General features: G+C 73.0%; 103 protein-coding genes (2 of these 103 only partly in view). 43 read left to right on the top strand and 60 right to left on the bottom strand.

Annotated features, from left to right (window positions below):
• On the bottom strand, positions 1-897 hold the 5' portion of the coding sequence (locus tag ACFYSC_RS08790; RefSeq protein ID WP_389958664.1) for a hypothetical protein. The gene continues 534 nt to the left of window position 1, outside the view; only the first 897 of its 1,431 coding nucleotides appear in the window; it begins with the start codon at positions 895-897; its stop codon lies beyond the left edge, outside the window.
• A 172-nt stretch (positions 898-1,069) separates the two neighbouring features.
• On the opposite strand from ACFYSC_RS08790, the gene ACFYSC_RS08785 reads away from it, so the two are divergent.
• The 3 genes from ACFYSC_RS08785 to ACFYSC_RS08775 all read left to right on the top strand — a co-directional run bounded on the left by ACFYSC_RS08785 (position 1,070) and on the right by ACFYSC_RS08775 (position 3,444).
• Entirely contained in the window at positions 1,070-1,726 is a 657-nt protein-coding gene (locus ACFYSC_RS08785) for a response regulator transcription factor (RefSeq protein WP_362929395.1), read from the top strand.
• 37 nt (positions 1,727-1,763) lie between these two features.
• Positions 1,764-2,918, top strand: a complete 1,155-nt coding sequence (locus ACFYSC_RS08780; protein ID WP_389958661.1) for a sensor histidine kinase — start codon at positions 1,764-1,766, stop codon at positions 2,916-2,918.
• Between the two features lie 157 nt (positions 2,919-3,075).
• Positions 3,076-3,444, top strand: a complete 369-nt coding sequence (locus tag ACFYSC_RS08775; RefSeq protein WP_389958659.1) for a hypothetical protein — start codon at positions 3,076-3,078, stop codon at positions 3,442-3,444.
• A 60-nt stretch (positions 3,445-3,504) separates the two neighbouring features.
• Here the strand turns inward: ACFYSC_RS08775 and ACFYSC_RS08770 are convergent, their stop codons facing one another.
• Both ACFYSC_RS08770 and ACFYSC_RS08765 read right to left on the bottom strand, forming a co-directional pair.
• Positions 3,505-4,380, bottom strand: coding sequence for a sugar kinase (locus ACFYSC_RS08770; protein ID WP_389958656.1), 876 nt, complete (start codon positions 4,378-4,380; stop codon positions 3,505-3,507).
• A gap of 89 nt (positions 4,381-4,469) precedes the next feature.
• Entirely contained in the window at positions 4,470-4,871 is a 402-nt protein-coding gene (locus ACFYSC_RS08765; RefSeq protein ID WP_389958653.1) for a VOC family protein, read from the bottom strand.
• A gap of 113 nt (positions 4,872-4,984) precedes the next feature.
• Here ACFYSC_RS08765 and ACFYSC_RS08760 point away from each other — a divergent pair, with 113 nt between their 5' ends.
• The 4 genes from ACFYSC_RS08760 (at position 4,985) to ACFYSC_RS08745 (ending at position 9,392) form a co-directional block, all read left to right on the top strand.
• On the top strand, positions 4,985-5,737 hold the full coding sequence (locus ACFYSC_RS08760) for an SDR family NAD(P)-dependent oxidoreductase (protein ID WP_389958650.1): 753 nt from the start codon (positions 4,985-4,987) through the stop codon (positions 5,735-5,737).
• A gap of 154 nt (positions 5,738-5,891) precedes the next feature.
• Positions 5,892-7,442: a carboxylesterase/lipase family protein gene (locus ACFYSC_RS08755; protein WP_389958647.1), complete on the top strand. Its 1,551-nt coding sequence runs from the start codon at positions 5,892-5,894 to the stop codon at positions 7,440-7,442.
• Between the two features lie 10 nt (positions 7,443-7,452).
• The gene (locus tag ACFYSC_RS08750) at positions 7,453-8,676 is read left to right on the top strand and encodes a sensor histidine kinase (protein WP_389958644.1); all 1,224 of its coding nucleotides are present in this window, start codon (positions 7,453-7,455) and stop codon (positions 8,674-8,676) included.
• A 71-nt stretch (positions 8,677-8,747) separates the two neighbouring features.
• Positions 8,748-9,392 carry a response regulator gene (locus tag ACFYSC_RS08745; protein WP_389958642.1) on the top strand — a complete coding sequence of 215 codons (645 nt, stop codon included), beginning with the start codon at positions 8,748-8,750 and terminating at the stop codon, positions 9,390-9,392.
• Positions 9,393-9,522: 130 nt separating this feature from the next.
• Here the strand turns inward: ACFYSC_RS08745 and ACFYSC_RS08740 are convergent, their stop codons facing one another.
• The 6 genes from ACFYSC_RS08740 to ACFYSC_RS08715 all read right to left on the bottom strand — a co-directional run bounded on the left by ACFYSC_RS08740 (position 9,523) and on the right by ACFYSC_RS08715 (position 15,890).
• On the bottom strand, positions 9,523-10,404 hold the full coding sequence (locus tag ACFYSC_RS08740; protein WP_389958639.1) for a glycosyltransferase family 2 protein: 882 nt from the start codon (positions 10,402-10,404) through the stop codon (positions 9,523-9,525).
• A gap of 254 nt (positions 10,405-10,658) precedes the next feature.
• Complete coding sequence (locus ACFYSC_RS08735) at positions 10,659-11,426, bottom strand: CDP-alcohol phosphatidyltransferase family protein (RefSeq protein WP_389958636.1); 768 nt, start codon at positions 11,424-11,426, stop codon at positions 10,659-10,661.
• Positions 11,404-12,444, bottom strand: coding sequence for an iron-containing alcohol dehydrogenase family protein (locus tag ACFYSC_RS08730; RefSeq protein WP_389958633.1), 1,041 nt, complete (start codon positions 12,442-12,444; stop codon positions 11,404-11,406). Before ACFYSC_RS08730 ends, ACFYSC_RS08735 begins: the two co-directional genes overlap by 23 nt.
• 5 nt (positions 12,445-12,449) lie before the next feature.
• On the bottom strand, positions 12,450-13,184 hold the full coding sequence (locus ACFYSC_RS08725) for a sugar phosphate nucleotidyltransferase (RefSeq protein WP_389958631.1): 735 nt from the start codon (positions 13,182-13,184) through the stop codon (positions 12,450-12,452).
• A 104-nt stretch (positions 13,185-13,288) separates the two neighbouring features.
• Positions 13,289-13,948: a DUF5941 domain-containing protein gene (locus ACFYSC_RS08720; protein ID WP_389958628.1), complete on the bottom strand. Its 660-nt coding sequence runs from the start codon at positions 13,946-13,948 to the stop codon at positions 13,289-13,291.
• Positions 13,949-14,033: 85 nt separating this feature from the next.
• Positions 14,034-15,890: a CDP-alcohol phosphatidyltransferase family protein gene (locus tag ACFYSC_RS08715; protein ID WP_389958625.1), complete on the bottom strand. Its 1,857-nt coding sequence runs from the start codon at positions 15,888-15,890 to the stop codon at positions 14,034-14,036.
• Between the two features lie 154 nt (positions 15,891-16,044).
• Here ACFYSC_RS08715 and ACFYSC_RS08710 point away from each other — a divergent pair, with 154 nt between their 5' ends.
• Positions 16,045-17,457: a bifunctional cytidylyltransferase/SDR family oxidoreductase gene (locus ACFYSC_RS08710; RefSeq protein WP_362929021.1), complete on the top strand. Its 1,413-nt coding sequence runs from the start codon at positions 16,045-16,047 to the stop codon at positions 17,455-17,457.
• A gap of 182 nt (positions 17,458-17,639) precedes the next feature.
• Entirely contained in the window at positions 17,640-19,436 is a 1,797-nt protein-coding gene (locus ACFYSC_RS08705) for a hypothetical protein (RefSeq protein WP_389958621.1), read from the top strand.
• Positions 19,437-19,533: 97 nt separating this feature from the next.
• Here the strand turns inward: ACFYSC_RS08705 and ACFYSC_RS08700 are convergent, their stop codons facing one another.
• Positions 19,534-20,565 carry a glycosyltransferase family 2 protein gene (locus ACFYSC_RS08700; protein WP_389958618.1) on the bottom strand — a complete coding sequence of 344 codons (1,032 nt, stop codon included), beginning with the start codon at positions 20,563-20,565 and terminating at the stop codon, positions 19,534-19,536.
• A 71-nt stretch (positions 20,566-20,636) separates the two neighbouring features.
• Between ACFYSC_RS08700 and ACFYSC_RS08695 the strand changes: the two genes are divergently transcribed.
• Positions 20,637-22,214 (top strand): LCP family protein, encoded by a 1,578-nt coding sequence (locus ACFYSC_RS08695; protein WP_389958615.1) that lies wholly within the window; start codon positions 20,637-20,639, stop codon positions 22,212-22,214.
• 56 nt (positions 22,215-22,270) lie between these two features.
• A complete protein-coding gene (locus ACFYSC_RS08690; protein ID WP_362929013.1) occupies positions 22,271-22,630 on the top strand; it encodes an STAS domain-containing protein in 360 nt (119 codons plus the stop codon).
• An 80-nt stretch (positions 22,631-22,710) separates the two neighbouring features.
• Here the strand turns inward: ACFYSC_RS08690 and ACFYSC_RS08685 are convergent, their stop codons facing one another.
• Positions 22,711-23,694, bottom strand: coding sequence for an ArsR/SmtB family transcription factor (locus tag ACFYSC_RS08685; RefSeq protein WP_389958612.1), 984 nt, complete (start codon positions 23,692-23,694; stop codon positions 22,711-22,713).
• A gap of 360 nt (positions 23,695-24,054) precedes the next feature.
• Between ACFYSC_RS08685 and ACFYSC_RS08680 the strand changes: the two genes are divergently transcribed.
• On the top strand, positions 24,055-24,729 hold the full coding sequence (locus tag ACFYSC_RS08680) for a helix-turn-helix domain-containing protein (protein WP_389958609.1): 675 nt from the start codon (positions 24,055-24,057) through the stop codon (positions 24,727-24,729).
• Positions 24,730-24,780: 51 nt separating this feature from the next.
• Here the strand turns inward: ACFYSC_RS08680 and ACFYSC_RS08675 are convergent, their stop codons facing one another.
• Together ACFYSC_RS08675 and ACFYSC_RS08670 are read right to left on the bottom strand one after the other, a co-directional pair.
• Positions 24,781-25,218: a type II toxin-antitoxin system VapC family toxin gene (locus ACFYSC_RS08675; RefSeq protein ID WP_389958606.1), complete on the bottom strand. Its 438-nt coding sequence runs from the start codon at positions 25,216-25,218 to the stop codon at positions 24,781-24,783.
• A complete protein-coding gene (locus ACFYSC_RS08670; protein ID WP_389958604.1) occupies positions 25,215-25,448 on the bottom strand; it encodes a CopG family transcriptional regulator in 234 nt (77 codons plus the stop codon). Before ACFYSC_RS08670 ends, ACFYSC_RS08675 begins: the two co-directional genes overlap by 4 nt.
• Positions 25,449-25,682: 234 nt before the next feature.
• Between ACFYSC_RS08670 and ACFYSC_RS08665 the strand changes: the two genes are divergently transcribed.
• The 3 genes from ACFYSC_RS08665 to ACFYSC_RS08655 are packed head-to-tail and all read left to right on the top strand — an operon-like array spanning position 25,683 to position 29,244.
• Positions 25,683-26,885 (top strand): TetR family transcriptional regulator, encoded by a 1,203-nt coding sequence (locus ACFYSC_RS08665; protein ID WP_389958602.1) that lies wholly within the window; start codon positions 25,683-25,685, stop codon positions 26,883-26,885.
• Positions 26,882-27,505: a transcriptional regulator gene (locus tag ACFYSC_RS08660; protein ID WP_389958599.1), complete on the top strand. Its 624-nt coding sequence runs from the start codon at positions 26,882-26,884 to the stop codon at positions 27,503-27,505. The genes ACFYSC_RS08665 and ACFYSC_RS08660 overlap by 4 nt, the downstream gene beginning before the upstream one ends.
• Positions 27,502-29,244, top strand: a complete 1,743-nt coding sequence (locus ACFYSC_RS08655; RefSeq protein ID WP_389958597.1) for a pyruvate, phosphate dikinase — start codon at positions 27,502-27,504, stop codon at positions 29,242-29,244. Before ACFYSC_RS08660 ends, ACFYSC_RS08655 begins: the two co-directional genes overlap by 4 nt.
• A gap of 7 nt (positions 29,245-29,251) precedes the next feature.
• Here the strand turns inward: ACFYSC_RS08655 and ACFYSC_RS08650 are convergent, their stop codons facing one another.
• The 3 genes from ACFYSC_RS08650 to ACFYSC_RS08640 form a co-directional block, all read right to left on the bottom strand.
• A complete protein-coding gene (locus ACFYSC_RS08650) occupies positions 29,252-29,656 on the bottom strand; it encodes an endonuclease/exonuclease/phosphatase family protein (RefSeq protein WP_389958594.1) in 405 nt (134 codons plus the stop codon).
• A gap of 60 nt (positions 29,657-29,716) precedes the next feature.
• Entirely contained in the window at positions 29,717-30,220 is a 504-nt protein-coding gene (locus ACFYSC_RS08645) for a hypothetical protein (RefSeq protein WP_389958592.1), read from the bottom strand.
• Between the two features lie 709 nt (positions 30,221-30,929).
• Positions 30,930-31,859, bottom strand: a complete 930-nt coding sequence (locus ACFYSC_RS08640; RefSeq protein ID WP_389958589.1) for a hypothetical protein — start codon at positions 31,857-31,859, stop codon at positions 30,930-30,932.
• A 353-nt stretch (positions 31,860-32,212) separates the two neighbouring features.
• Here ACFYSC_RS08640 and ACFYSC_RS08635 point away from each other — a divergent pair, with 353 nt between their 5' ends.
• Positions 32,213-32,437, top strand: coding sequence for a hypothetical protein (locus tag ACFYSC_RS08635; RefSeq protein WP_389958586.1), 225 nt, complete (start codon positions 32,213-32,215; stop codon positions 32,435-32,437).
• A gap of 238 nt (positions 32,438-32,675) precedes the next feature.
• On the opposite strand, the gene ACFYSC_RS08630 is transcribed toward ACFYSC_RS08635, so the two are convergent.
• A complete protein-coding gene (locus ACFYSC_RS08630) occupies positions 32,676-33,839 on the bottom strand; it encodes an acyl-CoA dehydrogenase family protein (protein ID WP_362928971.1) in 1,164 nt (387 codons plus the stop codon).
• Positions 33,840-33,986: 147 nt separating this feature from the next.
• Between ACFYSC_RS08630 and ACFYSC_RS08625 the strand changes: the two genes are divergently transcribed.
• Complete coding sequence (locus ACFYSC_RS08625) at positions 33,987-35,306, top strand: UDP-glucose dehydrogenase family protein (RefSeq protein ID WP_389958583.1); 1,320 nt, start codon at positions 33,987-33,989, stop codon at positions 35,304-35,306.
• 155 nt (positions 35,307-35,461) lie between these two features.
• On the opposite strand, the gene ACFYSC_RS08620 is transcribed toward ACFYSC_RS08625, so the two are convergent.
• Complete coding sequence (locus tag ACFYSC_RS08620) at positions 35,462-35,770, bottom strand: antitoxin (RefSeq protein ID WP_362928967.1); 309 nt, start codon at positions 35,768-35,770, stop codon at positions 35,462-35,464.
• A 131-nt stretch (positions 35,771-35,901) separates the two neighbouring features.
• On the opposite strand from ACFYSC_RS08620, the gene ACFYSC_RS08615 reads away from it, so the two are divergent.
• Positions 35,902-36,366 carry a hypothetical protein gene (locus ACFYSC_RS08615; protein WP_389958581.1) on the top strand — a complete coding sequence of 155 codons (465 nt, stop codon included), beginning with the start codon at positions 35,902-35,904 and terminating at the stop codon, positions 36,364-36,366.
• Between the two features lie 37 nt (positions 36,367-36,403).
• Here ACFYSC_RS08615 and ACFYSC_RS08610 read toward each other — a convergent pair whose 3' ends face one another.
• Complete coding sequence (locus ACFYSC_RS08610; protein ID WP_389958578.1) at positions 36,404-37,009, bottom strand: TetR/AcrR family transcriptional regulator; 606 nt, start codon at positions 37,007-37,009, stop codon at positions 36,404-36,406.
• A 70-nt stretch (positions 37,010-37,079) separates the two neighbouring features.
• Between ACFYSC_RS08610 and ACFYSC_RS08605 the strand changes: the two genes are divergently transcribed.
• Both ACFYSC_RS08605 and ACFYSC_RS08600 read left to right on the top strand, forming a co-directional pair.
• On the top strand, positions 37,080-38,348 hold the full coding sequence (locus ACFYSC_RS08605) for an FAD-binding protein (protein WP_389958576.1): 1,269 nt from the start codon (positions 37,080-37,082) through the stop codon (positions 38,346-38,348).
• Between the two features lie 261 nt (positions 38,349-38,609).
• Positions 38,610-39,341 carry a MerR family transcriptional regulator gene (locus tag ACFYSC_RS08600; protein ID WP_389958573.1) on the top strand — a complete coding sequence of 244 codons (732 nt, stop codon included), beginning with the start codon at positions 38,610-38,612 and terminating at the stop codon, positions 39,339-39,341.
• 276 nt (positions 39,342-39,617) lie between these two features.
• On the opposite strand, the gene ACFYSC_RS08595 is transcribed toward ACFYSC_RS08600, so the two are convergent.
• A complete protein-coding gene (locus ACFYSC_RS08595; protein WP_389958571.1) occupies positions 39,618-41,135 on the bottom strand; it encodes an alpha/beta hydrolase in 1,518 nt (505 codons plus the stop codon).
• A gap of 343 nt (positions 41,136-41,478) precedes the next feature.
• Between ACFYSC_RS08595 and ACFYSC_RS08590 the strand changes: the two genes are divergently transcribed.
• Both ACFYSC_RS08590 and ACFYSC_RS08585 read left to right on the top strand, forming a co-directional pair.
• Positions 41,479-43,101, top strand: coding sequence for an alpha/beta hydrolase (locus ACFYSC_RS08590; protein WP_389958569.1), 1,623 nt, complete (start codon positions 41,479-41,481; stop codon positions 43,099-43,101).
• A 106-nt stretch (positions 43,102-43,207) separates the two neighbouring features.
• On the top strand, positions 43,208-44,482 hold the full coding sequence (locus tag ACFYSC_RS08585) for a hypothetical protein (RefSeq protein ID WP_389958566.1): 1,275 nt from the start codon (positions 43,208-43,210) through the stop codon (positions 44,480-44,482).
• A 163-nt stretch (positions 44,483-44,645) separates the two neighbouring features.
• Here the strand turns inward: ACFYSC_RS08585 and ACFYSC_RS08580 are convergent, their stop codons facing one another.
• On the bottom strand, positions 44,646-45,278 hold the full coding sequence (locus ACFYSC_RS08580; protein ID WP_389958564.1) for a hypothetical protein: 633 nt from the start codon (positions 45,276-45,278) through the stop codon (positions 44,646-44,648).
• 425 nt (positions 45,279-45,703) lie between these two features.
• Between ACFYSC_RS08580 and ACFYSC_RS08575 the strand changes: the two genes are divergently transcribed.
• Positions 45,704-46,522, top strand: a complete 819-nt coding sequence (locus ACFYSC_RS08575; RefSeq protein WP_389958561.1) for an alpha/beta fold hydrolase — start codon at positions 45,704-45,706, stop codon at positions 46,520-46,522.
• Between the two features lie 134 nt (positions 46,523-46,656).
• Here the strand turns inward: ACFYSC_RS08575 and ACFYSC_RS08570 are convergent, their stop codons facing one another.
• A complete protein-coding gene (locus ACFYSC_RS08570; protein ID WP_389958559.1) occupies positions 46,657-46,890 on the bottom strand; it encodes a DUF397 domain-containing protein in 234 nt (77 codons plus the stop codon).
• Positions 46,891-47,993: 1,103 nt separating this feature from the next.
• On the opposite strand from ACFYSC_RS08570, the gene ACFYSC_RS08565 reads away from it, so the two are divergent.
• The 5 genes from ACFYSC_RS08565 to ACFYSC_RS08545 all read left to right on the top strand — a co-directional run bounded on the left by ACFYSC_RS08565 (position 47,994) and on the right by ACFYSC_RS08545 (position 52,886).
• Positions 47,994-48,323: a hypothetical protein gene (locus tag ACFYSC_RS08565; RefSeq protein ID WP_389958556.1), complete on the top strand. Its 330-nt coding sequence runs from the start codon at positions 47,994-47,996 to the stop codon at positions 48,321-48,323.
• Positions 48,324-48,593: 270 nt separating this feature from the next.
• Positions 48,594-48,998 carry a YbaB/EbfC family nucleoid-associated protein gene (locus ACFYSC_RS08560; RefSeq protein WP_389958554.1) on the top strand — a complete coding sequence of 135 codons (405 nt, stop codon included), beginning with the start codon at positions 48,594-48,596 and terminating at the stop codon, positions 48,996-48,998.
• Positions 48,995-49,354 (top strand): hypothetical protein, encoded by a 360-nt coding sequence (locus ACFYSC_RS08555; protein ID WP_389958551.1) that lies wholly within the window; start codon positions 48,995-48,997, stop codon positions 49,352-49,354. The genes ACFYSC_RS08560 and ACFYSC_RS08555 overlap by 4 nt, the downstream gene beginning before the upstream one ends.
• A gap of 6 nt (positions 49,355-49,360) precedes the next feature.
• A complete protein-coding gene (locus ACFYSC_RS08550; protein WP_389958549.1) occupies positions 49,361-52,504 on the top strand; it encodes an ADP-ribosyltransferase in 3,144 nt (1,047 codons plus the stop codon).
• A 13-nt stretch (positions 52,505-52,517) separates the two neighbouring features.
• Positions 52,518-52,886 (top strand): hypothetical protein, encoded by a 369-nt coding sequence (locus tag ACFYSC_RS08545; protein ID WP_389958546.1) that lies wholly within the window; start codon positions 52,518-52,520, stop codon positions 52,884-52,886.
• A gap of 446 nt (positions 52,887-53,332) precedes the next feature.
• On the opposite strand, the gene purE is transcribed toward ACFYSC_RS08545, so the two are convergent.
• Together purE and ACFYSC_RS08535 are read right to left on the bottom strand one after the other, a co-directional pair.
• Positions 53,333-53,836 carry a 5-(carboxyamino)imidazole ribonucleotide mutase gene (gene purE / locus ACFYSC_RS08540; RefSeq protein WP_389958544.1) on the bottom strand — a complete coding sequence of 168 codons (504 nt, stop codon included), beginning with the start codon at positions 53,834-53,836 and terminating at the stop codon, positions 53,333-53,335.
• Between the two features lie 151 nt (positions 53,837-53,987).
• Entirely contained in the window at positions 53,988-55,145 is a 1,158-nt protein-coding gene (locus tag ACFYSC_RS08535) for a 5-(carboxyamino)imidazole ribonucleotide synthase (protein WP_389958541.1), read from the bottom strand.
• 330 nt (positions 55,146-55,475) lie between these two features.
• On the opposite strand from ACFYSC_RS08535, the gene ACFYSC_RS08530 reads away from it, so the two are divergent.
• Positions 55,476-55,955: a GtrA family protein gene (locus ACFYSC_RS08530; protein WP_362928924.1), complete on the top strand. Its 480-nt coding sequence runs from the start codon at positions 55,476-55,478 to the stop codon at positions 55,953-55,955.
• Here the strand turns inward: ACFYSC_RS08530 and ACFYSC_RS08525 are convergent.
• The 7 genes from ACFYSC_RS08525 to ACFYSC_RS08495 all read right to left on the bottom strand — a co-directional run bounded on the left by ACFYSC_RS08525 (position 55,939) and on the right by ACFYSC_RS08495 (position 62,917).
• Positions 55,939-57,213 (bottom strand): ATP-binding protein, encoded by a 1,275-nt coding sequence (locus ACFYSC_RS08525; protein WP_389958538.1) that lies wholly within the window; start codon positions 57,211-57,213, stop codon positions 55,939-55,941. The genes ACFYSC_RS08530 and ACFYSC_RS08525 overlap by 17 nt on opposite strands.
• Positions 57,214-57,216: 3 nt before the next feature.
• Positions 57,217-57,885, bottom strand: coding sequence for a response regulator transcription factor (locus ACFYSC_RS08520; RefSeq protein WP_012888073.1), 669 nt, complete (start codon positions 57,883-57,885; stop codon positions 57,217-57,219).
• A 427-nt stretch (positions 57,886-58,312) separates the two neighbouring features.
• Positions 58,313-58,951 (bottom strand): MBL fold metallo-hydrolase, encoded by a 639-nt coding sequence (locus ACFYSC_RS08515; RefSeq protein ID WP_362928920.1) that lies wholly within the window; start codon positions 58,949-58,951, stop codon positions 58,313-58,315.
• Positions 58,948-60,033 (bottom strand): S-(hydroxymethyl)mycothiol dehydrogenase, encoded by a 1,086-nt coding sequence (locus tag ACFYSC_RS08510; RefSeq protein ID WP_389958535.1) that lies wholly within the window; start codon positions 60,031-60,033, stop codon positions 58,948-58,950. The genes ACFYSC_RS08515 and ACFYSC_RS08510 overlap by 4 nt, the downstream gene beginning before the upstream one ends.
• 203 nt (positions 60,034-60,236) lie before the next feature.
• Positions 60,237-61,214, bottom strand: a complete 978-nt coding sequence (locus ACFYSC_RS08505) for an adenylate cyclase regulatory domain-containing protein (RefSeq protein ID WP_389958532.1) — start codon at positions 61,212-61,214, stop codon at positions 60,237-60,239.
• A 138-nt stretch (positions 61,215-61,352) separates the two neighbouring features.
• Positions 61,353-61,943: a PH domain-containing protein gene (locus tag ACFYSC_RS08500; RefSeq protein ID WP_389958529.1), complete on the bottom strand. Its 591-nt coding sequence runs from the start codon at positions 61,941-61,943 to the stop codon at positions 61,353-61,355.
• A gap of 149 nt (positions 61,944-62,092) precedes the next feature.
• Positions 62,093-62,917 carry a biotin--[acetyl-CoA-carboxylase] ligase gene (locus ACFYSC_RS08495; RefSeq protein WP_389958526.1) on the bottom strand — a complete coding sequence of 275 codons (825 nt, stop codon included), beginning with the start codon at positions 62,915-62,917 and terminating at the stop codon, positions 62,093-62,095.
• Between the two features lie 151 nt (positions 62,918-63,068).
• Between ACFYSC_RS08495 and fdhD the strand changes: the two genes are divergently transcribed.
• Positions 63,069-64,037 (top strand): formate dehydrogenase accessory sulfurtransferase FdhD, encoded by a 969-nt coding sequence (gene fdhD, locus ACFYSC_RS08490; protein WP_389958523.1) that lies wholly within the window; start codon positions 63,069-63,071, stop codon positions 64,035-64,037.
• Here fdhD and ACFYSC_RS08485 read toward each other — a convergent pair.
• From ACFYSC_RS08485 to ACFYSC_RS08470, 4 genes are all read right to left on the bottom strand, one after another.
• Positions 63,997-64,482, bottom strand: a complete 486-nt coding sequence (locus ACFYSC_RS08485; RefSeq protein WP_389958520.1) for a GNAT family N-acetyltransferase — start codon at positions 64,480-64,482, stop codon at positions 63,997-63,999. The genes fdhD and ACFYSC_RS08485 overlap by 41 nt on opposite strands.
• Positions 64,479-67,157 carry a phosphoenolpyruvate carboxylase gene (locus ACFYSC_RS08480; protein ID WP_389958517.1) on the bottom strand — a complete coding sequence of 893 codons (2,679 nt, stop codon included), beginning with the start codon at positions 67,155-67,157 and terminating at the stop codon, positions 64,479-64,481. Before ACFYSC_RS08480 ends, ACFYSC_RS08485 begins: the two co-directional genes overlap by 4 nt.
• 194 nt (positions 67,158-67,351) lie before the next feature.
• Entirely contained in the window at positions 67,352-69,031 is a 1,680-nt protein-coding gene (locus tag ACFYSC_RS08475; protein ID WP_389958514.1) for a hypothetical protein, read from the bottom strand.
• Positions 69,007-69,786, bottom strand: coding sequence for an ABC transporter ATP-binding protein (locus ACFYSC_RS08470; RefSeq protein WP_389958511.1), 780 nt, complete (start codon positions 69,784-69,786; stop codon positions 69,007-69,009). The genes ACFYSC_RS08475 and ACFYSC_RS08470 overlap by 25 nt, the downstream gene beginning before the upstream one ends.
• 136 nt (positions 69,787-69,922) lie before the next feature.
• Between ACFYSC_RS08470 and ACFYSC_RS08465 the strand changes: the two genes are divergently transcribed.
• The 5 genes from ACFYSC_RS08465 (at position 69,923) to ACFYSC_RS08445 (ending at position 74,928) form a co-directional block, all read left to right on the top strand.
• Complete coding sequence (locus ACFYSC_RS08465) at positions 69,923-71,515, top strand: acyl-CoA carboxylase subunit beta (RefSeq protein WP_389958508.1); 1,593 nt, start codon at positions 69,923-69,925, stop codon at positions 71,513-71,515.
• Positions 71,512-71,709, top strand: coding sequence for an acyl-CoA carboxylase subunit epsilon (locus ACFYSC_RS08460; RefSeq protein WP_389958505.1), 198 nt, complete (start codon positions 71,512-71,514; stop codon positions 71,707-71,709). The genes ACFYSC_RS08465 and ACFYSC_RS08460 overlap by 4 nt, the downstream gene beginning before the upstream one ends.
• 100 nt (positions 71,710-71,809) lie before the next feature.
• Complete coding sequence (locus ACFYSC_RS08455) at positions 71,810-72,757, top strand: NYN domain-containing protein (protein ID WP_389958502.1); 948 nt, start codon at positions 71,810-71,812, stop codon at positions 72,755-72,757.
• A gap of 201 nt (positions 72,758-72,958) precedes the next feature.
• Complete coding sequence (locus ACFYSC_RS08450) at positions 72,959-74,407, top strand: DNA-3-methyladenine glycosylase 2 family protein (protein ID WP_389958499.1); 1,449 nt, start codon at positions 72,959-72,961, stop codon at positions 74,405-74,407.
• On the top strand, positions 74,404-74,928 hold the full coding sequence (locus ACFYSC_RS08445; RefSeq protein ID WP_389958496.1) for a methylated-DNA--[protein]-cysteine S-methyltransferase: 525 nt from the start codon (positions 74,404-74,406) through the stop codon (positions 74,926-74,928). Before ACFYSC_RS08450 ends, ACFYSC_RS08445 begins: the two co-directional genes overlap by 4 nt.
• 69 nt (positions 74,929-74,997) lie before the next feature.
• Here the strand turns inward: ACFYSC_RS08445 and ACFYSC_RS08440 are convergent, their stop codons facing one another.
• The 12 genes from ACFYSC_RS08440 to ACFYSC_RS08385 all read right to left on the bottom strand — a co-directional run bounded on the left by ACFYSC_RS08440 (position 74,998) and on the right by ACFYSC_RS08385 (position 86,285).
• Positions 74,998-75,936, bottom strand: a complete 939-nt coding sequence (locus ACFYSC_RS08440) for a hypothetical protein (RefSeq protein WP_389958493.1) — start codon at positions 75,934-75,936, stop codon at positions 74,998-75,000.
• Positions 75,933-76,610: a hypothetical protein gene (locus ACFYSC_RS08435; protein ID WP_389958490.1), complete on the bottom strand. Its 678-nt coding sequence runs from the start codon at positions 76,608-76,610 to the stop codon at positions 75,933-75,935. Before ACFYSC_RS08435 ends, ACFYSC_RS08440 begins: the two co-directional genes overlap by 4 nt.
• Positions 76,611-76,753: 143 nt before the next feature.
• On the bottom strand, positions 76,754-79,774 hold the full coding sequence (locus ACFYSC_RS08430; protein ID WP_389958487.1) for a BTAD domain-containing putative transcriptional regulator: 3,021 nt from the start codon (positions 79,772-79,774) through the stop codon (positions 76,754-76,756).
• Between the two features lie 143 nt (positions 79,775-79,917).
• Positions 79,918-80,382, bottom strand: a complete 465-nt coding sequence (locus tag ACFYSC_RS08425) for a pilus assembly protein TadG-related protein (protein ID WP_389958484.1) — start codon at positions 80,380-80,382, stop codon at positions 79,918-79,920.
• A complete protein-coding gene (locus tag ACFYSC_RS08420; RefSeq protein ID WP_389958481.1) occupies positions 80,379-80,918 on the bottom strand; it encodes a TadE/TadG family type IV pilus assembly protein in 540 nt (179 codons plus the stop codon). The genes ACFYSC_RS08425 and ACFYSC_RS08420 overlap by 4 nt, the downstream gene beginning before the upstream one ends.
• The gene (locus ACFYSC_RS08415) at positions 80,915-81,361 is read right to left on the bottom strand and encodes a TadE/TadG family type IV pilus assembly protein (protein WP_389958478.1); all 447 of its coding nucleotides are present in this window, start codon (positions 81,359-81,361) and stop codon (positions 80,915-80,917) included. The genes ACFYSC_RS08420 and ACFYSC_RS08415 overlap by 4 nt, the downstream gene beginning before the upstream one ends.
• 76 nt (positions 81,362-81,437) lie before the next feature.
• The gene (locus tag ACFYSC_RS08410; protein ID WP_362928883.1) at positions 81,438-81,707 is read right to left on the bottom strand and encodes a hypothetical protein; all 270 of its coding nucleotides are present in this window, start codon (positions 81,705-81,707) and stop codon (positions 81,438-81,440) included.
• A gap of 2 nt (positions 81,708-81,709) precedes the next feature.
• A complete protein-coding gene (locus ACFYSC_RS08405) occupies positions 81,710-82,645 on the bottom strand; it encodes a type II secretion system protein (RefSeq protein ID WP_362928881.1) in 936 nt (311 codons plus the stop codon).
• Positions 82,642-83,526, bottom strand: a complete 885-nt coding sequence (locus tag ACFYSC_RS08400) for a type II secretion system F family protein (protein ID WP_362928879.1) — start codon at positions 83,524-83,526, stop codon at positions 82,642-82,644. Before ACFYSC_RS08400 ends, ACFYSC_RS08405 begins: the two co-directional genes overlap by 4 nt.
• Positions 83,523-84,824, bottom strand: a complete 1,302-nt coding sequence (locus ACFYSC_RS08395) for an ATPase, T2SS/T4P/T4SS family (protein WP_362928877.1) — start codon at positions 84,822-84,824, stop codon at positions 83,523-83,525. Before ACFYSC_RS08395 ends, ACFYSC_RS08400 begins: the two co-directional genes overlap by 4 nt.
• Positions 84,821-85,576 (bottom strand): hypothetical protein, encoded by a 756-nt coding sequence (locus ACFYSC_RS08390; protein WP_389958473.1) that lies wholly within the window; start codon positions 85,574-85,576, stop codon positions 84,821-84,823. The genes ACFYSC_RS08395 and ACFYSC_RS08390 overlap by 4 nt, the downstream gene beginning before the upstream one ends.
• A gap of 1 nt (position 85,577) precedes the next feature.
• Complete coding sequence (locus tag ACFYSC_RS08385; protein ID WP_389958470.1) at positions 85,578-86,285, bottom strand: hypothetical protein; 708 nt, start codon at positions 86,283-86,285, stop codon at positions 85,578-85,580.
• Positions 86,286-86,909: 624 nt separating this feature from the next.
• Between ACFYSC_RS08385 and ACFYSC_RS08380 the strand changes: the two genes are divergently transcribed.
• A complete protein-coding gene (locus tag ACFYSC_RS08380) occupies positions 86,910-91,625 on the top strand; it encodes an FtsK/SpoIIIE domain-containing protein (RefSeq protein ID WP_389958467.1) in 4,716 nt (1,571 codons plus the stop codon).
• Between the two features lie 86 nt (positions 91,626-91,711).
• Here ACFYSC_RS08380 and ACFYSC_RS08375 read toward each other — a convergent pair whose 3' ends face one another.
• From ACFYSC_RS08375 to ACFYSC_RS08365, 3 genes are all read right to left on the bottom strand, one after another.
• Positions 91,712-92,434, bottom strand: coding sequence for a YqjF family protein (locus tag ACFYSC_RS08375; RefSeq protein WP_389958464.1), 723 nt, complete (start codon positions 92,432-92,434; stop codon positions 91,712-91,714).
• Between the two features lie 48 nt (positions 92,435-92,482).
• Entirely contained in the window at positions 92,483-92,656 is a 174-nt protein-coding gene (locus ACFYSC_RS08370; protein WP_389958461.1) for a hypothetical protein, read from the bottom strand.
• A 109-nt stretch (positions 92,657-92,765) separates the two neighbouring features.
• Positions 92,766-93,038, bottom strand: a complete 273-nt coding sequence (locus tag ACFYSC_RS08365; RefSeq protein ID WP_179819513.1) for a WXG100 family type VII secretion target — start codon at positions 93,036-93,038, stop codon at positions 92,766-92,768.
• Positions 93,039-93,375: 337 nt separating this feature from the next.
• Here ACFYSC_RS08365 and ACFYSC_RS08360 point away from each other — a divergent pair, with 337 nt between their 5' ends.
• Positions 93,376-95,130, top strand: a complete 1,755-nt coding sequence (locus tag ACFYSC_RS08360; protein ID WP_389958458.1) for a biotin carboxylase N-terminal domain-containing protein — start codon at positions 93,376-93,378, stop codon at positions 95,128-95,130.
• Positions 95,131-95,301: 171 nt separating this feature from the next.
• On the top strand, positions 95,302-96,678 hold the full coding sequence (locus ACFYSC_RS08355) for a hypothetical protein (RefSeq protein ID WP_389958455.1): 1,377 nt from the start codon (positions 95,302-95,304) through the stop codon (positions 96,676-96,678).
• 212 nt (positions 96,679-96,890) lie between these two features.
• Here the strand turns inward: ACFYSC_RS08355 and ACFYSC_RS08350 are convergent, their stop codons facing one another.
• The 3 genes from ACFYSC_RS08350 to ACFYSC_RS08340 form a co-directional block, all read right to left on the bottom strand.
• A complete protein-coding gene (locus ACFYSC_RS08350; protein WP_389958452.1) occupies positions 96,891-97,895 on the bottom strand; it encodes a LacI family DNA-binding transcriptional regulator in 1,005 nt (334 codons plus the stop codon).
• Between the two features lie 142 nt (positions 97,896-98,037).
• Positions 98,038-100,860, bottom strand: a complete 2,823-nt coding sequence (locus ACFYSC_RS08345; RefSeq protein WP_389958449.1) for a glycoside hydrolase family 3 C-terminal domain-containing protein — start codon at positions 100,858-100,860, stop codon at positions 98,038-98,040.
• Between the two features lie 164 nt (positions 100,861-101,024).
• Positions 101,025-102,230, bottom strand: coding sequence for an ROK family protein (locus ACFYSC_RS08340; protein ID WP_389958446.1), 1,206 nt, complete (start codon positions 102,228-102,230; stop codon positions 101,025-101,027).
• A gap of 209 nt (positions 102,231-102,439) precedes the next feature.
• Between ACFYSC_RS08340 and ACFYSC_RS08335 the strand changes: the two genes are divergently transcribed.
• The 5 genes from ACFYSC_RS08335 to ACFYSC_RS08315 all read left to right on the top strand — a co-directional run bounded on the left by ACFYSC_RS08335 (position 102,440) and on the right by ACFYSC_RS08315 (position 108,111).
• Positions 102,440-104,134, top strand: a complete 1,695-nt coding sequence (locus ACFYSC_RS08335) for an extracellular solute-binding protein (RefSeq protein WP_389958443.1) — start codon at positions 102,440-102,442, stop codon at positions 104,132-104,134.
• The gene (locus ACFYSC_RS08330) at positions 104,127-105,149 is read left to right on the top strand and encodes an ABC transporter permease subunit (protein WP_362928853.1); all 1,023 of its coding nucleotides are present in this window, start codon (positions 104,127-104,129) and stop codon (positions 105,147-105,149) included. The genes ACFYSC_RS08335 and ACFYSC_RS08330 overlap by 8 nt, the downstream gene beginning before the upstream one ends.
• Complete coding sequence (locus tag ACFYSC_RS08325; RefSeq protein ID WP_389958440.1) at positions 105,146-106,045, top strand: carbohydrate ABC transporter permease; 900 nt, start codon at positions 105,146-105,148, stop codon at positions 106,043-106,045. Before ACFYSC_RS08330 ends, ACFYSC_RS08325 begins: the two co-directional genes overlap by 4 nt.
• 156 nt (positions 106,046-106,201) lie before the next feature.
• The gene (locus tag ACFYSC_RS08320; RefSeq protein WP_389958437.1) at positions 106,202-106,708 is read left to right on the top strand and encodes a DUF262 domain-containing protein; all 507 of its coding nucleotides are present in this window, start codon (positions 106,202-106,204) and stop codon (positions 106,706-106,708) included.
• Positions 106,709-106,731: 23 nt separating this feature from the next.
• The gene (locus ACFYSC_RS08315; RefSeq protein WP_389958434.1) at positions 106,732-108,111 is read left to right on the top strand and encodes a HipA domain-containing protein; all 1,380 of its coding nucleotides are present in this window, start codon (positions 106,732-106,734) and stop codon (positions 108,109-108,111) included.
• Between the two features lie 97 nt (positions 108,112-108,208).
• On the opposite strand, the gene ACFYSC_RS08310 is transcribed toward ACFYSC_RS08315, so the two are convergent.
• The 7 genes from ACFYSC_RS08310 to ACFYSC_RS08280 form a co-directional block, all read right to left on the bottom strand.
• Positions 108,209-108,526: a MerR family transcriptional regulator gene (locus ACFYSC_RS08310; protein ID WP_389958431.1), complete on the bottom strand. Its 318-nt coding sequence runs from the start codon at positions 108,524-108,526 to the stop codon at positions 108,209-108,211.
• 89 nt (positions 108,527-108,615) lie between these two features.
• Positions 108,616-109,065 carry an Hsp20/alpha crystallin family protein gene (locus tag ACFYSC_RS08305; protein ID WP_389958428.1) on the bottom strand — a complete coding sequence of 150 codons (450 nt, stop codon included), beginning with the start codon at positions 109,063-109,065 and terminating at the stop codon, positions 108,616-108,618.
• Positions 109,066-109,431: 366 nt separating this feature from the next.
• On the bottom strand, positions 109,432-110,298 hold the full coding sequence (locus ACFYSC_RS08300) for an aldo/keto reductase (RefSeq protein ID WP_389958425.1): 867 nt from the start codon (positions 110,296-110,298) through the stop codon (positions 109,432-109,434).
• Between the two features lie 79 nt (positions 110,299-110,377).
• Positions 110,378-111,190 (bottom strand): HpcH/HpaI aldolase/citrate lyase family protein, encoded by an 813-nt coding sequence (locus ACFYSC_RS08295; protein ID WP_389958422.1) that lies wholly within the window; start codon positions 111,188-111,190, stop codon positions 110,378-110,380.
• Complete coding sequence (locus tag ACFYSC_RS08290) at positions 111,190-112,362, bottom strand: CaiB/BaiF CoA transferase family protein (protein WP_389958419.1); 1,173 nt, start codon at positions 112,360-112,362, stop codon at positions 111,190-111,192. The genes ACFYSC_RS08295 and ACFYSC_RS08290 overlap by 1 nt, the downstream gene beginning before the upstream one ends.
• On the bottom strand, positions 112,359-113,918 hold the full coding sequence (locus tag ACFYSC_RS08285) for an ADP-ribosylglycohydrolase family protein (RefSeq protein ID WP_389958416.1): 1,560 nt from the start codon (positions 113,916-113,918) through the stop codon (positions 112,359-112,361). Before ACFYSC_RS08285 ends, ACFYSC_RS08290 begins: the two co-directional genes overlap by 4 nt.
• A protein-coding gene (locus ACFYSC_RS08280) for an ADP-ribosylglycohydrolase family protein (RefSeq protein WP_389958414.1) crosses the window boundary here: on the bottom strand, positions 113,915-113,999 show its end. It continues 1,127 nt past the right edge of the window; only the last 85 of its 1,212 coding nucleotides appear in the window; its start codon lies off the right edge, out of view; the stop codon is at positions 113,915-113,917. Before ACFYSC_RS08280 ends, ACFYSC_RS08285 begins: the two co-directional genes overlap by 4 nt.

Below are 113,999 nucleotides of genomic sequence, written 5' to 3'. Positions count from 1 at the left end.
CCGGTCCCCCGGCAGCCGGTTGAGCGAGGCGCCCGCGGCCCACACGTACTCCGAGGCCGCGTCGACGACGGTGCCGTTCGGGCAGAGGCGCGCCTCGGCGGCCGGCGGCCTGATCTCCGAGCAGTCGGCGAACGTCATGGTGCGCGCCCACAGCGCCACGCCGTCCGAGCCGCTGAGCGCGAAGCGCCCGTGGTGCTGCCGGTACCAGCCCGCGTAGGCGGCGAGCGGCAGCGTTCCCGCGAGCACCAGCGCGACCACCCGCCGCCACCCGGCCCGCCGCAGCACCAGGTGGAGCGCGAACAGGGCGAGCAGCGGCACCGCGGCCGTCCGGGTGAGCCCGGCCGCCGCCAGCAGCGCCCCGGCCGCGGCGGCCGACCGCAGCGAGGGCTTCTCCCGCCACATGACGACCGTCAGCGCGGCGATGACCAGGAACGTGACCTGGGTGTCGGAGAGCACGGCGTGTTCGAGCCGGAGGAACGCCGGGTTGAACAGCACGGGCAGCGTGGCCAGGGTCGCGCCCCACGCGGGCAGCGAGCGGCGGCGCAGCAGGAGATAGATCATCAGGCCCATGCCGAGCCCCAGGACGTGTTGCACGCCCGCCACCAGCGCGACGCTGTGGAACGGCCGGAGCAGCCACAGGAGCACCGGATAGCCGGCGGGGTGGAACGCGCCGCCGGGCTTCAGGTGGACGGCCGTGTCCAGGTAGGTGAACGAGTCGTACCAGTAGAGCTGGGCGGTGTCGTAGCCGAGCATGACGACCGCGCGCAGTGCCGCCGCCGAAGCGATCACGACGGCGAACAGGCCGTGCCCTGTGTCGAGCACCCGGCGCAGGCGGTGCCGCGCGCCGCCCGGGGAGATGACGGGTTCGATCCGGACGCCGGCCGTTGAGGTGAGCATGGAAGGTCCCCCGGTTCGGAGCCGGGCGGTTCCCGGCTTCGAAGGAGAACTGAAACGATCGATCGATAAACTCGTCGTCACCTGATCCGGTTATGTCCGCGTTATGGCGTTGCTGGCATGGTGGCGCGATCTGACGGCATCGCACGACGTCGATGGCATGGGGGGCAGCACGTTGCGGGTACTGGTCGCCGAGGACGAGCGGATGCTCGCCGACTCGATCGCGGAGGGGCTGCGCGGGGAGGCGCTCGCCGTGGATGTCGCCTACGACGGCGAGGCGGCGCTGGAGCGCGTGCGGGTCCACGACTACGACGTGCTGATCCTGGACCGGGACCTGCCGGGCCTGCACGGCGACGAGGTGTGCCGGGCCGTGGTGGCCGACGCCGCGGCCGTGCGGGTCCTCATGCTCACCGCGTCGGGGGACGTGCGCTCCAGGGTGGCGGGGCTGTCGCTCGGCGCGGACGACTACCTGCCCAAGCCGTTCGCGTTCGAGGAGCTGGTGGCGCGGGTCCACGCGCTGGGCCGGCGGGTCCGCGCGGCCGACCCGCCGATCCTGGAGCGGGCGGGCGTACGCCTGGACTGGGCGCACCGGCAGGTGTTCCGGGACGGCCGCTACGTGCCGCTGGCGCGGAAGGAGTTCGGCGTGCTGGCCGAGCTGCTGCGCGCCCGCGGGGCGGTCGTCTCCGCCGAGACGCTGCTGGAGAAGGTGTGGGACGAGCACATCGACCCGTTCACCAACACGGTTCGCACGACGATGATGAAACTGCGCCGCAAGCTCGGCGACCCGCCGGTCATCGAGACCGTCACCGGGGCGGGGTACCGGATCCCGTGACCTCCCCCAGGGCGGAGCCCCCACACCGGAGGAGCCCATGAAGAGCAGTGTCAGGCTTCGGTTCGCCCTCGCCTGCGGCGGAGTGTTCGTCCTCGTCGGGATCGTCCTGGTCGCCGCGCTCGCCCTCGTCGTACGGCAGAGCCTGGAGCCGCGTGACGGGCTCCGGCAGCCCGAGTGGATCCGCGTCGCGGGGAAGACCCACTGGCCCGGCAGCGAGGAGTACTACATCGCCGGTCAGCGGGCCGCGCAGATCAGGCGCGTCTACCAGGACAACACGATCAAGAACGTGCTGACCTGGGGCGGTGCCGCGGTCCTCGCGGGCGGCGGGCTGGCCGCGGCGGCCGGCTGGCGGGCGGGCGGCTGGGCGCTGCGCCCCGTCCGGACGGTCACGGCGAGCGCGCTGCGCGTCTCCCAGAGCCACGACCTCGCCGAACGCATCGCGCACGAGGGACCGGCCGACGAGATCAAGGAGCTCGCCGACACCGTCGACCTCGTCCTGGCCCGGCTGTCCCGCTCCTTCGACGGGCAGCGGCGGTTCATCGCCAACGCCTCGCACGAGCTGCGCACACCGCTCACCATCAACCGCACCCTGGTGGACGTGGCGGTCCGGCGTCCCGACGCGAGCGAGGACGTCAAACGGCTCGGCGAGTCCCTGCTGGTGGTCAACACCCGGCACGAGCGGCTGATCAACGGTCTGCTCGCCCTGGCCGAGGGCGAGCGCGCCGTGCTGGACCGGCGTCCCTTCGACCTGGCCGACGTGGCCGAGCACGTGCTCGACCTGGCCGCCGGTGAGGCGAAGGAGCAGGGGGTGACCGTCCACCGGCTGCTCGACCCGGCGCCCACGGCGGGCGAGGCGGTGCTGGTCGAACGGCTCGTCCAGAACCTGGTGGAGAACGCGGTCCGGCACAACCACGCGGGCGGGCAGGTGTGGGTGTCCACCCGGCGGCGGACCGACCGGGTCGAGCTGGTGGTGTCCAACACCGGGCTGCCCGTGCCGCCGTACGAGGTAGAAACGATCTTCGAGCCGTTCCGGCGGCTGCACGGGGACCGGCTGCGCTCCGACCGGGGCAGCGGTCTCGGGCTGTCCATCGTCCGGGTGGTCGCCGAGGCGCACGGCGGCACCGTGGCCGCGGAGCCCCGCGAGGAGGGCGGGCTCACGGTGGCCGTCGAGCTGCCGCAGGTGAACGTCTGACACCCGCGCCGCGGCGGCTCGGCCGCCCCGTTCAGCCGGCCTGGTCCAGCAGGCCGCCATCACCGACCCCCACCAAGCCCGCGCGAACCCCCACCTGGCCGTCCTGTCGGCTCTCAGCCACGGCGACACCACCACCGGCGACAAGATCTTCGCCGCCATGCTCGACGCCCTCGACCACATCGAGTTGGAGCAGGCGCAAGGTTATATTGACGAAGTGCTGGCCATGCTTCCCACAGCGGCCCGGCAGATCCTGGAGGCGATGATGAGCACCGGAACCCGCGAGTACAAAAGCCGATACGCCCGCCACTACTACGGCCAGGGCAAAGCGGAGGGGAAGGCGGAAGGCATCGCGGAAGGCGAAGTCCGAGGCGAGGCCAAGATGCTGCTGCTCATCCTGACCGCCCGGGGCATCGAGGTGCCCCAGGACGCCCGGGAGCTCATCCTGGCGTGCACCGACCTGGAACGGATCGAAGCCTGGGGACGCCGCGCGGGCACCGTCGCCTCCATCGACGAACTACTCGGCTGAAGGGGTTCTTCCGAATTCGGTCGTCAACGAATCTCGATCCGAGTCCTCTCGACACCCATGTCAGCCGCCGAGGTCCAGCAGGGGGAGCTCGGCCCGGGTGGGCAGGCCCTGCCAGTCGCTGGGGCCGGAGGCCGCGAAGGCCGCGAGCAGCGTGCCCCGGCGCAGCCGGTCGGCCGGGTGCAGGTTCTCCAGGAGGGCGCTGAGGTATCCCGCCGTGAAGGCCTCCGCCGAGCCGCCCGGGTCGACCACGGGAGCGGTGCGGCCCGGGGCGTCGTGGCGCACGCCGTCCACCCGGACGCTGGCGCCCCGCGCGCCCCGCATCACGATGACCTCCCGGTCGCCGGTGAGCGCGGATTTGACCAGGTCCAGCTCGGCCTGGTGGACGAACAGCACGTCGGCCGACAGGGCGAGCGCGCCGAGGACCTCCTCGGCCTCCCGCAGGTCCGGCCAGAGCCGCTCGCGGTAGTCGACGGCCACCGAGACGGCGACGCCGGAGAGCCGGGCGGCGCGCACCGCGACGTGCAGGGCGTCCCGCGCGTTCAGGGCGGCCGTGATCCCGCTGACGTGCAGGACGCGGGAGGCGGCGATCCGGTCCAGCGGGACGTTGCCCTGCGCGAGCCGGGTGCCCGTCAGGTAGTGGGTGACCCGGGCCGCCTGCCCGGGACGGCACTCCCGTGTCAGCATCGCGGTCGCGAGCCCCTCGTCGGCCCGGACGTCCGAGACGTCCACGCCCTCCCCGCGCAGCGCGGTGACGATCCGCGCGCCGAACTCGTCGGCGCCCACCTTGCCCAGCCACGCCACCTCGTGCCCGAGCCTGGCCAGTCCGACCGCGACGGTGAACTCGGCCCCCGTCACGTCCAGCCTGGCCTCGTGCTCGTGCCGGATCCGGCCGCTGGTGACGACGCCGAAGGCCTCGCCGAGGGTGTAGACGTCCACGTGGAACCTTTCGCGGCGCCGGACGACGCCGATGGGCCATCGTTTCCCGGCCCGGAGGGGCGCTCCGGAGAACGACCGGGACCCGAACTCTAGCGGGGCCGGGCCGGGCCGAGCAGGTCCCACCGGTTGCCGGAGATGTCACGGAACACCGCGACGTGCCCGTACGGCTCGGCACGCGGCGGCGTGACGAACTCGACCCCGGCGGCGGTCATGCGCTCGTAGGCGGCGTCGAAGTCGTCCGTCCGCAGGAAGAACCCGACCCGGCCGGCCGCCTGGTCGCCTACCGCGGCGAACTGCCGTTCCCCGTCGGCGCGGGCGAGCAGGATCCCGGTCCGGGCGCCGGGCGGCCGCACGACGACCCACCGCTTGGGGCGCCCGTCGTTCGTCAGCGACGGAGAGTCCTCCACCAGGTCGAAGCCGAGGACGCCGGTGAAGAACTCGATCGCCGGGTCGTACTCCTCGACGATGATCGTGAAAAGGTCGATGTGCACCCCGGGAGCCTAGAGGGGATCACGTGTGCCATCATAAAGTAACGATCAGTCCAAAACATGGGGTGTACGGCGGAGCCGCCGCGTCCCCGGTGTCCAGGAGAGGTGCGCGGGAGATGAGATTCACCGACAGGGTCGTGCTGGTGACCGGCGGAGGGTCCGGCATCGGGCGGGCCGTCGCCCTGGGATTCGCGCGGGAGGGCGCGGCCGTGGCGGTGGCCGGTCGCCGCCGGGAGTCCCTGGAGCGGACCGTCGAGCTGGCCGAGGCCGAGGGCGGCAGGGCCGCCGCGTTCACCGCCGACCTGACCCGCGAGGCGGACGTGGCCGCGCTCGTCGACGGGATCACCGGCCGGTTCGGCGGCCTGGACGTCGCGGTCAACAACGCCGGGACCTTCACCGCCGCCCCGGTCGCGGAGACCTCGGAGGAGGAGTGGACCCGGGTCCTCACCGTGAACGCGACCGGCGTCTTCCTCGCGATGAAGCACGAGATCGGGGCGATGCGCGCCCGGGGCGGCGGCGTGATCGTCAACATCGCCTCCAACATCGGCGCCCACCACAGGATCCCCGGACTCGGCGCCTACGCGGCGTCCAAGGCCGCGGTCAGCGCGCTGACCAGGACCGCGGCCCTGGAATGCGTCGGCGAGGGCATCCGCGTCAACGCGGTCAGCCCCGGCCCGTTCGACACCCCGATGTCGATGCGGCCCGGCGAGGCCGAGGCCGACCGGGCCGCCCGGATGAAGGAGCAGTCGCCGATCGGCCGGGTCGGCGCCCTGGAGGAGATCACCGGCACCGTGCTCTGGCTCGCCTCCGACGAGGCCGGCTACGCCGTGGGGCTCGACCTCGTCCTCGACGGCGGTGCCAGCGCCTGAAGCCGGGCCGGGCCTCCCGGGACGTCCGGGACCTCCGGCCCGGGGCCGCTCGGGGCCGCTCACCGGCGGGCGGCCCGGAGGCGGTACTTCTGTCCTGGTCGATCCCGGATCGACGGACCTTCCCGCCCCGGCGGGCGTCCGGGAGCGTGGACGCATGCGAACTCTTCTCACCGCAGCGCTGCTGCTGGCGGCCAGCGTACCGCCCGCCGGGGGTCCCTGGCGGGCACCGGCGGGCCGGCCGGACCCCGCGGTCGTCCGGGTCGAGACGGGAGCCGTGCGCGGCGCGGTGACCGACGAGCACCGGGTCTTCCAGGGCATCCCCTACGCCTTCGCGGAACGCTGGCGGTCGCCCGGCCCCGCGAGGCGCTGGGACGGCGTCCGGGACGCGACGGAACCCGGCCCGATGTGCCCGCAGGTCGGCTCCGACTACGCCGACACGGCGAGCACGAACGAGGACTGCCTGGTCCTCAACGTCACCACCCCCCGCGCCCACGCCACCGGCCGCCCGGTCATGGTGTGGATCCACGGCGACGGCGCGCTCGGCGCGGGCCACTTCTCCGACGCGCGCGCCCTCGCCTCGCGGGGCGTGGTGGTCGTCACGATCAACTACCGGCTGGGCGTGTTCGGCGCGTTCGGCTACCCGGGACTCGCGAACTCCGGCACCTACGGCCTCCAGGACCAGCAGGCGGCGCTGCGCTGGGTCCGGCGCAACATCTCCTCCTTCGGCGGCGACCCGTCGAACGTCACGGTGTTCGGCGTCTCCTACGGCGCCCTGTCCATCGGCGGCCAGCTCACCTCGCCCGGAGCCCGGGGACTGTTCCGGCGGGCCATCATGCAGAGCGGCGAGACCATGATGGACATGCCCGCCGGCAGCATGTTCCCCGGCCTGCCCGCCGCGCCCTCGTTCGCCTGGCGCGGCACCGCGGAGGTCGAGGCGCTGGGCCGCGTGTACGCGGAGAAGCTCGGCTGCCGGGACCTCGCGTGCCTGCGCGCGCTGCCCGTGGAGGACATCCTCGCGGTGCCGCAGATCATGAACGTCTTCCAGGCGTACGCCTACGGCAACGAGGTGCTCCCCGTCTCCCCCGCGGAGGCGATCCGCGCGGGGCGCTTCCACCGGGTGCCGGTGCTCGCGGGCGCGACCCGTGACGAGCACCGGCTCTTCGTCGGGCTGAACTACGACGCGGCGGGCGCGCCGATGACCGCCGGGCAGTACGGCACACTGGTCGCCGAGGCGTTCGGCGACGACGCCGCGCGGGTGATGCGGGAGTACCCGCCCTCCTCCTACCGCTCCCCCGGCGAGGCGTGGGCCGCGGTGATGACCGACCGGATGTGGGCCAGGGGCGTGCACGAGCAGAACACGCTGCTGGCCCGGCACGTCCCCGTCTACGGCTACGAGTTCGCCGACCGGGACGCGCCGATGTTCCTGCCGCTGGAGGCGGACTTCGACTGGGGCGCCTACCACGCCTCCGACCTGCCGTACCTCTTCCCGGAGAGGAAGGCGCGGCTGACGGCCGCCCAGTCGCGGCTGGCGGACCGGATGACCGGCTACTGGACGAACTTCGCCCGCACCGGGTCGCCGAACGGCCCCGGCCTGCCCGCGTGGCCCCGCCTGTCCGAGGGCCCCCGGAGCACCCTGTCGCTCGCGCCGGACGCGATACGGCCGGTCGACTACGCGGCCGGGCACCGGCTGGACCTCTGGGAATAACCTGGTGCGCGTGGACGGGTCCTGGAAGCCGGGGGCGTCGGCCTTCTCCTTCTGGGCGGGGCTGGCCTACTTCCCCGCCCGAGAGCTGGCCGGACGCCCGGACTGGCCCGGCGTCCTCGGCCTCGCCGCGGTCGTCGCCGCCTACCTGCTGGCCGTCCGCGCCGCCTTCGCCGGACGCCTCCGGGCCGCCGTCCCGCTCCTCGCGGTCCTGGTCACGGTGACCTTCGCCCTGTGCGCGGCCCACGGCGGCAAGTGGCTCTACCTGTGCCCACTGCTCTCCATCGCCTGCGGCGTGGTGCTGCGCGGGCGGGTCCTGCCGGTCGCGCTCGCGGCGGTGACGATCGTCTCGATGCTCGTCACCTGGTGGCGGGGCGGCGGTGAGGACGCCATCGCGGCCGTCGCCTGGGGCACCTTCACCGCGGGCCTCGTCACCCACGTCACGCTCAGGCTGTTCGCCGTCATCGCCGAGCTGCGCGCGACCCGGCGGGAGCTGGCGAACGCGGCGGTCGCCGCGGAACGGCTGCGCTTCTCCCGGGACCTGCACGACCTGCTGGGACACACGCTCTCACTGATGGTCGTCAAGGCCGAGGCGGCACGCAGACTCGCTCCCCGCGACGCGGAGGCCGCCGCGGCGCAGTCCGGCGACATCGTCTCCGTCGGACGCCGGGCGCTGGCCGAGGTCCGCGCGGCCGTGGCGGGCTACCGCGGGCGCGGCTTCGCCGAGGAACTGGCCGCCGCGCGCGCGGCCCTGGCGGAGGCGGGGGTGCGTGTCTCCGTCGCCCTCGGCGGCCTGTGCCCGCCGCCCGCGGCCGACACGCTGTTCGGCTGGGCCGTGCGGGAGGGTGTGACGAACGTGATCCGTCACGCGGACGCCACGTGGTGCGAGATCACACTGACCGACCGGGAGGGGGAGATCGTGCTGGAGATCGGCAACGACGGGGCCGGGGCCCCGGCCGGACACGCGGCGGGCGGAGCCGGGCGACCGGCGGCCGGGACCGGCGGCCGGGACGGGGAGGGAGCCGGCGTGCGGAACGGGCCGGGCGCCCGATCAGCCCCGGCGGACGGCACGGGATACGGGCCGGGCCCCCGACCCGCCCCGGCGGACGGCACGGGATACGGGCTCCACGGGCTCGCCGAACGCGCGGCCGAGGCGGGCGCCGGGTTCGAGGCCGGTCCGCGGCCGGGCGGCCGGTTCACGCTGACGGTGGCGATCCCGGCGACGGCCGCGCGATGAGCGGACATAGGGCACCGGGTGACGACCACGCCACGGCGGGGGAAGGCTCGGCTCAGAGAGACGGCGGCTCCATGGCGGGGGACGGCTCGGCCTGGGAGGACGACGCCGCGGCGCTGCGGATCCTGATCGCCGAGGACCAGGGCATGATGCTCGACGCGCTGGCGCTGCTGCTCGGCCTGGAGGACGACCTGGAGGTCGTCGCCCGAGTCGGCCGCGGGGACGAGGTCGTCACGGCGGCACTGGCGGCGCGGCCCGACGTCGCGCTGCTCGACATCGAGCTGCCCGGCCGCAGCGGCCTCGACCTCATCGAAGAGCTGCGGGCGAGCCTGCCGGGCTGCGCGGTGCTGATCCTCACCACCTTCGCCCGCCCCGGCTACCTGCGCCGGGCCATGGAGGCGGGCGCGGCCGGCTTCCTGGTCAAGGACGGCCCGGTCGACGAGCTGGCCGCCGCGGTCCGCGACGCCGCGGCGGGACGGCGGATCGTCGACGCGGATCTGGCGGCCGCCGCGCTGCGCGCCGGGCCGAGCCCGCTGACCGGCCGCGAACGCGACGTGCTCGCCGCCGCGGTCGACGGCGCCACCATCGCCGATCTGGCGGCGCGCCTGCACCTGTCGGAGAGCACGGTGCGCAACCACCTGTCCTCGGCGATCGGCAAGACGCACACGCGCAACCGCATCGAGGCCGCCCGCCTCGCCCAGCGCAACGGATGGCTCTGACCGCCGCGTTCCCGAATGACACCTGCCGCGTGCTTGGGCGGCGGACGGCCAGGCCGAGCATTCCGGGCGTTCCACCCGGATCCGGCGCGGGCCGGCCGGAACCCGCACGGACCGCCGGATCCGGCGCGGGTCAGACGATCGGTGGGCGGCCCAGGCGGAGCATCCGCCAGGCCGTCTTCCAGCCCATGGGACGGCGCTCCCCGGCCGGCTCGCGCAGGCCCTCGGAGAACCCCCGGAACCACGCGCGCAGCGCCGTACCGGAACGCTCGCGGATCAGGGTCAGCATGACCCAGTTGACGAGGTACGGAACCGCCAGCGCCCAGGGCAGGTTGCGCCGGGCCAGCCAGACGCGGTTGCGCGCGTTGAGGCGGTAGAAGTCGGCGTGCCGGGTCGGCGGGACCTGCGGGTGGTACATGACGGTCTGCGCGTCGTACTCGATCCGGTAGCCCTCCCCCAGCAGCCGCCAGGCCAGGTCGGTCTCCTCGTGGGCGTAGAAGAACCGCTCGGGGAGACCGCCGACCTGCAGGAAGGCCGACCGCCGGATGGCGCAGGCGCCACCCAGGAAGGTGGTGACCGGGGAGGACCGCTCGGGGTCGCCCGCGCGCAGCCGCGGGACGTGCCGGCGCTGCCCCACGCCGCCGTCGGGGTCCTTCACCCGGAACGAGACGACCGCGAGGTCGTGCTCCTTGGAGAAGCGCTCACGCAGGTGGGAGACGACGTTCGCGTCGCCGTACCAGCCGTCGTCGTCGAGGAAGAGGACGACGTCGCCCGTGCACTCCTCGACGCCGCGGTTACGGCCGGCCGGGATGCCGGCGTTGTGGCCGAGCCGTACCGTCCTGATCGACGCCGACGAGCCCGGCGGCACGGTCACCGGCAGCTCGGGGACGTCGGCGCCGTTGCCGACGATGACCACCTCGACGTCGCCGTCGACCTGGTTCAGCGCGGACTCGACCGCACGACCCAGCTCGGGGACCCGGTTGCCCATGGTGAGGATGACGCACGAAATCTTCAACGGGTCATCGTCCTGACGCGTCGAGAGCACGTGCGGAGCATACTTTCATGATCACCGAGTCTGCTGGGTCGGGCGGCTGTGGCATTGCTGGAGCCCTCTGGTACGGGGGACAAGCGTATCGGAACCGTCGGCGGACACCCGCCAAACGACGCCGGATCTCCGCACCTACGACGCACCGCGCCGCCGTCCGGTTCCGTGCCGTCCACTTCCCCGGCACCCGCCCTTCAGCCGCCCGGTCCCCGGCCGCCCCCCGCTCACGAGAGCCGCCGGGAGGCCAGGATGCTGACCAGGTGCAGCACCATCTGCAGCACGGCCACCACGACGCAGGCCACCGTCAGCACCCTGGTCGCGGCCAGGCCGCCGGCGAGCTGGTCCCAGACCGCGGCGACCATCACGAGGAGGGACAGCTCGACCGCCTGGACGATCCGGTGGAACCTCAACGCGGCGGCCGCCCTGCGGGCCATCCCCAGGCCGCGCGAGCGGAAGTGCTCCGCCGACGCCTCGGTGGCCGCGACCAGGCCGGACCGGGCGCGCGCCACGTCCACCAGGTCGGTCTCCGCCTTGATCAGGATCGCGCCGAGCGCGGCGGCGAAGCCCAGCACGGTGTACCAGTCGGGGCGGACCTCCGACGCCCGGAAGCCCAGCCCGATGAGCATGGCCGCCTCGGCGAAGTAGTGGCCGACCCGGTCGAGGTAGACGCCGGTGATGGAGGTCCGCCCGGTCCACCGCGCCAGCTCGCCGTCGGAGCAGTCGAGCAGCAGGTAGAGCTGGACCAGCAGTGCGGCCAGCACGGCGGCCCACAGGGTGGGGACCGTCAGGACCACGCCCGCCAGCAGCCCGGTGACGATCATCAGCCAGGTGGTCTGGTTGGGGGTGATCGGCGTCTTGGCCAGCAGCCAGGTGACGTAGATCGACAGCTTGCGCATGTACAGCGCGCCGGCCCAGTGCTCACCGCTGTTGCGGTCCATGGTCGAGTGCGGCTGGGCGACCGCGCGGAACTCAGCGACCGATGGTCCGGACATAATCTTCCACCCGATCACGGATCTCGGCCTCGGACAGGCGCAGGTGCTCAAGGATCGTGTAGCGGCCCGGACGGGTCGCCGGGGCCAGCACGACCGCCTCGGTGAACTGCTCCACGCTCAGCCCGGCGTCGGCGGGGCTGACCGGGAGGCCGTGCGCGCGCAGACACTCGGCGACCTGGCCGAGCCGGCGTTCGTCCTCGCGCAGGAAGAAGCAGAAGGCGGCACCTATCCCGGCGAGCTCGCCGTGGTTGGAGGTGCCGGGGAAGAGCTGGTCCACGGCATGAAGGATCTCATGATCTCCGCCACTCGACGGACGGGACGACCCGGCGATCACCATCGACATCCCCGAGAGGATGAGCGCCTCGGCCAGCACGGTCAGGAACGCGTCGGACTCGACCGAGTCGGACCGCCCCATCACCGCCTCCGCCGCGGTGCGGGCCATCGCGCAGGCCACGCCGTCGATCGGCTCGCCGCGCTCGGTGTTGCCGAGCTGCCAGTCCTCGATCGCCGACAGGTTGCTCACGACGTCGCCGACGCCGGAGCGGACCAGCGACGACGGGGCGTCGTGGACGAAGTCGAGGTCGACCATGATGGCCAGCGGCATCGGCACGCCGAAGGAGCCCTTGCCGCCGTCGTGGGTCAGCGACGCCACCGGCGAGCAGATCCCGTCGTGCGACAGGTTGGTGGCCACCGCCACCATCGGGATGCCCGCGAGCGACGCGGCGTACTTCGTGGCGTCGATGGTCTTGCCGCCGCCGATGCCGACGACGGCCTCGTAGGCGCCCTTGCGCAGCTCGGCGCCGAGCGTGACCGCGGCGTCCACCGAGCCGTCGGGAACCCGGAAGATCCGGGCCTCGTCGAGGGAGGGGGTGATCATCGAGGTGATCCGGTCACCCTGACCGGCGCCCACCGCCACCGCCACCCGCCCGGAGGTCGCCACCCGGCTGTCCGCCAGCAGCGAGCCGAGCTGGGCGATCGCCCCCCGCCGCACCTCCATGCTCAGGGGGGCGGGGAGCATCCTGGCTAGTATCGGCACGCGATCTCCCGCGCCTTGGCCAGGTCGTCGTGGTTGTCCACCTCGACCCAGGAGACGTCGCCGATCGGGGCGATCGCGATCTTCTCCCCGCGGTTCACCATCTCCTGGTAGCCGTCCTCGTAGTACAGCTGCGGGTCGCGCTCGAAGGTGGCCCGCAGCGCGTCGGACAGCCGCCCGGCGGCGCCGGGACGGATCAGCGTCGCGCCGATGTACTCGCCGGCGGCGTCGGCCGGGTCCATCAGCTTGGTGATCCGCGCGAGGTGGCCGTCTCCGCCGAGGGTGACCTTCATCTCCTCGTCGGCGAGCTTCTTGACGTCGTCGACCGCGAGCAGGATGTCGCTGCTCTCCGGCGCCGACAGCAGGGTGTGCTCCACGGAGACCGGGTGCACGGTGTCGCCGTTGACCAGCAGCACGCCCTGCTCGAAGTACTCGCGGGCGCACCACAGGGAGTAGGCGTTGTTCCACTCCTCGGCCTTGTCGTTGTGCACGAGGGTGAGCTTCACGCCGTGCCGCCGCTCCAGCTCGGCCTTGCGCTCGTGTACGGCCTGCGCCTGGTAGCCGACGACGACCACGACGTCACGGAGGTCGGCCGCCGCGAGGTTCCGCAGCGAGATGTCCATGATCGTGGTCTCGCCGTCGACCGGCACGAGCGCCTTGGGCAGCGTGTCGGTGTACGGCCGCAGGCGACGTCCGGCCCCGGCGGCCAGCACCATTCCCAGCAACGTGCACTCCTCATCCGAATGAGCCCCTCATCGGGCGCTCCTGGCCCCAAAGGTTAGTTGCCTTTACGCCCCGATGGTGTATTCGGAGGTTCACCGGGGGTTTCTCAGCCGGTACCGGCGGGCCCGCCGGCGTCCGTCCCGGACCCCCTGGAACCCTCTGGGCCCTCGGGGCCCTCGGGGCCCGAGGCGGCCAGCCAGCAGGTGACGCTCTCCCACCCGAAGAGCCCCCACAGGTAAAGGGAGAGCAGTGCGAACAGGAGCGTGACCTGCCCGGCGAGGCCGCCCAGCGCGATCAGCAGCATGCGGCCGTCCCAGCCGAAACCGGCGGTGGCCAGCCAGGACGGCGGATAGACCCGCTGCCGCAGCCGGTAGACGACGTCGTAGTGGTGGAAGGCCATCGCGCCGAGCAGCAGGAAGATCAGCCAGTACGGCACGCCGTGCGCGAACCCCACCGCGGCCGCGAAGCCGTACTCGGTGAGGCGCAGGATCGGCGGCACCAGCCAGTCGAGGCGGCCGTCGTGCGGGTGGGAGCTGCCGGGACCGGCCAGCAGCAGCGCCACCGCCGGGGCGAACACCGCCAGGCCGTCGGCGCCGGCCACCCCGACCAGCAGCAGCACCGCGGTGACGAACGTGCCGGCGAGCACGGGCGGCAGCGGCGGGAGCTGCCCGGCCACCAGCGCGCCCATCGCCCGCGACAGCACCCCGTCGTCCCGGTAGGCGACCAGGGTGCCGCGCGGCACCGTCGTCATCTGCACGGTCGTCACGATCGCACCCGCCTCACCGCCCGCGTCGCGGCCCGTCCCCCGCGCGGCGGCGGGACGGTGCCCTCGCGGAGCCCGTCACTCATGATCATTTGCTCAGCGACCTGCCGATCCGGCCGGTGAGCGTATAGAGGGTGGCGACGCCGCCCCAGGTCAGCAGCGCGAGGAAGGTCACGCGCGCGTTGAACAGCGCGGCGGTCACCGAGATCAGCGCCATCCGCTCCCCGATGGGGAGAACGACGATCTTCTTCAGCCAGCGGGTGGGCGAGCTCCGCTCCAGCAGCCGCGACAGCCGCACGACCGGGTTCCCCTGCGGCGGGCCTCCCGGCGGCACGGCCCGCGCCCCCTCCCCCGGCTCCGGCCCGGCGGAGGCCGGATCGGCGGGCGGGCCGGCGAGAGGCCCGGCTGCGGTGCCGGACGGCGGGGCGGGGCGTGCCGGCGGGACGGAATGGGACGGCGCCGGCCGCGCCGCCGGGCCGGACGCGCCGGCCGGGACTCCGCGGGGCCCGGCGGAGCGGGTCCGCGCGGCGTCGGCGCGCGACCCGGCGTAGGAGAAGTCGATCATGTGGCGGAGCGCCTGAAGGATCATCGCCGCCACCGCCAGCGCCCAGATGCCCTCCGGGCCGCCGCCCGGCGCGTCGTGCCCGGCCGCGTAGCCGACGGCGAGCCCCATGTAGACGACGTACTCCTTGGCCCGGTCGAAGATGGCGTCCAGCCACGCGCCGGCCGGGGAGAAGATCCGGGTGTAGCGGGCGAGCTGGCCGTCGACGCAGTCGAGCACGAACGACAGGTAGACCAGGACGGCCCCGGCGACCAGGGCCGGGCGGGTGCCCGCGGAGAACCAGGCCGCGGCCAGGAGCGCCAGTCCCGCCGAGAACCAGGTGACCGCGTTCGGCGTCAGCCCGAGCGCGGCGGCGGGCCGCAGGAGGTGCCCGGACCAGGAGCTCACGGCGTAGGTGGCGAAGAAGCCGTCGTCGGCCTTGACGGCGGCGTCCAGCCGGGCGTGGGTCACGTCCACCTCGTGCAGCCGCCGCACGGCCGCGTCGGCGTCCGCCTGCCCGGCGACCCGCTCGCAGCGCAGCCGTCCGAGCCCGCGGGCGCGGACGTGGACGCCGTAGCGGACCAGCCCGGCCAGCAGCAGGTCGCCGGCATCCGCGTCGCCCGCCGCGCCGAACGCGCCGGTCTCCGCGAGATCGGCGAGCGTCTCGGCGGTCTCGGCCAGCCGCCCGAGGTCGGCCTCGCCCACCCGCAGCGCCCCCCGGAAGGTGCCGTTGGCGCCGGTGACCTCGTGCAGCGAGGTGCCCGCGGCGGCGACCCTGCCGCCCTCGGCCCGGACCGGCGGGCGCAGCGGCCCCGGGTCGTCACCGTCCGTGACGACCAGCGCGGTCGTGCCGCCGCCCGGGGCGGACAGGAGTACGGCCAGCGCCTCGGTGTGCGCCACCAGGTCACCGGCGAGCACGGCCACCGGACCGGTCGCGGCGCGGGCCACCCGGGCGACCCGGCGCAGGTCGTCGGCCAGGCCGTGCGACCCCTCCGACCCGATGAGGTAGGCCCCGCCCGGCGCGCGGGTGATGTCGCCCGACCGCGCCACCACGTGGACCTCGCCGACGGAGAGCGCGACGAGCTGGGCGGTCAGCCGGTCGAGCAGCGTGCCGTCGTCGCAGCGCAGCGCGGCGCCGGCGGTGGTGGCGAGCACGACGGCGGCGGCCGTGCCGGGGGCGGACCGTCCGGGTCTCCCCGCGCGGCCGGGCGGCGCGTCGCCGGGCGCGCGAGGGCCGGACGACGGGCCGTACGACCTCCCGTCCGGCCCGCCGTACGGCTCGCGGAGGCCGCCGGGCGGCGCGTCGCCGGACGCCGGGTCGCCGGGCGGCGCGTCGCCGGGCGGGGGCGGGAGGTCGTCGGACGCGTGAGGGCCGGACGGCGCGGGCGCGTGGGAATCGTGCAAGACCGGGCTCCTTCGTATCCGACGGGATGACCGTGCGAATCGGGAGTGCGCACTTAGCGTAGCGAGATCTTGACCGGATAGCACGGGAGCGCGGCCTGCGATCGGGTACGCACCCATTACGCTCGCGGTAACCGACCGTCGAAGGAAGCTGACCTTGGCCGCTCTCGAACCCCGCCTCCGCACCGTCGCCGTCGTCCTCGCCGGAGGGGTGGGCCAGCGGGTCGGCCTGAACACCCCCAAGCAGCTCATCAAGGTCGCGGGCAAGACGATCATGGAGCACACGCTGTCGGTGTTCGACGCGGCGCCGGAGATCGACGAGATCGTGGTCCTGATGACGCCGGGCTTCACCGCCGACGTGGAGCGGCTCGTCGCCCGCAACGGCTTCCGCAAGGTCAGCAAGGTCCTGGAGGGCGGCGCGACCCGGCCGGAGACCACGTGGCGGGCGCTGCAGGCGCTGGGCACGCGGGAGTGCGACGTGCTGCTGCACGACGCCGTGCGACCGCTGCTGGAGCCGCGGATCATCACCGAGTGCGTCGAGGCGCTGAAGGTGTACTCGGCCGTCGACGTGGCGATCCCCAGCTCCGACACGATCGTGGTGGCCGCCCCCGGCCCGCGCGGGGAGATCGTCCGCGACGTCCCCGACCGGTCCCGGCTGCGGCGCGGCCAGACGCCGCAGTGCTTCCGGCTCTCGGTGGTCCGCGAGGCGTACGAGCGGGCCTTCGCCGACCCCGACTTCGACCGGCAGCCGCCCACCGACGACTGCGGCGTGGTGCTGCGCTATCTGCCCGACGTGCCGATCTACATCGTGCGGGGCAGCGAGCACAACATGAAGGTCACCCACCCGGTGGACGTGTTCATCGCCGACAAGCTCTTCCAGCTCGCCGCCGGCGCCGCCCCGCACCACTCCGCCTTCGCCCACCGGCAGGCGCTCCAGGGCAGGACCGTGGTGGTCTTCGGCGGCAGCTACGGCATCGGCGCCGAGGTCGTGGAGCTGGCCGGGCGGCACGGCGCCCAGGTGTTCCCCTTCTCCCGATCGCTGAACGGGGTGCGGGTGGAGGACCCACAGGCGGTGGGCGACGCGCTCGACCTCGCGGCCAAGGAGACCGGCCGGGTCGACTACGTCGTCAACACCGCCGGGGTGCTGCACATGGGGGACCTCGGCGAGACGAACGACGCCACGGTCACCGAGACCGTCGGGGTGAACTACCTCGGCCCGGTCAACATCGCCCGCGCCGCCCTGCCGCACCTGCGCGAGACCCGGGGCCATCTGCTGCTGTACACCTCGTCCTCCTACACCCGGGGCCGGGCCGGCTACAGCCTCTACTCCTCCACCAAGGCCGCCGTGGTCAACCTGACCCAGGCGCTGGCCGACGAGTGGGCCGAGGACGGCGTGCGGGTCAACTGCGTCAACCCCGAGCGGACCAGCACCCCGATGCGGGTGCGCGCGTTCGGCGAGGAGCCCGCGCACACCCTGCTGTCGCCGCGCGCCGTCGCCGAGACCTCGCTGGACGTGCTGATCTCCGACATCACCGGCCACGTGATCGACGTCCGCGTCGACGCGGGCTGACCCGGCGTCCCCGGCGGTTCCCCGGCGCCTCCGCCGCCCGGGACCCGGCGTGTCCGGCAGGTCCGGCGTCCCGGTCTTCCGGCGTCTTCCGGAAGCCTCCGGAGGCTTCCGCCGTACCCCGGCGGAACGCGGCACAGCGCGCCTACCAGGGCAAACAGCCTGGTCAAAGTTACCTTCTAAGGATGAAGCGTGACCTTCGCGCCCTGGTGGCGGCCGCCGCCGTGCTCGGCTCGTACCCGGCGCTCCTCGTGACCGCGCTGTGGCCCCGGCCGCGCCTGTTCCTGGCCCTGTGCGCGGTGTCCTACGCGGCCGAGATCGTCGCGCGGTACCGGGCGCGCCCCCTGGTCGACCTGATGGCCAGGGCGCACCTGGGCATCACGCTCCGGTTCCTGACGCGGGAGACGGCGGTGATCGTCCTGGTCGCCCGTACGGCGGGCACCGCGTCGCCCTGGTTCGCGGCCCTGGTCCTGGGGATGTTCGCGGTGCACGGCGCGCGGGGGCTGCTGGCCGGGCTGGCGATCCTCCACCAGCGCACCCTGAACCGGATGCCGGTGCTGACCCGCAACCTCGACGCGGTGCGGGTCCCGCCGCCGCCGTGGCGCGTCCTGACCGACCACCGGGGCATGCGGCCGCTGTACCTGGACGTGCTCCCGGTGGGCGGCGCGGCGCTGGGCGCGCTGTCCGGCACCGCGCTGCCGGGCGTCGCGGGGGCGGCGGGGGCGCTGGCCGTCGCGGGCGCGGGCGCGCTGTGCCTGCTGCCGCACCTGCGCCGGGTCCGGCCGCTCGGCGACGGCGCGGCCGTGCTGCGGGCCGCCGGGGAGCGCCTGGCCGCCCACCGGCCCGAGGTCGCCCTCTACTTCTCCGGCCCCCCCGACTCGGCCTACCAGGTCCGGATGTGGCTGCGCCCGCTGGAGCGGATCGACCGGCGGGCCGTGGTGGTGCTGCGGGAGCGGGAGATGCTGCGCCTGCTGGGGGAGACCTCGCTGCCCGTGGTGTGCGTCCCCTCGGCCGCCGACCTGATGGGGTTCGAGGCGCTCACCGGGGTGCGGGTGTGCCTGTATCCGGCCAACGTCGGCAAGAACATCCACATGCTCCGCATCCGGGGGATGCGCAGCGTCTTCGTGGGCCACGGCGACAGCGACAAGGAGGCGTCGTTCAACCCGTTCACCAAGGTCTACGACGAGGTGTGGGTGGCCGGGCAGGCCGGGCGCGACCGCTACCTCCGGGCCAGGGTGGGCGTGCGCGACGAGGACGTCCACGAGGTGGGCCGCCCCCAGCTCAGCGGGGTCGGCACCGCCGGCCCCGGCCTGCCGTACCGCACGGTGCTGTACGCGCCGACCTGGGAGGGGTGGACCGACGACCTGTTCCACACCTCGATCACCACGATGGGCCCGGCGATCGTCCGCGCCCTGCTGGCCTGCTCCCCCGCGGTCCGGGTGATCTACAAGCCGCACCCGCTGACCGGTTACCGCAGCCCGGCCGCGCGCCGCGCCCACCAGCAGGTCCGCGCGCTGCTGGACCGGGCGGAGCTGCACCGGTCGATGGCCCGCCACCCCTCGGGCGGGGGGCTCCGCCGCCGGGACGCCGGGACGATCAGGCACCTGGTCGTCACCGGCCCCGAACCGGCCCTGTACGACTGCTTCAACCAGTCGGACCTGCTGGTCGCCGACATCTCCAGCGTGGTGGCGGACTTCGTCGCCAGCGGCAAGCCGTACGCGGTGACCAACGTGGCGGGGCTGGCGGAGCAGGTGTTCCGCGAGCGGTACCCGAGCACCGAGGGCGGCTACCTGCTGTCGGCGGACCTGCGAGAGCTGCCCGCCGTGCTGCGGGCCATGGCGGAGTGCGGGGAGGACGCCCTGGCGGCCACGCGGCGCAAGCTGCGGACCTATCTGCTCGGCCCGGACCACCCGGACGCCATGACCCGCTTCAACGACGCGGTGAACGGCGCCTGCGAGCGGGCCCTGCGCGCGTCCGGCTGAGCCGCTCGGACGCCCCGGACGCCCGTCCGGGGCCGGACCCCGGGCGCGGACCGGCCCGGCCCGGCCACCGGGTCGCGCCGCCGCGGGCCGGGCCCGCTCAGCCGGACGCGGCGCCGGGCCTGCTCAGCCGCCGGGGGCTCGTCAGGAACCCCCAGCCCCACGACATGTGCATGGTGGCGTAGACGAGGGGCAGCCGCAGCCGCGCGCCCGGCGGCAGGCCGCTGCCGGTCACGGCCGAGCCCGCCAGGATCGCCAGCGCGTAACCCCCCGGGATCAGCAGGCCGGGCCAGAAGAACGGGGACACGACGAGACCCGCGATGATGGCCGCCACCGCCACCGGCGGCGCGAGGTAACGCAGGTTGATGGTGCCCTCGTGGGTCCTGGCCACCACCCTGCGCCAGCGGCCGTAGTGGAAGTACTGCTTGGCGAGGGCCTTGACCGTGGGCCTGGGCCGGTAGGAGACCCGCATCCGGGGCTGGAACCACACCAGGCCGCCGGTCTCGCGGATGCGGTGGTTCATCTCCCAGTCCTGGGCGCGCTGGAAGTGCTCGTCGTAGCCGCCGACCCGCTCCAGGGCCTCGCGGCGGAAGACCCCGAGGTAGACCGTGTCGGCCGGGCCGGCGGTGCCGCCGGTGTGGAACCGGGCGCCGCCGACGCCGATCTTGGACGTCATGGCGCGGGCCACGGCCCGCTCGAACATCGTGACGCCCTCGGCTGCCATGACGCCGCCGACGTTGTCGGCGCCGGTCTCCTCCAGGGTCTCCACGGCCACGCTGAGGTAGTCGTCGGGGAGCATGGCGTGACCGTCCACCCGGGCGATGATCCCGTGGCGGGAGGCGGCGATGGCGGCGTTGAGGGCGTTGGGAGTACGGCCGGTCGGGTTCGGCACCACGACGACCCGGGGGTCCTCGGCGGCGATCGCGTCGGCGACCTCCTGCGTGCGGTCCTTGGACGGGCCGATCGCGAGCACGACCTCGATCGGGCCCGCGTACCGCTGCGACAGGACCTGCCGTACGGCCTCCCGCAGGTGGCGTTCCTCGTTCAGCACCGGGATGACGACGGAGATGGGCGGCCAGACACGCGTCTCGGGGGACGACGCCGGCGCGGGCGAGTCGGGAAACTGCTTCATGGCGGGGCTCACGCTACTGTACGAACCGGTAGCTCATCGACCCAGCCGAGCCGGAGCCTAGGGGGCCATGGATGCGCGACCCGGAAGACGACTCGGGTGTGCAGGTCGGCGGTGACGCCTACGGCAAGGTACGGCTGGCCCCCCGGCGTGAGCGCCGGTCGTCCGGGAGGGCGCGGTCCCGGCGGCGCGGCCTGCTCGTCGCGGGCGCGCTGTCGTCCCTGGTGCTGGGCGGCTCCGGGGTGATGTGGGCGCTTCCGAACTACGCCGCCGGCAAGATCCAGGCGGTCGACGCGGGGGTGGCGGGGTCGCGGTCCACCGGCGCGATGAACATCCTCGTCGTCGGCGTGGACCGGCGCGACGACCTCACCCGGCAGCAGCAGAACGCGCTGAAACTGGGCCGCGAGGCGGGGCAGCGCACCGACACCATGATGGTGGTCCACCTGTCGGAGGACCACAGCAGGGCGACCGTGGTCAGCCTTCCCCGCGACACCTGGACGACGATCCCCGGCAAGGGCGACCACAAGATCAACGCGGCGTACCAGCTCGGCGGCCCGAAGCTCGCCGTGCGCGCGGTGCAGACGGTGACCGGGCTGACGATCAATCACTACGTCGAGGTCAACGTGCTCGGCTTCATCGACGTGGTGGACGCGCTCGGCGGCGTCTCGGTCTGCACGCCGGTCCCGATCGACGACCCCAAGACCGGCCTGAACCTCCGGCCGGGGACGTACTCGCTGCCCGGCGCCAAGGCCCTCGCCTACGCCCGCACCCGGGCGACGGCCCGCTCCGACCTCGATCGGATCGACCGTCAGCAGCAGGTGATCTCGGCCCTGCTGCACCAGGCCCTCAGCGGCGGCACGCTGACCAACCCGGCCAGGCTCGTCTCGTTCGTCGACAGCACCCTCGGCACGCTCCGGGTGGACGATGCGCTCCGCGGGGACCTGCTCGGCCTGGCCCGGCAGCTCAAGGACGTCTCCACCGACGACGTCGCCTTCGCCACCGTCCCGCTCGCCGACGTCGACTACCGGACCCCGACGGGCGAGTCGGCCGTGCTGTGGGACAAGGACGCGGCAGGGGAGCTGTTCCGCCGGATCGCCGCCGACGAGCCGCTCGTCGGGCCCTCGAAACCCGCCTCGCCCGCCTCCCCGAGCGCGTCCGCGTCGGCCACGGCGGCCACGTCCCCCTCGTCGTCCCCTTCGTCCACGCCCTCGCCCACGGCCGGCGCGCTGACCGTGCCGCCCTCGCGGATCTCCGTCAGGGTGCTCAACGGCACCACGACCACGGGCCTCGGCGCGCGGGTCAGGGGCGAGCTGCAGCGGGCCGGCTTCACGGTCCCCGACGCCGCCGGCAACACCCCGGAGAAGGACCACGACAGGACGGTGGTCCGGTACGGTCCCGGCCGTGAGGACTCGGCCCGGACCGTGGCCGCCGCCCTGCACGGGGCCGAGACGCGCCAGGTGGACGATCTCGGCGGCCGGGTCGAGGTCGTCATCGGCCGTCGGTACCCGGGGGTCCGGAAGGTCACCGTCGACGAGACCGCGGCGCCGTCCGCCACCTCCTCCGCGGGACCCTCCGCCGGGCCGTCGGCGACGCCGGCGCCCGTCGCCACTCCGATGGCGAAGACCGCAACGGAGAACATCTGTAAAAAGTAATTTCTCTACATGAAAAACACCTCCGAGGGCAGGAACCAGGCACGGAGGTGATGACCGTGGTTCTTTCGAATCCGACGTTCGAGGTGGAGAGCTGGCACCAGGGGCCGTGCGCGGTGGTGCGGGCGGCGGGCGAGCTGGACATGGCGGTCGCACCCCGGCTGCGAGCCGAGGTGGACCGCGTCCTGGACGCCCCCGGCCGCCCCTGCCTGGTGATGGATCTGACGCAGGTGCCGTTCTGTGACTCCGTGGGACTGGGCGTACTGGTGAGCGCGCTCGCCCGGGTCAGGGACGCACAGGGCCGCCTGATCCTGGTGGTGGGGCCGGGAATGATCACGCATCTTCTGACGATCACCAATTTGGATCGTTATTTCGAGACCCGCTCCTCTCTGCGGGAGGCCTACGAGGCCGCCGCCTGACCGTTCCGGCCCGGAGCGGCCAGGTGGCGGTGACGGCTCCGGGCCGGGCCAGGCGACCGGCCGCCGGTGGCACCGGCGGTTCAGCGGGTAGAGACGTGGCGGGCGGGGTCGCCGCCCAGCAGGGCCTCTCCGAGCGGGGTCAGCGTGTGCAGCACGGCGCTGCCCGTCCGGACCGTCGAGACGAGCCCGGCGTTGCGCAGCACCGCGGCGTGCTGGCTGGCGGAGGCGGGTGAGACGCCGGTCCGCTCGGCCAGCGCCGTGGTGGTGGCGGGCCGGCGCAGGGCGGCGAGCACGGCGGCCCGGGTACGGCCGAGCAGCGGGCCCAGGACGTCCGGGGCGCCGTCCGGCCGGCCCTCCGGGACCATGGGGTATATCAGGGCGACGGTCCCGCCGGGCCGGTAGCCCACCAGGGGGGCGGACGCGAAGTACGACGGGACGAGCGTCAGCCCGAGCCCGCACAGCGGGATGTCGTAGGTGCCGGCCGTGCCGACGTGCAGGACCGGTGGCTCCCACCGGCAGGTGACGCCGAGGGTCGCGAGGAGGGCGTCGACGCCGCCCCGCATCAGCGTCTCGGCGCGTAGCGCCCGATCGGCCGCGGCGGTCGCCCGGATCCGCGGCCACAGAGGTTCCATCGACGCGGCGAAGTAGTCGTCCAGCTCGCTGACGAGGGTCTGCCGCGCCTCCGTGTCTCCGTCGGCGAGCTCCCGGTACCACCCGGAGACCTCCCGCGATGGGTTCAGGTGGCTCAGGTCGACGGCGAGCTGGGCGGTGGGCGTCCGCCTGATCCGCTCGATGCCCGCGGAGAAGTCCCCGGCGTCCGGCTGGCACAGGAAGGCCGGCATCGCCTCGTCAGAGGAGACGAGGTCGAGGAGCCTCCCGGCCCGGGTCCCCGAACCGGCGGCCATCCCCCTGTTCCATTCGAGTACGGCGGGCCTCGACCAGCCCGCGCCGCCCGGCGCGCCGCGGAGCCGGCGCAGGCTCAGGCCGATCTCCAGCAACGCGTCCGGAGCCGGGGCGAGCGTGACCCTTCGCAGGTCCGCCTCGGTGAAATGCAGACGGATCATGCCGGGCGCCTCCCGTCCGGAACCCCTTTTCGATCAGAGCTGAAAGGCGTTGCTTCCCGCGGCCGCCCGAATGATGCTCTGAAGGCGTGCCCGGAGCACGCGCCGGCCCGGGGCCCGGGGCACGCGCCGGTACACCGCGACGGCCTGCGGGGGAAGATCATGCTCCTCGACGATACCGCGCCGGGCGATCTCCGGAGGCGGATCGCCCCCGCGGGGAAGCGCCGCGGTCTCCGGAAGCGGATCACTCCCGCGGGGAAGGGCCGCTCCCCGCCCCGGGAGCCGTCCGGCCCGGCGACTCCGGGCCCGGGAGCCGGGGCGCTTCGGCCCCGGTGGACTTCGCGATCACTCGACGGGGAAGAGATGACGCCTGCCTACACGCTCCGGCCGGACGACCTTCCGGACCGTGACCGTTTCGACGCCTGGTGGGAGGCGGAGGTCGAGCGCCTCCTGGTGCGGAGGCTGCCCGGCCGCGCGGGCGCCGGCGCACTCCTCGCCGGCCTCCTGTGGGATCTCGCCTCCCACGACCCCGGCGTGGACGCCCGGGTGGCCACGGCCGCCCTCGACCTGCTCGCCGCCCTTCTGACCCAGGAGCTGGGCGCGGACCGGCCCCCGGTGGACGACTCCCGCGCGAGCATGGTCGCGCGGGCCCAGGCGTTCATCGAACGGAGGCTGGCCGACCCCGGCCTCTCCCCCGCGCTCGTCGCCGCCGAGCACCACGTCTCCGTCCGCCACCTGCAGAAGCTCTTCGAGGAGCAGGGGCTGAGCGTGGCCGGCTGGATCCGGCGGCGCCGGCTCGAACGCTGCCGCCACGATCTCTCCGACCCCGCGCGGAGCGACCTGCCGGTCCGCGCCGTCGCGGCCCGGTGGGGCTTCACCAGCGAGTCGCACTTCAACCGGGCGTTCCACGCGGCGTACGGCACACCCCCCGCGACCTACCGCCGCAGGCTGCGGGAGTCCGGCGGTACGGCGTCCGTGCCTCGGCCCGCCGATGAGACCGCCCGGACCCGGAGACGGACGGCGGGCGGAGCCGCCTGACCGCGTCCCGGCCGCCACGGCGTCATCGGCGAATGCGTTCGGCCGACGGCATCAGTGGCCGAGCCTGCCGACGTGGACGACGCCGGTCTTCGGGTGGGCGGCCGTGAGGGCCGTCAGGTGGGGGACGTCGGATGCGACGATCAGGACGGGTCCCTGCTGGGTCAAGGCCGTGGCGGCCAGCATGGCGTCAACGGCCTGGTCAGTGGTCAAGCCGGCTGCGCCGATCAGCTTCCCGGCGCGTTCCCCGATATCCGGGGTCACCGGCTCGACCACCACACCACCCAGGACGCGATGCACGCCGGCGTCCCGCGACCCTCCGCGAAGGATTTCCGCGAGGATGGCCGCCGACGTGATGACACGACGCCCGTCGAGGTGCGCGACCTTGAGACGGATGTACATCGTCCGGTCGATCGCCGCACGGTTGAGACCCTCGTTGTCGAGGACCAGGGCGCCGTGGTCATGCGGGCTCAGCCGCTTCCGGCGGCTCACGCGCCCGGCCATTCGGCTCGGGCCGCCGCCATTTCGTCGTCGGTGACGGGGTCGTGGATCCGGTCGAGCGCTGTCACCAGGTCTCCCAGCCGGTCATGTTCGAGCTGGCGGACCAGCGCGTGGGTGACGTAGGCCGACACGTTGCCTCGCCCGGCACGGACGCGCAGCTCAGCAGCAACATCAGCCGGAACGGTGATGCTCATTTTGTCGGTTCGCAGCGGTTCGCTCACCCATCAATCCCACCGCCGGTGGGATCACTGCGCGGGGGTCCGGCGAATCGCCATGGATGAGTTCTCCCCACACCCGGCGACCGTTTCCCGCGCCGGGGACTCCGGGGGACGAGTCCACCTCCGGGCCGTCGCCCCCACCTTCCGGACTCACAGCTCCCATGCCATCATCATTCGGATGTCAAGAGAATTCGGATTCAATAGGTATCCTGATGCCGTGATGGGAGAGGAGTGACGATGGCGCGATTGACCCGGGCGCAGCAGCAGGAGCGCACCCGCGCGGCGGTGCTGGAAGCGGCGGGACGGGAGTTCGCCGAGCACGGATACGCAGGGGCGAAGATCGACCGGATCGCCGAGCGGGCCGAGATGACCCGAGGCGCGGTGTACTCCAACTTCCCGACCAAGCGCGCGCTGTATCTGGCCGTGCTGGTCGGCCTGGTCGAACGCTCCACCGGCGAGACCGCAGGAGCCGTCGGCGTCACCGGCGTCACCGGTGCCGACGAGACCGCCGGGCCTCCAGGGAACGCCGGGTCTCCCGGAACCACCGGAGTCCACGGGCGGGCCCCGCGGCCCTCATCGGCCTCGGTGGCCGGGTCGCTGGGCTCCTTCGCCAGGGTCTGGCTCGAACGGCTGCCGTTGAGCGGCGACTCGCCGGCCGACGGTCACCTGCGGTTGCGCTCGCTGACCGGCGTGCTCGACGACGAGCCTTCCCGGACCGCGCTGGCCCAGGTCGCCCGTCTGGAGGCGCTGCTGCTCGCCCTCGCGCTCGAGTCGCACCCACCGCGGGACGCCCGGCGCGTACGGCTGGCCGAACTGGCGCTGACGCTGCTGAACGGCTCGGCGGGCCTGGCCGAGACCGCGCCCGGGTTCGGCGACCCGTTCGACGTGGTGCGGGCCTGCGGCCATCTGGCCGGCATCGACCTGGCGGACGCCTGGAACCCGCCTCACCTGCCCTATGTCTCCCCCGCACGCCCCTGCGACGATCCCTGGATCCCGCCGGCCGGGGTGTCCGACCGGATCACCGGCCGCCGGGCCGACCTCGGCGACGACGGTGTGATCGCGATCCTGGGGGCCGGGCGGCTGGCCGCGGCGGAGGAGGCCGTCCGCGGCGCCCTCCCGGCCGACCGGGTGACGGTGGTCGCCGTGACGGGCGACCCGGCGGAGATCGGCCGCCTGGTACGGCTCAGGATCGACGATCTCACCGCGTGCCTGCGGCGCGTGTTCGCCGCCGACGCGTGGCCGTCCCTCCGCGTGGTGCTCGACGACCACGCCCTGGCCGCCGCGGCCCTCGGCCTGCCGGGCGTCGGCGACGCCACCGAGGCCGCCGTGCGGGTCCGGGGCGGCAGGATCGTCGCCCGAGCCGAGGGCCGCGGCGCGGCCCACGCCGTGGCGACCGCCGGCGCTCCGGACGTCGCACGATCCGGTGGGAGCGGGGCATGACGGCTCCCCCGACTCCCCCTGCCGGCGACCTGCGGGTCCTCCACGCGCTCCGCTGCGCCGGGTTCACCGACACGGCCAGGGTGGCCGCGGTGACGGGGCTCGGCGAGTCCGACGTCGAGTCCGAGCTCATCGACCTCGCCGTCGCGGGCCACGTCACGTACACGGCGGGCGTCTTCGGCGGGTGGGGCCTCACCGAGGCCGGCCGGGCCGCCGACGCCCGGCGGATCACCGAGGAGCTGGAGGCGGCCGGCGCCCGGACCGCCGTGGCGGTCGCGTACGACCGCTTCCTCGTCCTCAACCCGGAGCTGCTCGACATCTGCGGGGCCTGGCAGCTGCGCTCCACCGACGACGTACCGGTGGTGAACGACCACACCGACCCCGCCTACGACGCCCGGGTCCTCGGCCTGCTCACCGATCTCGACCGGCGCGCCCAGGCGGTCTGCGCGGACCTGTCCGCGGCGCTGCCGCGGTTCGGACGGTACGGCGTCCGCCTCGCCGTCGCGCTCGCCCGGGTGGCCTCGGGCGACCTCGACCATGTGACGGACGACATGGAGTCGTACCACTCGGTGTGGTTCCAGCTCCACGAGGACCTGCTCGCCACCCTGGGCATCCCCCGGTGACCCGCCGGAACGGGCGGCCGCCGACGAGATGGATCCACCCGCTCTCGCCGGACGCCGGGGAGACGGCCGACGCCATCGGGGGCAAGGCGTACGGCCTCGTCCTGCTGCGGCGGCTCGGACTGCCCGTGCCGCCGGGGTTCGTCATCGGCATCGACGCGTGCCGCGCCTTCCTCCGTGACGGGCGGCCGCCCGACGGCCTCGACGGCGAACTGGCGGCCGCCGTCGCCGCCCTGGAGGAGGCCACGGGCCGCAGGCTCGGCGGGCGGGAGAGACCGCTGGCGGTGTCCGTCCGCTCCGGCGGGCGCGAGTCGATGCCCGGCATGATGACCACGATCCTCAACCTCGGTCTCACCACCGCGGCCACGACGGCGCTGGCGGCGGAGACGGGTGACGCCCGGTTCGCGCTCGACGCGCGGCTGAGGTTCCTGTACGGCTTCGCCACCGCGACCACGGACCTGACCGCGGAGACCCTCGACGCCGTCGTGGGCGAGGCGACCGGACGCGGATCCGGCGGCGTCTTCGCGGGTGAGGCGACCGGACGCGATCCCGGCGGCGCCGCGGCGGATGAGGCGGCCCGGCACGGGGTGGACGGGCCCGGCGACGTCCCGGCCCTCCTGTCCCGGGCGATCCGCGAGGTCGAGGCCGTCATCGGGCGGCGCGCCGGCCGGCCCGTCCCGGACGACGCGGCCGAGCAGCTCGGGCAGGCCGTCGCGGCGGTCTTCTCCTCGTGGGAGACGCCGCGCGCGACGACCTACCGCGAGCTCCACGCCATCCCGCACGACCTCGGCACGGCGGTGGTCGTGCAGGCCATGGTGTTCGGGAACCGCGACGACCGCAGCGGCACCGGGGTCGCGTTCAGCCGCGATCCCAACACCGGCGAGCCGGTCCCGTTCGGCGAGGTCCTCTTCGGCCGCCAGGGCGAGGACGTCGTCTCGGGCAGGTCGTCGACCCTCCCCCTGCGCGACCTGGCCGACCGGGAACCGGTCGTGTGGGCCGCCCTCCTGGACGCCCTGGACCGCGTGGAGGCGCACTACCGCGACGCGTGCTACCTGGAGTTCACCTTCGAGGCCGGTGAGCTGTGGCTGCTGCAGGCCCGCCCGGGCCGGTTCACCGGCGCCGCCGCCGTCCGTCTCGCGACCGGCCTCGCCGACGAGGGCGTGATCGGACGTCACGAGGCACTGCTCAGGGTCTCCCCCCACCATCTCCGGCACGCCGGCGCGGTCCGCCTGACGACGGCCGGCGAGGCCGGCCTTCTCGCCCGCGGGCTGGGGGCGTGCCCGGGTGTCGCGGCCGGCCGGGTGGCGGCCACCGCGGACAGCGCGGTCCGGATGGCCGGGGAGGGCCCCGTCATCCTGGTCCGTCCGGAGACCTCCCCGCTCGACATGCACGGCATCGCCGCCGCCGCCGGAATCGTCACCGCCCGCGGCGGCCCGGCCAGCCACGCCGCGATCGTCGCGCGGGCGATGGGCAAACCGGCCGTCGTGGGGGTCGCGGGCCTCACCGTCACCGGCGGCTCCGTGCGGGCCGGCGGGCGGGTGCTCCCCGAGGGGACGCTCATCTCCATCGACGGGACCGGCGGCGAGGTCGTCCTCGGCAGCCCTCCGCTCACCGCGTCCGCGGCCGACCCCCACCTGCGCCGCCTGCTCGAATGGGCCGACGAGGTGTCGGGCGACGCCTCCGGCCGCCCCGCCCCCCAACGCCTCGCCGCCGCCCACGCCGCCCTCGGACGGCGCCCCTGACCCGGGATCAGGGGCCGGGAATCGTGATGGTGGCGTAGATCGGCTTGTGGTCGGAGCCGGTGTCGGACGTGTCCACCCGGCACCGGTACCCGGCCGACTTCGGCCCGAAGATGTAGTCGATCTTCGAGTTGCCCGAGGTGGGGACGCCGGTGCGGGCGCCGCCGTGGGCCGGCTGGTCGCACCCCTGGTACGCCTCGTACACCGGTGCCAGCGCGTCGGGCACGGGTCCGGCCGGGCTGTCGGGCGGGGTCAGGTTCAGGTCCCCGCCCAGGACGGACCGGTATCCGGGCCTGGCCGCCGCGGCGAGCAGCTCGGACACCTGCCGGGCCCGGTAGCGGCCGTCGGGGTCGTCGGCGGACAGCGCGGAGCTGAGGTGCGCGGCGCAGAGGCTCAGCGCCCTGGACTCCACCACCGCGCACAGCGCGGTGCGCTGCTCGTAGCCGGGCGGCGAGGTCAGCGGCGTCGCCGCGTATCAGGTGTTGACGTCGGGAACCGCCAGCGCGATGCCGTAGGAGCCCCGGTCGACGTTGTTCACGTCGGGCACGCAGACCTTCTGCGCCGCCACCGCCGTACCGGAGACCAGTTGCCCGATCGGCACGAGTCTGTATCTCTCCCAGGACCCGATGGAGGAGGCGCGGGCGCGCAGCATGCCGGCGCCGCCGCCGGCGTAGTCCTTCTCCGCGGTGACGTACAGGCCGTTGGCCTTGGCTCTGAGCGCGTACAGGCCGGATCCGGCGTCGACGAGCGTGAACTGCTCCCACGACTTCACCAGCCCGCCCCGCGCCCGGAGTATGCCCTCGTCCGTTCCCGGGTCGTCGGCCTCGGCGCTGACGTACAGGCCGTTGGCCTGGGACAGCAGGGCGAAACGCTGGCCGGCGCCCGACGGCGGCGCGCCCGCCGCGTGCGCCGGTGTCGGGGCCGCCACCACGAGCGCGGCGGCGCAGCCGGCGACGAGAGAACGAACGAGGCGACGCAACGAGCCTCCCGGGTACGTCATGGACCGGGACACCGGCATCCGTCCCGCCCCGGCGGCGTACCTCGGCGGCCCACTCCCGCCCGTGATCGGGTGATGGCGACCCGCCATGGGTTCCCCGTCCGGTTCGACGCGGTACCGGCCTCTCCGCCGGACTGATCGATCGTCTCCCGAAAGATCCGGATCGTCATAAGACATGATCGTGACATTCGCGTCACTCGTGAGGTGCTCGCCGCGCCGACGGTGACGGCGGGCGCGACGGGCTTTCCCAAATGTTTCCGGAATTCCCGCACATTTCTGGAGCCCGAACGTTCACCGGGCTCCAGAGCGGACCCGAGCGGCCGGTGACCTTGTCATAGCGGGTGGCGACGGCTTCACCGTTGCTTGAGCTCGGCGAAGCACCGCTCCACCGCATCGCGCCCCTTGCAGGCCGCAGCATTGAGAGCGGGCGGCCCACGCGGTCACCTCGCGTTCGCGGCCGGCAATCCGACCGGGCCGTTCGGAGGTGATCGCGCCGATGCCGCGTCGCCGCAGACGGAAGCGAATCTTCCGGGAGGAGTGGTGGCCCTTGTCGGCCACCAGCCGGTCCGGCCGGGTGCGGGGGCGGCCGATGCGGCGGCGCAGCCGGAACATGCTCATCACCGCTTCAAACGCGGTGCGATCGTTGAACATCGCCGACGGTCACGTGCAGGGCTCATGTATCAGACAGATCTCAGGCTCCATCGAGCACACCACCGTCTCCTGACGTGTCGAGATCATTGAAGACGGCGACTTCTCCCGGCCTCGTGTCCGTTGCGGATGCGAACTTGAGGCCCTGGACAGCCCCTTCCGCCTTCGTAACCGCTTCGAAGAAGGCTATCGAGCCAACACTTCCAGCCTTCTTGTGATCAACGGCCAGAGCGCGAGCCGCATTAACCAGTTGAAGGCCTTGCAGCCGGAGCTCTGCGGCTTGAGCAACCTTTCCCATCGCTCTCGCCCTCCAGTAGGCCGCCGCGTCGCTCCAGTACTTCGCCCCCTCTGGGTCGCTCTCGGCCATACCGGCAGCCTCGCATGCCAGCAGTACGGCCAGCTCATAGGCAGCCCAGGCGTCGCCGTCCTGAGCCTGCTTGAGCCTTTGCCCACCTGGGCGCCCCCAGCTTTCTGGTATGGGAAACACTGTCGGTGCAGTCCTCTGGGCAGGAGCCTCTCCGGCGAGTGGAGCAAGGATGTCGCCGGCCATCTCGTTCTCGGCGGTTTGCTCCTCGCCCTCCGAGAGCGACTCCTCCTGAGGATGGGCTACAGGCGAGGTGATCCCTTCCCATTCCTTCGCAGCTCGCCAAAGCTGTTGGAACTCCCCAAAAAGATCACTCAGGGAAGCGATGTCAAGGTCGGACTTAACGGCAATACGGTGACAAACAATCACAAGAGTTCGCACCAGCAGCCAATCGGGAATTCTCTTGGACTTTCCACTCACAAGATCGTGAGCAGTGGTACGCGGGAGAGGCCTCAGCCACTCACGCTCCTCACCGGCCTCGGCGATGACGCTCTCCGCCACTCGAGTGAGCATCGGATAGGGCGGCTGACCGGCCTCAACGGAGTACAGCTTCCGCATCCGCGCCACAAGCGACGCAAGGGGGTCACCACCTGGATCGGCTTCACTCATGATCCAACCTGCCTGGGATCGCAAATGCCCTATAAATGAACAAAGAGGACACGGCTAGACAGGGAAAGAGTCCGTCCTGCCACCTGGCCCTCAGAGGTAACCATGGTCCCACAGGTCAGGATCGCGGCAGTTCGTTGCGCCAAACACGACTTGTCGCACTTAGAAAGCTTGACCGGATGCGTCCGATCGCGTCCGGAGGCGTCCGGAGACGTCCGGAGGAGCAACTACCTCATCCGAAGCGGGCCAACGGAGAGTTTCCAAGGTTTACGCCCTGCTACTCCTAGTGTCATGAATCTTCGTCCGACATCCAGCCGGAACAGGCGTGCGGTCTCCTGGGAAGGAGAGAGCAGCCTGTGAGCACGACGAACCTCATCTGGTGGGCCATCGCCGGCACCTTGCTCTCGCTCCTGGTTGGCGTCGCAGGCACCCTTCTTGCCCTCGGGGATGGCGGCTCGGTCGCCGGATCCGTCATGATCGGCGCCGGAGCCGCAGGGGGAGCAGCCGGACTGTGGATTGCCGGCACAGCGGCGGTGTGCTCGACACTCAAGCGAGATCGCGGCAGCGATCCAGAAGCGTGACCCTTCTCCAAGAAGGGGGCGCCACCGCCAGGGGTCCACACCCTTACACGACTCTCTGGAGTCCTCCCCGGCGACGCCCGCTCATGGCCGACCCACAGAAGCAATGAATATGAGCCTGTTCCGTCCCCGCATCGTGTTCCACGGAGCAGGGGCGGAACAGGGACACGCGAGACCATCCGGGAGCCACGAAGGCAGACGGACGATTCCACGGAGGAGAGGGCTTCTCCTGCCCAAGGGCCTACTTCAGCAGCTGGCGCGCCATGACCATGCGCTGGATCTGGTTGGTGCCCTCGTAGATCTGGGTGATCTTGGCGTCGCGCATCATGCGCTCCACCGGGTAGTCGCTGGTGTAGCCGTACCCGCCGAGGAGCTGCACCGCGTCGGTGGTGATCTCCATGGCCGCGTCGGAGGCGGCGCACTTGGCGGCGCTGGAGAAGAACGTCAGGTCGGCCTGCGGCTCGCCGTGCATGGCCAGCTCGGACCGGGCGGCGGCGGCGTAGGTGAGCTGCCGGGCGGCCTCCAGCTTCATCGCCATGTCGGCGAGCATGAACTGCACGCCCTGGAACTCGGCGATGGCCTTGCCGAACTGCTTGCGCTCCTTGACGTAGCCGACCGCGTAGTCGAGGGCGCCCTGGGCGATGCCCAGCGCCTGGGCGGCGATCGTGACGCGGGTGTGGTCGAGCGTGGCCAGAGCGGTCTTGAAACCGGTGCCCGGCGCGCCGATCATGCGGGACGCCGGGACCCGGACGTCCTCGAGGATGACCTGGCGGGTCGGGGAGCCCTTGATGCCGAGCTTCCTCTCCTTGGGCCCGAAGCTGACGCCCTCGTCGCCCTTCTCCACCACGAACGCGGAGATGCCGCGCGCCCCCGCGCCCGGCTCGGTCACGGCCATCACCGTGTAGTACTCCGACACCCCGGCGTTGGTGATCCACATCTTGGCGCCGTTGAGCACGTAGTGGTCGCCGTCGGCCACGGCGCGGGTCTTCATCGAGGCGGCGTCGCTGCCCGCCTCGGCCTCCGACAGGGCGTAGGAGAACATCGCCTCACCTCGCGCGACCGGCGCGAGGTAGCGCTGCTTGAGCTCCTCCGACGCCGACAGCAGCAGCGGTACGGTGCCCAGCTTGTTGACCGCGGGGATCAGCGAGGACGACGCGCAGGCCCGCGCCACCTCCTCGATGACGATGACGGCCGCCAGGGCGTCGCCCCCCGCGCCGCCGTACTCCTCGGGAACGTGGATGGCGTGCAGGTCGGCGGCGACCAGCGCCTTGTAGACGTCCCAGGGGAACTCCCCCGTCTCGTCGGCCTCGGCCGCACGGGGGGCGATCTTCTCGTCGGCGAGGGCGCGGACGGTCTCCCTGAGCATCTGGTGCTCTTCAGGCAGGGCGTAGAGAGGGAAGCTCATGGGCAAATAGTAGGACGTCCAACAATGTATGGACCGATCCATCCCGTGTGAGATGCATCGCTGCCTGTTTGTGCAGGTGGCAAAGTGGTCTCCTAGGATGCCGATACCCTGACGGCACAGAATCGGGCAGAACCGAAAGGAACGCCAGTGGCCTACCGCCTCACGATGGTGGGAACCGGATACCTGGGTGCGACGACGTCCGCGTGCATGGCGGAACTGGGCTTCGAAGTCCTCGGCGTCGACGTCGACGCCGAGAAGATCGCTCGGTTGCAGGCCGGGGACCTGCCCATCCACGAACCCGGCCTGGAGGAGATCCTGCGGCGCAACATCGCCGCGGGCAGGCTGCGCTTCACCACCTCCTTCGAGGAGGCCGCCGCCTTCGGCGACGTGCACTTCCTGTGCGTCGGCACTCCTCAGAAGGCCGGCGAGTACGGAGCCGACGTCTCCTACCTCGACGCCGCGATCGAGGCTCTGGCCCCGCACCTGGATCGCGAGTGCCTGGTCGTCGGCAAGTCCACCGTCCCGGTGGGCACCGCCCAGCGCCTGGCCGACAAGCTGGCCCGGCTGGCGCCCATCGGCGCCGGAGCCGAGCTGGCGTGGAACCCGGAGTTCCTGCGCGAGGGCTACGCCGTCCAGGACACCCTGCGGCCCGACCGGATCGTGCTGGGCGTGGCCTCCGACAAGGCCGAGAAGGTCATGCGGGAGGTGTACGCCTCGATGCTGGAGGCCGGCACCCCGCTGGTGATCACCGACTACCCGACCGCCGAGCTGGTCAAGGTCGCCGCCAACGCCTTCCTCGCCACCAAGATCTCCTTCATCAACGCGATGGCCGAGGTCTGCGAGGCCGCGCACGCCGACGTCAAGCAGCTCTCGCAGGCCCTGTCCTACGACGACCGCATCGGGGGCAAGTTCCTCAACGCCGGTCTGGGCTTCGGCGGCGGCTGCCTGCCCAAGGACATCCGCGCCTTCATGGCCCGCGCGGGCGAACTCGGCGCCGACCAGGCGCTGACGTTCCTGCGCGAGGTGGACATGATCAACATGCGCCGCCGGGCCCGCATGGTCGACCTCGCCCGCGAACTGGCCGGCGGTTCCTTCCAGGGCTGCTCGATGACCGTGCTGGGCGCCGCGTTCAAGCCGAACTCCGACGACATCCGCGACTCGCCCGCGCTCGACGTCGCCGTCAAGATCAGCGAGCAGGGGGGCCGGGTCACCGTCTACGACCCCATCGCCCAGGAGAACGCCCGCCGCGCCCACCCGCACCTGTCGTACGGCGAGTCCGCGATGGAGGCGGCCCGCGGGGCCCACGTCGTGCTGCTGCTCACCGAGTGGCGGGAGTTCGTCGAGCTGGACCCCGAGGAGCTGGGCGCCGTCGTGGCCTCCCGCAAGATGGTGGACGGCCGCAACGCCCTCGACGCCGAGCTCTGGCGCAACGCCGGCTGGCACTACCGCGCCCTCGGCCGCCCGTGACCGGGCCGCACCGGCCGGAGGCGGCAGCCGCCGGACCGCCGTGGTCCCCATCAGCGTGATCGTGGCCGCCGTCACGGGGTGCCGGCGCGGACGCGTGTCCTGACCGCCCGGTGCGGGGTCCCGCGGAACGGGACCCCGCACCGGGCGGTCCGGCGTCAGCCTCCCTGGACGCGCCCTTCGGGGCCCGCGTCGTTCTGACCGCCCTGGGGCCTGGCCTCGGGGCCCGCGTCCCCGCGGGGATCCACGGGTTCCGTGCCGCCCCGGGGGTCGGCCTCGGGGCCCGCGTCGCCGCCGCCGTAGCGTCGCTGGACGGCGTCGACGCCCTTGCCGATCTGCTCGTCGTACTTGTGGCCGGTCCGCTCGCCGGCGAACTCCTCACCCCGGTCGAGCACCTGGTCGGCCTGGTCCGGGTGTTCCCTGGCGAGGTCCTCGGCCTTCTTCGCCCAGTCTCCGATCCCGCTCATGACGACCCCTCCCTCTCGTCCTGTACGGCCTCAGGGCGGGCCCTACCCGCCTCGGGCGAGGGCACACACCGCCTCCCGTCGTGCCGGGAAAGTAGAGTGGCGCGATCACCGCGACCGCCAAGGAGCCGCTCATGATCACTGACCCGACGCTCGCCCGGATCGGCGAGGCGGCGGTGTTGAACCACCACCGGGGTCAGCGGGAGGCCGCCCGCGACCTTCTCGCACGGATCTGGGGTGACATCGGCGGCGAGCAGGGCGATCCGCTGCACGTCTGCGTCCTCGCCCACTCGATGGCCGACACGCAGGACGACGTGCACGAGGAGCTGATGTGGGATCTGCGGGCGCTCGCCGCCGCCGACCTGGTCACCGACGAGCGGGCGGCCGAGGCCGGGGTGACGCTCTCGGTGGCCGGCCTGTATCCGTCGCTGCACCTCAACCTGAGCGACTGCTACCGCAGGCTGGGCGATCTCGACCGCGCCCGTGAGCACCTCCGGCGAGGACGGGCCATGATCGGCGCGCTCGGCGACGACGACTACGGGAGGCTCATCAGGGGCGGCCTGGAGCGGCTGACCAAGGAACTGGGCGACACCGCCTGACCGCGCACCCGCCGACGGGTGCGGCGGCGATCGGGTCTCAGCGAAGAGCCGCGGCGGCCTGGGCGACCAGCCAGCGTTCCGCCTGCTCGTAGGTCCAGCCGTTGTCATCGACCAAGGTGAAATAGCCGGAGTATCCGAAGTAGAACCAGAGGATGTCGGTCGCCTCCGCGACGGTCATCCCCGCACGCAGACCGCCGACGTCGCGGAGCCGGACGGCGACGGCTTCGATGGCATCGCGGTAGCGTCTCGTGGCCACCCGCAGGTCCTCGGCGAGCCCGGTGTCGTGCGGCGCGGTCGTCAATATCAGCCGCACGATGTCGCCGTACGTCTCACGCATGTCCCGGACCACGGACGCCGTGCGCCGCAGGATCTCGTCCGGGTCGGTGAGGGTCTCCTGCCGGGAGAGGGTCTGCGCGATGATCGGCGCCTGGCTCCACCGGTCCACCAGCGTCCGGATCAGCCCCCGTTTGCCGCCGGTCACCGCGTACACCGTGGCCGGTGCGACGCGGGCTTCCGCCGCGATGTCCTCGACCTTCGTCGCGAAGTATCCGTTGCGGGCGAAGAGCAGACGCGCCGCGTCGATGATGGCGGCGTGGGTGGCCGCGGCGTACTCGGCCCGGCGGCTTCTCGGCGGTTCGGTCATGGCCATCCGAGCATAGCCTGCGCCACTCATCAGAGTTTGGCTCTGATGAGTATGCGGTTACTCTGGCGACATGAGCGACATGCTGACATCCGGAGCGGAATATGAAGCAGCCCTGAAGATCTGGAACGGCGCGGTGACCAGCCGTCCGCTCGCCGTCCTCCGATGCGCCGACACGGCTGACGTCCAGGCCGGGGTCCGGGCCGCCCGGGAGAGAGGTCTCCCGCTGTCGGTCCGTGGCGGCGGGCACGACTGGGCCGGTCGCGCACTGGCCGACGGCGGGCTGACGCTCGACCTGAGCCCGATGCGACAGGTGAGCGTCGACCCGGCCACCGCGGTCGCCACCGTGGCGGGCGGCGCCACCTCGGCCGACGTGGCCGCGGCCGCGCAGCGGGCCGGCCTGGTCGCGGTGACCGGGACGGCCGGTTCGGTCGGGATGGCCGGCCTGACGCTCGGTGGTGGGTACGGGCCGCTCAGCGGCCGGTTCGGCCTCGCCGCGGACAACCTGCTGTCGGCCGACGTGGTGCTCGCCGACGGCACGCTGGTCACCGCCGACGAGGAGCACGACCCCGAGCTGCTCTGGGCCCTGCGCGGCGGTGGAGGCAACTTCGGCGTGGTCACCACGATGCGGATCAGGCTGCACACGGTGCCGGCGATCCTGGCCGGAATGATCATGTTTCGGTTCGACGTCCTGCCGGAGCTGGAGGAGTCACTGCTGCGCGGGCCGGACGAGCTGACCGTGCAGGCCGGCTTCATCACCGCCCCGACCGGTGAGCCGGCGCTCTTCGCCGCACCGACCTGGTGCGGCGACCCCGAGGCCGGGACCCGGGTGCTGCAACGGCTCACCGAACTCGGCGAACCGCTGACGGCGCAGGTCGGCCCGGTCACGATGACCGATCAGCTCGCCCAGATCGACGCGATGTTCCCGCCCGGCCGCCACGTCGAGATCGGGACGAGCACGGTCACCGGACTCGACCGGACGGTCCAGGAAGTCCTGACCGACACCGCGAGCGCCATGACCTCGCCGTTCTCCGGGATCTCGCTGCACAGCCTCCACGGGGCGGCCGCCCGTGTCCCCGCCGACGCCACCGCGTTCCACAACCGGACGCCGCACCTGATGATCGAGACCATCGCGGCCTGGGAACCGGGAGACCCCGCCGAGGACCGGCACCGGGCCTGGGTGCGGGGAACCGACCGGCTTCCGGGCGGCTACCCCAACCTGCTCGGCCCGGAGGACACCGAGCGCACCGCCGCCGCCTTCGGACCGAACGCCGAGCGCCTGCGCGCCGCCAAACAGCGGTACGACTCCGGCCTCGTGTTCCAGGCCCCCGGAAGGCTCTGACAGCCGGTATCCGCGACGTGACCGCCGCATGACGCGTACCCCGGCGGTCCTGGCCGTGGTCCACGATCAGGTGCGGGCGCCGGTCAGGCCGGCCTGGACGCGGGGCGTGAAGGAGCCGGGGAACCCGTGCCTGCGCCGCGGAGACCGCGGTCCGGAACGGGTTCCCCGGGGGCGGCTCGACCGTGCCTTCACGGGATGGTCTTCACTGGAGCCGATGGGGTAGCACGGCGGCGGAGAAGCGCCGCCGGACGGAGGAACGACGTGACCTGGAGCACCCGCGAGATCGCCCAACTCGCCGGCACCACGCTGCGGGCGGTACGGCACTACCACGAGGTCGGGCTGCTGGCGGAGCCGCACCGGCTCGCCAACGGCTACAAACAGTACGGGGTCGCTCACCTCGTCCGGATACTGCGCATCAAGCGCCTGACGGACCTCGGGTTCTCGCTGTCCCAGATCGCGGCCATGGACGACACCGATGACCATCCGGTGGAGGCCCTGCGCAGCCTCGACGCCGAACTCGCGGTCACCATCGAACGGCTCCAACGCGCCCGCCTCGAACTCGGTTTCCTCCTGCGGCAGTCCACCCCGACCGAACTGCCGTCCGGCTTCGCCGCACCCGATGCCGTGGCGAAGATGCCGCACGCGGACCGCTCGTTCGTCGTCGTGCTGACCCGGATCCTGGGCGAGGAGACCATGCGCGCCTGGACGGACATGCTGCGCGAACCCGCCACCGACCCGGTCGCCGAGCGGTTCAACACCCTCCCCCCTGACGCCGACGAGCAGACCCGCATCGCCGTGGCCCGAGACATGGCGCCCTACGTACGCACGCTGTACGCGAAGCACCCCGAAGCGAAGATCACGAACGCCGGCAGCCGGTACAGCAAGCGCTACGTCGAGCAGATCGTCGACAAGGCCCTGGCAGAGCTCTACAACCCCGCGCAGCTGGACGTCCTCCGGCGCACCGGCCGACTGCTGTCCGACACGGACGGCTGAGGCCATCACCGCGGAACGCGGCGGTCGCCCGGCATCCGATCGCGCCGCCGCTACCGCGGGCGAAACGCCGCAGGATTCGGGCGTACAGACGGGCGGCGCCGGGTGAGACGTCCGGGGCCGCGGCGGCCGGGGACGTCTCACCCGGCGGGTTCGTCCCGGCCGAGGATGACGTCGACACGTTGCGGGACGTCGATCTGCGCGGGGTTGTACAGCTCGACGACCCCGGCCGACATTCCCCCACATGCCGGCATTCCACACCATGCCCTCGGGGCACAGTCAACGCGAGTCGCTCCGGCAGGTCCTGTCACCGGCCGGCATCGTGCCGTCGACCAGGTAGGACGTGGTCACGTTCAGTGCGCAGGCGTTGCCGCCGAGCACGTAGACGCCGTGCCCGCTCTCGTCGGCGACCACCAGCCGGGAGCGCTTCTCGAACTTCTCCCGCAGCAGCCTGCCACCCGCGAGCGGGGTGACCGGGTCCCGCCGGTTCTGCAGGATCAGCACGTTGCGCGGCCCCTGGTCGTTGATCTTGACGGGCGGCTCGGCCGGCTCGTGCTTCCAGAAGGCGCACGGGATGATGTTGGCGCTGGCCGCGCCGAACAGCGGGTACCGCTCGCGGTCCTGCGTGACGGCCCGCCGGTAGGTGTCCACGTCCTCGGGCCACTGACGATCGTTGCAGGTCACGGCAAGATACACGGTGAAGGCGTTGTCCGCCGGGTTGGGAGCCGCCGTCTTCGGCGCCTTCGTCGCCTTCGGCGGCGTCTGGCCGGGCTTCAGCAACGCCTGCCAGCCCTGGGCGAGGGGGCCGTACTGGAGCTTGTTGTAGAGGGAGGCGAAGGTGAACTGCCGGAAGGCGGGACCGGTGATCCCGTCGGGGGACGGTGTGCGGTCGAGCCGTTCGGCGATGGCGAAATACGTCCTGCGCACCTGCTGCGGTGTACGGCCCAGGCCGTAGGAGTCGTGTCGCTTCGCCGCCCACTTCGCGAAGTCGGGGAACGCCTGTTCCATGCCGAGCGCGTACCGGCGCAGGCCGGCCCGGTCGAGGTGGGTGTCGCCGATGTTGCTGTCCAGCACGACCCGGTCGGTGGTCGCCGGGAACATCGAGGCGTACGCCGCACCCAGCGCCGTACCGTAGGACGCCCCGTAGAAGCTGGCCTTCTTCTCGCCGAGGGCGGCGCGGATGCGGTCCAGGTCGCGCGCCATGTTGGCGGTGCTCAGGTGCCGCAGGCGCCCGCCGGTGTCCTTGGCGGCGCACCGGGCGGCGACGTCCTTGGCGACCTCCGCCTGCCGGGTCACGGCCGCGTCGTCGGCCGCGTACGGCGGGATGTTGGCCCAGTAGGCGTCGCCGGCGGTGAAGCCGCAGCTCACCCGAGCCGAATGGCCGACACCCCGGGTGTCCATGCCGATCAGGTCATAGGCGTCCGTGACGCTGGACGGCAGTCCCTTCGAGAACAGGAGCGCCGGCTGGTCCAGCCCGGTGCCGCCCGGACCGCCCGGGTTGAACATCAGCACACCGCGCCGCTTGTCCGGATTCGTGCTCGCGATCCGCGACACCATGATCTCGATCTGGGTGCCGTCCGGGTCGCCGTAGTCCAACGGAACCGGCACCTTCGCGCACCGCACCATCCCCTGCGCCGCCGGCGCCACCACCACGTCGGCCGGACACGCCGCCCACGCCGGCCCCGCGGCGGGTTTCCCCACCGCCGCCGCCCCGGTCGTCGCCGGAATCACCGCGACCAGGGCACCGGCCAGCCCCAGTGCCCCCACCAGGGCCGTACCACGCCTTCGAAACATCATCGCCTCCTGTCCCGCCCCCTCAGCGGGGGCTCGTCCCCCATCTGAAACCGTGCCCTCAGGTCATGGTCAAACGGACACCGGGCAGGTCTTCCCCGGACGGCCCCGAAACCCCGCCGGGGCGGCGCCGATCGTCTGGACCGTCAGGAAGCCGCCGCCGCGGGCTCACGGCCGTACGCCACCGCGTCACACGGCGCGGGCCCGGCCGTGTCACCGCCGAACGTCCCATGTGAGGTCACGGACCGTCCCCGGAAGGTCACACCCGCACGAAGTTGAGTGTGCCGCCACGGCATGGTGTCTCGTTGAGGGTTCAACCTGCTGAACCGATCGACTCCGAAGGAATCCCATGCCCCTGTTCGACCCCGGCGCGTCCACGGACCGATCCCGTTCACTCGTCCCCCGGCTCACCGCGGGTCGCATCGGCGCCGCCCCGGCGGCGGCGGTGGTGCTCGCGCTGGTCGCCGCCTGCACGAGCACCCCGACGTCGGCGGATCGCAAGCCGCAGCCGTCCTCCGCCGGGCTGGATGCCTACTACGGGCAGAAACTGTCCTTCGGCTCGTGCGAGGGCTACGCCACCACGCCGGGGCAGAAGAAGCTCTACGTCAATCCCTTCGAGTGCGCCCGGCTGAAGGTGCCGCTGGACTACCAGGAGCCGAACGGCAAGGCCATGCAGGTCGCGGTGCTCCGGCTTCCCGCCCAGGGGGACCCCGGACAGCGCATCGGGTCACTGGTGCTCAACCCGGGCGGTCCGGGTGGTTCAGGCATGGTCCAGGCGACGAGCTTCGCCGCCGCGTACGCGAAGAGCCCACTGCTGCAACGGTTCGACGTCGTGGGGTTCGATCCGCGCGGGGTCGGGTCGTCGACCCCCGCGATCAGCTGTTTCACCGACGCCGAACGCGATCGCGGCGAGGACCAGACCACGCTGCTGGCCTCCGCGGGTGAATGGGCCGAGGACGACACCCGGCGCCTGGCGGAGCGCTGCGCGAAGGGCTCGGGCGGGAAAGAGGTCCTGGCAGCGGTCGGCACCCGCAACGCCGCCCGGGACATGGACGTCCTGCGCTCGGCCCTGGGGGACGAGAAACTGACCTACGCGGGCCAGAGCTACGGCACCCGGCTCGGCGCGGTCTACGCCGAGATGTTCCCCCAGAAGGTACGGGCGCTGGTGCTGGACGGCGTGGTGGACCCCACCGCGGAGAACCCGCGGCGGCGGCTCACCCAGCAGGCCGGCTTCCAGAAGAACTTCGAGAAACTGGCGGCCTCCTGCGCCGCCGGCAAGGACTGCCCGCTGGGCGACGACCCGGCCAAGGCCACGGAGGCCTTCCAGAAACTGGTCCGGCCGCTGATCGACAAGCCCGTCCCCGCCGGCAAGGGGCGCACGATGAACTTCAACCAGGCCGTCGGGAGCGTCACCGCCGGCCTCTACTACCCCGAGGCCTGGCCCGTGCTCATCAAGGGCCTCGCCCAGCTCAAGAAGGGCGACGGGACGCAGATAACGAAGGTGGGCGACCTGTTCGGCGGCCGGGACGCCTCCGGCGTCTGGGACAACTTCCTGGAGGCCAACCTCGCCATCAACTGCAACGACGAGGCGCGCCGCACCCCGGAGGAAGAAGCCCGGCTGCGCGCCGACATCATCAAAACCAGCCCGTACGTGGACAGCGGCGAGAAGGTCGAAGGCGTCACCCGGGACGCGTGCGAGTCCTGGCCCGGCGAGCCCAGCCTCGGCATCCCCTACGCCCAGGACGTCAAGGACCTGCCCGGCACCCTGATCATCTCCGTCACCGGCGACCCGGCCACCCCCTACGCGGCCGGCAAGGTCCTGGCCGACGCGATCGGCGGCACCGTGCTCACCGTCGAGGGCGCGCGGCACACCGTCGCGCAGGAGGGGGTCAACCCCTGCGTCAACGCCGCCTTCGCCGACTACCTCATCGATCTGAAGCTCCCCGCGGAAGACCGGCACTGCCGGCTCTGAACAGGACCGCCGGTCATCGATCTGGATTTCCCGGGCAGGAATCCGGCGCCAGGAGACCGAGCGGTCCGAGCACCGACGCGCCCGGCCCATCGACACGAAGGACGGCATGCACAACCCTCAAGCACACCCGGTCATGCGCTCGCTGGGAGCGTTCGAACACATCATCGACCTCTACATCGGCCGTAACCCGGTGCAGTTCTCACTCGCCGTCGAACTCGGGTCGCCCGTCTCGGCGCAGCGGCTGGAGGACGCGCTCGCACACCTCCAGAAGACGCACCCGCTGCTCACCGCCGGCATCGACCGCACCGGCGACCGCCCGGTGTTCCGGGGGTCTGCCGAGACCATCCCCGTCCGGCAGGTCCGCGGCGGCGACTGGCGCGAGGCGGCGGCACAGGAGCAGACCCGCCCCATCGACGCCGGCGGGAGTCCCCTGGCACGCGCGACGCTCGTGAGCGACGCCTCCGGTGACCACGGAACCGTCGTCCTCCTGACGTTCTCCCACCAGGTCACCGACGGACGCGGCGCGCTGCGCGCGGCACACGACCTCCTCGCGATCCTCGACGGGCGGACGCCCCCGGCCCGGCCGGTGCCCATCGATCAGGAGAGCCTGCTGGAGCGCCTGCCCCGGGCGGAGCGGCCGGCCGATCACACCCCCGCCCCCGCTCCTCCGGCGGAGGCGGCCGATCACGTCCCGGACGCTCCGGCGGATCCGGCCGCCGCCACGATCCGCCCGTTCGACGCCACGGCGCCGAGCGTCGAGGTCGCCGAACTCGACCCCGCGACCACCGGACACCTCCGCTCGACCGCCCGCGTCCACGGGTCGACCGTCCAGGGCGCGCTCTGCGCCGCCGCCGCGCAGGCGCTCTCCGCGCGCACCGGTGCCGAGAGCATCCGCATCAACGTTCCCATCGACCTCCGCTCGGCGCTGGGCCTCGATGACGACGTCGTCAACCGCTTCACGGCGACGACCGTGGTTCTGCGGGAACCCGCGCGCGGCACGCTCTGGTCCCTCGCGAAGGACGCGACCGCGCAGCTGCGGGCGGCACGCGACGCCGCCCGCGACGCGGCGCTCATGCTCGCCTCGCTCGACCCCGCCGACGCCCTGGAGGCGGAGGCGGCGATGCTCGCCGCCACCTCCGCCGACCTGGAGATCACCAACCTGGGAATCTCCGAGCCCGGCACGCCGTCCGCGGTCGCGATCTGGGGCCCGACGATGACGACGCAGGTCCGCGACGAACGGATCCTCGGCGTCGTCACGCACGCCGGATCACTGCGGATGGCGCTGACGACGCACGGCGACACGAGAGGTCTCCCCGCCGACATCGCCGACCGCCTCACACACTGCGGGGTCGTTGAGGGGGCCGACGCTCTGCGGACGTAGTACGGCGCGCCCCGGACATCGGGTCCGAGACGACGGGTGACGGCTCCGCGGGCGGCGGGGCCGTCACCCGTCCGTCAGCCGTCGAGCTGCACACCGCCCACGAAGGCGTACCGCTCCGTGCGGGTGAAGAACGGCCTCGGCCCGTCCGCCGGCGCCGTACAGGTCACGGTGCCCCCATGCCCACCGGCGAGGGCCGACGCCGCCACGCGGCGAGGAAGCGGACGACGACGAGGCCGGCGGCCACCGCGGCCGCCGCCAACACGATCGCCTGCCCCATGGCCTCGATCCGCTCGTTCCTGCCGGGCGGAAGCACGACCATCTGCACGGCGGCGCCGACCGGCACGACCAGCCTCGCGAGCAGACCGGCCACGTCCGGCCGCCGGGCGCAGGCGCCCACGGCTCCCAGGGGCGCACCGAAGAGGATGCTGGTGACCCACCAGAAGAGAGGTTCGGACTCGTACCAGGAGGACAGCGGCCCACCGCCCCGGACGGTGTCCACGAAGCTGTAGGCCGCCGTGGCGGCGAGCAGGGCCAGGGCGGCGGCGGCAGCGGCCCGGACCGCCGTCCCGGGACGGTCCTCTCCGGCGCACGCGACCAGCCAGCCGATGAGGACCGCGAACCCCGCCCACGCCCAGCCGGAGTCCACCAGCACGCTCACGATCTCCAGCGCCGAGACCCCGCCGGTGGTGGCGGCCCGGCTTTCGAGATCCGCGTAGTGGTTGGAGAGGACGTTGGTCAGGGAGGTCGCCGCGCCGAAGCCCGCTCCGGCCGCGAGGGCGCCCGCCAGGATCTTCACGAGGCGCGCCGTACCCGGTCCGGTCCGACGTCGGGAACTGTTTCGGTGGTCTTCGGTCACGGGCGCCTTTCTACCGCACCCGCCGCGGATCCCGAGACGGCCGGCCTGACGGCCCCGCGGGTGGGGCCGCCTCCGGTTCGCCGTACGGGTCCGGTCGGAGAAGCCGTACGGATCACTCAGGGGGTCGTTCGGCCGGAGGAGCGGCGGGGCCGACTGAAAGGGCGGCGGGGGAATTGCCGATGCGTGACTGATTCGGCGGGACGCCGGTCTTCCGTAGCGTTCTGAGCCACGGGGACGAGCACATCGCCCCGGGAGGGTTCCGGACGGCGACGAGCGCGCCCCCGGAACGTTCCGTCAGCGGGAACGAACGCGTCCCCCGAGAATCCGGCCGGTTCCCCGATGCCCCGGCCAGCAAGGAGATCGACATGCCGTACTTCGAGACCGCCGACGGCACCCGCCTGGCCTATGAGGACTACGGCACCGGCGCGCCGATCGTGTTCGTCTCCAGTTGGGTGCTGAACAGCGACATGTGGGAGTACCAGGTGCCGTTCTTCGCCGAGCGGGGATACCGCTGCGTGCTCCTCGACCGCCGGGGCCACGGCCGCTCCGACCGCCCCTCGACCGGATACGACATCGACACCCGGGCCGACGACCTCGCCACCCTGATCGAGCACCTCGACCTGCGGGAGGTCACGCTGGTGGGGCACTCGGCCGGCGGCGGCGAGATCGCCCGCTACCTGGCCCGGCACGGCGAGGACCGCGTCGCGCGCGTGGCGTTCGTCGCGGCGATCCTGCCGTTCCTGAAGCTGACCGACGACAACCCCGGCGGCGTCCCCGAGGAGATGAGCGAGGCCACGGTCACCCAGTTCCAGACGGACCGGCCCAAGTGGTTCGCCGACCGGGCGCAGGGCTTCTTCGCCACCCACCTGGGCAACGACGTCTCCCCCGCACTGATCGACCTCACGATGCGGCAGTGCCTGAGCGCGTCCCCCTGGGCCACGACCGCCGTCTGGCGGGAGACGTTCTCCTCCGACCACCGGGACGCGCTGCGCGGGATCACCGTCCCGACGCTGATCGTCCACGGCACCGCCGACCAGTCGGCGCTGGTCGAGATCACCGGCCGGCGTACGGCGGAGCTCATGCCGGACGCCGTCTACAAGGAGTACCCGACCGCGGGCCACGGACTGTACGTGACGCACAAGGACCAGCTCAACGCCGACATCCTGGAGCTGATCAAGGGCTGACCGGGGTCCGCCCGCCTTCGGGCCGGCCACCGTACGAAGGACCGGGCGGCGGGCCGTACGGAGGGCCGCCCGCGTTCGCGGAGGTCAGGAGGGTCCCACCTCGGTGGGGCCCTCCTTCCAGCATTTCCACCAGGTCAGTCGTCGAACTCGCCGAGCTTCACGCCGCCCACGAAGGCGTCCCACTCCGCACGGGTGAAGAACAGCTTCGGCCCGTCCGGGTCCCTGGAGTCGCGCAGCACGTACAGCGGGCCGAGGTCGGCCTTGTGGCCGGTGGCCGGGGAGTCCACCACCGCCACCTCGACGCATTCACCGTCGTCGTCCCCGGAGGTCGCCCTCCGCCAGACGGCGCCGCTCAGATCCGCCTCCATGTCGCACCGCCTTCGCCGTGGGTCCGGCGCCCGTCCGGGGCGCTCCTCGGTATCCCGGTCAGTATCCGGGCCGTCCCCCTCACCCGCAACGGCTTGCGGTCAATCCACCGTACGCCGGGCCGGGCGGAACGACCGGTTCCGGGCCGGCCCGCCGGGATCACACCCGAACGCTTTGCGGCCAATCTCTCACGCAAAGTAACCGACTCGTGCCACGCTGTGAAGCGCAGTTCGACGAGCGACCGGAGGGACGGCGGCATGGCCGAAACGGCTGACCACACCTTCCGATCATGAAACGCCCGCGCCGCCGGGTTCCGGGTGATGGCGGCGGCGCGGGTCACGCTCCGGGAGGGCACGGCGCGGACGACCGTCGGCCGCCCCTTCCGGTGAAAGCCGGTGGCTCCGTTCCCTCACCGGAGGAGGGAGGGAGCGGGGCCACCACCACGCGTCCTGCCGGGCGCCTTCCACCACCGTCCGGCCGGACCGTCCCCGATGGAGTCCCCCACCCAGCGGAGACCCACCCGGCGACGTGCCCCGTCCACGCGCCCCCGAGACGGGCGGCGGCACGCGAACCCGACGCCCATCCCTTTCCGCACGGAGCAGATCATGACCATCATCACCGACGACGCCCCGGCCGCGACGGCCGCGGGGCCTCGTCCCGGAGCCGCGGTCCATCGGGGGAAGACTCCGGACACGCACGTCCATGACGGTCCGGAGGCAGCTCCGGACCCCGGTCCCACCGGGGCGGTCCCCGGCCGCCCCGGCACGGCGCTCGCGCCCGGCGGCCCGAGCGACCCGCACGGCCTGAACGGCCTGAACGGCCCGAGCAGCCTGAGCGACCCGAACGGCCTGAGCGGCCCGAACGGCCCGAACGGCCCGGAGGCGATGCCCGCCCCGGACGGCCGGGGAACGGCGGACGTCCCGGAGAGCGGGCACGGCCTCGGCCCCGCGGGCGACCTGGAGGCGCTGGCCGAGTCCCTGGAGCGGCGGGGGCTGCTCGGACGGGTCCGCGTGGCCTACCGCCGTCCTCCCCAGCCGGTGAGGACCGATCCCGAACTGCGCGCCCTCACCGAAGAGGTCCGCGCCGCATCCCGTGAAGAAAGCTGGTGGCAGCAATGGTCCTGGACAGAGCCGACCGCGCCGGCAGGCGAGGCGGGCACCGCCGCGGCGATCCACCCCCCGCTGCCCGCGCAGCGGCGGGACGAGAGCAGTCCCTCGACTCCGCGGTCGAGGTGGACGGACTCCACCCTGACGAGGCGGCCCGCCCCGGATGGGTGGTCCTCTGGCGCCGATGGGCCCGCTCGTTCTGGGCGTTCCCCTGCTGGATCACCGACGACCCCCGGCCCGTCGAGGCGGGACGGGTGAGCGAGTTGCTGTCCCTGATGACGGAGGTCGAGGTCGCCGACGCCGCTCGGCGGCGCGACCTCGGCGGGTAGGGGCGCCGGGAGAACGAGGGACGCCCGGTCGGGGGAAGCGGCCGGAGCCGTCCGCGTCGCGTCTCCGCCGTCCATGCGGTCCGGAGATCACCGCACCGCGTCGTGGCCGCTCAAGCGCCCGGTGACCATTCAGGCTCGGCTGCGGGTCCGGCTCCGGGCGACGGAATCCCGCCATAGGATCCGCCGAAATCTGCCAATCTGATCTACAGGCGTCTATCATCTCGGGATATTCAAGGTTACGGGGCGGCAGCGAATACGAGAGATGAACCGGTGAACGACGGATTCCCGCAGACCATCAAGGCGATGGCGCATGAGTACAACCGGCAGGCCGAGCGCCTGCGTCAGGCGTACAGCGAACTGGCCGAGCTCACCGCGACCGCGCGGTCGGACGACCAGATGGTCACGGTGACCGTGGGGCCACGGGGGCAGATTCAGAACATCGAACTGGATCCCCGGGTGTACCGGAAGCTCTCTCCGTCGGAGCTGTCACAGTCGATCATGGAGCAGATCGGGGCGGCCGTGGCCCAGACGGCGGAGCGCACCAAGGAGCTGATGGAGCCGTTCCTGCCGGCGGGTCTGCCGTACGAGCAGGTCTTCGGTGAAGAGGCGAGCCTGGAGTCGTTCCTGCCTCAGCCGGTCGACCTCCGGCGGTTCGAAGAGGGAGCGAACGGGTGACCACCGGCCCCGACGACGGCTACGGGAGCGAGACAGGACTGTCCGGAAGCGGAGGAACAGGTTCGGACGGGTACCGGGCCGAGTGGGAAGAGCTCCGGAACCGATCGCTGTGGGCCGACGACAGTGCACTGCGACTGGACGACGAGCGCCACCTCCTGTCCGACGTGTTCTTCCGGGAGGGCAACCCCCTGGGCAGCGACCAGTACGGTGCGGCCCTGGAGAAGAACCTCTACACGATCAGGGAAGGCATCTTCGGTGCCTTCTACACCGCCATCGGACAGGCTGAGGACATCCGCGACGGACTGCGGGACAACGCCTCGACGTACGAATCGGCAGAGTCTGCGACGGATTGGTGACCGGCCTTGGGGTTCGACGGGTTCCTGGTTCCTGACTGGGCCAAGCCGTATGTGGGCTGGGCCGTGGGCATGGACTGGCCGGAAGGCGACGAGTCGGGGTGTTACCGGCTGGCCGACGCCTGCGCCGCCTCCGCGAAGAACGTCGCCCAGATGGAGGGGCTGATTCCCCCGATGGGCTGGGGCGACGGCTGGGACGGCGACGCGCTGAAAGAGCACCTCGAGTACGTGCGGAAGTACGCCGATCCGGTTCTGGTGGACCTCGTCGACCAGCTGGTCAAGGGGGCTCTCGAGTTCAACGAGATGGGCGTGCAGGTCGAGTACACCAAACGGATGATCGAGGTCTCCGTCTGGTTCCTCATCTTCCAGATCGGCTGGCTGCTCGTGGCCGCGGTGGGACCGTGGGGAAGCGTGTCCCTCGCCATGATCGGACCCCGCGTGCAGCTCGCCAGGCTGACGATCGCGCAGCTCGGCAGAAAGCTGCTCATCAATGCGGGTCTGTTCGGCGGGCTGATGGGCGGCATGGACCTGGCTGTGCAGGCGTCACAGTCACGGCGCGACCATCTCGACTGGGCCCAGATCGGGACGTCGGCGGGCATGGGCGCGCTGATGGGCGGCTTCCTGACCGCCTTCACCGGTTTCTTCCCCACCAGGTCCATGTGGGGTCTGATGGGCAGGTCGGCTCTGGCCAGCGGTGCGACCACGGCGGCCCCCATGCTGTTCAGCGGCGAGCCGATCGACTGGGAAATGGTCATGAAGGGGGTCACGTCCGGCGCGCTGGGCGGCGCCGACGCGCACTGGGCGAGCTGGGGTCAGGGCGCGCACCCGATCGGCGACGGACCCGTGGGAGGCCGGGGAGGCTGGGGAGGAGGTCACGGCGGCCCCGACGCCTCGCCCGGTCACGTTCCGGGTAAGGGGCCCGACCCGTTCCCGCCCCCGGGGAGTGACGGCTACGGACCGGGTGTGTTCGGCAAGTCAGGCACGAGCGAGGGTGCGCCGCTGTCCGCGTTCAAGCAGGGCGCCGACCACCCCGGCTCCCACCTGACCGCCGACCCGGCGTCGTCCGTGCCCGGCAAGGCCGGATGGCCGGACGGCACGACGACCCATCAGACGGGACACCACGCGGTCCAGCAGACCGGACACCACGCGGTCCAGCAGACCGGACACCAGACGGCTCACCAGACCGCGCACCCGGCAGGGCAGTACGCCGACGGGCCCGCCACGACGCACACCACGCTGAGCGGCACCGGTCAACCGGTTCCGAAATCCGATGCCGTTCCCGGGTCCTCCATCGACTCGCTGATCAACGGACCTCACGCCGGCGATGTCCCGGCCGCGTCCAAACCCGGCGTCGGACCCGTCAACGGGCCGATCGCCGGAGCAGTCGCCGGTCTCAAGATGAACTGGACGGGCGGGAACGGCTCGCCCGGCCACCTGCCACCGACCTTCCATTCCACCGCACAGGGACCCGTCGCGCCGCACGCCCCCGGAACCGGGACCCACCCGGGCGCCCCCTCCTCCCTTCATACTTCCAAGATCGACGCATTGCTGCACCGGACGGAGGGCGGGACCGAGCCGGGCGCCCATGGAGGAGTGTCCGCTCACTCCCCGGAGACGACCGTCCCGGCGGCGACCACTCACTCGGCGGCGGTGAGGGAACCGACGTCTCCGTTCCAGATACTCGCCGATCCCGGGCTGTCCGGCGACGGCTACATCGGCCATGGAGTGTGGGGGAAGTACGGGGCCGCCGGTGTCCTGATCAAGAACGTGGACCAGCACGGTGTGCCGCGTTATCTCCTCGTGGAGATGGGCCCCGTCTCCCCGCACGTCGGCAAGTGGCAGCTGCCCGGCGGAGCCCTGGACAGCAAGGAGACCGCCCCCCAGGGCGCGGCCCGTGAGCTGAGCGAGGAACTGGGCGTCGACCAGGCGTATCTCGACAAGCTCAAACTCACCGGGTCGCACGTCTTCGAGGGGCCAGGCGGGTGGACGTACACCAACCTCGCCGCCGAAGGGGAGATGTTCTCACCGAAGATCGACAGATATGAGACCACCGACGCGAAATGGTTCACGCTGCCGGAGCTGGCCGAGCTGGCGAACGAAGGGCGGCTTCACCCCGCCTTCAAGAACGCCTTGCCCGACGTACTCGCGCTGTACGACCAGCCGGTGACCGCCCTGAGCACGGCGGCCGAAGCGGCGCCGAAGACCGCCGCCGTGGACGGGCACACGACAACCGCCGCCGTGGACGGGCACACGAAGACGGGCGAGCAGGCGGGCAAGGTCACGAGTGATCCGGCCGGTGCCGTCCCGGACGGGAAGACCGGCCACCCGAACCTATTCCTGGCCACGGGTTCCTACACCCCCATGTCCGGATCCGTTCACGTCACGCCACCGGTGGACTTCGGAGCGATGCCGCCCGGTCACGTCCGCGCGGCCCTGCCCGACGGTTCGGTGCTTCCGCTCAAGGGGCTCAGCGCGGAGGTGTCGCAGGCATTCGGCGAGACGCTCAGGAACTGGGAATCGGGGCTCTTCTACGTCGGGCCGGCTCCCCACGTCACGCTGGACGCACCGTTCGGTGCGCGCCTGGTCGACACGTCGTTCGGTGACGCGGTCTGGGGCGGCACCGTCAAGGCCATGCCGGACGGCGTCCGGCAGTCGGTCGAGACCTACACCGGCTCCGGATACATGCCCATCAATGGATACCTGCGAGACAGCGCCTATTTCGAGAAGAACCCGGATTACACGGGCATGCCTCCCGAGGAACAGCGCGCCCAGGCGATCTCGCACATCGAGCGGCTGAACGAGGCCACCAACCTGCGTCTGGTGCCCGAGACGATCGACGTGTTCCGCGCCCTGCACATGGCCCCGGACCTCTTCTCCGTGCCCATCCACGAGTTGCCGGGCACCGTCCAGCGGGATCCGGCGTTCATGTCGACGAACATCGGGAAGGCAGCGGTCTGGGACTACCACCCGATCATCCTGCATCTGCGGGTGCCGGAAGGCACTCCGGCCCTGTACGTCAAGGCCATCAGCAAGCACGGGAGCGAGCAGGAACTGCTGCTCGGCAATGGCCGGGCGTGGTTCGCGGAGGACGTGGTGCGGCGGGACGACCAATGGCACATCTACGGCTGGGTGCTGCCGGACGACGGCGGCTGAGGAGGGATGACCGATGTCATTGCAGGACCAACCGGAGTTCAGGACCGTCTGGGCGCCTGAGGGCTTCGCGCGCACGACCGAGTCGGCCGTGCGCTTCTCCCCCGTCGTTCTCGGCGACGCGGTGGTGGGGTACCTGTGGGCGGCGACCGCCGACGACGCGGCTCAGTACATGGCCCGCGAGGACAGCGGCGACGCCGGCTTCAACGCGGCCGTGTCGTGGGTGCAGCGGCTGCGCTGGGCCAAGGCCAACGGGCTCACCCCGCTTCAGGCGCTGCGCCACTGGGCAGGGCAGGAGGAGGACCCGCGTGCGGGCCGGGTCCCGCCGGACACGGAGCGGGAACTGCCCAGCCTGCGGGCGCTGGAAGAGCTGGCCGCCGGTTGACGGGCCGTGCCCGGTGACGCCGATGGCGAGTCGCGCCGGACGGCCCGCTCAGGCGAGGCGGCGCCGGGCACCGCGGCATCAGGCGTCGGGCGGGGCGACCGTCTTCGGAATTCACACCCGTGAGCGGAACCCGGCGGTTCCCCACCCACCCGCCGCACGGAGAACGAGATCAGCGGGTGGACACGGACCGCTTCTCGGCACCGGTGTTCTGGTGATCGTCTCCCGCTCCCAGGCTTCCGAAGACCGCCGTCACGGCCACGGTGAGCCCGAGGATGGCACGTATCGCGTTCCGCATCATTCTCACCTCCATAGCATGGAGGTCTGTTTCTTCCCTGGATGCGGTTGGCTATCCCCAACGACACTGATATATCAATACATCTGCACCATAATGGGCATTTTTTCGGCCTTCCGATCTTGACGCCGGCCGGTTCTCCCGCCTCACGCGTTCAGGCCCCGAGGTCCGCGGCCTCCGCGCGGAGCCTGGCGCCCTTGGCGTGGGCCTGCTCCTTCAGCGCCACCTGGAACGCCTCCATCCTGGCCCGCAGCTCCTCGTCGGCGGCGGCGAGGATCCGTACGGCCAGCAGCCCCGCGTTGCGGGCGCCGCCGACGGCGACGGTCGCCACCGGCACCCCGGCGGGCATCTGGACGATCGACAGCAGTGAGTCCATGCCGTCGAGGTACTTCAACGGGACCGGGACGCCGATCACCGGCAGCGGGGTGACCGAGGCGAGCATCCCGGGCAGGTGGGCGGCTCCCCCGGCGCCCGCGATGATCACCTTCAGGCCGCGCCCGGCGGCCTCCGAGCCGTAGGAGATCATCTCCTCGGGCATGCGGTGCGCGGAGACCACGTCGGCCTCGAACGCCACTCCGAACTCGGCCAGCGCCTCGGCGGCGGCCTTCATCACCGGCCAGTCGGAGTCGCTGCCCATGACGATGCCGACGTCGGTCATGCCTTCTCCTCGCGATGTCGTGATCTCAGATCCCGTGGTCTTGCGTTCCCGTGGTCCCATGGTCTGCCCACGGACCGCGCCATGGGCGCTCCCGGCGCGAGAGCGGGTCCCGCGGCGGACGGCCCGGACGCGGACGCCCTCGAAGGAGGGCTCAGGTGTAGACGCCCTCGGAGAGGTAGACGGCGGCGTGCCTGGCCCTGGCCCGGACCTCGTCGAGGTCGGTGCCGAGGGCCGTGACGTGGCCGATCTTGCGGCCGGGCCGTACCTCCTTGCCGTAGAAGTGGACCTTGATCCCCGGGTCGTGGGCCATCACGTGCTCGTAGCGGGAGAAGACGTCCGGGTCGTCGCCGCCCAGGAGGTTGGCCATCACCACGACGGGGGCCGCCATCGAGGGCGAGCCGAGGGGGAGGTCGAGCACGGCGCGCAGGTGCTGCTCGAACTGGGAGGTGCGGGCGCCGTCGATGGTCCAGTGGCCGCTGTTGTGCGGGCGCATGGCCAGCTCGTTCACCACGAGACCCGAGGAGGTGGCGAACATCTCGACGGCCAGAAGCCCGGTCACGCCCAGCTCGTGGGCGATCTTCAGGGCGATCCGCTGGGCCACGGCGGCCTGCTCGGGGTCGAGGCCGGGCGCGGGGGCGAGCACCTCCACGCAGATGCCGTCCTGCTGGACGGTCTCCACGACCGGGTAGCTGACGCCCTGGCCGTGCGGGGACCTGGCGACGAGGACGGCCAGCTCGCGCTCGAACGGCACGAACGCCTCCGCCATCAGCGGCACCCCGGAGGCCAGCACCTCGGCGGCCTCCCCGGCGGACCGGCAGACCCAGACGCCGCGGCCGTCGTAGCCGCCGCGGACCGCCTTCAGCACGACCGGCCAGCCGTGCTCGGCGGCGAACGCCTCGACGTCGGCGGCGGTCTCGATCCGCCGCCAGGGCGGGCAGGGAGCGCCGATCGCGGTCAGCCGCTCGCGCATCACGGCCTTGTCCTGGGCGTGCACCAGCGCGTCGGCGCCGGGGTGCACGGCGAAGCCGTCGGCGGCCAGCGCGCGGACGTGCTCGGTGGGGACGTGCTCGTGGTCGAAGGTGACGGCGTCGCACCCCTTGGCGAAGTCGCGGAGGTCCGCCAGTTCGCGGTAGTCGCCCAGGCGCACGTCGGAGATCACCCGGGCGGCGCTCTCGCCGGGGGCGGCGGCCAGCACCCGCAGCTCCACCCCGAGGGCGATCGCCGCCTGCTGTGTCATCCGGGCCAGCTGACCGGCGCCGATCATGCCGACGACGGGGCCGAGGGAACGTGCGGAGGAAGGGCTGCTCACGTCGGTCGAGTTTACCGGCCCGGTACGGCCGGCCGCCGCGAGCCCCGGATCCGGAGGATCAGGCGGCGCGGGGAGGCTGGGCGACCGTTCCGGGTCGCCTGGCGAGGCACGGCCGCCCAGCGGCTTTTTCCGCCCGATCAGCGTAACGTGATGTTGACGGATTTATCCGACTCATCCATACATTTCGTGGAATGCTGTTAACTGACCGCTGACATCCCCACCGATCCACCGGGACGCGGAACGGGAAGGTATCCCGGTACCCTGGCAGCGCAAGTATCCGGGGTCCCCGAGCGGCGGGTCCTCAGCCGACCGAAAGGACCAGGCAGAGACGTGGAGTTTCTACGACGCGCCTACCTGCGGTTCGCCGACCTGGTGAAGGAACTGGCGAAGTTCGGGACCATCGGGGGGATCGCCTTCGTCATCGACGTCGGCATCCTGAACTTCGTCCAGTACGGCCTGCACCAGGGCCCGCTGACCTCCAAGGTGGTCTCCACGACCGTGGCGACCACCTTCGCCTATTTCGGCAACCGCTACTGGACCTACCGCCACCACGAGCAGAGCGGCCTGGCCCGCGAGTACTTCCTGTTCTTCCTGCTCAACGGCGTCGCCCTGCTGATCGGCCTGCTCTGCCTGGGCTTCACCTACTACACGCTGAAGCTGACCGACCCGCTGAGCACGAACCTCGCCAACCTCGTCGGCATCGGCATGGGCACGATGTTCCGCTTCTGGTCCTACCGGAAGTGGGTCTTCCTCGCCGCCACCGAAGAGGTGCCGAAGGAACTGCCCGACGACGTCACGCGGGCCCGCTGACCACCCGGTTCCTCCCCGTCTCGGCCTTGCGCAGGAACAGCGCGAACACCGCGGGGCGGGGCCGTACGAGCTCCAGGCGGCCGCCGTCGGCGGCGGCCAGCGCGCGGGCCAGGGTCAGCCCGAGGCCGGTGCCGCCCTTGCCGCTGACGTTCCGCTCGAACACCCGGCCGGCGAGGTCGTCGGCGATGCCCGTCCCCTCGTCGGCCACCTCGACCACGACGGAGGTGTCCTTCTCACCGGTGGTCACCGTCACCGTGCCGTCGCCGTGCCGCAGCGAGTTCTCCAGCAGCGTGGAGATCACCTGACTGATGCCGCCGCTGGTGGCCAGCGGGCGCAGGCCGCGCGTGCCCCTCAGCCGGATGTCCCGGCCCATGCGGCGGAACGCCGGACCCCACTCGGTGAGCTGCTGCTCCAGTATCCGGTCGAGTTTGACGGCCTCGGCCTGGGCGTGCCGCTGCCGCCGGGCCGCGGCGAGCAGCTCGTCGATCACGGCGGTGAGCCGCTCGGCCTGCACGATCGCGGCCTCGCCCTCCTCCTTGACGACCGAGGGGTCGTGCGCGGCGGCGACGATCTCCTCCAGACGCATCGTCAGGCCGGTGAGCGGGGTGCGGAGCTGGTGGGAGGCGTCGGTGGCGAACTCGCGTTCCCTGGCCAGCAGGTCGGAGATGCGGGTGGCGCTGCGGTCGAGCACCTCGGCCACCCGGTCGAGCTCCTGGATCCCGTAGCGGTGCTTGCTCGGCCGGGCGTCGCCCGAGCCGAGCCGCTCAGCGATCATCGCCAGGTCACTGAGCGGAAGCGTCAGCCGTCGCGACTGCACGATGGCGAGCCCGACCGCCACCGCGAGCGCGGCGGTGGCCAGCCCGAGGATGAGCAGCAGCCACGCCCGAACCTCCCGCGCCACCGCGGTGCGGTCCCGGGTGACCGCGACGTACACCCCGTTCTCCGACTGGGCGTCCTCGGTCATCTTGCGACTGTCCGAGGGCTCGGCGCCCACCGTCGTCACCTGCGGCGGCGTGCCCTTGACGTAGATCTGGATGTACCGGTCGGGATACTTGCGCGCCAGCTGCACGGAATCGATGGGCTGGTCCTGCAGCCGGGCGTACTCGACCTCGTTCAGCAGGCTCTTGGCCTGCGAGACGAGGCCCTGGGTCGCCTCTTCCTCGATCAGCCGGTTCACGGCCACGCCGAGCGGGATGCCGAGCAGCAGCACCGCGATGACCGCGACGAGCAGGGTTGAGGAGAGGAGCCGGCGGCGCATCCCCTACTCTCGCTCGAAGCGGAAGCCGACCCCCCGGACGGTCGTGATGTACCGAGGCTTGGCGGCGTCGTCGCCGAGCTTGCGGCGCAGCCACGATATGTGCATGTCCAGGGTCTTGGTGGAGCCCCACCAGTTGGTGTCCCACACCTCGCGCATGATCTGCTCCCGGGTGACCACCTTTCCGGCGTCCCGGACGAGGACCCGGAGGAGGTCGAACTCCTTGGTCGTGAGATGGAGCTCCTTGTCGCCCATCCACGCGCGACGGGAGTCGGCGTCGATGCGGACGCCCTGCACGACGGGCGTCTCGGATGTGCCGCGCCGCAGCAGGGCGCGCACCCGGGCGAGGAGCTCGGCGAGGCGGAAGGGTTTGGTGACGTAGTCGTCGGCTCCGGCGTCGAGGCCGACCACGGTGTCGACCTCGTCGACGCGGGCGGTGAGGATGAGCACGGGCGTTCCGTGCCCCTCCGCGCGGATGCGCCTGGCGACCTCGAGGCCGTCCATCTCGGGCAGGCCGAGGTCAAGAACTATCAAGTCGATGCCACCCGACAGCGCCCGTTCCAGGGCCTGCGGGCCGTCGGGGCTCACCTCGACTTGGTAACCCTCGCGGCGCAGCGCCCGCGCGAGCGGTTCGGAGATCGAGGTGTCATCCTCGGCGAGAAGTACACAGGTCATAACGCGATCGTATGACCTTAGGGGATCGTTTCCCCGGTACAGCGCGCGGTTTGACTCGTCATTGACCTATCCATTGACCTGGGCAAACACTGATAAATCCCGGATAGTCACGCCGCAACGCCCCGAGGCCGCGCGGTACGGCTCCCGCATCGGAAGAACCTCGAAAGGGCAGTCTTCCCAATGACCCGGATAACAGAACCCGTAAATCACTTCGTAAGGGATAAAGCGGGCGTGTCCCGGCGATCAACACAAAGCGATCAACACAAAAGGGTCCGTGCCGCCACGGGCCCGCGCCGGACGACCCGGCGGCCCGGCGTACCCGCACCGGACGACCCGGCGACCCCGAGCCCCCGAACCGGCCGGCCCCCGCCGGGGAGACGCCGGGCGAACCGGCCGGCGTCTCCCCGGCGGGGCCGGCCCGGCGGGCTCAGTGCCCCCGGGCCAGCCACTCCGAAAGGTGCGGAGCCTCCTCGCCGATCGTGGTGGAGTCGCCGTGCCCCGTGCGCACGACCGTCTCCGGCGGCAGGGTCAGCAGCCGCCCGCGGATCGACTCGATGATCGTCTCGAACGACGAGAACGACCGGCCCGTCGCCCCCGGCCCGCCCCGGAACAGCGTGTCGCCGGTGAAGACCGTCCCGAGCGCGGGGGCGTACAGGCAGACCGCGCCGGGCGCGTGACCCGGCGTGTGCATGACGTGCAGCTCGACCCCGCCGGCCGAGATCACCTGCCCGTCCGCGAGCGGCGTGTACGGCGTGCCGGGGTGGACCATGTCCCACAGGACCTGGTCGGCCGGGTGGAGCATGACCGGGGCGCCGGTCCGCGCGGCGAGGGCCGGGGCCGCGCCGACGTGGTCGTCGTGCCCGTGGGTGCAGACGATCGCCCGGACCTGGCGGTCGCCGACCGCCTCGGCGATGGAGTCGGCGTCGTGCGCCGCGTCGATGACGACGACCTCGTCGCCCGAGCCGACCAGCCAGACGTTGTTGTCGACCTCCCAGGTGCCGCCGTCCAGCGAGAACGTCCCCGAGGTGACGACCCTGCCGACCGCGGAGTCCTCTCCGGCGCTCACAGGACCACCACCGAGCGCAGAACCTCGCCGCGGTGCATCTTGGCGAACGCCTCCTCGACGTCCCCGAGGCCGATCGTCTCGGAGACGAACCGGTCGAGGTCGAGCCGGCCCTGGAGGTAGAGGTCGATGAGCATGGGGAAGTCGCGGCTGGGCAGGCAGTCGCCGTACCACGACGACTTCAGCGCGCCGCCGCGCCCGAAGACGTCCAGCAGCGGCAGCTCGATCCTCATCTCCGGGGTGGGCACGCCGACCAGCACGACGGTCCCGGCCAGGTCGCGGGCGTAGAACGCCTGGCGGTAGGTCTCCGGGCGGCCGACCGCCTCGATCACCACGTCGGCGCCGTTGCCGCCGGTGAGCTCGCGGATGGCCTCCACCGGGTCGGCGTCGCGGGAGTTGACCGTGTGGGTGGCGCCGAACTCCTTCGCCCAGCCGAGCTTGCGGTCGTCGACGTCCACCGCGATGATCCTCGTCGCGCCCGCCAGCCGGGCGCCGTGGACGGCGGCGTCGCCCACGCCGCCGCAGCCGATGACGGCCACGCTGTCGCCGCGGGTCACCGCGCCGGTGTTGATCGCGGCGCCGATGCCCGCCATCACGCCGCAGCCCAGCAGGCCGGCCGCGGTCGCGGGCGCCTGCCGGTCCACCTTGGTGCACTGGCCCGCCGCGACCAGGGTCTTCTCGACGAACGCGCCGATACCGAGGGCCGGGCTGAGGGGCGTGCCGTCCTCCAGCGTCATCCGCTGGGCGGCGTTGTGGGTGTTGAAGCAGTACCACGGACGGCCCCGCCGGCAGGCGCGGCACTCACCGCAGACCGCCCGCCAGTTGAGGATCACGTAGTCGCCGGGGGCCACCTCGGTGACGCCCTCGCCGACCGCCTCGACCACCCCGGCGGCCTCGTGGCCGAGCAGGAACGGGAACTCGTCGTTGATCCCGCCCTCCCGGTAGTGGAGGTCGGTGTGGCAGACGCCGCACGCCTGGACGTTCACCACCGCCTCGCCGGGGCCGGGGTCGGGGACGTGGATCGTCTCCAGCGAGACGGGCTCACCCTTCGCCCGCGCGACCACGCCTTGCACGGTGTACGGCATGTCATGCACCTCAGATCTTCGAGCTCGTACCGGTCGTCGGTCGGCGCCCACGAAGCGGTCCCATGAGACGCCCACGCCTCAATCCTTATCAGTCCCCGCGAAACACGCACGCCCCCGCACGGACCGTCACCCCGCCCGGTGCGCGGCGGAACGCGCCGGACCCGCGCTCCAGGACGCGCTCCGGCCCCTCGCGGCCCGTACGGCTAGCTCCCCCGCAGCACGTACGGCTGGACCATGCCGAGGCCGCGGACCGGCCGGCGGCGCATGCGGACCACCTCCACACCCGGCGCGCCCTCGACGGCGGCGGCCACCCCCTCGTCCGCGAGGATCGTGCCGGGACGGGCGATGGCGGTCAGCCGGGCCGCCAGGTTGACGGTGGTGCCGAAGACGTCGCCCATGACCGGCAGCACCGGGCCGTGGGCCAGCCCGATCCGCACGCCGGGGCCGTCCCGGCCCGCCGTCCCGGCGAGCTCCAGCGCGATCGCGGCGGCCCGGCGCGGGTCTGCGGCGGTGAACAGCACCTCGTCGCCGAGCGTCTTGACCAGACGCCCGCCGTTCGCGGCGACGATGTCGGAGGCGCGGGCCTCGAACCCCTCGACCAGCCCCGCCAGGGCCCGCTCGTCCAGCGAGCGGGACAGGCGGGTGAAGGAGACCAGGTCGGCGAAGCCGACCGCGAGGGTCCGCCGGGGCGATGTGATCTCATCGGCCATGTCGGCGACCGCGAGCAGGCGGGTGCCGGCGGCGGCGAGCTGGGCGCGCCACACGTGCACCAGCATCCGCTCCAGGTCCGGCAGCATGCGGCGCGAGGTGTCGAGGACCGCCGCCAGGTCGTCGTCGGTGGGCGTCCGGCCGGGGTCGAGCATGGCGCCGATCAGGATGTCGGCCTGCCACTGGGCGAGCCTGGCCGTCGTCTGGCCGAGCGCCCTGGCCATCCGGACGGCGGTCTCGTCGTCCATGGACCCGTCGTCCATCATCACCCGGACCCGGCGGAGGGCGTCCACGTCGGCGTCGGTGAAGGCCACCGCGTCATCGGGCAGCGTGGCGAACCCCAGGGCCCGCCAGATGCGCTCGGTGAGGCTCTGCGGCACCCCGGCGAGCTCGGCCACCTGGATACGGGTGTGGCGGGGCCGGTCGCCGGCGAAGACGCTCTCGATCTGCTCGGCCGTCGGACGTCCCGTCACTTCCCCTGGTCCCCCTTCTCGCCACCCCCGTCCAGGGGGTCCGCCCCGTCCAGGAGGTTACGCCACGCGGCCGGGCCGGCTCCGGGGCCCCCGGCCGTACGGGAGCCCCGGGAGGCCCTGGAAGGGCCTCGGGAGGCCCTACCGTCTCCGGCGGCCCGTCCCGTCCAGATCGCCCGCCGCCTCCGGGCCGCCCTCCCCGTCCACGCCGTCGTGCTCGTCGTGGTCGTCGTGGTCGTCGTGGTCGCCGGCCTCGTCGATCGCCCGGAACAGCTCGGCCCGCACCTCCTGGAGGTGGGGGATGTCGCGCAGCTCGATCCGGCCCTGCTCGCCGGCCGACTCGACGTGGAGCGTGCCGGAGCCGAGGATCCGCTCCACCAGCGTCTGCTCCGCGCTGACCGTGTTGACCTTGGCCATCGGGATGTCGTCGTGCGACTTGCTCAGCACGCCGGTGCCGATGGACAGGCGGTGCGAGGTGAGGAGGTAGGAGGTGTTCTTCCACTTCAGGTACGGCACGAACGACCAGACGGTCAGCAGCCCGACGGAGATCACCGCGACCGCGATCCGGGCGTAGCCGGCGTACTCGAAGTCGGGGATGTAGAACATCGCGGCGCCGGAGGCGACGACGATGACGACCAGCGCCAGGAACGGCACGACGAGCCGCCGCCAGTGGGGGCGGAACGAGCGGACGCGCTGCTCGCCGTCCGTGAGGTGGTGATCCGGGAGACCCATGGGCAAATCGTGGCACGTCCGGCCCCCGGCCGTCAGGAGGCGCGAGGACGGGCCCAGGCCGGATGCGCGCCGGGGCCGGACGCTCCCGCCGGACGCCCTCTCCGGGGCCCGGCTTCCCACGGAAAGCCCCCTGAAGCTCCCCGGATCCCTCAGGAGGCGCGAGGACGGACGTGCACCACGTCGCCGGCGCTCAGCGCGTGCTCCTCGCCCCCGGACTCCACCAGCAGGCGCCCGGAGGCGTCGACGCCGACGGCCCGCCCGGCGAGCACCCGCTCCCCCGGCAACTCCACCCGGACCTCGCGGCCGACGGTCGCGCCGGCGGCGAGGTAGGCGGCCCGCAGCCCGCAGGCGTCGGCATCGCCCTGGGCCTCGGACCATTCGCGGTAGTGAGCCTCGATCTCCCGCAGCACCCCGCGGACGAGCGGGTCGCGGTCGACGCACACGGCGTCCTCGACGGCGAGGGAGGTCGCGGTCTCCACGGGCAGCTCCTCGGGGCGGAGGCTCACGTTGAGGCCGATCCCCACCACCACGGCGCCGTCGATCCGCTCGGCGAGCACCCCGGCGAGCTTGCGCTCGCCGATCAGCAGGTCGTTGGGCCACTTCAGGCGGACGTCCACCTCGGCGATCCGGCGTACCGCCGACGCCGCGGCCAGGCCGACGAGCAGCGGCAGCCAGCCGTGCCGGGCGGGGGGCGGGTCGGGCCGCAGCAGCACCGAGAGCGCCAGGCCGGAGCGCGGCGGCGCCGTCCAGGCCCGGCCCAGCCTGCCGCGCCCGGCGAACTGGGCCTCGGCGATCAGCACGGCCCCCTGCCGGGCGCCGTCGCGGGCGGCCTGCGCGAGGTCGGCGTTGGTGGAGCCGGTCCGCTCGACGACGGTGACGCCGGACCACAGGCCGCCGGGCCGTACCAGGGCGCGGTTGAGCGCCGCCTCGGAGAGCGGCGGCCGGTCGAGGTCGGTGAAGGGCGAGTCGGGCATCCGTCCATCATCCCTCCTTCCGCCCGCCGCCGGTGACCGGATCGTGACGACGGTGCGGGGGCGACACCGAGGAATACCGAGGCCGTGGCGGGGAAGACGCAGATCCCACCGGCTATCGGCGCCACTCCAAGGAGCGGGGAAGATGATGAACATGAGCACGAGCCGTGCCGGTACGCCCCGGCCAGGACCGACCACCCGGGCCCGCGTCCTCGCGGTGTCCGACGGCACCGCAAGGGAGCGGCGCGACGACCTGGCCACCGAGGAACCGCTGGAGATCCGGCTGAGCGCCTCCCGCCACGTCGGCTCGGCCACGCCGCGCCCCCGGGCGGTCGGCGGGTCCGCCCCCGCGGAGGTCCACCGCACCGTCGCGATCACCATGCGCACCCCCGGCAACGACTTCGAGCTGGCCGCCGGGTTCCTGTACGGGGAGGGGATCATCACTCCCGGCGACCTGTCCTCCATCGCCTACTGCACCGACGAGGACCTGCCGCGGGAGGCCCGCTACAACACCGTCACCGTGCGGTTGCGTCAGGGCAGGCTGCCCGATCTGCCCACCCTCGACCGGCACTTCATGACGTCGAGCGCCTGCGGCGTCTGCGGCTCCGCCAGCCTGGAGGCCCTGCGCGACCGGTGCGCGCCGCTGCCCGTCCCCGCCCGGGACGGCGCCGTCGACGGCACCGCGAACGGCGGCGCCCCGGACGGCGTCGCGCGGGTCGCCCCCAAGGTCCTGTACGGCCTGCCGGACCGGCTGCGCGCGGCGCAGAGCGTGTTCGGCAAGACGGGCGGCCTGCACGCGGCCGGTCTGTTCACCGCCGCCGGCGACCTGGTGGCGGTCCGCGAGGACGTGGGACGGCACAACGCCGTGGACAAGCTGGTCGGCTGGGCGCTGATGACCGATCGGCTGCCGCTGCGGGAGAGCGTCCTGCTGGTCAGCGGGCGCAGCAGCTACGAGATCGCGCAGAAGGCCCTCGCCGCCGGGATCCCGATCGTCTGCTCGGTCTCGGCGCCCTCCTCCCTGGCCGTCGATCTGGCCAGGGAGTTCGGGATGACGCTGGTCGGCTTCCTGCGCGACGAGCGGTTCAACGTCTACTCGGCCCCGGAGCGAGTCGTTTCACCATGAAGACCACGTCGCGCGGCCCCGACAGGCGACGCTCGGTGACCTCGTAACCGAGACGCCCGTAGATCGCGATGTTCCGCTCCATCCGCGCGTTGGTGTAGAGCCGCAGCGCAGGCAGGCCCAGCTCCGCGGCCCGTTCCTCGGCGAAGGCCAGCAGCCGCCGGCCCAGCCCCCTGCCGTGCCGGCCGGGGCGGACGGCGACGTTCTCCACCAGCAGCGTGCCGGGCTCCGGGACCAGGACGACGAGGCCGAGCACGCCGGCCCCGCCGGGGAGGTCCGTCCCCGGCGCCTCGCACAGCAGGTGGACACGACCGGCCGCGACGTGCGCGGCGTAGTCGTCGTCCAGCGGCTTGGGGCGGACCCCGATGAGGTCCGCCCACGGCCGGTAGGCCGCCTCGACGATCTCCTCGATCACCGGCACGTCGTCAGCCGTGGCGAGGCGGATCATCCGGTGTTCTGCAGGCCGGCGGCGACGCCGTTGACCGACAGCAGCAGCAGCGTGGACAGCCGCTCGCGCTCCTCCTCCGAGACCTCCTGGCCGGCCTGGTCGGCGCGGAGCCGCGACAGGGCGCGGAGCTGGAGGTGCGACAGCGCGTCCACGTACGGGTCGCGGAGCTGGACGGCGCGGGAGAGGACCCGGCGGTTCTCCAGCAGGCGGCTGTGGCCGGTGACCTCCAGGACCAGGCGGCGGGTGAGGTCGTACTCGGCCAGGACCTGCCGGACGAAGTCGTCCCGGCCGCCCAGCGCGAGGTAGCGGGCCGCGATGTCGCGGTCGGTCTTGGCCAGCGACATCTCCACGTTGTCCAGCAGCGAGGCGAACAGCGGCCACTCGCGGTAGGCGGCGCGCAGCTCGTCCAGGCCGCTCTCGGAGATCACCGCGGCCAGGCCGCTGCCCAGGCCGTACCAGCCGGGCAGGTTGACCCGGGTCTGCGCCCAGGCGAACACCCACGGGATGGCCCGCAGGTCGTCCAGGGAGCGCGGCGCGCCGAGGCCGCGCCGGGCCGGGCGGGAGCCCAGCCGCAGCGAGCCGATCTCCTCCAGCGGGCTGACCAGGGAGAACCACTCGGGGAAGCCGGGCGCCTCGGTCAGCGCCCGGTAGGCCCTCTCCGAGGCGGAGGCGACCTGCCGGGCCACCCCGCGGAAGCGCGCGGCGGCCTTGGCCGTGCGGGCCTCGGCGGACGGGGTGGAGGCGAGCAGCACCGCCGAGGTGACCTGCTCCATGTGGCGGCGGGCGATGGCGTCGTGCCCGTAGCGGGCGAAGATGACCTCGCCCTGCTCGGTGACCTTGAACCGGCCGCCGACCGAGCCGGGCGCCTGGGCGAGCACGGCGCGGTTGGCCGGCCCGCCGCCGCGGCCCAGGGCCCCGCCCCGGCCGTGGAACAGCGTCAGCCGCACGTCGTGCACGACGGCCCACGAGGCCAGCGCCTCCTGCGCCTCGTACAGCTTCAGCGTCGCCGCCGCGGGCCCGAGCTCCTTGGCGGAGTCGGAGTAGCCGAGCATGACCTCCAGGCGGCGCTCGCCCGTGGCCAGGCGGTCCCGGACGGCGGGGATGTCGAGCATGCCGGTCAGCACGGCGGGGGCGTTCGCCAGGTCGGCCCCGGACTCGAACAGCGGCACCACGTCGAGTACGGGCGCCCGGTCGCCGAGCGCGTGCCGGGCCAGCTCGTACACGGCGGCGATGTCGTCGGCGGAGCGGGTGAAGGAGACGACGTAGCGGGAGGCGGCCGTCACGCCGAACCGCTCCTGGATCCAGGCGACGGTCCGGATGGTGGCCAGCACCTCCTCGGTCCGCTCGGAGGTCTTCCCGGCCCGGATCTCGGCCAGCGCCTCGGCGTGGACCTGCGAGTGCTGGCGCACCTCCAGTTCGGCCAGGTGGAAGCCGAACGTCTCCACCTGCCAGATCAGGTGCTGCAGCTCGCCGTACGCCTGCCGGGCGGCTCCGGCGCCGGCCAGGGACGTCTGGGCCAGCCGCAGGTCGTCCAGCAGCTCCCCGGGCGAGCGGTAGGCCAGGTCGAGGCCGCGCTGCCGGGTGGCGGCGATGCGGGCGGCGACGAACAGCAGCCACTGCCGGTGCGGCTCCCGCGGCGAGCGGGTGGCCATCTCCGAGACCAGCTCGGGGTGGTGGTCCTCGGCGGCGGCGAGCGCCGCGCGCAGTTCGGCCGAGGGCGGGGTCTGGCCGCCGTTCAGGGTGAGGGTCCGGCCGATCCGCTGGGCGGCGTTCTCCAGGGCGATCAGCACGTGCTCGGCCTGGATGAGGATGGCGTCCCTGGTCACCCTGGCGGTGACGTTGGGGTTGCCGTCGCGGTCGCCGCCGATCCAGCTCCCGTAGCGGATGAAGGCGCGGGCCTTCGGCGCGCGGGCGCCGGTGTCCACGCCGAGGGCGGCGTCCAGCGAGCGGTAGACCATCGGGACCACCCGGAACAGCGTCTCGTCGAAGGCGGCCATGGCCGTGCGGACCTCGTCGAGCGGGTTGAGCTTGGTGGACCTGAGCTGGGCCGTCCGCCACAGCAGGTCGATCTCCTCCAGCAGCCGCCGCCGGGTCTCGGCCCGCTCGGCGGCGCCCCGGCCGGGGCTGTTGTAGTCGGCGAGGCGGCCGCTGATCCGCTGGATCGCGGTGACCACCGCGCGCCTGCGGGCCTCGGTGGGATGGGCGGTCAGCACCGGGTGGAGCCGCAGCCCCTCCACCAGTTCGGCGACCCTCTCCTCGCCCAGCTCGTGGACGGCCTGGGCGATGGAGTCGGGCAGTGGCTCCTCGCCGGTGTCGCGGACCCGCAGGACGCGGATGCGGAAGTGCTCTTCGGCGAGGTTGACCAGGTGGAAGTAGCAGGTGAACGCCCGGGCGATCTGCACCGCCCGATCGATCGGCCATTCGGCGACCAGTGCGGTGACCTCGTCGCCGGAGACCTCCCCGCGGCGGGCCGCGATGACGGCCTTGCGGAGGCGTTCGACGTCGGCGAGCAGGTCGTCGCCGCCGTACTCGGCGATGACCTGCCCCAGGAGTTCTCCGAGCAGCCGCACGTCCGCGCGCAGCTCCTCGGGCATCTCGGTGACGGCGGAGGAACGCTCTGCCTGCTGCGCGGCCTGCGCTGAGCGTTCTGCCTGTTCGTTCGCGATGGCGGGCATGCTCGCCAGCGTATCCAGTCCGTTATGTCCCGTGAGGAGTGGTCTCACCTATTGGACTAGACCACTGACGGGATCCGGCGCGGACCGCCCGACCCTCCCGGCGGGAGGGTCGGGCGGGGCCGGACACACGTTTCCGGGCGGAGTGGGCGCGCTCCGGGCGGTCGGTACCCCGCCGGAGGGGCGCGCTCCGGCGGTCAGTTCGCCCGGGAGGTGGCGGCCAGGATCTCCGGGTGCCGGCCGAAGGCCAGCCCGCCGGCGAGCCGCCGCCCGCCCCAGGAGACCAGCAGGCCGTACGGCACCGCCAGGACGCAGAACCAGGGGGACCCCAGCAGCACCGGCAGCACGACCGGCAGGGACAGCACGACACTGGCGATCATCCCGCCGAAGGAGGCGGCGAAGGCGACGCCGCCCTGCCCCGGCGCGGCGCCGGTGAAGGCGTTCAGCCGCTCCGGCACGGTGTACGGGATCAGCACGCTGGTCAGGGCCCCCACGCCGAGCCCGGCGCCGAGGACGCCCCAGCCGGTGAGCGCGGCGGGCACGGCCCAGGAGAGGTCACCGGCGAGGAGTGCCGCGACGACCGCCAGCACGGCCAGCAGCGGGACCGCGATCGTCGCGACGGCCAGCTGCCGCCCGGCGATGTCGGTCCGCCAGTCGCGGGCCGAGCCGTAGGCGACGGAGTTCATCCACAGCGACCGGCCGTCGATGCCGAAGATGTTGACCGCCTGCAGGGCGATCATCACCGCGCCGATGCAGGCGGGGCCGACCACGAGGAAGGCCGAGCCCGGCGCGTCGCCGTTGTTCATGGAGAAGGCCAGGACGCCGGTGACCGCGACGGCGGCGAACCAGCCGACCCGCCCGCGCGGGTCGCGGCGGGCGTACTTGAGCTCCTTGGTCGCGACCGCGGCGAGCGGGCCGTCCGGCAGGACGCGGGCCAGCAGGCCCCGCGAGCTGCGGACGGTGGCCGCCTCGGTGGAGGCGTCCGCCGTGACCAGTGCCCGGCGGAGCGCGGCGATCCACAGCCGGCCGATCACGAGGACCAGGACGGCGAGCACGGCCAGCTCGGCGAGGGCGGCCGGGCCGCCGTCGGCGACGGCGTGCGCGGCCATTCCGGACGGCGTCCAGCGCAGCGCCGACGCCAGGCCGCCCAGCAGGGCGAGCGGGTCGCCGCCCACCCCGCCGTTGACCAGCAGGTTGGGCAGCTGGGCCGCCAGGACGACGAAGATCGCGGAGACGGCGAGCACGTCGCGGCCCCGGCGGGTGCGCAGCACGCCGGACAGGGCCGTGGTGATCAGCCGCGAGAGCACGATGCACAGGGCGAACTGCAGCAGCACCGCGACGACGCCCACCACGGCGCCGCCGGCCCCCGTGGCCAGGCCGGCGACCGCGCCGAACGCGGCGACCAGCGTGGCCAGCGGCCAGACGCCGGTGACCGAGGCGGCGAACATGCCGGTCGCGAGCTGCCCGGTGCGCAGCGGGAACAGCGCCAGCCGGGACGGGTCGAGGGTGTCGTCGAGGCCGAACGCCAGCAACGGCACGACCGCCCAGCCGAGCAGCTGCATGGTGAACAGAATGATCGTGATGTCCCGCGCGACGTCGGCGGGCGCCCCGCGGAGTGCGGCCAGGAGGAAGAACCCGAAGCCCGCCACGACCACCGCGGCGACCGCCGAGAAGACGAACCCGGCCAGCCGGGTGCCGTTCCCGCGCAGGCCGCCGGCGATCAGCCGGAGCTTGAGCCGGACGAAGACGCCGGGCCCCACCCGCGCCGCGCCGCCCGCACCGCTCACACCGGTCTCCGGGCGGACACCCGCGCCGTCCTCCGCGCCGCTCACGCCGCCGTCCGTGTCGCCGCTCACGCCGAGGTCGCGCCCAGCCATGACAGGCCCTCCTCCCCGCCGTCGTGACCGTGGGCGCCGACCAGGCCGAGGAACGCCTCGTTGAGGCTCCGCCCGGCCCGCACCTCGTCCAGCGGGCCCTGCGCGACGATCTGCCCGCGGCTCATCACCGAGACCCAGTCGCACAGGCGCTCCACCAGCTCCATGACGTGGCTGGAGAAGACGACGGTCGAGCCGGAGGCGGTGTAGCGCCGGAGCACCTCGACCAGCGTGTTGGCGCTGACCGGGTCCACCCCCTCGAACGGCTCGTCGAGGAAGAGCACCGCGGGGTTGTGCAGGAGCGCCGCGGCGAGCCCGATCTTCTTGCGCATGCCGGTGGAGTAGTCGACGACGAGCTTGTCGGCCGAGTCGGCGAGGTCCATCACCCGCAGCAGCTCCGCCGACCGCCGCTCGACCTCCTCCTTGGGGATGCCGCGGAGCTGGCCGTTGTAGGCCAGCAGCTCCCGGCCGGACAGCCGCTCGAACAGGCGCAGGCCCTCGGGCAGGACGCCGATGCGGCCCTTGACCGCGATCGGTTCGCGCCAGACGTCGAGGCCGTCGATGTGCGCGGTTCCGCCGTCCGGGCGCAGCAGGCCGGTGACCATGCTCAGCGTGGTGGTCTTGCCCGCGCCGTTCGGGCCGACCAGGCCGGCGAAGCCGCCCCGGGGCACGACGAGGTCGACGCCCCCCACCGCCACCTGCTGACCGAATCTCTTGACGAGCTGCCTGGTGCGTACCGCTTCGACGATGTCCGCCATGGCCCCTACTCTGCCGTTTCCAGCCTTTTACGAAACCTATCCCAGGCCGCTGAACGAACGAGCGCCCCCGATGGTTCGACGGGGTTCCGGACGGCTACCCTCGCAGGGAGTCGACGACGACGAGTGTGAGGAACCGATGAGCGCTGAGCCGGTGGCCACCGGAATCGATATTCACACCACGGCGGGCAAACTCGCCGACCTGGAGCGGCGTCTGGACGAGGCGAAGCACGCCGGTTCCGAGCGCGCGGTGGCCAGACAGCACGCCAAGGGCAAGATGACGGCCAGGGAGCGGGTCCTCTCCTTCCTGGACGACGGCAGCTTCGTGGAGTTCGACGAGCTGGCCCGGCACCGGTCGAGCGGCTTCGGCCTGGAGCGCGAGCGCCCGTACGGCGACGGCGTGGTGACCGGCCACGGCACGGTGGACGGCCGGCCGGTGGCGGTGTTCGCCCAGGACTTCACGGTCTTCGGCGGCTCGCTGGGCGAGGTCTTCGGCGAGAAGATCGTCAAGGTCATGGACCACGCGCTGAAGACCGGCTGCCCGGTGGTCGGCATCAACGACTCCGGCGGGGCCCGCATCCAGGAGGGCGTGGTCTCCCTCGGCCTGTACGCCGAGATCTTCAAGCGCAACGTCCACGCCTCCGGCGTGATCCCGCAGATCTCGCTGATCATGGGCCCGTGCGCGGGCGGCGCCGTCTACTCCCCCGCGCTCACCGACTTCGTGCTGATGGTGTCGGAGAAGTCGCACATGTTCATCACCGGCCCCGACGTGATCAAGACGGTCACCGGCGAGGAGGTGACGTTCGAGGAGCTGGGCGGCGCGCACACGCACAACTCCCGCTCCGGCGTGGCGCACTACGAGGCGTCCGACGAGGAGGACTGCCTGGAGTTCGCCCGGGCGCTGCTGTCCTACCTGCCGTCCAACAACCTGGACGAGCCGCCGGTCTTCGAGACCGAGCCGGTGCTGTCGGTCACCGACGCCGACCGCGAGCTGGACACGCTCATCCCCGACTCGGCGAACCAGCCCTACGACATGCACACGGTGATCGGGCACGTCCTGGACGACGAGGAGTTCCTGGAGGTGCACGCGCGGTTCGCGCCGAACATCGTGGTGGGCTTCGGCCGCGTCGAGGGGCGCCCGGTGGGGATCGTCGCGAACCAGCCGATGAGTTTCGCTGGCACGCTGGACATCGCGGCGTCGGAGAAAGCGGCGAGATTCGTCCGCACTTGCGATGCTTTCAACATTCCCGTGCTGACATTTGTGGATGTTCCCGGATTCCTTCCTGGAACCGATCAGGAATGGAACGGGATCATCCGCCGCGGCGCCAAGCTGCTCTACGCCTACGCCGAGGCGACCGTCCCGCTCGTCACCGTCATCACCCGCAAGGCGTACGGCGGCGCCTACGACGTCATGGGGTCCAAGCACCTGGGCGCCGACGTCAACCTGGCCTGGCCCACCGCGCAGATCGCCGTCATGGGCGCGCAGGGCGCGGTCAACATCCTCTACCGGCGCGAGCTGATGGCGTCCGGCGACCCCGACGCCGAGCGCGCCCGGCTCGTCACCGAGTACGAGGACACCCTGGCCAACCCGTACCTCGCGGCCGAGCGCGGATACGTCGACGCGGTGATCCGCCCCTCCGACACGCGCGTGCAGATCGTCCGCGCCCTGCGCGCCCTGCGTAACAAGCGCGCCACCCTTCCGCCGAAGAAGCATGGGAACATTCCGCTGTGACCGAGCTGAGGATCGTCCATGGTGAGCCGGGGCCCGAGGAGGTCGCGGCGCTGGTGATCGCGATCACCTCGAGGACCGCACCGGAGGGTGAAACCGTACGAAAGCCGGGGAACTGGCGCGATCCCGCTTACCGACTGCGAAAGCCACTCCCCACCGGACAAGGCGCCTGGCGATCCAGCGGATTACCGCGATAGATCTCGGGAACAGGGTGTCAAGCCGCACGAGAGTTGGGACTATCTAAGAAATGGGCGTATATAGCCAGCCGATCAGCTAGTCCGAGGCCTGGAGGACGACATGACCATCCTGGACCTCACCTCGCACCCCGTCATCGCGAAGTACGCCGTCCTGGTCGACGTGGGATACCTGTACGCCGCGGCGGGGGAGGTGTTGCTTGGCGCCAAGGAGCGCAAGGAATACCGCGTCGCGGCCGACGAGCTGATCCAGGCGCTGCAGAAGCACGCCGAGACGCGCATCCACGGCGAGCTGCTGCGGATCTACTGGTACGACGCCGCCCGTGACCGGGTGCCGACCGTCGACCAGCGCGTCATCGCCCAGCTCCCGTGGGTCAAGGTGCGCCTGGGCAACCTCAACGCGCGCGGGCAGCAGAAGGGCGTGGACGCGCAGATCCGCAGCGACCTGGAGGCGCTGGCCCGCCACCACGCGGTGAGCGACACGATCCTGCTCGCCGGGGACGAGGACATGGTCCCCGCCGTCGAGGCCGCCCAGGCGTACGGCGTGCGGATCCACCTGTGGGGGGTGGAGCCGCCGTACGGCACCAACCAGGCCGAGCGCCTGGTCTGGGAGGCCGACACCGTCGAGATCATCAGCGCCGACTTCCTGCGCTCCTTCTTCAGCCGCGCCCCCGCACCGGTCCCGGTCACCCCGGTCGCCACCGCCCCCTCCCCCGCCCAGGTCTTCGCCGGGCGGACGCCCGCCTCGATCAAGCCGAAGGTCTCCCCCGGCCAGGCCGCCAAGCTCGGGCCCAGCCGCCCGCGGGTCGAGGAGGTCGGCGAGCACGTGGCCCAGAAGTGGATCCTCACCCGCGGCCGCGACAACATCCGCGACCTGCTGCCGGGCCCGCTGCTGCCCACGGTGATCGACACCGAGCTGCTGATCGAGGCGGAGAAGGAGCTCGGCCACTCGCTGCGCCCCTACCCCGAGGCCCGGGTGTGGCTCCGCGACGGTTTCTGGGCCCGCGTCTACCGCGAGTTCGAGCTCGGGGTCGGCGTCTCCTCCCGCTGACCCCGGACCGCCGGGCGGCCCCCGCCCCCGGTTCCAGCTCCGGCCCGGCCCGGTTCCACCCCGATCCGGCCCCTCCCGGGCCCTCTCCCGATCCGGTCCCTCCTCCCGGGCCCGGCCCGGCGGTCGCGTCCGGGAGGAGGTTCACGGTCGCGTCCGATTCCCGCCAGCCGTCCCCCCTGCGCTGGGGCTAACGTTTCAGGTGTGTCCGCGACAGAGCTCGACTTCGACTCCTGTTACCGAGCGGTGGCCGCCCGGGACGCCCGCTTCGACGGGCGGTTCTACACGGCGGTCACCACGACCCGCATCTACTGCCGCCCGGTCTGCCCGGCGCGCACCCCGACCTCGCGCAACGTCCGCTTCTACCGCCACGCGGCGTCCGCCGAGGCCGCCGGGTTCCGGCCCTGCAAGCGCTGCCGGCCGGAGCTCAGCCCCGGCGACCCCGGCTGGGACCACCGCGGCGACCTGGTGGGCCGGGCGCTCCGCCTGATCGACGAGGGGGTGGCCGACGACGGCGGGATCACCCGGCTGGCCGGGCGGCTGCACATCACCGAGCGGCACCTGCACCGGCTGTTCGCCGGCGAGCTCGGCGTGGGGCCGCTGGCCGTGGTCAGGACCAAGCGCCTGCTGCTGGCCAAGCAGCTCCTGACCGAGACCGGGCTGCCGATCAGCGACGTGGCGTTCGCCGCGGGCTTCGGCAGCGTCCGGCAGTTCAACGCGACCATGAAGGAGACCTACGGCTTCACCCCCGGCGAGCTGCGGGCCACCGCGGGCCGCGCCGCATCGGGGAACGCGCTGACGCTCCGGCTGCACCGGCGCGAGCCGTACGATGCCGGGACGCTGATGCGGTTCCTGGCGGCGCGGGCGATCCCGGGGCTGGAGCAGGCCGACGAGACCTCCTACCGTCGCGCGGTGCCGCAGGGGACGATCACCCTCACCCCGCTCCCCGGCCACGTCCGGCTGGACGTCACCCTCGACGACACCCGCCACCTGGCCCGCGTCGTCGCCCGCGCCCGCCGCCTCCTCGACCTCGACGCCGACCCCGAGGCCATCTCCGGCGCCCTCGGCGAGACCGCTCTCGCGCCGCTGGTCGCCGCCCGGCCCGGGTTGCGCGTCCCCGGCGCCTGGGACGGCTTCGAGGCCGCCGTCCGCGCCGTGATCGGCCAGCAGATCTCCGTCGCGGGCGCCCGCACCATCCTGGGCCGCCTCACCGCGCGCGTCGGCCGTACGGCGGGCCTCGTCACGGCCGGGGCGAGCGGCGCGGACGGGGGCTGCGCCGGCGGGGACGGCCCGCACCTCCTGTTCCCCACCGCGGCCGACCTCGCTGAGGCCGACCTCGCCGGGCTCGGGCTGACCGGACGGCGGGTGACCACGCTGAAGGCGCTCGCCACGAAGGTCGCCGACGGCGAGATCGACCTGGACGGCGCCCAGGAGCCGGCCGAGGCGGTCGCCCGGCTGCTGGAGGTGCCGGGGATCGGCCCGTGGACGGCCGGCTACATCGCGCTGCGCGCCCTGCGCGACCCGGACGCCTGGCCCCGGGGGGACCTCGGGCTACGGCGAGCCATGGCGTGCCTGGGCATTCCCGATGACCACATCGAACGGTGGCGGCCCTGGCGGGCCTACGCCGCGCTACATCTCTGGAGTTCGGAATGATCACCACCACTGTCACCACGACGATCGAGGCGCAGGTCCTGCCCACCCCGGCCGGGCCGCTGTCGCTGCTCTCGCACGAGGGGACCCTCGTCGCGGCCGGCTTCACCGCCGACCCGGAGGAGATGTTCGCCAGGCTCTCGCCCGCGATGCGGGCTCACGGCCTCGCCAGGGTGGACGACCTGGGTCACGCGGCGCGGGCCGTACGCGACTATCTGGACGGCGACCTCGCGGCGCTCGACGCCGTCGAGGTGTCCCAGCCGGGGTCGCCCAGGCGGCAGCGGCTACTGACCGCGCTCCGGGAGGTGCCGGCCGGGACCACGGTCACCTACGCCGAGCTCGCCGAGCGGGCGGGGATGCCGAGGACGGCCGCCAGGGCGGCCGGCGGGGCGTGCGCGCAGAACCTGATCGCGCCGTTCGTCCCGTGCCACCGCGTCCTGCCGTCCACCGGCGGCTTCGGCGGCTACTACTACGGCACCCCGGTCAAGCAGTGGCTGCTCGCCCACGAGAAGGCCGTCGGCTGACCGCCCGGTCCGGTCCGGCGCCCCGCCGTCCGCGCCTCAGCCGATCCGCGGACGGCGGGGCGCCGCGCCTCAGCCGGTCCCGGTGACGGTGCTCTGCACCTCGCCCACCTCGACGTCGCGGGTCGCGCCGACCTGGATGGGGTCGTAGGGGTCGTAGGCGAAGGGCGCGACGCCGCCCTGCCCCTGCGCCGTCACCTCCCACACCGAGGTCACCGTCAGCTCGTAGACCTCGCGCGGCTGGTCGACCGAGGCGTGGAGGTACTGGACGCCGCAGGTGAACGTCCCGCCCTTGGTGTACGGCTTGCCGGTCGGCCCGCAGTCCGTCATGACCCTGGCCCGGTCCTCGGTCGTCCCGGACTTGATCGTCATGTCGTGGAGGTTCGCGGTCACGGTGGCGCTCATGTAGCCCGGGATCGTGGCCGTCACCGACCTGGTGGTCTGGCCGACGTCGTCGAGCCAGACCCAGGTCGGGAGGTTGACGTAGCTCTTGACGTCGGGGTTCAGCTTGATCTTCGGCTCGGGCACGGTCAGCGCGGCGCGGGCGATGTCGAGGAGCTCCTGCATGGTGATCGCGTTGGGCGGGGTCGTGTTCGGCGGCACCCAGATCTCGGGCTCCATGCCGCCGAAGCAGGAGACGCCGGCGTCGGTGCCGTCGTGCGCGACGTGCCACCAGCGGCCCTCCTGGCCCACCTTGTCCTTGTACTTGTCCAGGTAGCCGTCGTCGGGGGTCTCGCCCCAGGTCCGCTCCGCGCTGTTCTGCCGGTCGTTGCGGAACTTCATCTCGTCCTCGGCGTTGTTGCCCGGCTCGTACCAGCAGTGGCGCTTGACCTGGTACCCGTCGCTCTTGGCGCCCAGGCCGGACCCGGACAGGCGGATCTGGGAGTTGTACAGCTCGATCCTGCTCGTGTTGCCGCTCTGGCTGGTCCGGACCCCGCCACCGCCGCCGCCGTCCGGCTGCGGGCCGGGGGCGAGCAGGAGCAGGCCCGCGACGGCCACATTCACGATCATCGGAGACACCCCTTCGCGGGTTCACTGGGCAGGTCCTCGTACTGGAGCAGCACGATCCGCCAGACGCCGTCGTCACCGCGGCGCATCCCGGCGGTCTGCAGGAACGGTTTCCGGGTCCACGACGGCTGCTTGCGGACCGCCGTCCCGGTTCCGGCGTCCAGGAGTCGCATGCCGGTCTCGTCGACGCAGGCCTTGAACGTCGCGCCCCGGCCGTCGACCGCGGCGACGTTCATCGCGTAGATCCGGGAGACGCCCCGCAGCGACGTGCGGTGCTCGATGAACCGTCCCACCCACTCGCGGCCCTGCCAGGCCCCCTCGTCCCGCATCGCGTTCAGGTAGGCGGTGTCGGCGCCCCGGGTGACGACGGCGCTGTACGACCCGGCGCGGTAGTCGCGGAAGGCGTTGATCATCCCCGTGGTGTCGGGGTCGGACACCGCGGGCCACTCGACCACCACCCGCACGCCGGGGGAGATCACGATGGTCTCCTCCTTCGGCCCGGAGACGGCGCCGTCGGTGCGCCGCGGGCCGTCCGTGCCGCCCGGTGCGGGGCTGCCCGCCGCGTCCCGCGACGCGCCCGGCGGGTCGGCCGGGAGGTCGACGGGGGTGAACGGCCGGGCGGGCGGCGAGGAGCAGCCCACCGGCGCGGCCAGGGCCAGCGCGGCCAACGCTCGCATGACGGTCACGTTAGGAGCGCCCGCCGCACGGAACCACCGGTATGCACGAATCAGCATGGTTCCGCTCCTCCCTCCGTCCCCGGTCATCCGTGTCTTTTCCGTCCTCGCGTTCTCCGCCCGGCGGGCTTCGCCGTTCAGCGCGGTCATGCCGACGGCGCCGAGCGCATCCGCCACGCGGGCAGCAGCTCGTCGATGAGCGCCTCGGTCTCCGGCGCCATCCCGCCCCCACCGGGCCGGGCGGAGCGCCGGTGCAGGCCGTCCGCCACGGCCCGCAGCCTGGCGGCGTCGCCGGTGAGGTGGGTGGCCCGCAGCAGGTCGCGCCAGAGCCCCTCGTCGTCGGGGGCGAGCAGCAGCCCGGCCCGCACCGCGGCGACGGCCCGGTCGGCCTCGCCGCGGGCCAGCCGTACCTCGCAGAGCCGGTGGGCGGCGTCGGCGACGGCGGCGGTCACGTCGTACTCCAGGTCGTCGGCGGCCAGCCAGGCGTACCGGCCGCGCGGGCGGTCGGCGAGCAGCGGGCCGCGCACCAGCCCCAGCGCCTTCTCCAGCAGTACGGCGCGCATGGTCGGGTCGGCCTGCGCCCGGCGGGCGAACGCGCGGAAGAGCGACCAGTCGGTCCGCACCTCGGGGCCCAGCCGGAGCCGGCCAGAGTCGTCGGTGTGGAGGTTGGGCCGGCCGGAGCGGTCCGTGCCCAGCCAGTCGACGACCCGGGCGATGGTGGCGTCCCGGACCGCGGACTGCACGCCGCGCGGCCACAGGATGCCTCCCAGCACGACCGGGTGGACGCCGGCCGGGTGGGTCGCGAGGTAGACGACGAGCTCCGCGGCGAGGGCGGCGCGGCCCTCCTCCATCGGCGGCGGGCCGAGCACCTCGGCCGGGCCGAGGATCCGCACCTCGACCGAGGGCGCCCCGGCGGCCCGCCGCGACTCCGGCCCGTCGGACAGCGGCCCGTCGGACAGCGGCCCGTCGGACAGCGGCCCGTCGGACAGCGGCTCGCCGTCGAGCCGGTCGGCGGTGTGGAACAGCTCCACCAGCGAGCGGTAGTGGCGTCGGGGCAGGAGCTGGGCGGTGACGTCGAAGCCGAGCGCGTCGACGAGCGCCCGGCCGTCCTCGGTGATCTCCCAGTTCCAGGTGGCGTGCGGCGCCTCGCCCGCCACGACGTACCCGGCGGCCGTACGGACGCCCCTCCTGGCCAGCAGCGCCAGGCGTCGGCCCTCCTCAGGCGTAGGGGCGACCGCGGACAGCACGTAGTGCGGCGGCCAGATCGGGTCGGCGGCGCGGCCGTGGATCCGGCCGGTGAGCACGTCGTCGCCGTGGCCGCGCTCGTTCGCGGTGGCCTCCAGCTCGGGCAGGACCTCGGCGAGGGAGCCCGCGCACCGGATCCGGTCGGGGGCGATCACGGCCAGCTCCTCCCCGAAGCCGACCAGCGTGATCCGCATCCGGTCGGACCAGCGGTTGGTGGCCAGCTCCACGGCGAGCGCGGCGAGCGCCGAGGTGGTCCGCTCCCCCTTCAGGCTGATCAGGCCGTGGGCCGCCTCCAGGTCCACGAGCACCCGGCCCTCGCCGTTGGAGCCGAGCGAGACCAGCCCCGGGTACGGCGCGGGCGCGTCGGCGAGGGACCGCTCGTCGATCATCCGGCCCTCCTCGGCGGACAGCCGCCAGACCTGGCCCCCGTCGCAGGAGACCCAGGGGGCGGGGGCGTCCTCCTGCGGCGGGTGGATCCACAGGTCGAGGGTCTGCGCGGACAGGTAGGCGGCGTAGACGGTCGGCGGGACGCGCCGCTGCCCGGCGAGCGACCTGCCGAGGAGCCGCAGCCCGAGGTCGAGCATCCGGCTGCCCGGCGCGTCGGCCCCGATCCTGAGCGCGACCTCGGCCTCGGCGGCGTCGTCGCGCGGCCGGACCACCCGGCGGCCGAACGCCCTCTCCCAGAGCTGCCGCCTGCGCCTGCCGCCGAGGGCGGCCAGCACCCCGGCCGCCAGCAGGGAGGCCCCGGCGAGGTAGTCGAGCAGCGGCGCCCCGGTCTCGGGCTCGGCGGCCCAGTCCGGGGGGACCGGCCGTTCCGTGACGGTTCCCCGGCCCGGGTCGCCCGGCGCGTGCTCCCGCCCGGTGGCGCGCTCACCGGTCCGGGCGGGGTCGGCGTGCTCGCCGGTCCGGGACGGCTCCGCGGTGCCGCGGCCGGTCTCGGCGGGGGCGGGCCGTTCCACCCGCCCGGGGTCGCCGGACCGCCGGTCTCCGGAGCCGTCGCCGGGCAGGACCGAGGTGTCCTGGGGCGGGGAGACCTCCGTGTGCCTCCCGGTGTGGTGCCCGGTCCCCGTCTCCTCCCCCGCCGGGAGGTCCCGGGCGCCGGGTGTGACGTGCTGGGTGCGTCCGTCGAGCTCGGCGGGCTTGTACGGATGGTCCTTGAGGGTCTCGTCGCGCGGCTGGTCCACCGGGACGATGTGCACGTTCCTGGCGTCGTCCGGCATGTCGAGCACCCAGCCGGGCCTGATCAGGTCGGCCATGTGCAGGCGGCTGCCGTCGGGCTGCTCCTTGTGCTGGTTGAGCCGGTAGACCTCCGGATAGCGGCGGCCGTCGCCCAGGCACTTCTCCGCGATCTCCCACAGGCTCTCGTGGTGGCGGCCGTGCGGCGGCTGCACCACGTACACCTTCTTGACCTCGGCGACCGGCGTCAGCGGCGCCCGCTCCCCGGCGACCGGGGCCGGCAGCGCCGACAGCGCGTCCGCGGCGGCCGCGGCGACCGGCGGGCCGACCGGCAGGCCGCCGGGCCGGGCGATCGGCACCACCACCGCCGACACGGTGAACAGCAGCAGCGCCGCCGAGACCAGCCGGTTGGCCAGCGCCTGTGTGCCGCCGGAGAACGGCACCTGGGCCGGCATGCCGACCCGGCGGATCCCGGCGTAGACCTCGACGATCACGCAGACGGCCAGTTGCAGCCAGGCGAGCCAGACCAGCAGTACGAGGATCGCGATGATCGTGCTGGTGCCGACCTGGCTGGTCAGCACGTCCAGGTCGAGCAGCTCGGGAGGGAGGGGCGGCCCGGCCAGCCGCAGCAGGGCGTAGGGGACCCCGCCGACGAGCGCGGCCAGCAGCACCAGCGCGCCGAGTCCGGCGAGCACGTCGCCCGGCGTGCGCCTGGGCCTGATGCGCACGGGCTGTCGCGGTGGCATGCCTCTCCCTCCCATCCCTCCCTGTCTCCCTCCTCGTCCAGGTTCGCCCCGTCCCGCGGGCCGGGCGGGCGGTACACCCCGATCGGCATGGCTCGCCGTCCGCGGCGGGCCGGGGCGGCGCCCGGGCGGGGCGGGACGGGCCATCAGGCGTCGTCCCCGGCGTCCGGGCCCGCGGTGACCTCGGCCTTCATATCGGAGCCCGGAAAGCCCAGCGCGGCGAGGAAGATCGCCTTCCAGGGGACGGTGACCCCCACGGTGACCTCCGCCTGTCCGGCGCCGACGGAGCATCCGGCGATCCGGACGTCGCCGGCGGCGTGGGCGGCGACGATCTCCTCGGCCTCGGCGCAGACCTCGCCCTCGTCCATGAGCCGGACCTGGCCGGTGGCGCGCAGCGTCTCCTCGTCGATCCGGTCGGCGGCGGCCCGCGCCGCCTGCTCGGCGATGTCGGCGGCCCGCAGCCGGGCGTTGATGGCGGCGCCGCCGTCCACCAGGAGCCCGGCGAGCAGGAAGACCGCCACGGAGAAGACCGCCGTGAAGACCGACATCGACCCCCGCTCGCCCGCCCGCCGGACCGGTCCGGAACGCGGCGACCGCCGCATGGCGCTCATCCCCCGTCCTCCTCCACCCGCCGGAACCGCTCCAGCGGGACCACCGAGTCGCCCTCGATGTCCTTGGCCGCGCCGAAGCCGAGGAAGCTCAGGTCGAGCGAGCAGGTGACCTCGGCCCGGACCCGGCCGCCCATCTCCCACCGGCTGCCCTCCAGGCTGACCTGCGGCTCGCACTGCCCCGACAGGGAGTCCCGCGCCGCCTCCTGCGCCGCCGACTCGGCGTCGGCGAACGAGCGCTCGACCGAGGCGGCCCTCGCCGCGTCCCTGGCCGCGCCGTTGACCTCGCCCTGGGCCTCGACCAGCCTTCCCGCGCCGACGAGAAGCAGCAGGAACAGCAGGAAGACCGGGGCCAGCAGGACCGTCTCGGCGGTCAGCGAGCCGCGTTCGCCGCGCGGGCCGTGCCGGGTGGCGGGCGTCCTGCCGCGCGGGCCGGACCGCGGGCCATCGGGCCAGGGGCTTCCGGTCCGGGGGCTTCCGGTCCGGGGGTTCCCGGTCCGGGGCGACCGCCGTCCGCCGCGCCGTGCGAGGGCGCTCACGGGCATCCCTCGCTCCCGTCGTCGGGCCGGAAGCACTCGACGGGGCCGCCGAACCGCGCGGTGATGGTGAGCGTCGTGGACGGCAGCAGCGGGACCACCTGGACCGCGGTGGCGGTGATCTCGACGCCGCGCCGGCCGTCCTCGTCCCACGCCGTCACGGCGGCGCCCTCCAGAAGCTTCGGGCCGACCGCCCTGAGCACCTGTTCGGCCCTGGAGGTGGCGTCCGACTCCCAGGAGTCGGTGTCGATCCGGGCGAGGCGGGCCCCCTCCCGGGCGGCGGCGTCGGCGACCTGCCGCCCGTGGAACCACAGGGCGAACTGCACGACGAGCAGGATGATCGCCAGCACCACCGGCATGATCATCGCCAGCTCCACGGCGGCGGCCCCGCGCTCCCGGCGGCGCCGTACGGCGGTCCGCGCGGTCGTCCGTACGGTGGCCCTCACGGCGGCCCGTGAACGGCCGCGGCCCTCGCCGGCGGGTGAACGGGCACGGCTCCCGGCGGCGGGCTCCCGGCGGAGCTCAGCCGTCACCGAAGCCACCGCCGTTCCCCTCTCCGCCGCCCCCGCCGCCTCCGCCCCCGCCGCCGAACTGGTTGGAGATCTCGGCCTGCTTGCCCTCGACGAGGGTCTTGATGAGGGTGGCCAGGCCGAGCGCGACCCCGGCGATGATCGCCGTGATGATGACCCACTCGACGGCCGAGGCGCCCCGGGTGGGGGCGTTGCGGGCCCGCTCGATCCTCGTGCTCAGGAACGCGGCCGTATAGACGATCCACGGATGGTTGCTCAGCATGGTCAGGACCCCAACATCTTCATAGCGGCCGGGTAACTCAGGAAGATCACGAAGCCCGCGCAGAGCAGGAGCTGGGCGACGAGCATCGACTGCGAGCGCTCGCCGGCCTGCCCCTCCACCTCGGCGAGCTCGCGGCGCCGCAGGGTCGCGGCGCGGGCGGTCAGGGACGATCGGACCTTGGCGCCGTCGTCGGCGACCAGCCCGAGCGCGGCGGACAGGTCGCGCAGCTCGTCGACGTTGATCTCGTCGCCGAGCTGCCCGAGCGCCTGCCAGGGGGTGATGCCGACGATCCGGGCGTTGCCCAGGGCCTCGCGGATGCGGGACATCGCCCAGTTGGCGCCGTCGTCGTCGGCGTTCGGGCTGCCCACCGAGACCGCCATCATCAGCGCCTCCGGCACACCGCGCCCGCCCGCGAGGTTCATCGCGACCAGGTCCAGGAAGGCCCCGACGACGTGCCGGAAGTCACGGCGCATCCGGGCGGCGTCCCGCTTGGTCTGCAGGTCGGGCAGGACGAAGAAGACCCCGGCGACCGCGAGCGCGGCCCACAGCGGCACGGTGAGCGAGACGCCCCACCCCATCAGCACCAGCCAGCCGACCAGCAGCGGGAACGCCAGCAGCCCGGAGGCGGCCAGCAGCGCCTTGGTGGCGAGGAACCCCTCGAACGACCTGCCGAGCAGCGCGAGGTCGGCCCTGGCCGAGCGGGCCTCCCAGCCGCGCGCCGCGTAGAAGCGGGCCAGCCGCTCCCCCAGGGAGCGCCGGAAGGCGCTGACCTCCTCGTCGGGCAGGACGAGCCGGGCGCGCGGCGCGTCGGTGCCCTCCCGGGCGGCGTCCAGCGCCAGCAGCCGCGACACCAGGCCGGGCCGGGCCGGGAACAGCGCCCGGACCAGCAGGAACAGGCCGAGCCCCAGCACGCCCCCGGCGAGCACTCCCTCGGTCATTCGTGCGCCTCCCCCGTGGACGGCAGGCCCAGCAGCCGGGCCGGCTTGTCGAAGCGGGCCAGGCGGCGCATCCAGGCGAACCCGGCTCCGAAGAACCCGGCGACCACCACGAGCACGGCCTGGCCGAGAGTGCTGTCGTACTCCTCGACGTAGGAGGGGTTGAACACCACCAGGGCGACGGCGAAGGCGACGGCCGTGCCGACCACGATCTGCACGCTGCGCCGGGTGGAGCGGCGCTCGGCCTCGACACGGCGGCGCATGTCGAGCTCCTCGCGGGCCGACACGGCGAGCGCGCCCAGCACGTCGCGCAGGCCGGGGCCGCGCAGCTTGGAGTTGAGGATCAGCGCGGCCACCACCAGGTCGGCCGAGGGGTCGTCGAGCTCGTCGGCGAACAGCCGCAGCGCGTCGGGCAGCGGCATGCGGGTGTGCAGGCGGTCCACCAGCGAGCGCAGGTGCGGGCGGAGCGTGGGGGCCGCGGCCCTGATGGAGGAGGGGATGGCCTGCTCCAGGCCGGCGGCCCCGGCGATGGTGTCGCGCAGCGACTCGGTCCAGGCGGCCAGTCCCTCCAGCCGCCGCATCGCGGTGCGCTCCTCGGCCGCGCCGCCGGAGAGGCCGCGCCAGCCCAGGGCGAGCAGGACGGCGCCCGCCGCCATGACCGGCCAGCCGGTCACCACGAGGACGACCACCCCGGCGATCGCGCCGACCGCCGAGCGGGTGGACAGGGCGCGCAGGACCTCCTTGCGGCGGGGGCCGCGACCGGGGACGGCCGGGCGGGGGCGCACGCCGTACAGGGCGAGGCCGAGCAGGAACAGTCCCGCGCCGACGGCCGCGCCGGCGAGCATCACCAGCGGGTCGAGCAGCCCGGGCGGGACGGGGATCATGACCAGCCTCCCGGGTCGTAGCCGTGCCGGGCGAGCTCCTCGGCGCACGACAGGGGGGCGTGCGGCAGGACCCGGCCGTCGGGCGCCTGGGCGAACACCTCCGACGACAGCACCCGGCCGTCCACGCCCGCCACCTCCCGCACGCTGGAGACGAAGCGGCGCAGCCGTCCGCCCGCGGCGTACTCGTTGCGCTTCTCGATGAAGACGACGAAGTCGATCGCGCCCGCGATGAGCATGTGGGTGGCCTCGATCGGCAGCCGCTCGGTCGCCTGCAGGGCGTAGGTGGCGATGCGGTTGAAGACCTCCATCGAGGAGTTGGCGTGGATGGTGGACAGCGAGCCGTCGTTGCCCTGGGTCATCGCGTTGAGCATGGTGACGATCTCGTCGCCGAGGACCTCGCCGACGATCACCCGCGAGGGGTTCATGCGCAGGGAGCGGCGGACCAGCTCAGCCATGCTGATCTCGCCCTGGCCCTCGGAGTTGGGCAGCCTCTGCTCGAAGGCGACGACGTTGGGGTGCAGCTCGGGGAACTGGTCGAGACCGAGCTCCAGGGCCCGTTCCACGGTGATCAGGCGCTCGGTGGGCGGGATCTCGTTGGCCAGCGCGCGCAGCAGGGTGGTCTTCCCGGCGTTGGTCGAGCCGGAGATCATGATGTTCTTCCGCGCGGCGACCGCGGCCGACAGGAAGCGGCCCACCTCCGGGGTGAGCGTGCCGTTGCCCACCAGGTCGCTGAGGAAGACCTTGCCCAGCCGGGCACGGCGGATGGAGACGGCCGGGCGGACCGTGACGTCCATGACCGCCGAGAGGCGGGATCCGTCCGGCAGGCGCAGGTCGAGCTGGGGGTTGGCGGTGTCGAACGGCCTGCTGGACAGGCCGCTGTAGGCGGCGAGGATCTGGATCAGCTCGACCAGTTCGTCGTCGCTGTCGGCCACCGGCTCGGCCAGGCCCTCCCGGCCGTCGGCGTAGCCGACGAAGACGCGGTCGCAGCCGTTGATGTCGATGTTCTCGACCTCGGGGTCGTCCAGCAGCGGCTGCAGGCGGCCGACGCCGAACAGGGCCGCGTGGATGCCGGCGGCGAGCGCCTCCTCCTCCTCGGCCGTGGGCGGGGTGCGGCCGACGCCGATCTCGCCGCGGGCGAACTCCTCCAGCACCTGGGCGATCAGCGCCCGGGCGAACTGGCGCTCGTCCTCGCCGGTCATCGGGGCCAGGCCGCCGGCCTGGTCGAGGCGGCGCTGGTGGGCCAGGCGGTCGCCGACCTCCTGCCGGAAGCGCTTCACGAGGGTGTGGTCGACGGTCATACGGCCGGCTCCGGGGCTCGGACGGTGGCGACGACGCGGGCGGCGAGCTCGCGCGCCGTACGGATGACCAGGGAGCGGTCCAGCCGGCCGCCCCACTGGCCGCGCAGCAGCTCGGCGCCCTTGGGGTCGTGCGCGAGGCCGCTGACGAAGGCGACCCGGCGGCCGGTGGCGGTGACGATCCGGCGGACCTCCTCGATGGCCGTGCGGTACTGGCGGGGATCGGCGATCACCACGACCGCGATCTGGGGGTCGCGGGGCATGATGTGCAGGCGCTCGCGCAGGTGGGCGACGTGGTCGAGGCTCGCCCTGGTGAACAGCAGCACCAGCTCCGCCTCGGCCGTCAGCTCGGCCGTCTGCGGGTGCCCGCCGAGGCGGCCGCAGTCGGCCAGCACGTCGGCGCCGGGCAGCGCGGCCAGCGCGCGGCCGAGCGGGCCCCACATCCAGGTGAGCCCGGCGGCCTGCTCGCCGTGGGTCAGCCCGGCCAGCACGTCGAGGCCGCCGACGATCTTCTGGGTGTGCTCGTGGATCTGCTCGGGGCGAAGGCCGCGGCGGGCGGTGGCGCCCAGGGTCAGCAGTCCCCGGGCGGGGTTGAGGACCCCGCCGTCGGCGGCCGGGAGGCGGTAGGCGAGGTCTCCCCCGGCCGGGTCGCACTCGGCGAGCAGCACCGGGTGCGGCCAGACGGCGCCGAGCGCGGTGGCCGCCGTGGTCACGCCCGGGGCGCCCTTGTCGGCGGCCAGTGCGATGAGCGCCACCTCAGCGCGCTCCGGGCAGCTCGGCCAGCGCGATCTCACCGCTGGAGGCGTAGGCGGCGACCGTCGGGGAGATGGTGCTGTCCACGATCACCGTCACCAGGCCGGAGGTCCTGCCCTGGGCCTGGCCGGACCCGCCGACCTGGTGGACCAGGGCGTTGGGGGCCAGCACCCGGCTGGTGGCGTTGCCGCCGCCGCCCCGGCTCGGGACGTATATCACCTGGACCCGGTCGCCCCGCTCCAGCGTCCCGGGCATCTGGCCGGGCTTGAGGGAGAGTCCGACCTGCGCCTTGCCGGGGCCGAGCTCCCTGCTGGCGGAGACGACCATGTCGCGGGTCAGGAGGGTGCCGGGCAGGAGGGTGACGCGGGCGAAGTTCTGCGCGACGAGGGCGCGGTCGGCCCAGGCGACGTAGCCGACGCCGGTGTCGGCGATCTGCGTCTCGCGCATCACGGCCTCGGTGAAGGGCTGGCCCGCGCCGACCTGCTGGGAGATCACGATCGCGGAGACCCGGTCTCCGCTGCGCATGACCAGGAGGGTCGTGGCGAGCGCGCCGCCCAGGATGAGCAGTACGGCGAGGGCCGCGAGGGCGGGTTTGCGCTCTCGCGGGGGTACGGGGAGCTTGCGCGACGCCGGGCCGGAAAGGGAACTCGCCGACCCCGGCCGCTCGGCGTTCAGCGGTGTGCGGCTCGCCGGCTTCTCACTGGTCCTCATGGGCAGGGGGACTCCCAGAGTGATTAACGCGTTGGGACTACTGGTTGAATTTACGCCATTATGCGCACCATGCCGATGAAGCGCCGGACAAAAGCCGGGTCCCATGCTCGTTTGATAGGAACAGGTCTGTCAACGACGGCTCCATGAAACCTGTCCCTTCCGCCACATGACAAGAAGCTTATCCGGGTGATAAGGACATGAATTAATGCATATATCTACCGTCCCAATATTCCCTTCGGTCCCTGCGGTCACGGCCGCACCGCACCGCCGCCGGTCCGGCCCGCGAACCGGACCGCCCGAAACCCGGATCCCATGACCGCTTTGACGGACTTAAGGCGAAAAATACCTTTTGCCGGATATAGCGACCTCGGGGACAGGGGAAACCGTCGGGTTATCCACAGGAAGGGGCGACCCGTCCCCAGCCCGCACCCCGTCCCTGGCACCATCGAACCCCATTAGAACGGCATGACCGGCCGGTCACATCCGACGGTTGTCCACAGGCGGGAATGTTTTCCACATACCACCCCGGGCCCCGCGGCATCGCCGCGAACACCTCGTCCCGGGCGGTTCCCGCTCTGTACCGTGGACCCGGCGGACCCGGCCCCCGACCGAGGGAGAGCGGCGATGCGCATCATGCTCACCGTGCTCGGCGAGCACGCCGACCGCGACGTCGTGGTGGAGGCGGACGAGACCACCACGGTGGGCCGGCTGGCGGAGTCGCTCTCCGGGCAGGGCGGCGAGCGGCCGACCAACGTGGTGCGGCTGACCCGCACCAGGGCCCCGTACGGCCTGGGCCGCGACGGCGACGCCGCCGAGCCGCCGGACCTCTGGCTCGACGGCCGCGCCCTCGACCCCGGCGCCCCGGTCCTCGGCCTGCTCCGCGACGGCGACCTGGTCACCCTCGACCGCGACCTCGCCGCCGCCACCATCGCCGAGGAGCCCGGCGGCATCGTGGAGATCCGCGTCGTCGGCGGCCCGGCCGCCGGGTCGGTGCACCGGCTGGGCCTGGGCGTCCACGTCGTCGGCTCCGACCCCGTCTGCGCGGTGTCCGTCCCCGACCCGGGGCTGCCCGCCGAGGCCGCGGTGATCCGCCTCACCCCCGAGGCCATCACCGTGGAGCCCGCCCCGGGAGGCGGGGCCGTGCCGCGGCTGGACCGCGAACCCCTCCGCGGCCTCGCGCCCTGGCCCGAGCACGCCCTGCTGACCTGCGGCACGACCGTGCTGACGCTGACCGCCGTGGAGCCCCCCGACGCCCACCTCGACGCCCAGCCCGACGGCGGCCTCGCCTACAACCGGCCGCCCCGGCTCCGCTCCCCCGGCGGCGAACGGCGCTTCGAGGTCCCGGCCGAGCCGAAACGGGCCGAGGGCATGCGGCTGCAGCTGCTGACCGCGTTCCTGCCCCTCGTGCTCGGCGTCGGCATGGCCCTGGCGCTCAAGGCGTGGTACTACCTGCTGATCGCGCTGATGACCCCGCTCATCATGGTCGGCCAGTGGGTGAGCGACCGGCGGCACGGCCGCAAGCAGTACCGCAAGGAGCTCAAACGCTACCGGGAGCGGATGCGGGAGTTCGAGGCCGCGGTGGAGGCGGCGCGCGCCGCCGACGAGGCCGAGCGCCGCGCCGCCGCGCCCGACCCCGCCGAGGTCCTGCTCACCGCGACCGGCCCCCGGCGGCGGCTCTGGGAGCGCCGCGACCACGACCCCGACGCGCTGCGCCTGCGGGTCGGCCTCGCCGACCTGCCGGCCGGCCTGGAGTTCGTCCCCGAGCGGTCCGCGCCCGCCGACTTCGTCCCGCCCGACCCGCCCGCCTGCCACGCCGTGCCGGTGGCCCTGGCCATGCGGCGGCTGGGCGTCGCCGGGCTGACCGGCCCACGGTCCCGCACGGCCGGACTGGCGCGCTGGCTGGTGGGCCAGGCCGCCGTCCTGCACAGCCCGCGCGACCTGGCGATCGTGGTGCTGTCGGCGCACGGCGACGGCGAGGAGCGGTGGAACTGGGTGCGCTGGCTGCCCCACTGCGCCCCGCACGGCGGCGAGGACTGCGTCGCGCTGGTCGGCGCCGATCCCGAGGCCGCGGCCCGGCGGGTGAGCGAGCTGGTCACGCTGATCGAGGAGCGGCTCGGCGAGGAGGACGACCCCGCCGCCCGGATCGGCCGCGCCCCCGCCGGCTGGGCCGACCTCGGCGGCGGGACCGGGACCAGGCGGGACGAGCCGATCCCCGTCTACGACGAGCGCCCCTACGACGTGCTGGTCGTCCTGGACGGCGCGCAGGTCCTGCGCGCCCTGCCCGGCATGCCGCAGGTGCTGCGCCAGGGCCCGCGGGCCGGCGTCCACACCCTGGCGATCGACGACGACCAGCGGCTGCTGCCCGAGGAGTGCGCCACCGTCGCCGACGTGGCCGCCGACGGCACCGTACGGCTGCGCGGCGGCGGGCTGGACGGCATCGGCGGGATCCTGGCCGACCAGGTCACGGCCACCTGGTGCGACCGGCTGGCCCGGTCCCTGGCGCCGCTGCGCGACGTCAGCCGTGACGACGCCGCCACGGCCCTGCCCGGCTCCGCGCGGCTGCTCGACGCGCTACGGCTGCCGTCGGTGTCCGGCGAGGCCCTGGCCGGACGATGGGGCCGGTCCACCGAGGCGTTGATCGGCGTCGGCCCCGACGGGCCGTTCTCGGTCGACCTGCGCGTCGACGGCCCGCACGCCCTCATCGCCGGCACCACCGGCGCGGGCAAGTCGGAGCTGCTGCAGACGCTCATCTGCTCTCTCGCGGTGGTCAACCGGCCCGACGAGATGACGTTCGTGCTGATCGACTACAAGGGCGGCGCCGCCTTCAAGGAGTGCGTACGGCTCCCGCACACCGTCGGCATGGTCAGCGACCTCGACGGCCACCTGACCCAGCGGGCCCTGGACTCCCTGGCCGCGGAGATCCGGCGCCGCGAGCGGCTGCTGCTGTCCGCCGGGGCCAAGGACATCGAGGACTACCACGAACTGCGCGACGCCCAGACGGCCCGCGCCTCCCGCGACCTGCTCGTCGCCGGGGGCGGCGCCCCGTCCGCCCCGCCCACGCCGCTGCGCGGCCGGGGCGCGCCGCTGCCCCCGCTGCCCCGGCTGGTGCTGGTCATCGACGAGTTCGCGGCCATGGTCACCGAGCTGCCCGACTTCATGACCGGGCTGGTGGACATCGCCAGGCGGGGCCGTTCGCTCGGCATCCACCTCGTCCTGGCCACCCAGCGGCCCGGCGGCGTGGTGACCGCCGACATCCAGGCCAACACCTCGCTGCGGATCGCGCTGCGGGTGACCGAGGCCGCCGAGTCCGCAGACGTCATCGGCCGGCCGGACGCCGCGCACATCCCCAAGTCGGCCCCCGGCCGGTGCTACGTCAAGTCGGGGGCGGGCGCGGCCGTCGCCGTGCAGACCGCGCGGATCGGCGGGCGCGGCCCCGGCGCGGCGAGCGAGGTCCGGGCCCGGGTCACCGAGGTCGGCTGGCGGGCCCTGGGGCATCCGCCGGCCGCCCCGGACGCGGCGGCCGAGGGGGCGGCCGTCACCGACCTGTCCGTGCTCGCCGACGCCCTGGCCGACGCCGCCCGCGTCGCCGGAGTCCCCCGGCAGCCGAGCCCCTGGCTGGAACCGCTCCCCGACCTGGTGGTCGCCCCCGGCCTCCCGGAGCCCGAGGGGGCCGCGCCGTACCGGCCGGGGAAGGAGGAGGTGCCGCCACTGGCCTTCGGCATGACGGACCTGCCGTGGGCGCAGGACCGGCGGGCGCTGACGCTGGACCTCGCCCGCGGGGGCCACCTGCTGCTGGCCGGCTCCCCCCGGAGCGGGCGCTCCACCGCGCTGCGCACCCTGGCCGGGGCGATCGCGGCGGGCGCGTCCCCGGAGGACGTGCACCTGCACGTGATCGACTGCGGCTCGGGGGCGCTGCTGCCGCTGATGGCGATGCCGCACTGCGGCGCGGTGGTGACCCGCGACCAGCTCGACCGGGTCGAGCGGCTGCTGACCCGGCTGCGCGCCGAGGTCGGACGGCGCCAGCAGCTCCTCGCCGAGGCCGGTCACGCCTCGCTGGCCGAGCTGCGCGCCGGCTCCACCGGCTCCACGGTGCCCCCCGGGTCTTCCGGGTCCCCCGGGTCCCCGGGATCCCTGGGGTTCCCGGGTGAGCGGCCGCCCTGGCTGGTGCTGATGCTCGACCGATGGGAGGGGTTCGTCGCCGCGTTCGAGAACTACGACTACGGCCGGCTGGTCGAGGCGATGATGCAGCTGCTGCGCGAGGGCCCGGCGGTCGGGCTGCGCGCCGTGGTGACCGGCGACCGGTCGGCGCTGATCGGCCAGATCTCCACGGTGTTCGACGACCGGCTGATCCTGCGGCTGGCCGACCCGGCCGACTACGGCCTGGCCGGGCTGCCGGTCAAGGACCTTCCGGCCGTGCTCGGCCCCGGCCGCGCGGTGTCGTCCGGCGAGCACGGCGTCGTCGAGCACCAGATCGGGCTGCTCCGCGACGACCCGTCCGGCCCGGCCCAGGTCGCCGAGCTCCAGGCGCTGTCACGCGCGATCCCCGCCCGCTTCGGCGGCGACCGGGTCGTGTCCCCGGTGGCCGCCGCGGCGGGCGCCGCCACGGCCACCGCCGCGGCCGGGCCCGCCGGGTGGGTCTGGGGCGGTGAGCCGCCGCTGCGGGTGGACGCGCTGCCGACCCGGATCACCGCGGCGCAGGCGATGGCGCTGGCGCCGTCGCACGAGCCGCCGTCACCGCTGTGGGCCCTGCTCGGCGCCGGCGGCGACTCGCTGACCCCCATGGGCGTCGACCTGATGGCCCACGGCCCCGGTGCGGTCGTCGCGGGCCCGCCCCGGTCCGGCCGGTCCTCGGCGCTGGTGACCGCCGCCCGCTCGCTGCTGGAGCACGGCACACCGGTGATCGCGGTCGCCCCGCGGCGCAGCCCGCTGCGCGACCTGGCGGGCGTGCCCGGCGTGGTGGCCGTCCTCGGCGCGGACGGCGATCTGGAGGGGGCCGTCGCCGGACGGGAGCGCTACGTGGTGGTCGTCGACGACGCCGAGCTCGTCTCCCCCGACTCCCCGCTGGGCATGGCCCTGGAACAGGTGCTGCGCACCGGCCGCGACGGCGAGCACGGCCTGATCGCCGGCGGGGCCACCGGCGACCTGACCACCGCCTACCGCGGGTTCGTCGCCGAGGCCCGCAAGTCCCGGACCGGCCTGCTGCTGGCGGTGCAGAGCCCCGCCGACGGCGACCTGTTCACGATCCGGCTGCCGCGCGGCGCGGTCGGCGGCCCGCCCGGCCGGGGCCTGCTGGTCACGCTCGGCTCGACGACCCCCGTCCAGACCGCCCTGCCCGGCTGAACCCGGCCCGAGGGTGCCGGAACGCGTCCGGCGGTCCGGCCGAGGCGGCCCCGGAAAGCATCCGGGAAGCACCCGGCCGGCGCACGTCAGCGGACCGGGTGCCACATCCCGACGGCCACCGGAACGCCGGGAGAGGCGTGCAGGAGCGGCGGGTGGTCCGGGGCGGGCAGCCCGGCCGCCCGGACGAGGTTCTGGTCCAGGCGCTCCAGCCGGACCTCGCGCAGCGGCCACGGGGGATGCTCGACCTCGGCCGAGGCCAGCGTGCCCGCGAAGAGGGTGAACAGCCGGTAGCGGGCGGTCAGGAAGATCGCGGCCTCGTCCGGGGCGTCCAGCGGCGGCCCGGTCTCCACGACGGCGTCGCAGTGCCCGCCCGGTTGGAGCGGCCGGTGCCTGCGGCAGCGGTAGCGGCGCCGCGCGCCGTCCACCCGCACCGCCATGTCCGACCAGAAATAGGGCAACCCGTAGGTGAGGCGGGCGCCGAGGACGGCCGGGAGACGGCCGGCGTCCAGCGAGTAGAACCAGATCCCGGCGCGGCCCCGCTCGTCGCGCACGTAGGTGCGCACGTTGGTCTCCGGGAAGCGGGACAGCCACGGCAGGGCCGGGATCCCCGGCGGCCGCAACCCCTCCAGCAGGAAGGGGGTCAGGCTGACCCACGCCGTTCCGTCGAAGGCGTCGACCTTGAGACCTGGCGGCAGCGTGGCCTGGATCAGCTCGGCGGGATAGCGCCAGTGGACGAACGTGATGTGGGACCAGCGGTGGTACATCACCGGCCGGTCCACTCGCGGGGACGGAGGCGGTGCAGCGGACATGACCGGTTCCTACCCGGATCCGGCCCGTTCGGTCCGGCGCGGTGCCGGTCATGATCGCCGCTCGGATCTCCCTCTGTCCAATTCGTCCAGGATGTCCTCGGTGGAGAAGGTGTCGACCGCGGCGGCGGCGGCACGGTCCAGGATCTCCTCCAGACCGGGACGGCCCGCGTCGGCCGCGGGTTCACCCGGCGGGTGCTCCCGCCAGGGCTGCCAAGCGCTCATTGCTCGCCCCTCAGCAGGTGAAAAACCCTTGTCCGGAGCTTTGCCCTGAATTGGTCGCCATGGCCCTGCTTCGCTGTGGAAACGGCGAAGCAGGGCCACGGCCGACGGGTCAGCGGGTGGCCGACTCGATGTTGCCGCGGTAGGTGTTGATGACGCGGGACGCCTCGGCGAGCTCCTCGGACATCCGCTGGAAGGCCGCGCGGTAGTTCTGCCAGGCCTCGCTGAACCGCTGGGCGCCGGGACCGGTCCAGGCGGTGCCGACCTTGCCGGCCTCCCGGTCCAACGCGGCCATCGTGGCCCTCACCTGGTCCGCCTGCTGGGTGAACTGGGTGGCCATCTGCTGCATTTCCGCGGGATTTCCGCCGAGCAAGTTCTGGCTCATGCCCGTCTCCTTCGGGATGGGTGTCGGGGATCACCAAACGAAATCACGATAGGCGACCGGACCACAATGATTTCGTGAATATGCGCAGCGGCTATGGATCTTCCTTCCCACCCGAAAGGCCGCCGCGTTTTCACCCGGTTTCTCATGCCGGTCCGCGCGTCCCGGGGACGGCCCCCGGGCGGCGGGACGGCCGGCGGCCGGCGAAACGGTCACCGCACCGAGCAACCCGGACGAGACCCGGCGATCAGATGACGCCTACACTCCGTTGAAGGCCCGAGGCCGATGCTCCATCGACAAGACCCGCCGGGCCGTACGAACGCACGAAGGGAACACGTCGGTGCACAAGGTCCTGATCGCCAACCGTGGTGAGATCGCGGTGCGGATCGCCCGCGCGTGCAGGGACGCCGGGCTGGCCAGCGTCGCGGTCTACGCCGACCAGGACCTCGACGCGCTGCACGCGCGGGTCGCCGACGAGGCGTACGCGCTGGGCGGTCAGTCCCCGGCCGAGACCTACCTGGACGTCGGCAAGCTGCTGCGCGTCGCCCGCGACAGCGGCGCCGACGCCGTCCACCCCGGCTACGGCTTCCTCGCCGAGAACGCCGCCTTCGCCCAGGCCGTCATCGACGCGGGCCTGACCTGGATCGGCCCGCCGCCGTCCGCGATCGACGCCCTCGGCGACAAGGTCCAGGCGCGCCACATCGCCCAGGCGGTCGGCGCGCCGCTGGTGGCCGGAACCCCCGACCCGGTCTCCGGCCCCGACGAGGTGCTGGCCTTCGCCGCCGAGCACGGCCTGCCCATCGCGATCAAGGCCGCGTACGGCGGCGGCGGGCGCGGCCTCAAGGTGGCCAGGACGGCCGAGGAGATCCCCGACCTGTACGACAGCGCCGTCCGCGAGGCCGTCACCGCGTTCGGCCGGGGCGAGTGCTTCGTCGAGCGCTACCTCGACCGTCCCCGCCACGTGGAGACCCAGTGCCTGGCCGACACCCACGGCAACGTGGTGGTGGTCTCGACCCGTGACTGCTCGCTGCAGCGCCGCCACCAGAAGCTGGTCGAGGAGGCCCCCGCGCCGTTCCTGACCGACGAGCAGGTCGGGCTGCTGCGGTCGAGCTCCAAGGCGATCCTGCGCGAGGCGGGTTACGTCGGGGCGGGCACCTGCGAGTTCCTCGTGGGGCAGGACGGCACCATCTCCTTCCTGGAGGTCAACACCCGCCTGCAGGTCGAGCACCCGGTGACCGAGGAGGTCGCCGGCGTCGACCTGGTGCGTGAGATGTTCCGGATCGCCGACGGCGAGCCGCTGGGCTACGACGACCCGCCGCTGCGCGGCCACTCGTTCGAGTTCCGGATCAACGCCGAGGACGCCGGGCGCAACTTCCTGCCCGCGCCGGGCGCCATCACCGCGATGCGCGTCCCGTCCGGGCCCGGCGTGCGGCTGGACTCCGGCTACGAGGAGGGGATGACCGTCCCGCAGTCCTTCGACTCCCTGGTCGCCAAGCTGGTGGTGACGGGCGCGACCCGCGAGCAGGCGCTGCAGCGCGCCCGCCGGGCGCTGGCGGAGTTCGAGATCGAGGGCATGCCGACCGTGCTGCCCTTCCACCGCGCCGTCATCGAGGACCCGGCCTTCACCTCCGACCCGTTCTCGGTGCACACCCGGTGGATCGAGACCGAGTTCACCACGCCCATCGAGCCGTACGCCGGCCCGGTGGCCGACTCCGGCGCGCCCGCCGAGCGGGAGCACATCACCGTCGAGGTCGGCGGCAAGCGCCTGGAGGTCGTGCTGCCGGCCGGGTTCGCCGCGCCGGCCCCGGCCCGGGGCTCCGCCAGGCCGCCCCGGCGGGGGAACCCGGGCGGTGCGGGCAAGAAGGCCGTGGCCGGGGGCGACAACCTGGTCAGCCCGATGCAGGGCACCATCGTCAAGGTGGTGGCCGCCGACGGCGACGCCGTCGCGGCCGGCGACACCGTCGTGGTGCTGGAGGCGATGAAGATGGAGCAGCCGCTGACCGCGCACAAGTCGGGCACCGTCACCGGCCTGGCGGCCACGCCCGGCCAGACCGTCACCGCGGGCGCCGTGATCTGCGACATCAAGGACGCCTGACCGGCGCCCGGGGCGGCGCGGATCCGCGACCCCACGGGCGTCCGGGACGGCGCGCGGCGGCCGCCGCGCCGTCCCGGACGCCGCGGGGGACGTCTGGAAGGGATACGGTCGGGAAGTGGGAACTCTGACGTCCGCTTGTTCGTCCTGAAGGGCGAAGGAGGCTTTCTTGCCGTGATCACGACAAAAACCGCACCGGGCCGCCTCGGCGCCGCGCTCGTCGCGCTGCTCGCCGGGCTGCTGGCCGTCTTCATGATCGCTCCAGCCGCCCATGCCGCCGCGCCCGACCCGGGCACGATCTCCTCGGGCCTGACGGACGGCGACCGCTTCTACGCGGATCCCGCCTCCGGCATCCCCGCGAACGCCGTCGACGAGATCCGCGGAGCCGTCGGGCAGACGAAGAGCTCCTCGGTCTACGTCGGGCTGCTGCCTGAGGGGTCCGTCACCAGCAAGTCGCAGGCCAGGACCCTGCTGACCTCCGTCCGCAAGGACGTCGGCGGCAAGTCCACCATCCTGCTGATGAGCGGAAAGACCCCGTTCGGCGTCTCCAACATCAAGGGCGTCGACGTCGACGAGCTGCTGGGCCGGGCCAAGACCACCTCCAGCCCCACCGACAACGTGGTCAACTTCGTCAAGCTGGCCGACGACGCGGCCAGCGGCGCCGGGCTCGGCTCCGGCTCCGGATCGGATTCCCGCTCCTCCTCCGGAGGCGGCGGGGGCGTCCTGATCGGCATCCTGGTGCTGGCCCTGGCCGGCGGTTTCGGCCTCTTCTTCTACTCCCGCAAGAAGAAGAAGCAGCGCGAGGCCCGCGAGGCGGCGGAGCTGGCCGCGGTCAAGCAGACCGTGGACGAGGACGTCACCAAGTTCGGCGAGGAGATCACCGGCCTCGACACCGACGTCAAGCTCCTCGGCGACGGCGCCGAGCACCAGCAGGACTGGCAGCGCGCCCTCGACTCCTACGAGCGGGCCAAGGTGGAGCTGGACGCGGTCAAGCGCCCCGACGAGCTGCGCAACGTGACCTCCACGCTGGAGGAGGGCCGCTACGCCCTCGCCTGCGTCAAGGCCCGCGTCAACAACCAGCCGCTTCCCGAGCGGCGTTCCCCGTGCTTCTTCAACCCGCAGCACGGCCCGTCCGCCCGTGACGTGCGCTGGGCCCCGCCCGGCGGCGCGGTGCGCGACGTCCCGGCCTGCGCGGCGGACGCCGAGGCCGTCGAGCGCGGCTTCGAGCCGCAGACGCGCCAGGTCATGGTCAACGGCGGCTACCGCCCGTACTACGAGGCCGGTCCCGCCTACCAGCCCTACGCCTACGGCTACTACGGCGGCTTCGGCGACATCATGACCGGCATGCTCGTCGGCACCATGCTCGGCGGCATGATGGGCGGCGGCTGGGGCATGGGCGGCGGCTACGGCATGGGCTACGAACAGGGCGTGGCCGACGCGGGCGGCGGTGCCGACTTCGGCGGCGGCGGAGACTTCGGCGGCGGCGGCTGGGGCGACTTCGGCGGCGGCGGAGACTTCGGCGGCGGTGACTTCGGTGGGGGCGACTGGTGACCCGCCGGTGACCGGTTGACGATCGCCTCCTGAGACGGCGAGACGGGCGCGTTCCCCCGAGGGGACGCGCCCGTCTCCGTGTCCGGATCCCGTACGGCGCCCGTCTCCGCGTCCCGGCCGCCTACGGCGCCCGGCGGACCTCGCACGCGGCGGGCTCTGCGGGGCCGCCGGGACCCGCCGGGCGGCCGACGCGTCCGCTCCGCCGGACGAGGTCAGGTGCTCCCGCGCACCGTCAGCCGGGGGGCGAGCAGGGTGGCGTCCGGCACGGCGGCGCCCGTCAGCTTGGCCATGAGCAGCCGCACCGCCTCGCGGCCCACGTCCTCGGCCGGGACCAGCACCGACGTGAGCGCCGGGCCGGCCCGCTCGGCGACGTCGTCGGGGCAGATCGCCACCACCGCGACGTCCTCGGGGACCCGCCTGCCGTACTGGCGCAGCGCCCCGAGCACGTGGCCGACCGCCGCCTCGTTGTGCACGACCAGGGCCGACAGCTCCGGCCGCGTCTCCAGCAGCCGCCGTACCGTCTCCGCGACCTCCTCGAAGCTCTCCTCGCACGGCAGGGCCGTACCGGTCATGCCACGCCCGGCCACGGCCTCGGTGAACCCCTCCCTGGTACGGCGGGCGAACCCGGTGCCGCGCTCGTAGACCACCGAGGGGGCGCCGAGCAGCGCCACCTCCCGGTGCCCGCGTTCGGCCAGGTGTTCCACGCAGAGCGCGCCGGCCCGGTGGAAGTCGAGGTCCACGCAGGTCAGCCCGGCCGTATCGGCGGGGAATCCGATCAGGACGCTCGGCTCGGCGAGCTCGCGCAGCAGCGGCACCCTGCTGTCGTGCAGTTCCACGTCCATCAGCACCAGGCCGTCGGCCAGGGCGCTCGCCACCGCCCTGCGCAGTCCCTCGGCCCCCTCGTCGGCGGTCAGCAGCAGCACGTCGTGGTCGTAGCCCCGGGCTGCGGTGACCACCGAGGTGGCGAACTGCATCAGCACCGGGACGTGCATCCCGGCCCGCAGCGGCAGCACCAGCGCGATGACGTTCGCCCGCCGGCTGGCCAGCGCTCTGGCCCCGGCGTTGGGGTGGTACCCGAGCGTCCGCACGCTGTCGAGGACCCGCCGCCGGGTGTCGGCGGAGATCGCCCGTTTCCCGCTGAGGACGTAGGAGACGGTGCTCACCGCCACCCCGGCGTGCCGGGCGACCTCGGCGATCGTCACCGCCCGCCCGCTCATGCGCCTCCTCGCCCGCCGGCCGGAAGAACGCGTCCGCCGACCGGAAGGACACGTCCGCCGGCTGGGAGGACACCGTTGCCCCGCCCGGTGTCCCGGGGGACGCGCCCGCGGGCGCGCCATGCCGTCCGCTCGTCGCACTCGCTCACGTGCGCTCTCCGAAGGTGAAGCCGGCCAGGGTGATCCCGGCGTTCTCGAACACCATATAGAGATCACGGACCCCGCGGACATCCGCGAGCCCGGTGCGGACCTCGGTGAGGTCGTAGCGGCCCGCCCGGGGGACGGCGAGGTCGCCGAGGAGCGGGCCGTGCAGCGGGTCGTCCAGCCTCAGGCTGATCACGCCGCCCTCGGCACCGGTGACACGCGCCGAGAGCGAGGCGGCCCCGTCGCCGAAGTCCGTCGAGCGGAACGCGATCCACGCCCCCGCCTCGGTGGACCGCACGGCGTCGCCGGAGACCCGGTCGGCGTCCACGAAGGCCACCGCGTCGTACTCGTCGTGGTCCACCGCGCGGATCGGCCCGGCCAGGGCCGCGCGGGGCGGGATGCGCTCCCCCTCGACGTGGAAGGAGGCGCACAGCCGGATGTCCCGCGCGGAGCGGCCGACCATGGCCCGGTGCGGGGCGTCCTCCACGACGAACCGGTTGCGGGTGACGTCCCAGAAGGCCAGGTCGCGGACGGGGAGGCGCCAGCTCACCGTGGTGCTCTCGCCGGGTGCGAGCCGTACCTTAGTGAAGCCGCGCAGGCGGCGCAGCGGTTGCTTGACCCGGGAGCCGCGCTGGTGGGTGTAGAGCTGGACGACCTCGGCCCCGGCGCGGGGGCCCGTGTTGGCGACCGTGGCGGTGACGGTGACCGTGCCGCCCTCCGCGCCGCTAGGGCCGTCCGCGCCGCCGGGGCCGTTCTCCACCGAGACGGTCAGGCCGGAGTAGTCGAACGTGGTGTAGCTGAGGCCGTGCCCGAAGGGGAAGAGCGGTTCGCCCCGGTAGTACTGGTAGGTGGCGTCGGAGGCGATGATGTCGTAGTCGAGCAGGTCGGGCAGCTCGCACGCCGAGCGGTACCAGGTCTGGGTGAGCCGGCCCTCGGGGTCGGCGTCGCCGAAGAGCACCTCGGCCAGGGCGTGGCCGTACTCCTGGCCGCCGTGCGACGACCACAGCACGGCCGGCAGGTCCTCGTCGGCCCAGGAGACGGGGTAGCCGCTGCTGATCACCATGACGGTCCGCGGGTTGGCCGCCCGCACCGCCCGGACGACGGCCTGCTGGGCGGCGGGCAGGTCCAGGTCGAGGCGGTCCTCGGTCTCGCGGCCGTTGACCAGCGGGTGGTCCCCGACCACCACGACGGCCACGTCCGCCGTCGCGGCGAGGGCGGCGGCGGTCTCGGCGCCGTCCACCACCCGCTCCATGGTGAGCCAGGCCGCCGCGTCGGCGTCGTCGGCCAGCCGGAACGTCCCGTCGTCCAGGGCGACGTAGCGGCCGGTGGAGATGTGCCGCAGGGCGAGCGTCCCGCGCGGGCGGCGCTCCATCCGGAAGGTCTGGCGCACCTCCCAGCCGTTGGGGCCGGGCTGGTCGTTGACCAGCACGCCGTCGTCGCCCACCGACAGGTGACGGCCGGTCGCCACGGCCCGCAGCGCGTACGACCCGCCGCCCCAGTCGAACAGGTCGTACAGGGCCTCGTCGCCCCCGCCGCCGGGCGCGACGGACAGCGGCCCGCCGCCGGGGTCGGCGACGACGGCCCCGGCCTCCACGCTCAGCGCGACCCGGTCCACGGCCTCGCAGAACACCGTCTCGCACCGTTCGGCGAGACCGGCGCGGGCGGTGACGGCGTAGGGGAGCGTGCCGGAGTACCAGTCCTCCATCAGCGTGTCGCCGAGCTGGCCGATGACCGCGATCCGGCCGGGCGCGGCCAGCGGCAGGATCCCGTCGTTGCGCAGCAGCACGATCGAGCGCCGGGCGGCCTCGCGGGCCAGCTCACGGTGTTCGGTGCAGTTGACGACCGCCTCGGTGATCCCCTCGTACGGCGTGGCGGGGTCGAACTCGCCGAGCCGGAACCGGATGGACAGCGCGTGCCGTACCGCCTCGTCGACATCCTCCTCGGTGAGCAGGCCCAGCTCCAGTGCCCGGCGGATGTGCCCGAGGGTCTCGCCGGACCGGTCGTCGTCCTGGGTGAAGCTGTCCAGGCCCGCTCTGATCGCGTGGGCGTAGGCCGTGGGCAGGTCCTCGTGGTACGCCTGCATGCCGGCGAGGTTCCCCGGGGCGTAGGCGTCGCTGACCACGAGGATGTCGTCGGGCGCCCACTCGCGCAGCGCCTCGCGGATCAGCGGGCTCAGGTGCGCCGGGCGTCCGTTGACGAGGTTGTAGGACGGCATGACGGCCACCGCCGCGCCCTGCTCCAGGGCGGGCCGGTAGGCGGGCAGCTCGTACTCGTGCAGCACCCGGGGCGGCAGGCCGCTGGAGGTGACGCAGCGGTCGGTCTCGTTGTTGTAGCCCAGGAAGTGCTTGAGGGTGGGCGCGGTCTTCAGCACGGTGGAATCGCTCCCACGAAGGCCCCACGCGTACGCCGCCGCCATGACGCCGGTCAGCCACGGATCCTCGGAGTAGCCCTCCTCGTTGCGTCCCCACCGGGGGTCGCGCAGCGGGTTCACCACGGGCGCCCAGACGTTGCGCCCGGCGCCGGACGGGTCCTTGCGGTGGAAGGCCAGGACCTCGTCTCCCGTCGCCTCGCCGACCCGTCTGACCAGCTCCGGGTCCCAGGTGCTGGCCAGCCCCACGGCCTGCGGGAACACCGTCGCCGGGCCGAGCCAGGCCAGACCGTGCAGGGCCTCGGTGCCGGTGCGGAAACCCTCCACGCCCAGCCGCGGGATCGGCGCCTGGTACTGGTGCAGCAGGCCGATCTTCTCCTCCGGTGTCAGGCGGTCCCGCAGGTCGGCGACGCGCTCGGCGAGGGGGACTCCGGGGTCGCGGAAGGGTTCGTTCATGGGGGGACCGTCCTCTGGGGGGTATCGAAGCGCTTCGAAAATCGGTCTGATGGAGGCGCCCCGGTCCGTCGAAGCGCTTCGATGAATGATCCGGAAATGCTCCGTTCGTTACGCGGGTGTTTCGAACGGAGCTTCCCCGAGGGTGCACGCCCGTGCGACTCAGGTCAAGAGATTCGCGGCAAACGCCCTGAATCCACCAGATCGAGCACCCGGGCGGCGCCGCCGAGCGCGGCGGCGCCGTACCCGAGGGTGGAGGCCACGACGCGGCAGCCGCCGGCGTCCGGCGCGATCACCCGCCCGCGCGCCTCGGCCTCGATCTCGGGCAGCAGCCAGGGGGCGAGGGGCACGTAGTATCCGCCGAGGACGACCACCTCGGGGTTGAGGAGGTTGACCATCATCGAGACGCCCCGGCCGAGGTTGCGGCCGACGTCGGCCAGGACGGCGAGGGTGTGCGCGTCGCCGGTCCGGGCCAGGCGGGCCGTCTCCTCCAGTTCGACCTCCACCTCCGCCGGCGAGAGCGCCGCGTGCTCCAGCACCGCGCCGATCCCGGCCATCGCCTCCAGGCAGCCACGGCGGCCGCAGCGGCACTCGGCGCCGAGCGGATCGAGCTGGATGTGGCCGATCTCGCCGCCGTAGCCCTGCCCGCCGCGCCGCAGCCGCCCGTCGAGGATGACCCCGGCGCCCACCCCGATCTCGCCGGTGAGGTACACCAGGTCGGCGGTCCCGGCCCACGGGCCGAAGCGGTGCTCGGCCAGGGCGGCGAGGTTGGCGTCGTTGTCCACCTGCACCGGAAATCCGGGGTCGCGGAGCGCCTTGGCGAGGTCACCGGCCAGGTCGGCGTCGCGCCAGCCGAGGTTCGGCGCGACGCGGACGACCCCGTCGGTGCCGACCAGGCCGGGCACGGCCACGGTGAGGCCGAGGACCTGCCGTTCCTCCCGGGCCATCCGGGCCGTCACGCGGCGGACGAGCCCGGCGACGACGGCCATCGCCTGCGACACCGTGACGTCGGGCCCCTGGAAGGAGCGCCGCCAGGACAACAGCCGCTCCCCCGACAGGTCCACCGCCACGGCGGTGACGTAGTCGACGTTGATCTCGACGCCGATCGCCGCGTACGGCGAGCCGTCGAGCACCAGCATGGTCGCCGGGCGGCCGACGCGGTTCTCGGTCAGCCCGGTCTCCCGGACCAGCCGGCGGTCGATCAGGTCGGCGACCAGGCTGGAGACCGTCGCCTTGTTCAGCCCCGTGGAGGCGGCGATGTCCGCCCGCGAACAGGGGGCGTGCTCACGCACGAACCGCAGGACGACGGCGAGGTTGGTCGCCCGCACGTCGGCGAAGTCGGCCGGCTGCGGGTCGCTCGTAGATGTGATCAAGGTCAGTCCCGTTCCGGCTCGGCCAGGCTGGCCCCATCATGCACCATCGTTCACCAATCCGTGACCGCCTCCCGCGGACGCCGGGTCGGCGCTCCCTTGTGGCGGGGGTCGGCCTCGACTAATTTGTTTGGCCATCAGACGAACTAACTCTATCGCGACCCCTCTCCCGCGGACACCCCCCTGATCTGAACCGACGAAGGGAAAGCGCCATGACCCAGACCCCGGGCGCGACGACCACCCGCCGAGGCTTCCTCGGCCTGGTGGGGCTCAGCGCCGCGATGGCCGCCGGAGGCGGCCTGCTCGGCGCCTGCTCCGCCCCGAGCGGCCCCCGGCCGGGAAGCGGGGGCGCCACCGCCGCCGCCGCGGAGAAGCTGACCTCCCTCACCCCCACCTACGCGCCCTTCCCCGGCGCGCAGCCCGACATCCCCGGCATCGTCTCCGACCTGCCGGGCATCCCCGGCATCGGCGGCGGCTTCACCACCTACCCCGCCTCCCCCGCCCCCGCGCTGACCGCCAAGGCAGGGAAGGGCGGCTCCTACAAGGCCATGACGCCGCTGTGGGGCCCGGTGCCGCCCGCCCTGGCGGACAACGCCTACTTCCAGGCGGCCAACGCCGACATCGGCGCCACCGTGGAGTTCCAGATCGCCGACGGCACGGTGTACGCCGACAAGGCGATCGCCCGCCTCGCCTCGGGCGACCTCCCGGACCTCATGGTCATCCCCAGCTGGGAGATCGAGAAGATGGCCGACTTCAACCAGGCCGTCGACAAGGCGTTCGAGGACCTCACCCCCTACCTGCAGGGCGACAAGGTCAAGCCGTACCCGCTGCTGGCCAACCTGCCGACCGCCGCGTGGGAGTGGTCGGTCTGGAACGGCAAGCTGATGGCGGTGCCGTTCCCCACCGAGCCCTTCCCCTTCGCGCTGCTCTACCGCAAGGACCTGTTCGACAAGAACGGCTGGAACACCGCGCCCAAGAACGCCGACGAGCTGTACCGGCTCGGCAAGGAGATCAACGACCCCAAGAACAAGCGCTGGGCGTTCGGCGACATCCACGAGATGCTCTGGACGGTCTTCCGGATCCCGCAGGAGTGGCGCTACGAGGGGGGCAAGCTCGTCCACAAGTACGAGACCCCCGAGTACGAGCAGATGCTGGAGTTCATGCGCAAGCTCTTCGCCGAGGACCTGATCCACCCCTCCGTGGTGAGCAGCAAGGGCGCCAACGAGAAGGACCTCATCGGGGGCGGGCAGATCACCGTCTACCGCGACGGGCTCGGCGGCTGGAAGGAGCTGCTGCAGCAGCACCGCGGCAAGAACCCCGACTTCGCCATCGACGCCTTCCCGGTCTTCGCCCACGACGGCGGCAAGCCGCTGATGTACCACAACAACGCGGCGGGGATCTTCACCTTCGTGAAGAAGGGCACCCCGAAGGAGAAGGTTGAGGAGATCCTCTCCATCCTCAACTGGTGCGCGGCGCCGTACGGGACCAAGGAGTACGAGCTGTCCAACTTCGGGGTGGAGGGCAAGCACTTCACCCGCGACGACAAGAACGTCCCGCAGCTGAACGACCTCGGCCGCAAGGAGGTCGCCCCCACCTACCTCTTCCTCGGCGGACGCCCCATCTTCGTGGACTGGGTCGCCTACCCCGACGCGGTCAAGGCCAACATGGCGTGGCAGCAGGCCACCTTCCCGCACGTCGAGAAGACCCCGTTCGACGGGATCCGGATCCAGAAGCCGTCGAAGTTCTCCGGCCTGCAGGTGCCCACCGAGGACAAGTTCACCGACATCATGCGCGGGCGGCGCCCGGTCAGCGACGCCAAGAAGATCGCCGCGGAGTGGCGGCGGGACGGCGGCGACGAGGCCAGGGACTTCTACATGAAGATCCTGCGGGACAACGGCCGTGCTTAGCAACGAGCCGAGGACCGGGCCGGCGGGTGACCTGACCTCACCCGCCGGCGCCGGCACCTCCAAGCATGTCGGTAAAAGGGCCGTCTCGACAAGCCCGGGCACCCGTGTCCCTTTCCGGGACCGGCTGCGCCGCGACTGGCAACTGCTGCTGATGACGGTGCCCGCGATCGGGCTGCTGATCGTCTTCCACTACGTCCCGCTGCTCGGCAACGTCATCGCATTCCAGGACTACTCGCCCTACGTCGGCGTCGCCGACAGCCCGTGGGTCGGGATCTCCAACTTCCAGTGGCTGCTGCTCGACGACAGCTTCTGGGACGCGACGCTCAACACCCTGTCGATCACCGCGTTCCAGCTCGTCTTCTACTTCCCGGTGCCGATCGCGCTGGCCATCCTCCTCGACAGCGTGGTACGGCCCCGCCTGCGCGTGTTCATCCAGGGCATCGTCTACATGCCGCACTTCTTCTCGTGGGTGCTGGTCGTCACGCTGTTCCAGCAGATGTTCGGCGGCGCCGGGCTGCTCTCGCAGATCCTGCGGGACCACGGCTACAGCGGCTTCGACGTCATGACCAACCCGGACACCTTCATCCTGCTGGTGACCGCCGAGACGGTCTGGAAGGACGCCGGCTGGGGCGCGATCGTCTTCCTGGCCGCGCTGGCCGCCATCAACCAGAACCTCTACGAGGCGGCGGCGGTGGACGGCGCCTCGCGCTGGCGGCGGATGTGGCACGTCACGCTGCCCGGCCTGCGCCCGGTGATCGTCCTGCTGCTGATCCTGCGGCTGGGCGAGGCGCTGAACGTCGGCTTCGAGCAGTTCTTCCTGCAACGCGACGCGGTCGGCCGGGACGCCGCCGAGGTGCTGGACACCTTCGTCTACTGGCGCACCCTGCTGACCGGCGAGTGGAGCTACGGCGCGGCGGCGGGCCTGGTCAAGGGCGTGGCCGGACTGATCCTGATCGTCATCGCCAACAAGGTCGCCCACCGGTTCGGAGAACAGGGAATCTACAAACGATCATGACGACCTCACCTCCATGGGCCGAACGGCCCGGCCGCGCCGGCGGGCTCGCCAAGGGACTCGTCCTCACGCTCGTCGTGGCGGCCGTCCTCTTCCCGATCTACATGGTCGTGCTGACCAGCCTCTCCACCCAGGAGGCCGTGTCGAGGGCCGGCGGACTGGTCACGATGCCCGGCGAACTGTCCCTCGCCGCCTACCAGCAGCTGTTCGCGGGCGGCGTGGTCACCCGGTCGGTCCTGGTCAGCCTCGGCGTGACCACGGCCGGCACGGCGATCAGCCTGAGCGTCACGGTGCTGGCCGCCTACGGCCTGTCCCGGCCCGGCTCGGTGCTGCACCGGCCACTGCTGTTCCTCATCCTGCTGACGTTCCTGTTCGGCCCCGGACTGATCCCCAACTACCTGCTGGTCAGCTCGCTCGGCCTGATCGACAGCTACTGGGCGCTGATCCTGCCGACCGCGGTCACCGCGTTCAACCTCGTGGTCATGCGGTCGTTCTTCATGAGCATCCCCGGCGAGGTGACCGACAGCGCGCGCATCGACGGCGCGAGCGAGTTCCGCATCCTGCGGCGGATCGTGCTGCCCATGTCCAAGGGCGTCACCGCGGTCATCGGCCTGTTCTACGCGGTCGGCTACTGGAACTCGTTCTTCAACGCCGTGCTCTACCTGAACGACAACGCCAAGTGGCCCCTGCAGGTCGTGCTGCGGCAGTACGTGCTCCAGGGCCAGTCGCTGTTCGTCGGCCAGAGCGGGACCGGCACGATCCCCGGGCAGGCGCTGCCGCCCGGCCTGGCCATCCAGATGGCGATCGTGGTGGTCGCGCTGCTTCCGGTCCTGTTCGTCTACCCGTTCGTCCAGCGCCACTTCACCAAGGGGGTGATCGTGGGCGCCGTCAAGGGCTGAGCCGCACGCCCCGTCCTGCCTGGATCTTCGTATGTCGGCCGTGGGACCACCCATATCGTCTGAACCTCGGCTCACGGCCTGACATGCTTGTTCAATGGGGGTCGAGCTGAATCCGACCGTCCCTGTGGACACGGAACTTCCATGGCAGGATCCGCGATGAGCACCGGGCTGGAAACGCGCCCCAGCGCCACGACCTACGACGTCGAGAAACTGGTGGGCATGGCCTGGCGCGGACAGATCAGGGTGCCTCATTTCCAGCGCGACTTTCGCTGGGGCCGCGAAGACGTCATCCGGCTCTTCGACAGCATCGTCAAGGGTTACCCCGTAGGCAGCCTTCTGTTGTGGGTACGGCCCGCCACGGAGCAGACGCTTACCCTCGGCACCTTGAGGATCGATGCCCCTCGCATGGACCAGTCACTGTGGGTGGTGGACGGCCAACAGCGCATCACCAGCCTGGCCAACGCTCTACACGAGGAAGGTGCCCGGGAGACGCGGTTCGCACTCGCTTACGACTTGCGCACCGAGAATTCGTTCCCCGGCCATCCGTTGAAGATCCATCCGTCATCCCGCTGCCCATTCTGTTCGATCTGCGCCGGGTCCTGCGGTGGTTCACCGTCTACCCGGAGATCTCCGCCGAGCTTCAGGACAAGGCATTCAACCTGACCACGGTCTTGCGGCAATATCCCATGCCCGCCTACCAGGTGGAGCAGGAGAACGCTGAAGTTCTTCAGGACATCTTCGACCGGATGAACAACTACGGGAAGCGCCTCAGCAAAGCCGAGATATTTTCTGCGCTCTTCGCCGGCGATGAGTCGGAGCAGGACAGGACTCTTACCATCGATGTGATCGCCGCTCACGTGGACGAACAGTTCGGCTTCGGTCGGATCGACAGCGACACGGTACTGCGTGCGATCCTCGCCAGACGAGGCCCCAATCCCGAGCGGGAGATCCGGACGGAGTTCGATGACGAAAACCGCAGAGAGGTCATCGAATTCCCAGGCGAAGATCGTGATACCGCCTTCCAGGCAGGAGAAGAGGCGCCGGGAAGGGCAGTCCGCTTCCTGCAGAAGGACGCCGGAGTCCCCCATTTCAGCCTGCTGGCGTACCGTTACCTCCTGATCGTTCTCACCCGGGTCTTCGCGCACTTTCCCGATCCTGATCCCGTCAACCGCAAGCTACTTCGTCGTTGGTACTGGCGGGCGGCTCTGTTCGGCCCGGAGATTTTCAAAGGGAGTTCCACGGGGGCGAGTCGCGCGCTCTGCGCGAAGGTTCAGCCGAACGACCTCACAGGGTCAGTACAGAACCTCCTCGGAGCCCTGAACCGTCCTGAGCCGCAACTGCCCGAACTCCGAAGATTCAGGACCAACGAAGCAGCTGCAAAGATCACTTTGTGCTCTTGGTGGTCCTTGGAGCCACGCGACCCCAGCACGGGGAAACCCAGTGAACAGATCGAGCTGGCAGAATGCCTGACCGGCCGTCCCACCGCCGCCGACGCCGTGCGCTACCTGGTCCCCACCCGCCAGATGGACGAGAAGTATCGCCTCTGGGCTGCTAATCGTGTTCTGTTGCCCGCGATGGAGCAGGAGGCGGGCAAGGACATCGGTGCCGCCATTGTTAACCCACCGCTCACCATGGACGAAAAGGAATGGCTGGAGGTCCTAGATTCCCATCTGATCACCCCGGCGATGGCCGCCCTACTACGGGACGGCCATCTGAAAAACTGGTCGCTCATCTATCGGGACCCCAGGACCCCGGCGCTCTCCCCCGCCTATGACCTCGTCTGTACACGGGCCTACATGGGAAAAGGCGAGACACTCGGTATGAAGTTCGCGGGTTCCCGGCGTTTCGACGCCGTCACCATCCGTACCTTCGAGCGCTTGGAACGGCGCCTCCATGCAGCAGGCGCTGGGTTGGGTGACATCGTCACGGACCTGGTCGGCCGTGTGCGCTCGGCCTGGCCTGCCTGCGCCGACCTGCTCTCCACGGCACCGGAAGTGCGGGAATCCGTGGCGGCCAGCATTGAACGGCGCAGCCGTACTCTGCTTTCCCGCCCTGGGAGCGGCTGAGCGGGAAGGCCTTTCCATACCTCCATGAGGTAGTGCCAGATCTGTCAGGTGCAGGGGCTCCCCGGCGAACGGGGGCCCGCGCGGCCCGCGCCGCGGTTCAGGGCCCCGTGGGCTCCCCGTGGGCGGCGCGCTCCCGGGCGAGCTCCTCCCGAAGCCGCCTGACCTCGTGCTGCAGCTCGAAGATGCGGCGGACGGCGGCGAGGGTCATGCCCTCGCCGACCAGTTTGATGGCGTCCTGGAGCTCGCCGATCTCACCGCGGCTGTAGCGGCGCTGCCCGCCGCCGGAACGGGCGGGCCGGACCACGTCGTGCTCGTCGAGGCGGCGCAGGAACGCCCGCTCGACCTGGAGCATGTCGGCGACCTGGCCGACCGAGTACAGCGGCGCGTTCTCGTCGTCGAAGGGCAGCCTGACCATCGTCGCTCCTTTCCGGGGGTTCGGGACGACCGCGGGGCGGGCGCCGGACCGGCGCCCGCCCCGAGGAGACCCGACGATCAGGCCGGATCTCAGGCCTTGATCGACTTCTGCTCCGACGCGGCCTTGTGGATCTCGACCTTGCGGGGCCTCGCCCGCTCCAGCACCGGGATGCGCACGGCCAGGACGCCGTTGGAGTACGCGGCGTCGATCTTCTCGCTGTCGAGGTGCTCGGAGAGGTAGACGCGGCGGGTGAAGGTCCCCATCGGACGCTCGCGCACGAAGAGGCGGTCGTCCTCGGCGTACTCCTCCTCGCGCCGGGCGCTCACCGTCAGGACGCCCCGGTCGACGGTGACCTCGACGGAGTCGGGGTCGGCGCCGGGGAGGTCGAACTTGAGGAGGACGTCGTCCTTGCGGCGGACGCCGTCCAGCGGCATGGCCCCGCGCGAGTCGTTCTGACCCCATCCGAGGGTCTGCCGCGCGAGCCGGTCGAACTGACGGTCGAACTCCTGCACGAACGGGTCGATCGACGTCAGCAGCATCGGTAACCACCTCCGTTGAACCGGGCAGGTTCCTCACGCCTGCCGTTCCGAAAACCTCTAAGTCAATTTATAAGTTACATGCAGCGGTGGATGCAAGTCACTCACGACCTGGTTTGCAGGATTCTTCACACCCGGCCCGCAGGTCCCGGCCGGGGAGCGGACGCGCCGGGCCTGCCGGGCCTGCCGGGCCTGCCGGGCCTGCCGGGCCTGCCGGGCCTGCCGGGCCCGCCGGACCCGCCGGGACCGCGGCCCCGACGGGCCCGGCGCGCCGGACCGTGCGGTTCAGCCAGTGCGGTTCGGGCCGTGCGGTTCAGACGGCGCGGTTCGAACGGCGCGGTTCGAACGGCGCGGTTCGGACGGCGCGGTTCAGACCGCGTCCGTCAGCGCCGCGAACTCCTCGTCGGTCAGCTCCAGGGTCGCCGCGGCGACGTTGTCCTCCAGGTGCGCCACCGAGGAGGTGCCGGGAATGGGCAGCATCACCGGGGAGCGCCGCAGCAGCCAGGCCAGCGCGAGCTGCGACGGGGTGGCGCCGTGCCGCCTGGCCGCGGCGTCCAGCGGGCCGCCCTCCCTGGCCAGCTCGCCGGTCGCGAGCGGGAACCACGGGATGAAGGCCAGGCCGTTCGCCTCGCAGTGCTCCAGGACCGGCTCGGCGTCGCGGTGGGCGAGGTTGTAGAGGTTCTGCACCGAGACGATCGTCGCCGTCTCCCCGGCCCGCTCCAGATCCTCGACGCCGACCTCGCTGAGTCCGATGTGGCGGATCTTGCCCTCCCGCTGGAGCGCGGCGAGCTCCCCGACCTGCTCGGCCAGGGGCACCTTGGGGTCGATGCGGTGCAGCTGGAGCAGGTCGATCCGCTCGACGCCGAGGTGGCGCAGGCTCAGCTCGACCTGCTGGCGCAGGTACTCGGGCCGGCCCACCGGGCGCCAGTCGTCGGGGCCGGAGCGGGTCAGGCCGGCCTTCGTGGCGATGACCAGGTCGTCCGGGTAGGGGTGCAGGGCCTTCCTGATGAGCAGCTCGGACACGAACGGTCCGTAGGAGTCGGCGGTGTCGATGAAGTTCACGCCCAGCTCGACCGCGCGGCGGAGCACCCGTACGGCCTCCTCCGGGTCGGGCGGGTCGCCCCAGATCCCCTTGCCGGTGAGCTGCATGGCGCCGTAGCCGAGGCGGTTGACGGTGAGGTCGCCGCCGATGGCGAACCGGCCGGAGGCGTCCGCGGGACGGGTCGTGGTGGTCATACGCTGTCTCCTCCAGGGAGCGGAATGTGCAGATTTCACCTGATTAGCCCCTTAAGGGGTTATCTGGGGCCGTTACCCGCTAAATTCGCTTTTCACCCTGGGTGAGGTGGTCATCGAGCACCCGCCTGGCCTGGCGGACGACGGCCTCGTCGACGAAGCGCCCGCCGGGGAGGGCCACCGCGCCGGCCCCGGCCGCCGCCACGATCTCGCGGGCCGCCGCGACCTCCTCCTCGCCGGGCCGGTAGGCGTCGCGGATGACCGGGAGCTGGGCCGGATGGATGGCGGCCCGCCCGCGGAAGCCCATGGCCCGGCCGGCGCGGCACGACTCGGCCAGCCCTTCGAGGTCCCGGAAGTCGGTGTAGACCGACTGGGCCGGCGCGGGCAGCCCGGCGGCGCGGGCCGCCACCACGAGCCGCGACCGCGCCCAGGCCAGCCCCGCCTCGTCGCTGACGCCCAGGTCGGCCCGCAGGTCGGCCTCCCCCAGGCCGATGCTCGCCACCGCCGGATCGGCCGAGGCGATCTCGTGGGCCCGTTCGAGGCCGAGAGCCGACTCGATGAGCGGGTGCAGCTCGGCGCCCGGCGCGGCGGCGGCGACGTCGCGCAACTGACCGGCCGACTCGGTCTTGGGCACGCGGATGCCGGCCGTACCCGCGGCCAGGGCGCCGACGGCGCGCAGGTCCGCCTGGCCCCAGGCGGTGCGGGTGTCGTTGATCCGCACCTGCACGCGCGGCCGGGGTACGGCGAGCAGCGCCACGACCTCGGCCCTGGCCAGGTCCTTGCCGCCGGGGGCGACGGCGTCCTCCAGGTCGACGATCACCACGTCGGCCGGGCCGGCGAGCGCCTTGGCCACCAGGTCCGGCCGGTCGGCGGGCGCGTACAGCCAGGTCAGCATCACACCACCCCCCTGTCGCGCAGCGCCTCGATCTCGGCGGGCGTGAGCCCCGCCTCCGCCAGGACCTCGGCCGTGTCCTCACCGTGGGCGCGGCCGGTCCAGCGGATCTCGCCGGGGGTTCCCGACAACCGGAACATGACGTTCTGCATCCGCAGCGGCCCCAGCTCGGGGTCCTCCACGGTGGTGACGGCGTCCAGGGCGGCGAGCTGCGGGTCGGCCAGCACGTCGCGCACGTCGTAGACGGGCGCCACCGCGGCCTGCGCCTCCTCGAAGGCGGCGAGCACCTCGTCGCGGGTGCGCGCGCCGACCCACGCGGCGACGGCCCCGTCCAGTTCGGCGGCGTGCTCGGCGCGCCCCGCCCCGGTGGCGAACCACGGCTCGGCGATGCACTCCGGCCGGCCGACGAGGCGCATGACGCGCTCGGCGATGTTCTGCGCCGAGGTGGACACCGCGACCCAGGAGCCGTCCGCGCACCGGTAGGTGTTGCGCGGCGCGTTGTTGACCGACCGGTTGCCGGTGCGGGGCGGCACGATCCCGAGCCGGTCGTAGATCGTCGGCTGCGCCCCCAGCACGGTCAGGATCGGCTCGATGATCGACATGTCGACGACCTGCCCGGACCCGGTGGCCTCGCGCGCGTGCAGCGCCGTCATCACGGCGTAGGCGGTCGCGAGCGCGCAGATGCCGTCGGCCAGGCCGAACGGCGGCAGCGTCGGCGGCCCGTCCGGCTCGCCGGTCATCGCGGCGAACCCGCTCATCGCCTCGGCCAGCGTGCCGAAGCCGGGCCGTCTCGCGTACGGGCCGAACTGGCCGAACCCGGTGACGCGGGCGAGCACCAGGCGGGGGTTGGCCTCGCGGAGCCGGTCGTAGGAGAGGTTCCACCGCTCCAGCGTCCCCGGGCGGAAGTTCTCGATGATCACATCGGCGTCGCGCGCCAGTGTGAGGAGCAGGTCCTGGCCCTCGGGCCGCGACAGGTCGAGGGTGATCGTCCGCTTGTTGCGGCCCAGCATCTTCCACCACAGGCCGCCGGGCCCGTGCCCCCGCGAAGAGTCCGGTCTGACCGGATGCTCCACCTTGACGACCTCGGCGCCGAAGTCGCCGAGCATCATGGCCGCCATCGGCCCCGCGAACAGCGTCGCGAGGTCGAGGACGCGGACCCCTTCCAGAGCCTTCACCGTCGTTCCTCCAGGTTCGGTTCCTCCGGGTCCACGGCCGGTCCGCCCGCGAAGACGTCCTCCGGATTCACGGCCGGTCCGCCGGTGGGGACGTCCTCCCGGTTCACGGCCGGCGCGCCGGCGAAGGCGTTCTCCCGATCCACGGCCGGCCCGTCGGCGAGGACGTCCCGCGCGACGGCCAGGGTGCGGCGGGCGAGCCGGTCGAAGCCGATGCCGTCGAAGCCCCGCAGGCTGCTGGCCAGCCGGTTCCCCGGTTTCCACTGTTCGGGGACGCCGGAGGCGCCGAGCAGCCCGCCCACGATCGAGCCGACCGTCGCGCCGGCCGAGTCGGTGTCCCAGCCGCCGGCGACGGCCCCCGCGATCGACACCGTGAAGTCGCCGCGCCCGTGGACGAGCGCCGCCGCGATCAGCGCCGCGTTGTTGACCGTGTGGACCCAGTGCAGGTCGCCGTGGCGTTCGTACAGCCGGTCGACGACCCGCTCGAACTCCGGCTCCGACGAGGCGTCCGCGACGGCGTCCCGTACGGCCCCGGCCAGCCGCGACCCGGCCGGCACGACGGAGAGCCCGGCGGCGACCACGTCCTCGACCGAGGAGGCCACGAGGGAACGGGCGCACATGGCGGCGACCATCATCGCGCCGTAGACGCCGTTGCCGGTGTGGCTGAGGCGGGCGTCCCGCCAGGCGAGCGCGGCGGCGGCGGCCGGGTCCCCCGGGTTGGCCCAGCCGTAGACGTCCGCCCTGATCAGGGCGCCGATCCACTCCCGGAACGGGTTGCGGTGCGTCGCGGTGCGGGGCGGCTCGATCCCGTCGAGCAGGTTGCGGTACGCCGCCCGCTCGGCGGTGAAGACCCGGCCCGCGGGCAGCTCGTCCAGCCACATCGCGGCCACGTCGGCGGTGGTGAAGTCGCGGCCGAAGCGTTCCAGCAGGGAGAGCCCGAGGAGCGGGAAGTTCAGGTCGTCGTCCTCAGGCACGCCGTCGATGTTCTCGGCGAGCGAGTTGACGGCGCTGCGCCTGTTCCACGGCCAGCGGGCCGCGACCTCGTCCGGCAGTCCGGCCGCGGTGAACCAGCCGCGGATCGGCCAGTTGCCGGTGGCCTCGGCGATCTCCCTGATGCCCTCACGGGGGATCTTCTCCACCGGCTTGCCGAGCACGCATCCGGCGGCGCGTCCCAGCCAGGCGCCGAGCAGCCGGTCGGGAAGCCGGGCGGGGTCGGCGGCCTCGCGGGGGAAGCCTCCGGGGGCGCTCAGGGTGATCTCGGAGAGTCCGGAGGGCTCGGGGAGCGGGGACGGGATCGCCGCCAGCTCGTCCAGCAGCTCACCGGCCAGGTCGCGCAGCGCCGGCTCGGCCGGCCGTGGGGAGGCGCCCGCCCTGGGCGGCGCGTCGTGCCCCCCGGCGGCGCGCCAGCGGGCGGCGATCGCGGCGGCCTCCGGGCCGCGGCCGTCCTCGGCCGCCTGGCGCAGCTCGTGGCCGACCAGGTCCTCCGGCTGCACCCAGGTGAGTCGGATCAGGCGGTCGTCCGGCCGGTCGGTCCGCCGGTCCGCCGGGCGGCCGGTCACGCCGTCCCTCCCGCCGCGTCCCCGGCCGGGGCGTTCCCGGCCGCCGCGTCCCCGGCCGGGGCGTCCCCGGTCAGGGCGGCG

The sequence above is a fragment of the Streptosporangium sp. NPDC004379 genome (genome assembly GCF_042873875.1).
GTDB lineage: Bacteria > Actinomycetota > Actinomycetes > Streptosporangiales > Streptosporangiaceae > Streptosporangium.
The sequence above is the reverse complement of the archived record's forward strand: the minus strand, read 5'-3'. Positions and strand labels throughout refer to the sequence as shown.

Bases quoted from the DNA above. Each gene is read 5' to 3' on its own strand.
- ACFYSC_RS08695 (WP_389958615.1), top strand. From the start codon at position 20,637: ATGCGCGACCCGGAAGACGACTCGGGTGTGCAGGTCGGCGGTGACGCC.
- ACFYSC_RS08400 (WP_362928879.1), bottom strand. From the start codon at position 83,526: ATGATCCCCGTCCCGCCCGGGCTGCTCGACCCGCTGGTGATGCTCGCC.
- ACFYSC_RS08605 (WP_389958576.1), top strand. From the start codon at position 37,080: ATGAGCGACATGCTGACATCCGGAGCGGAATATGAAGCAGCCCTGAAG.
- ACFYSC_RS08300 (WP_389958425.1), bottom strand. From the start codon at position 110,298: ATGACCACCACGACCCGTCCCGCGGACGCCTCCGGCCGGTTCGCCATC.
- ACFYSC_RS08480 (WP_389958517.1), bottom strand. From the start codon at position 67,157: ATGCCCGCCATCGCGAACGAACAGGCAGAACGCTCAGCGCAGGCCGCG.
- ACFYSC_RS08445 (WP_389958496.1), top strand. From the start codon at position 74,404: ATGATCACCACCACTGTCACCACGACGATCGAGGCGCAGGTCCTGCCC.
- ACFYSC_RS08465 (WP_389958508.1), top strand. From the start codon at position 69,923: ATGAGCGCTGAGCCGGTGGCCACCGGAATCGATATTCACACCACGGCG.
- ACFYSC_RS08470 (WP_389958511.1), bottom strand. From the start codon at position 69,786: ATGGCGGACATCGTCGAAGCGGTACGCACCAGGCAGCTCGTCAAGAGA.
- ACFYSC_RS08755 (WP_389958647.1), top strand. From the start codon at position 5,892: ATGCGAACTCTTCTCACCGCAGCGCTGCTGCTGGCGGCCAGCGTACCG.
- ACFYSC_RS08640 (WP_389958589.1), bottom strand. From the start codon at position 31,859: ATGAGTGAAGCCGATCCAGGTGGTGACCCCCTTGCGTCGCTTGTGGCG.
- ACFYSC_RS08705 (WP_389958621.1), top strand. From the start codon at position 17,640: ATGAAGCGTGACCTTCGCGCCCTGGTGGCGGCCGCCGCCGTGCTCGGC.
- ACFYSC_RS08520 (WP_012888073.1), bottom strand. From the start codon at position 57,885: ATGACCTGTGTACTTCTCGCCGAGGATGACACCTCGATCTCCGAACCG.
- ACFYSC_RS08500 (WP_389958529.1), bottom strand. From the start codon at position 61,943: ATGGGTCTCCCGGATCACCACCTCACGGACGGCGAGCAGCGCGTCCGC.
- ACFYSC_RS08295 (WP_389958422.1), bottom strand. From the start codon at position 111,190: ATGCTGACCTGGCTGTACGCGCCCGCCGACCGGCCGGACCTGGTGGCC.
- ACFYSC_RS08760 (WP_389958650.1), top strand. From the start codon at position 4,985: ATGAGATTCACCGACAGGGTCGTGCTGGTGACCGGCGGAGGGTCCGGC.
- ACFYSC_RS08610 (WP_389958578.1), bottom strand. From the start codon at position 37,009: ATGACCGAACCGCCGAGAAGCCGCCGGGCCGAGTACGCCGCGGCCACC.
- ACFYSC_RS08665 (WP_389958602.1), top strand. From the start codon at position 25,683: ATGGCGCGATTGACCCGGGCGCAGCAGCAGGAGCGCACCCGCGCGGCG.
- ACFYSC_RS08325 (WP_389958440.1), top strand. From the start codon at position 105,146: ATGACGACCTCACCTCCATGGGCCGAACGGCCCGGCCGCGCCGGCGGG.
- ACFYSC_RS08315 (WP_389958434.1), top strand. From the start codon at position 106,732: ATGCCCGCCTACCAGGTGGAGCAGGAGAACGCTGAAGTTCTTCAGGAC.
- ACFYSC_RS08305 (WP_389958428.1), bottom strand. From the start codon at position 109,065: ATGCTGCTGACGTCGATCGACCCGTTCGTGCAGGAGTTCGACCGTCAG.
- ACFYSC_RS08365 (WP_179819513.1), bottom strand. From the start codon at position 93,038: ATGAGCCAGAACTTGCTCGGCGGAAATCCCGCGGAAATGCAGCAGATG.
- ACFYSC_RS08775 (WP_389958659.1), top strand. From the start codon at position 3,076: ATGCTCGACGCCCTCGACCACATCGAGTTGGAGCAGGCGCAAGGTTAT.
- ACFYSC_RS08595 (WP_389958571.1), bottom strand. From the start codon at position 41,135: ATGATGTTTCGAAGGCGTGGTACGGCCCTGGTGGGGGCACTGGGGCTG.
- ACFYSC_RS08660 (WP_389958599.1), top strand. From the start codon at position 26,882: ATGACGGCTCCCCCGACTCCCCCTGCCGGCGACCTGCGGGTCCTCCAC.
- ACFYSC_RS08320 (WP_389958437.1), top strand. From the start codon at position 106,202: ATGAGCACCGGGCTGGAAACGCGCCCCAGCGCCACGACCTACGACGTC.
- ACFYSC_RS08345 (WP_389958449.1), bottom strand. From the start codon at position 100,860: ATGAACGAACCCTTCCGCGACCCCGGAGTCCCCCTCGCCGAGCGCGTC.
- ACFYSC_RS08575 (WP_389958561.1), top strand. From the start codon at position 45,704: ATGCCGTACTTCGAGACCGCCGACGGCACCCGCCTGGCCTATGAGGAC.
- ACFYSC_RS08525 (WP_389958538.1), bottom strand. From the start codon at position 57,213: ATGCGCCGCCGGCTCCTCTCCTCAACCCTGCTCGTCGCGGTCATCGCG.
- ACFYSC_RS08395 (WP_362928877.1), bottom strand. From the start codon at position 84,824: ATGACCGTCGACCACACCCTCGTGAAGCGCTTCCGGCAGGAGGTCGGC.
- ACFYSC_RS08375 (WP_389958464.1), bottom strand. From the start codon at position 92,434: ATGTCCGCTGCACCGCCTCCGTCCCCGCGAGTGGACCGGCCGGTGATG.
- ACFYSC_RS08370 (WP_389958461.1), bottom strand. From the start codon at position 92,656: ATGAGCGCTTGGCAGCCCTGGCGGGAGCACCCGCCGGGTGAACCCGCG.
- ACFYSC_RS08495 (WP_389958526.1), bottom strand. From the start codon at position 62,917: ATGCCCGACTCGCCCTTCACCGACCTCGACCGGCCGCCGCTCTCCGAG.
- ACFYSC_RS08510 (WP_389958535.1), bottom strand. From the start codon at position 60,033: ATGCCGTACACCGTGCAAGGCGTGGTCGCGCGGGCGAAGGGTGAGCCC.
- ACFYSC_RS08485 (WP_389958520.1), bottom strand. From the start codon at position 64,482: ATGATCCGCCTCGCCACGGCTGACGACGTGCCGGTGATCGAGGAGATC.
- ACFYSC_RS08425 (WP_389958484.1), bottom strand. From the start codon at position 80,382: ATGAGCGCCATGCGGCGGTCGCCGCGTTCCGGACCGGTCCGGCGGGCG.
- ACFYSC_RS08730 (WP_389958633.1), bottom strand. From the start codon at position 12,444: ATGCTCCCCGCCCCCCTGAGCATGGAGGTGCGGCGGGGGGCGATCGCC.
- ACFYSC_RS08590 (WP_389958569.1), top strand. From the start codon at position 41,479: ATGCCCCTGTTCGACCCCGGCGCGTCCACGGACCGATCCCGTTCACTC.
- ACFYSC_RS08350 (WP_389958452.1), bottom strand. From the start codon at position 97,895: ATGAGCGGGCGGGCGGTGACGATCGCCGAGGTCGCCCGGCACGCCGGG.
- ACFYSC_RS08410 (WP_362928883.1), bottom strand. From the start codon at position 81,707: ATGCTGAGCAACCATCCGTGGATCGTCTATACGGCCGCGTTCCTGAGC.
- ACFYSC_RS08685 (WP_389958612.1), bottom strand. From the start codon at position 23,694: ATGATCCGTCTGCATTTCACCGAGGCGGACCTGCGAAGGGTCACGCTC.
- ACFYSC_RS08700 (WP_389958618.1), bottom strand. From the start codon at position 20,565: ATGAAGCAGTTTCCCGACTCGCCCGCGCCGGCGTCGTCCCCCGAGACG.
- ACFYSC_RS08620 (WP_362928967.1), bottom strand. From the start codon at position 35,770: ATGAGCGGGATCGGAGACTGGGCGAAGAAGGCCGAGGACCTCGCCAGG.
- ACFYSC_RS08780 (WP_389958661.1), top strand. From the start codon at position 1,764: ATGAAGAGCAGTGTCAGGCTTCGGTTCGCCCTCGCCTGCGGCGGAGTG.
- ACFYSC_RS08385 (WP_389958470.1), bottom strand. From the start codon at position 86,285: ATGAGGACCAGTGAGAAGCCGGCGAGCCGCACACCGCTGAACGCCGAG.
- ACFYSC_RS08680 (WP_389958609.1), top strand. From the start codon at position 24,055: ATGACGCCTGCCTACACGCTCCGGCCGGACGACCTTCCGGACCGTGAC.
- ACFYSC_RS08310 (WP_389958431.1), bottom strand. From the start codon at position 108,526: ATGGTCAGGCTGCCCTTCGACGACGAGAACGCGCCGCTGTACTCGGTC.
- ACFYSC_RS08745 (WP_389958642.1), top strand. From the start codon at position 8,748: ATGGCGGGGGACGGCTCGGCCTGGGAGGACGACGCCGCGGCGCTGCGG.
- ACFYSC_RS08435 (WP_389958490.1), bottom strand. From the start codon at position 76,610: ATGCGAGCGTTGGCCGCGCTGGCCCTGGCCGCGCCGGTGGGCTGCTCC.
- ACFYSC_RS08380 (WP_389958467.1), top strand. From the start codon at position 86,910: ATGCGCATCATGCTCACCGTGCTCGGCGAGCACGCCGACCGCGACGTC.
- ACFYSC_RS08585 (WP_389958566.1), top strand. From the start codon at position 43,208: ATGCACAACCCTCAAGCACACCCGGTCATGCGCTCGCTGGGAGCGTTC.
- ACFYSC_RS08475 (WP_389958514.1), bottom strand. From the start codon at position 69,031: ATGGCTGGGCGCGACCTCGGCGTGAGCGGCGACACGGACGGCGGCGTG.
- ACFYSC_RS08570 (WP_389958559.1), bottom strand. From the start codon at position 46,890: ATGGAGGCGGATCTGAGCGGCGCCGTCTGGCGGAGGGCGACCTCCGGG.
- ACFYSC_RS08405 (WP_362928881.1), bottom strand. From the start codon at position 82,645: ATGACCGAGGGAGTGCTCGCCGGGGGCGTGCTGGGGCTCGGCCTGTTC.
- fdhD (WP_389958523.1), top strand. From the start codon at position 63,069: ATGAGCACGAGCCGTGCCGGTACGCCCCGGCCAGGACCGACCACCCGG.
- ACFYSC_RS08430 (WP_389958487.1), bottom strand. From the start codon at position 79,774: ATGCCACCGCGACAGCCCGTGCGCATCAGGCCCAGGCGCACGCCGGGC.
- purE (WP_389958544.1), bottom strand. From the start codon at position 53,836: ATGACCGACGTCGGCATCGTCATGGGCAGCGACTCCGACTGGCCGGTG.
- ACFYSC_RS08335 (WP_389958443.1), top strand. From the start codon at position 102,440: ATGACCCAGACCCCGGGCGCGACGACCACCCGCCGAGGCTTCCTCGGC.
- ACFYSC_RS08735 (WP_389958636.1), bottom strand. From the start codon at position 11,426: ATGTCCGGACCATCGGTCGCTGAGTTCCGCGCGGTCGCCCAGCCGCAC.
- ACFYSC_RS08440 (WP_389958493.1), bottom strand. From the start codon at position 75,936: ATGATCGTGAATGTGGCCGTCGCGGGCCTGCTCCTGCTCGCCCCCGGC.
- ACFYSC_RS08455 (WP_389958502.1), top strand. From the start codon at position 71,810: ATGACCATCCTGGACCTCACCTCGCACCCCGTCATCGCGAAGTACGCC.
- ACFYSC_RS08545 (WP_389958546.1), top strand. From the start codon at position 52,518: ATGTCATTGCAGGACCAACCGGAGTTCAGGACCGTCTGGGCGCCTGAG.
- ACFYSC_RS08630 (WP_362928971.1), bottom strand. From the start codon at position 33,839: ATGAGCTTCCCTCTCTACGCCCTGCCTGAAGAGCACCAGATGCTCAGG.
- ACFYSC_RS08615 (WP_389958581.1), top strand. From the start codon at position 35,902: ATGATCACTGACCCGACGCTCGCCCGGATCGGCGAGGCGGCGGTGTTG.